The organism is Devosia sp. (assembly GCF_035944845.1).
Lineage (GTDB): Bacteria > Pseudomonadota > Alphaproteobacteria > Rhizobiales > Devosiaceae > Devosia_A.
The window spans coordinates 1-86,571 of sequence record NZ_DASZAW010000034.1 but is presented as its reverse complement, the minus strand read 5'-3'; the positions used below and the strand labels follow the sequence as shown (position 1 = coordinate 86,571).

The following is an 86,571-nucleotide window of genomic DNA, read 5'->3' as shown; positions in this document are numbered from 1 at the left end:
GTTCTGGATGTCCCGCAGCCGTTCGAATGTTTCCTCGCTCGGGTCGTCGCCCAGCGCCAATTCGGCTGCCTTCAGGGCCTTATTTAGCTCAACGGATTTGTAATGCAAGGCCAGGGCATGACGTAATCCGATCTCGGCGTCGGGATCGGCAATCTCGGCGCCGGTCTGCCAAACCCCTTGGCGGGCCAGCAAATCCCGCATTTTGTCGAGCGGCTCGCCGAAGCCACGCGCCCCCAGTGCGACATTCAGCGCCTCGGCGCTGATCTCGTGATCCCTGGTGACGAGGTCGAGCATGGTGCCCAACAGGTTCCGCGACGTCGGCGAACTGAGCTCCAGCGACGCAAGTGATTCGAGCCGGCTGTCGGCGAGCGCCGGATGGTTCACCAGCGTGATGAGAATCGCTGCCTCGCGCGGGGTAGCATCCACGCCCCGGCCCGGCTTCAACAGCCTCGAGTTCCTGAGCGTGTCCGACACCACCACCCGTGGGCTGCCGCGGCTACCCACCGGGGCAGCATTGCCGCCGCGCGGGTTGCGCCGGTCGAAGCCGCCGCGCTGCCCACCGCCGCTCCGCTGGTCCCAGCGCTGATTGCGCAGCGGCGCGAAGAATGCCTGTAGCTTCTCGTCGAACGCCTGCAGGTAGTGGCGCTTCACCGAGGCCTCGCCGATAGCGTTGGCCCGCGCCCTGAGTCGCGCCTCGAGCGCCGCCCTTGCCTCCGGAGTTTCCGGAACGATGCCGCCAGTCTCGATGCTCCAGATCACATCCGAGAGCGAACGCGCCCGATCGATCACGTCGGCAAATGCCCCCCGCCCCTGCGCCTTGATCAGGTCGTCGGGATCCTGTCCCTCGGGGAGCGTCGCGATCCGCACCGTCCGGCCCGGCTGCAGGTGGGGCAAGACGATTTCGGTCGCCCGCGCCGCGGCCCGCTGGCCGGCGCCATCGCCGTCGAAGCACAGCACCGGCTCGTCGCTCATCCGCCACAGCAACTGCAGGTGCTCCTCGGTCAGCGCCGTGCCGAGCGGCGCTACCGTGCCCTCGAATCCCGCCATCACCGCCGCGATCACGTCGAGATAGCCTTCGACCACGATCACCGACTTGCCCGAGCGCGCCGCCTCGCGCGCCGTCTGCCCGTTGTAGAGCGTCATCCGCTTCTTGAAGAGTTCGGTCTCGGGCGAGTTGAGATACTTGGCCGGCACATCCGCCGACATCGCCCGGCCACCGAAAGCGATGACCTTGCCGCGAGGGTCGGTGATCGGGAACATCACCCGGTTACGGAACCGATCGTAAGGCAGCGGCGAATCCTCACGCACCACCACCAGCCCCGCATCCACCATCTCCTGCGCCGAGACCCCATTGGCGGCCAAGTGCTCTTTCAGGCCGTTGGCGCTGTCGGGCGAATAGCCGAGCCGGAACCTGGTCTGCGCCGCTGCGCTCACCCCGCGCTCGTTGAGATAGCCGCGCGCCCTCGCCCCGATATTGTGGCTGAGCGCCGCCTCGAAATACTGCGTCGCGACTTCCATCACGTCATAGAGCGAGCGGCGGCTCTCCTGCCGCGCCTCGTCGCGCTCGTCGCGCGCCGGCATCGGCACGCCGGCCATCCCGGCAAGCTTTTCCACCGCCTCGGGAAAGCTCATTCCAGCCTTCTCGGTCAGGAACCGGAAATGATCGCCCGACACCCCGCAGCCGAAGCAGTGGTAGATGCCGCGCCGGTCATCGGCATGAAAGCTCGGGCTTTTCTCGCCGTGGAACGGACAGCAGGCCCACATGTCGCCACGCTGCGGCTGGCTCTTGCGCTTGTCCCAGATGACGTGCTCGCCCACCACCTGCGAGATCGGCAGGCGCTGCCGGATCTCGTCGAGGAAGCCGTCGGAAAAGCGCATGGGCGATAAGTAGGCGCTTACTTACCCGAAGTCAGCGGGCTTGCGCAAAGTTATCCCCGCGCCCCAGCCGGCAGCGCGCTGGAGCGCAACCGGTAGCCCTGCGGCCCGTTGTCCAGCATTCGCCCGCTGGACATGTCCATGAACACCACCACCGCAACCCTCGCCGATAGCCCCCAGCGCCGCTGGCGCGCCATCGTGCTGGCAACGCTCCGGTCGTTCTTTTTCGAGCGTGACAATGCCCCCCGCTGCGCCGCGGTGGCCTTCTTCGGCTTCCTGTCGTTCTTTCCTGCCATCGCCACGGTCGCCCTGATCTACGGCATTTTCGCCAACCGCCAGATGGTCGCCGACACGATAGAGGGTGTCGGCGACGTCGTCCCGCAATTGGCCCAGGGGATTATCGCCGAGCAGTTGAACATGCTTGCCAGTCAGCCCCCGGTGACGCTCGGCCTGGGGCTGCTGGTCACCGTGCCCTTTGCATTCTGGAGCGGCTCGCGTGGGGTCGATTCCCTGCTCTATGCCATGTCGCGCATCCGCAACGAGGCGCCCCGCCGCGGCTTCTTCAAATCGCTGGCCTACGCGATCGGGCTTAGTATCGGCGGCGCCATCTTCGTCGCCCTCGCCCTGCTCGCAGTCGCCGGCCTGCCAGCCCTGATCCCGTGGCCCTCAGGCGAGGAAGTCATCGCGCTGGCGCTGCGTTGGCCCGTACTGCTGCTGCTCAGCATCCTCGTGCTTGCCGCGCTCTATCGCTGGGGTCCCGACCGCCACCCGCGCAAGTTCAGTCACATCTGGCCGGGCGCCATTCTTGCCTCGCTGCTCTGGCTGCTCGCCGGCGCGATCTTCTCGATCTATGTCGAGAACTGGGGCAACTACGAAGCCACCTTCGGCTCGGTCTCCGCTGCGGTGGTACTGCTGCTGTGGCTGTACAATTCCGCCCAGATCCTCGTGCTGGGGGCCGCCTTCAACACCGAGATCGAACGCGCCGCGCAGGCGAAGGAAGCGGGCGCACCGCTTCCCTCGCATTGACTGGTCAGGCGACCTTTACCTCGATGCTTCTCAGCTGCCAGGCGATGTAAAGCTGGAACAACCCGTAGAGGATCATCAGCACGCCGACGATGCTCACCAACACCAATGCGCTGCTGAGCGGCATCACCAGCAGCAGGATGCCGAACACCAGGTAGGCGCAGGCACTCAGCACTTCCGGCCAGAATGTCCCCGGGCGCAACAGGGCCCGGCCGGCCACAGTGACGTAGAGGGCAAACGCCCCGATCAGGATCATCATGATCCCCACGATGATCACCAGCGTCGAGATGCCGATCGCCGCCGCCATCGCCGGGAACGCCACGATCAGGACACCAGCGAGGATCGCAAGGATATGCCGGGTGATCGCGACGCCGAGCCGTGAGCTGGTGCGGCCGCCGAACAGCAGCCCCCACAGGCCCAGCGCCCCATCGATGATGACGATCACGCCCCCGACCCACACCAGGGTTGCCAGCGCCAGTTGCGGCGAGATCAGTGCGAAGATGCCGCCGGCCAGCATCAGCACGCCGCGAACGCCCGCGAAAATGCTCGGCCAGGGTACGGCGCTATCTGTAGCCATTCTCTCCTCCTCGGGTCACACGGGCTTGTTGCCCGCGGAAGCTCCCGCCGATTTGAACATCCGCCACGCCAGCCCGAACAGGCCGATCGCGAAGATGATGGCGAGGATGCCCGCGAGCGTCACGAACACCAGGGCGCTGAACACCGGCCAGAACAGCAGCGCGATGCCGAACAGCACGTAAAGCGCCCCCGACAGTAGCACCGGCCAGATACGCGCATATTGCTCGCGCTCCCGGATGATTACCCAAATCTCCATGACGCCGACGAAGATCGATTGGAATGCAACGAGATAGACCAGCAAAGTCGCCGTCAGCAACGTTGCGAGGAATGGCGACAACAGGATCAGCACACCGGTGATGATGGCCAATACGTTCCGCACCACGTCGAACCAGAAATTGCCGGTCTTTGCCCCACCGAAAGTGAGGCTCCACAACCCGAGCACGCCATCGACCAGCAGTAATGCGCCACCGGCGATCACCAGTATTGCCAGCGCCTGCGCTGGAAAGAACACCGCGTAAAGCCCGGCCAGCAGCATCAGCAGACCGCGCAGCCCGGTGATCCATGCCCAACGTTTTCTCGTGTCACTTGATACAGCCATCGGTCCACCTCCAATGATGTTGCACCAGATGAGGTTAGCCGTTTTTGCCGCTTCGCCAAGGTTCGTGACAGGTTTAGACACCGCTGCTTACCGGCTTGCTTCCGCCGACGCGGCATGGTCTGACCGCCGTCGGATATTTTGAGGATAGTCATGCCGATCGCCATTTACGCCCTGGCGCTGGCTGCGTTTGCAGTCGGCTCGGCCGAGTTCGTCATCTCCGGCATCCTGCCGCCGCTCGCCGAGGATCTGGCGGTGACCATTCCGGTCGCCGGCCTCCTGGTCAGCGCCTATGCCATCGGCGTCGCCATCGGCGGGCCGGTGCTGACCGTCTTCACCTCGCGCTTTTCGCAGCGCAACGTGCTGATCGGCCTGATGATCGTGTTCTCGATTGCCCAGCTGCTGTGCGCCATCGCACCGGACTATGTCCTGCTGCTGGTGGCGCGCCTGCTCTCCGCCTGCGCCCATGGCGTGTTCTTCGGCGCCGGCAACGTGGTCGTTGCCGGCCTCGTGCCGCCGGCGCGGCGCGGCGCGGCCTTCTCGCTGTTCATCTCCGGCATCACCGTCGCCAACCTCCTGGGCCTCCCCGGCGGCAGCGCCATCGGCTTGATCTTCGGCTGGCGCATCCCGTTCCTTGCGGTGGCGGCGCTCGGAGCCATTGCCGCCGTCGTGCTGTTCCTGAAGCTGCCGCACGACAAGCGTCAGGAAGGTGTGCGTCACGCCACTTTCGGCGAGCAGGTGCGCGAACTCCGCCACCAGCAGGTCTGGCTCTCCTACCTCACCATTACCTTGGTGATGATCGGCGCACTCGCCTTCGGGACCTTCCAGGTGCCGATCATGCTCAATGTCACGCGGCTCCACCCCGACATCATCCCGGTCTATCTGTTGATCGGCGGTATCGGTTCGATGCTGGGCATCTACCTGGGCGGTCGCGGCACCGACTGGAAGCCGATGCCGACGCTGCTGACCGTGCTGCTGCTGCAGGCCCTGCTCTACTTCACCATGCTGTTCGCCATGCACGACAAGGTGTGGATGACGGTGAACCTGCTCGGCACTTCGATCCTCGGCTTCGCTTTCTCCACCCCGTTGCAGGCCCGGGTCATCACCGCCGCCCACTCGGCGCCCAACCTGGCCTCGTCGCTGATCTCCACCGCCTTCAACATCGGCATCGCCGGTGGCGCCTTCATCGGCGCCATGCTGCTCAGCGCCGGCGTGAGCTATGCCGATATCCCGGCGGTGGGCGTCGTCACCAGTCTCTGCGCAGCCGGGACAGCGTATTTGTCATGGTGGCTCGAGCGCCGCGGCACGGTGGCCGCGACCAGCAAAGCCTAGCGAAGTGCGTCCGGCAAAGGTTGCAGACCTTTCCGGTTCGAGCGGCGAAAGGCTCTAGGATATTCTTTACCATCGGCGGGCGCATTTCCCCGCCGATGGCCATGCTTCGGTACGATGCAGCAGACCCGTATCCGTCCCGATTCCACCAGTGCTCGACCAGACCTCCCTGCTCATCGCTATCGGCTTTTCCGCCACCGCCCTGATGCTGACGCTGGTCATCACCTGGCTGGGGGCACGGCGGGATTACTATCTGCTGAGCTGGGGGCTCGGCTTCGGCTTCGTCGCGCCGGGCTCGATGCTCTACGGCTGGTTCGAGGCCTACGATCCGGCCGTGCAGTGCATCGCCTTCGCCCTGCTGCTCGCCGGCTTTGCCTTCATCTATATCGGCTGCACGCAGTTCTCCTCCGGCCGCACGCTCTGGCGTTCTGCCTTGACCGGCTGGACGGTCGCCTGCACCGTCATGGCGGCGCTGTTCGCCATCGGCCTCAGCGGCATCGGCACCATGGTGATGAACCTCGCTGCCGCGGGCTTCTTCCTCGCGGCCGGCCGTGAGCACTGGCTGGCCCGCAGCAATACGCCACTCGCCATGCTCGCCAAGTCGGCGCTTTACGGCTCGACTGCGGTAACCTTTGCGCTTTGCGCCGCGGTGCTGTTCGCCGAGGGTCGCTGGACGCTGACGGCGCGCCCGCACAACTGGGCCGAAGACCTCAATTCGATCGCGCTGCTCGCCGCGCTCGCCGCCGCCGGCGCCGTGACCATGGCGCTGCATCAGTTTCGCATCACCGAGGCGCATCGCCGTCTCGCCATGACCGACGCACTGACCGGCCTGCTCAACCGCCGCGCCCTGTTCAGCTTCGCCGGCAATGCGCCGGTGGCGCCGGCCACCGCAGTGATCATGCTCGACCTCGACGACTTCAAGGCCATCAACGATCGTTTCGGTCATGCTGTCGGCGACGAAGTGCTGGTGCGCTTCGCCGCCATCCTGTCGCGCGCCCTCGGCCCTGAGGATGTGGCCGCCCGGCTGGGTGGCGAGGAGTTCTGCCTGCTGGCGCACACCACCAACGCGGCAGCTGTCCACGGCCTCGCCGAGCGCATCCGCCTCGAGTTCGCCGGCACCGAACCACTGCCGGGTGATTACGGCCCGCCCACGGTCAGCGCCGGTATCGCCATAGCCTCGCCACGTCCGGAGACCTTCGACGCGCTGCTACGCGCCGCCGACGAGCTGCTCTACCGCGCCAAGGACGCCGGCCGGAACCGCGTCCATGGCCCGGAGCTCCGGCTGGTCGCATAGGTCGCTCACGATCGAGCAGCGGAGCTGGTCGGGTTTACCCCGACCGAGCCAACCCACCGGCTGCCATCCCTGCGAAAGCGGGAACCTCTGTTACCTTAGCCCGCCGCGCGATCGCAAACGGAGTTCACCGCTTTCGGGGGGGATGACATCGAGTTCGGGGGGACTTGCAGAGCTTCGGTCTTAGCCCGCGAGCGCCGTCCGGATCTTGGCCGAGGCCTTGCCGAAGTCGATACGGCCCGGGAACTCGGCCTTGAGCAAGGCCACCACCTTGCCCATGTCCTTGGCCCCGGCCGCACCGGTCTTCTTGATCGCGTCGATGATCGCCGCTTCGACCTCGGCCTCGCTCAGCCCCTTGGGCAGGAACTCGCCGAGAATGGCGATTTCCTCGCGCTCGACCACTGCAAGGTCCTCGCGTCCCGCCTTTTCGTAGATGCCCAGCGATTCCTCGCGTTGCTTAACCATCTTCTGCAGCAGGCCCAGCACGTCTTCGTCGCTGAGCGGGCCTTTGCCCTGCCCGCGCGCATCGATGTCCTTGTCCTTGATCGCCGCGTTCACTGCCCGCAGCGTCGCAGTCCGCCGCTTGTCGCCGGCCTTCAGCGCCGTCTTGTAACCTTCGCTGATCGCATCACGCATCGCTCTAACTCCTTGGTGCGGGCGGCACGTCGGCCACCATCAACAGATTTCCGTCCGGGTCCTTGAAGGTGAAGAACACCCCATCGCTCACCGGTCCGACGTCGACGGCGCCAGCCGCAACCGCCTGTTGGCGCGCCGCGTGCACGTCGGACGTATTGAAATGAAAGGCCGGCTTCCTGTCATGCGGCCCGGCAAAGCCCTTGCTGTCGAGCACCAGCCCGCTGCCCTCGGCCATCGGCAGCACGTGGATGTGCCCGAACAGGATCTCGCCACCCGGCGCCATGCCGAGCAAGCCGCGGTACCAGTCCCGCGCCCGCTCGATATCGCTCACCGCAATGAACACCCCACCAATCTCGCGCTCGATCGCACTCACCGCGACTTGTCCCCTCTTTGCCGCACCCCATATAGCGCAATAATCCCCGTGCGCCACTTGCGCTTGGGCCGGGCCCCTTCTAAGGAGAGCCCTCAACCGACACCGACCCGAACCCTTGGAGCCCCGCCATGACCGGCTGGCAGCAAAAACCTGCGACCGCCCTCCTGCTGCTCGAGGACGGCACCCGCCTTGAAGGGCACGGCATCGGCGCCGTCGGCCATGCGGCCGGCGAGGTCTGCTTCAATACGGCGATGACCGGCTACCAGGAGATCCTCACCGACCCCTCCTATGCCGGGCAGATCATCACCTTCACCTTCCCCCATATCGGCAATGTCGGCACCAACGACGAGGATATCGAGACGGTCAACATGGCCGCGCTCTCCGGCATCCGGGGTTGCGTGCTGCGCGCCGACATCACCAACCCGTCGAACTACCGCGCCGTCGAAAAGCTCGATGCCTGGCTGAAAAAGCGCAACATCATCGGCATTGCCGGCGTCGATACCCGGGCGCTGACGGCCCGCATCCGCGAGCACGGCATGCCGAACGGCGTCATCGCGCATGCCCCCGACGGCTATTTCCACGAGCCCTCGATGCAGGCGGAGCTGAAGAACTTCCCCGGCCTCGAAGGGCTCGACCTCGCCCGCGAAGTCACCACGGCGCAGACCTATCACTGGGACCAGACGTCCTGGACCCGGTCGGAGGGCTATGGCCAGCTCGACAATCCCGAGTTCCATGTCGTGGCCATCGACTACGGCGCCAAGCGCAATATCCTGCGCCAGCTGGCCGACCAGGGCGCGCGGGTAACGGTGGTTCCGGCCACCGCCACGGCCAAGGACGTGATGTCGCACAACCCCGACGCCATCTTCCTCTCCAACGGCCCGGGCGATCCGGCTGCGACCGGCAAATATGCCGTGCCGACGATCAAGTCGCTGATGGAAACCGGCAAGCCGATGTTCGGCATCTGCCTCGGCCACCAGTTGCTCGGCCTCGCGGTCGGCGGCAAGACGCAGAAGATGCATCAGGGCCACCACGGCGCCAACCATCCGGTGAAGGACCTGACCACCGGCAAGGTCGAGATCACCTCGATGAACCATGGTTTTGCCGTGGACACCGACAGCCTCCCCGGAAACGTCAAGCAGACCCATGTGTCGCTGTTCGATGGTTCGAACGCCGGGCTCGAAGTCGAGGGCAAGCCGATCTTTTCGGTGCAGTATCATCCCGAAGCCAGCCCCGGCCCGCACGACAGCCACTACCTGTTCACCCGGTTCCTCAATCTGGTACGAGCCCAGAAAGGCATGGTGCAGGTGCCGGAGCAGGTGAAGGCCGGCGAGTAATCGCCGAGCTCAAGAAAAAGGGGCCGCCGGTGGCCGGGCGACCCCTCTCAGCCATGGCTGGCCGAATTACTGCGCGGCCGGAGCCGGAAGCGTCGCCGCATAGGCATCGAACTCGGCCTGGTCGAGCGAACCGTCCTTGCTCGTATCGGCAGCGTCGAACGCCTCCTGGGTCAGATCAGGCCAGGCAACCTGTGCCTCGGCCAGGCTCACACCGCCGCTGGTATCGGCATCGACCGACGTGAAGCTGACTGCCGCCTGGGCGAACGCCGCCGAGGAAAGGCCAATGGCTGCGATGGTGATCAGGAGCTTTTTCATGGAGATTTGTCCTTCCATGTGAGGTTCAAGACGGCACCCGGTGGCCCAGGTCCGGCCCACAGCCTCAACGCTGTCGGCGAGGACAAAGACTAAGCCTGATTGTGCTCGCATACCGGCTGGATCACGGCGTCGTGGCGATCATTTGCTGGTCATTTTGGGGGCCGAGGGGAACCCATCGGGAACGGGGAACCGATGGGAAATTCACGCGTTCATCATGGTTTTCGCCGGCGCTTCCGGCGCCTCACCACCGCCCTCGGCGCGGTCTCTGCCACCCCGTTTGGCGCGATACAGCGCGATGTCGGCGACGCGCATCAGCGCCCCCAGATCGATCGATTCGACGTTTGCTGCCGAGATGCCGATGCTGGTGGTCGGGCGCAGGGGGCCAGCCGGGGTCCACACCATGACGCCGCGCACCGCGCGCAGCACCCGCTCGGCCACGACGCCCGCAACTTCCGGGCCGGCGCCTGGTAGCAGGGCTGCGAACTCCTCCCCGCCATAACGGCAGAACAGGTCGCGCGGCCCGAGGCAGCGGCTCACCGCCGTTGCGACGCTGGCCAGCACCTCATCGCCGATCGCGTGTCCATGCGTATCGTTGATCCGCTTGAAGTGGTCGAGATCGAGCAACAGCAGCGCATAGCCCTCACCACGCTCAACCGCGTCCCGGATCTCCCGCTCGGCCAGGCGGGTGAACTCCGACCGGTTCAGCACCCCGGTGAGGCCATCGCGCGTCGCCGCCTGTTTCAGCGCCGCCTCGGAGACCTCTTTACCCAGCGCCACCATCGAGAAGCTGGAAATGACGATCAGCAGCAGCACGCAGATCGTCGCGGCTTCCGAGCCAAAGGCCAGCGCGAAGCGCGGATCGTCAGGGCCGAAGGCGATGAAGGCAGCGAGCCGGAACAGGTAGAACACCGAGCCGCCGGCCCAGGCGACAGCCAGCACCACGTGGTTGCGCATCCGCGGCCCGACCGGCCGCCAGCATTCGAGCGCCGCCAGCATGTTGAACACCACGACGCCCCCGGCGAGCAGCGGAAAGCCGCTCCAGGTCACCAGTGGCTGCTCGAAGACGAAGGGCAGCACGGCCACGAGCGCCGCCGGCCCGACCCAGGCGACGAGCGGGGTGCGCTTGTGACTGAAGGCGCGCGCCCCTACCCAGAGCAGCGAGCTGCCGGCGACCACGAGACAATTGCCGATCGGGTTGAGCACCACGAACTCGGGCGCCTGCCCGGCAAGTGCGTAGATCACCGCCGGAGTGATGGCGAAGAGGAACGCCAGGCCCCACCAGCGTAGCGCCGGATCGGGCCGGCCGCGCATGTCGAGCAGGAACAGCAGCCCCGACATGCCGGTCACCATGGCGGAAACCAGATAGAGCGTGGTGAGATCGAGCGACATCGAATAGGCCCCGGGCGTGTCGGCGCGCACCCTATTCCAGGCCCGATTAACGAGTTCCCACCCAGTGCACCGCAAGCGGTCCGCCTGCCCCGCCGACCGGGTCGGTGCGCGGCAGCGGCACCCGTTCGATATTGCGGTCGGCGGCCGGCCGATCGCCCGCCTCGCCGCGCAGCAGATCCCAGTGCTGACCCGGCGGATAGCAACCGACCACAAGGAAATCGCCGCTCGAATCGAGCCGCCGATGCGCCACCCCCGCCGGGATGACGATCACGTCGCCCGGCTCGACATCGAACTCGCGACCTTCCGGACCGCCAAGCATCAGCCGCGCCGAGCCCCGCACCACGCCCAGTGCCTCGTGCGCGGTCGAGTGATAATGGTGGTAGGTGAACACCTGGGCGCGCCAGGCCGGCGGCCAGCCATTGGCGGCAAACAGCGCTTCCATCGCTTCGGGGCTGGCGCCATCGCGCGGCAGTGCCGCCTCGTAGAACAGCAAGGGCAGCGCGCTGTTGGGATAGGTGCCGTCGTCGTAGAAGCGTTCGAGCTGCAATCCGTCGAGCCGGCCGCTCATCTCACACCAGCCCTGCGACGGCGATCGACCTCAACTTCCGGCCCTCCTAGATCGAGCCCTTGAACGTGTCGCACTGGCTCACGTCGCCGGTCTGCATGCCCTTCTTCAGCCAGGCCATACGCTGCGCCGAGGTACCGTGCGTGAAGTTGCGCGATGAAACCTGGCCGCGGGTCAGCGTATCGTCGCCAATGGCGTTGGCAGCGGTGATCGCCTCTTCGGTGTCCCCCTGCTCCAGCAGGTTCTCGCGGTTGACGTAGTTCGCCCATACCCCGGCATAGCAGTCGGCTTGCAACTCGACTCGCACCGAGTAGGCGTTCTGCTCTTCCTGGCTCATGCTGGCGCGGGCCCGGTTGAACTCCGGCAACACGCCGGTCTGGTCCTGCACGGCATGGCCGATCTCGTGCGCGATCACATAGGCCTGGGCGAAATCGCCCGGCGCGCCGAACTGGCGGCGCAACTGATCGTAGAAGCTGAGATCGATATAGACCCTCTTGTCGTTGGGGCAATAAAACGGCCCGGAGGCCGATTGCGCCGTGCCGCACGCCGACTGAGTGGCGCCCGAGAACAGCACCACCTTGGGCGGCTGGTAGGTCAGGTTGTTCTGCTGGAACACCTCACCCCAGAGGTTCTCGGTATCCTTGACGACCACGCCGACGAAATCGGCGAGTTCATCCTCGCCGGCATTGGTGGGAGGCGGCGCCCACTGCTGGTTCTGCGAGGTCGTCGTTCCCCCACCACCGCCCGTAAGAATGTCGATCGGGTTCTGCCCCGTGGCGAACCAGATGATCCCCAGCACCACGATGATGCCGACCAGCCCGAGGCCACCGCCACCGGCGCGCCCCATGGGGATCGGGATGCGACCGCCGCCCATGCCGCCGCCGAACCGACCGCCGCCCTGGCTGCGCCGGTCCTCGATGTTCGAACTGCGCTCACGCCCTTGCCACTTCATCCGGAATCTCCATGGGACCAGCCCGGTAACAGTACTGCCAATCGCCTGGCCACGGCAAATTTGACCAAATGGTCCAGAAAGGCCACTGTCACATTCGCCGTCGTCACAGCAACGTCACGTCGCGGCGGCATCTGAGGCCCAGATCGCCATGCGGGATAACCGGTCAGGAGAGCCGACGTTCCGTCTGGTCGCGCTTTGTTCAAATGTTGTGGGAGACGTCAATGAACTACAATTACTCAATTTCCCGCCGTGCCTTCCTCGCCGGCTCGGCGACGCTCGGCGCGGCCGTGGTGCTGCACCCCTTCGCCGTGCAGGCTGCCGCCGGCCAGGCGCACCTGCGGCTGATGGAAACCACCGACCTGCACGTCGCGGTGTTTCCCTATGACTATTACGCCGATGCACCCAATGACACGCTGGGCCTCGCCCGCACCGCGGCGATCATCGACGCCATCCGCGCCGAAGCCGGCAACTCCGTGCTCATCGACAATGGCGACGTCATCCAGGGCAACCCGATGGGCGACTACATCGCCTACGAAAAGGGCCTGACCAACGAGCCGCACCCGATCATCGCCGCCATGAACACGTTGGGCTACGAAGTGGGCACGCTCGGCAACCACGAGTTCAACTACGGCCTCGAGTTCCTCGACGCCGCTATCGCTGCTGCCAATTTCCCCATCGTTTCCGCCAACCTCGCCAAGGGCGAACTCGGCGCCGATCCCCTGGCCGACACCACCTATGTGGCGCCCTACAAGATCGTCGAAAAGGAACTGACCGACGGCGCCGGCGCCAAGCAGACCATCAAGCTCGGCTTCATCGGCTTCCTGCCGCCCCAGATCATGACCTGGGACAACACCCATCTCGCCGGCAAAGTCGATACCCGCGACATCGTCGAGGCGGCCAAGGCGTACATTCCGAAAATGCGGGAGGAAGGGGCGGACCTGGTCATCGCGCTGGCCCATACCGGCATTGCCGCCGATACCGGCCTGCCCAAGGCCGAAAACGCTGCGCTGCAGCTCGCCGCCGTTGAAGGACTCGACGTCATCGTCACCGGCCACCAGCACCTGGTATTCCCCAACTCCAAGGATTTCGAGGGCCTCGAAGGCGCCGACCTCACTGCCGGCACGCTTGCCGGCAAGCCTGCCGTGATGGCCGGCTTCTGGGGCTCGCATATGGGGCTGATCGACCTGCTGCTCGAGAAGGCCGATGACGGCAAGTGGAGCATCGTCTCCCACACGGCCGAAGCGCGGCCGATCTTCGAGCGCGTCGACGGCAAGGTGAAGCCGCTGGTCGACAGCGTTGCCGGCATCCTCGCCGCCGCGCAGGACGACCATGACGAGACGCTCGCCTATATCCGCCGCCCGGTCGGCGAGACCGCCGCGCCGCTCCACTCCTACTTCGCGCTGGTCGCCGACGATCCGAGCGTGCAGATCGTCAACATCGCCCAGAAATGGTACCTCACGCAGATGTTGAAGGGCACCGAGTACGAGGCCCTGCCGATCCTCAGCGCCGCGGCCCCGTTCAAGGCCGGTGGCCGTGGCGGCCCGGATTACTACACCGATGTGCCGGTGGGGCCGGTAGCGATCAAGAACGTCGCCGATCTCTATCTCTACCCCAACACCATCCAGGCCGTAGTGATCACCGGCCAGGATGTGCAGAACTGGCTCGATCGTTCGGCCGGCATCTTCAACCAGGTGGCGGCGGGCGGCGCCGACCAGCCGCTGATCAACCTCGATTTCCCCGCCTACAACTTCGACGTGATCGACGGCGTCACCTACAAGATCGACGTTACCAAGCCGTCGAAATACGGCCCCAAGGGCGAGGACATCGGCAACACCGAGAGCCGCATCGTCGACCTGCAGTTCGATGGCAAGCCGATCGATCCGGCCCAGAAGTTCGTCGTTGCCACCAACAACTACCGCGCCGGTGGCGGCGGTACCTTCCCTGGCATCGGCCCCGACAAGATCATCTTCAAGGGTCCCGATACCAACCGCGACATCATCGTGCGCTACATCATCGAGCAGAAGACCATCGAGCCCAAGGCCGACAGCAACTGGTCGCTCGCCCCGATCGGCGGCACGGTGCTGTTCGAGACCGGCCCCAAAGCCGCCGAACACCTCGCCGACGTTACCGCCGTGAAGATCGAAGCGACTGGCAAGACCAGCGAAAACGGCTTCGGCGAGTACCGCATCACTCTGTGATTGCAACTGGCCGGCGCGCCAACAGCGCGCCGGCCGCTACTTGTCGCAGCACGCTTGCCGGGCTTGTCGCAACACGCATATTGCCCTTACCTCGCTCCACTACCGCTTGAGGAGGCGCGAGATGCTGCACAACGAAGCCCGACACCCGGACGGACTGGTCATTCCCCATCGGCGCGCGCTCGGCCTCGCGTCCGACCATGCGGGCTTTCCAATGAAGGGCTTTGTCCGCGATCTGCTCGGCCAGCACTGCGACGAGGTAATAAGCCTGGGTGCGGAGTCGACCGAGCCCGTGGATTTCCCCGATGTCACCCGCAAGGCCGTCGACCTGATCCTCACCGGCCGCGTCGAGCGTGTCGTGCTGGTTTGCGGCACCGGCGCCGGCGCCTGTATCGCCGCCAACAAGGTCGCCGGTATCCGCGCCGCCGTCGCCAACGATACCTACGTGGCGCGCCAGTGCGTTATCCACGATGACGTCAACGTGCTCTGCATCGGCGCCTGGATCATCGGTCCGCAGATCGCCTCCGACGTGATCCGCGCCTTCCTCGCCGCCGAGTTCAGCACCGAGGAACATTTCCGCCGCCGGGTCGAGAAACTCGCTGCGCTCGAGCGCGAAGCGCGCGGTGGCACCTGACCAACCGGCTACCTTGACTTGCCTCCTGCGGGGGCATTGGCTCTCCGGCGTTTGTCTATTAATCGAGCAGGGATTCGATGGGAGCCACCCCACAAATGGAAGTCCTCCTCAAGGAGGCAGATATCACGCTGAACGGTCCCAACCCGTGGGACCCTCAGATCCACTCCGAAGAGTTCTGGAAACGACTATACGGCCAAGGCACCCTTGGTCTCGGCGAAGCCTATATGGACGGCATCTGGGACGTTGCCGACATGGCGGAGTTCTTCAACCGCGTGCTGCGCTCGCGCGTCCCTGAAGGGGTGCGCGTTACCACCAACCTCGTCTGGCAGATCGTCCAGGCCCGCTTCATGAACATGCAGAACATCACGCGCTCGCAGCGCGTCGCCGCCATGCACTACAACGAAACCGAGGCCTACAAGGCCTCGCTCGACAAGCGCATGACCGGCTCCTGCGGCTACTGGCCCGAGGGCGTCACCAACCTCGATGACGCGCAGGAGGCCAAGCTCGACATGGTTTGCCGCAAGATCGGCGTCAAACCGGGGCAAACCGTGTGGGACATCGGCTGCGGCTGGGGCGCCTTCATGGGCTTCGCCGCTGAAAAGTACGGCGCCACCTGCGTCGGGGTGACCGTATCGCCCGACCAGGCCGCCTATGGCCGCGAGCGCTACAAAGGCCTTCCGATCGAGTTCCGCGTGCAGGATTATCGCCAGTTCGAGGGCAAGACCGACCATGCCGTCTCGATGGGCATGTTCGAGCATGTCGGACACAAGAACTACCGCACCTATTTCGAGAAGGCGCGCAGCGTCATTAAGGACGACGGGCTTTTCATGATGCATACCATCGGCAGCCAGTGGTCGACCGAAACCATCGAAGCCTGGCTGGAAAAGTACATCTTCCCCGGAGGCGTCATCCCCTCGATCGCCCAGATCGGCAAGGCGATCGACGGGCTGTTCAGCGTCATCGACGTCCACAATATCGGGCCGCACTACGACAAGACGCTGGTCGCCTGGTACGAGAACTTCGAGCGCAACTGGAAGAAGGACCGCAACCCCGAGGAAGAGCGGTTCTATCGGCTGTGGAAATACTACCTGCTGTGCTGCGCCGGCGGCTTCCGCGCCAAGGTGCTGCAGGTCTGGCAGTTCGTCCTCGCCACGAGGGGCGTTCCCGATGGCTACGTGACGCAGCGCTGAGGCAGAGTGAATTGCTTAGCGGCGGGAGATCCGGTGGATTTCCCGCCAACGCCTGATAACTTCCTGGACGATCGGTCCGAAGAACTTCGCACTGAAGTAGCCTAGCGGTGTGCCGGCGGTGAGGTAGTAAGATCTCCCGACGACATCCTGGTTGGCTTCGTCCAGCATGATCCACTGACGAAGCGACACATCGAGACCGACGCGCCGCTTCTCTGCCTCCGGCACTTCAACCGCCCAGCGCTCAGGAGCAGGACGCTTGGTGGTAATTGCGAACAATACCAGGACGTCCCCAGACGGCTTTGGCATCCTCACACCTACGACCGAGGGCCGCTCCTTGCGTCCCTCCGTTTCGCCGTCGTCGGCTTGCCGCTCCCACAGATAGGAGTACGAGATGACAGCACCAGTTCGGAGGTCGTCAAAGCTCATTCATCAGCGGCCTCGGCCATATACTTATCGAGCGCCTGCTGCATTTCTTCGAGTTCGATCTCGGTCAAGTCGCCAATCTTGATGACTCGCCGCGGATCGGCTCTTTTGCGCATCTCCTCGTATTCCTCGATGTTGAGGACGACCAAACGCGGCTTGTTCCGCTGCGTCAGCGTTACTGGGTGCCTTAGCGCCTCGGCGATGATGTCACCGGATTTCCGCGACAGGTCGCTGGTCGAATAGCTTCGTTGCGCCATCTGTGATCTCCATTCCCGTAACGCTGCAATTTACAGCACTGCTGCAATTTACAACAATGCTGTATCTCGAACAAGCTCATCGCTGACGTGAGGCCGGAATCATGGTCTGTTGCCAGCTCGGCAAGCTGGACCGATCGCGGCATGAATCCTCGCCTCACCCTTCTGCTCATTGCCGCCTTCCTCATCGGCGGTGCGGTTTATCTCTGGCTGCGGCCGACGGACACGCCGCCGGTTGCGCCCACGGCGTCCGCCCCTGCCCCAACGCAGCCCGCTCCGAAGCCGGAACCCGCAACGCCTTCCATGGCTTCCGACCAGTTCCTGATTCTGGCTGCGAGCTGGCAGCCGGCCTTCTGCGAGGGTGCTGCCGGCAGGCCAGAATGCCGTCAGCAAAGCAGCACGCGGTTCGACGCCAATAACTTCTCGCTGCACGGGCTCTGGCCGACCGGTGAATATTGCGAGGTGTCGACGAAGCTCGAAGGGCTCGATCGCGATGGACGCTGGTCCGCCCTGCCGCCGGTCGAGCTTCCAGCTGCGCTGCAGACGACCCTCGACGAAGTGATGCCCGGCACCCGCTCGCAGCTCGAGCGGCACGAGTGGATCAAGCACGGCACCTGCTACGGCGCCGATCCGGCAGGCTATTACGCCACCGCCACACGGCTGCTGGCTGCCCTCAACGCCTCGAAGGTCCGGGACCTCTTCGCCGACAGTATCGGCAGGACCCTGACCCGCGACCAGATCCGTGAAGCTTTCGATGACTCCTTCGGCCGCAATGCCGGCCAGCGCGTGCGCATCGCCTGCGACGATGATGGCAAGCGCCGCATCATCAGCGAGATCACCATTGGGCTGTGGGGTACACCGGGCGATGCGCCCGACTTCGGCAAGCTGATCCGCGCCGCGCGCCCCACCGAGGGCGGCTGCATCGGTGGCATCGTCGATGCGGTGGGGCTGCAATAGAAAAGTTGCAAACATTTTGAGTTCGCTGGCGCGACGAGATGATCACGTCAGCTCTTTGTTTACCGGCCCGGTTCAGCGCCTCTCAACGGCTGATGGATAGGCTGCACGCGAACTTAGCGGAGCCTCGCATGCCGTCCCCCGATTTCGCCCTCGATATTTCCGGGCTAAGAAAGAGCTTTGACCGGCCGGTGGTCATCGACCTCGAACTCAAGGTGAAGGCCGGTGAGTTCTACGCCCTGCTCGGACCGAATGGTGCGGGCAAGACCACCATCCTCCGCATGGTTGCCGGCCTGCTGAAGCCCGATGCGGGCGCCATCTCGGTTTACGGTATCGACACCGCAAAGGACCCGATCGCGGCAAAATCCATCGTCGCCTGGGTCTCCGACGAGCCCATGGTCTACGACCGATTGACGCCCCTCGAGTATCTCGAGTTTGTCGCCGGCCTCTGGCGCATCGATGCACGCGAGGCCGAGCGGCACTCCAACGAGCTGGTCGACTGGCTCGGGCTCCGCCCGCATGCCAACGAGCGCTGTGGCGGCTTCTCCAAGGGCATGCTGCAGAAAGTGGCGCTTGCCGGAGCGCTCGTCCACAACCCGCGTCTCATCATTCTCGACGAGCCGCTCACCGGCCTCGATGCCGGCTCGGCCCGGCAGGTCAAGGATGTGCTGAAGCAGAAGGTGGCCGCCGGCATCACCGTGATCATGACCACCCACATCCTCGAGGTGGCCGAGCGCATGGCCGAGCGGATCGGTGTCATCAATCACGGTCGCCTCGTCGCCGAAGGTACCCTTGCCGAGCTGCGTGCCCGCATCGGACGCGAGACCACGCTCGAGGAGATCTTCCTCGATCTCGTCGCCCAGAAGGAAGCCGACCTCGCGGCGGTCGCCTGATGAGCACGCCCGCCACGCTCCCCTGGTTCGCTGCGCACGAGTTCCGCCTCGCCTGGCGCGATTGGCTGGCCATGACCACCGGCGGCCGCAAGGTGCGCACTGTCGTGCTGGTCCTGATGCTCGGGGTGTTTTACCTTGGGCTGCACCTGCTCGCCAATGTGCTGCTTGCGCCCTGGGTTAGCGAGGGGATCGTCATCGACAAGGCGACGTTGGTCATGGTCACCGGCACCGGCTTCCTGTTCTGGACGGTGATGCTGAGCCAGGCGCTGGAATCGGTCACCCGCGCTTACTATGCACGCTCCGATCTCGACCTGATCCTGTCCTCGCCGGCGTCCTCGGCCAGCGTTTTTGCGGTCCGCACCGCTGCCACGGCCCTCGCGACGGTGCTGCTGGCGTGCCTGCTGGCAAGCCCGATCATCAATGTGCTGATCGCCTATGAAGGGCCTAAATGGCTCGCCGCTTACGGCGTCCTTGCCGGCTTCGGCGCGCTCGCGGCGGCGATTTCGGTGCTGGTCACGGTCGGCCTGTTCCGCAGCATCGGGCCGGCGCGGACCCGGCTGATTGCACAGATCATCGCCGGCATCGTCGGCGCCGGCTTCGTCATCGGCATCCAGGCCGTCGCCATCCTCAGCTTCGGCAACATGAACCGCTTCTCGGTGCTGCAATCACCGGAGTTCGTCGCCGCCGCGCCCGACCTCACCAACCCGCTCTGGCTGCCGGCGCGCGCCGCGATGGGCGATCTCGGCGCCATGCTTTTCGTGCTGGCGCTCGGCCTCGGCGCGCTCGCACTGGTGATCCGCGCCACCTCTGGCAGCTTTGCCCAGCATGCCATCGCCGCGGCGGGCGTTTCCGCGGCGCGCGTGCAACAGAGCGCGGCGACCCGCCCGTTCCGCCAGGCCTCGCAGCGCCATGCCTTGCGGGTGAAGGAATGGCGGCTGTTGCTGCGCGATCCGTGGCTGCTCAGCCAGACGCTGATGCAGATCCTCTATCTGTTCCCACCGGCGCTGTTTCTGTGGGTCTCCTATGGCCAGAGCGCCGGCACCTATGTCGTGGTGATCCCGGTGATCGTCATGGCGGCAGGTCAACTCGCCGGCGGCCTTTCCTGGCTCGCCATTTCTGGTGAAGACGCACATGATCTGGTGGTCACCGCGCCGATCCATCCGCGCGCTGTGCTGACCGCCAAGATCGAAGCCGTGTTGTGCTCGATTGGCGTGGTGTTCGCGCCGATCCTGCTCTGCGTCGCCATTGCTTCGTGGGAGCTGGCGTGGATCACCGCGCTGTTCGTCGCCATCTCGACAGGTTCCGCCACCGCTATCCAGCTGTGGTTCCGTGTGCCGATGCGCCGCGCCATGTTCCGCCGCCGCCAGGTCGCCTCCCGCACCGCCACCATTTCGGAGGCGCTGAGCTCGATCATGTGGGCTGGCGCTGCCGTGCTGGCTGCCGGCAATCAGTGGCTGGCCGCACTGCCCGCAGCGCTCGCCATCATTGTACTGGTGGTGGCCTGGGTTCTTAGCCCGAAAGGCAAACGGGTCTGAAGCACACCTCATCGCGTTGACAGCCACTGAGGTATTCCCGAGCGATTTGCCCACCCGGCTCGCCTACCCACCGGCTGTCAAGTTCGTGGAGCGAGATATGCAACTCCACCCTGAGTCGGCGCTCCCCCTACCGGTGATCCGGCGTAAAGTAGGCGATCACCAGCGACGCCACCGCCAGGACTGCGCCGATCGGTCCGAGCCAGGCAATGCCGAGAGTCTCGAGCACCAGTCCGCCCACCAGCGCCGACAGCGCCCCGCCGATATTCATCGAGGTGAGGTTAAGTGAGGCCGATAGCGGCACTGCGGCGGGCGCCAGTGCTGCGAGCCGGTGCAGTTGCGGCGGGAAGAAACCCCACGACACGACACCATAGAGCAGCATGTGGATGCAGAAGACCGGCAGCACGGCCGGGCGCGGCAGGATCGCCAGCAGTGGCACGGCCGCCAGCAGCACCACCATCAGCCCGCCGATCACCAGCATCGTCTGCCTGCCGCCGATCCGGTCGGCCAATCGCCCGCCGAACAGGTTGCCGAACACCGCACCGAGGCCGAAGGCGAACATCACCAGCGGCAGCAGCACTCGCTCGAGCCCGAGTAGGTCAGTGGTCACCGACGCGAGGTAGTTGAAGAAGGTGAAGCTCGCCATCACCATGACGCCTGAGGTCAGGAGCGTCAGCGGCATGCCCGGCACCCTGAGCACGCTCAGCCGCTCCCGGATGGTGCGCCGATCGCCGTGAATGTCCGCGGGCAGTTTCAGCCACATCGTCGCCGACGCGATGATCGCGAGGACACCAAGCCCCATGTAAGCCACGCGCCAACCGAGAAATTCCGCCACGAGGGCCGAGGCCGGCACGCCGACCGCCACCGCAATCGAGCCGCCCATCACCACGGTCGAGATCGCCGAGCCGCGCTTGCCCGGCGCGGCCAGCGCCACCGCGGTCGATTGCGCCGTGGAGGTGAAGAGCCCGGCGCCGAGCGCCATGAACGTGCGCGCCAGCACCAGCAGCAGGAAACCCGGCAACACGCCGAGCAGCAGGCACATCAGGCCGAACAGCAGCTCGGCGCCGGCCACCACCGTCCGCCGGTCCAGATGCCCGAACAGCGTCGAGAGCAACGGCGTACCGATGCCATAGGCGATGGAATAGCCGAAGATCAGATATCCGGCCTGGGCGAGGCTGACGCCGGTCTCGGCCGCAATGGCGGGCAGCACGCTGACGATGAGCGAACTCTCGACGCTGCCGGCAAATGCCCCCAGCGCCAACCACAGCAGTCGCACGTCCATCGTCGGAAACCCCTCGCCCGACGATGGTTAGGAGAGCCCCCGACGGCGGTCAAGCCGCCGGGAGCTAAGCCTTTCAGCCAAGCCCGTTTTCGGTCTGGCCCGGCTTAGGCCGGGCCGTCATCCGAGCCTGGGCATCGGCACCGCGCGAGGACGGCTGACAATGAGCACGCCTAGGGCCAGCGCCGGGAAGATCGCGGCAACGAGGCCAAGCTCACCGATCGGCAGGTGCTCCAGCACCAGGCCGCCGACCAGCGCGCCCAACGCCGTGCCGAGGTAGAGGAACGAGGCATTGAGCGACAGCGCCAGCGGCGCCGAGCTGGGCGACAAGGCCACGACGCGGCTGACCTGCCCCGGCACGAACATCCAGCCCGCGACGCCCCAGGCAACCATGAAGACAAAGTAGGTCGGCAGGATTGCGGCCTGCGGCAAGAGTGGAATGCCCCCGAGCAGCAGCAGGAACACGATGTTCAACACGGCCGCGGTGGTCACCGTCGCCTGCGCCCCGATGCGGTCCGACAACTGTCCGCCCAGCGGGTTGCCGAGTGCGGCGCCCAGCCCATAGGCCAGCATGACGAAGGGCAGGAGCCCGGCATCGAGCCCCATCAGCCTGGTCGTCACCGGACCGAGATAGATGAACGCAGCGAACGGCCCGGCCATGTAGAGCAGGATCGTCAGCAGGGCCGGCACGAGCCCAGGCACGCTAAGCACGCCCAGCCGTTCGCCCAGCCCGCGCCGGTCGCCCTGGATGCCGCTGGGCAACATGAGCCAGATTGCCGCCGCCGTCAGCACGCCGACTCCGGCAATGGCGAAGTAGGTGCCGCGCCACCCGGCAAAGCCGGAAAGGAACGCCCCGATCGGCGCGCCCAGCGCCACCGCCATCGTGGTGCCGGCGACCACCGTCGCCACAGCCCGCGCCCGCCGCTCGACCGGCGCCAGCGTCACCGCTGCGGCCTGGGCCGTGGCCGCATAGAGCCCGGCCGAGGCGGCAATGATCAGCCGCGCCAGCAGCAGCACCGCATAGCCCTGCGACAGTGCGGCCAGCAATGCGCCGGCCGCGAACACCAGCGCCACCACCGCCAGCAGCGGCCGCCGGTCGAACCGTCCGGTCAGCGCCGAGAGCACCGGGGCACCGACCGCGTAGGCGATGGCGTAAGCGAAGACCAGATAACCGGCCTGGGTGATCGTCACGCCGCTATCGGCCGCGATGGCCGGCAGGAGAGTGGCGATGACGAAGCCCTCGACGCCGACGGCAAAGGTGCCGAGCGCGAGCCAGATGAGCCGCGTGTCCATGGGGAGATTCCTTAGTTCAATGATCGTTGAACAAATGAACCTCGTGACAGCTGACGTCAAGTGCTAGTTCAACGTTCATTGAACTTTGTTCGGAAATGGCATAGGTGAGAGCCATGAGCACGCAGCCGCCCCTGCCCCATCCGGACACCGACCAGATCACTCTGCCTAACGTGCTGACCGCGCTCGGCGATACGACGCGGCTGGCGATCATCGGCCATCTGTCGCGCTGCGAGGGTATCGGCATGACCTGCGGGCAATTTACCGACCTCGCCAGCAAGACCTCGATTACCTATCATGTCAGCAAGCTGCGCGAGGCCGGCGTGGTCAACGTCACGCCTGAGGGCACCCGTCGCCGCGTCACCCTGCGGCGCGAAGATCTCGACCAGCGCTTCCCCGGCTTCCTCGACTCGATCATCGCCAGTACGGCTGATCTCCACATCGATGGATTCGAGGAAGAGACGAATGAGCCGGCTGACCTACCGCGACGCGACCCCTGATGACCTTGGCTTCGTCGTCCGGCTGATCGTCGACGACAGCGTCGTCGCCACCGATGACCGCCCCGACGAACCGCAGCATCCCCGCTACCTCGCCGCCTTCGAGGCGATAGCCGCCGACCCCAACCAGCGCCTGATCATTGCCGAGTTGGGCGGACAACCCGTCGGCACCCAACAGTTGACCTTCATCCCCGGCATCAACCGGCTCGGCGAATGGCGCTGCCTGATCGAGGCTGTGCACGTCGCGCCCGCATATCGCAACCGGGGCTTTGGCGGCGAGATGATCGGCTGGGCCATTGCCGAGGCGCGCGCCCGCGGCTGCGGCGTCGTCCAGCTCACATCCAACAAGAAGCGGCTCGATGCCCACCGCTTTTACGAGCGGCTGGGTTTCCAGAAGAGCCATGAGGGCTTCAAGCTGGCGCTGTAGGGTAAAGTTTGTGGGGGTCCTAAGGCCCCCACGACCTGCTGGGCACTACCGCTCAGCCGATCTCACCACCACGGCGACCAGATCCGGCCGCGCCCCGTCGTCGGGCAGATCATGTGGCCCGAAACCCTCGGCCGAATTGACGTTCAGCACGACGCCGGTCGTGCGGAAGCCGAGCACTTCCTCGAAGCCGCCGCTCTCGCCCTGCACCATCACCGGCGCCGACGGATCGAAGGTCTCGAGCATGGCGATCACATCGCCGACGGTCAGCCCGTTGAGCTGAAGTGCCTTGGGTGCGGAGCGTTTTTCGAGAAGGTCGAGCACAGCGGTCGGTTCCTGATGCATTCCCGAGCGGGACAATGCGCAGCACCGGGCAAAAACCGCACCCCACAAATGCGGGGTTCAAGCGCCTATCGACAGCATAGCTGCTAGAGATACTGCAGCCGCGCCACGAGGTGGCCGAGTTCGGACTGCTTGTTGATCCCAAGCTTGTCGTAGACCGTTTTCAGCGTCGAGCGCGCCGTGTGCTCGGAGATCTTCAGTTCGGCGGCCGCCTCGCGCGGCGCATGGCCCACACCCACCAGTGCCGCGAGCCTGGCTTCCGCACCGGTCAGCCCGAACAGGTGCAGCATCTGCGCTGCATCGCGCCGCTCCGGACCGCGCGGATCGGCCAGGAGCACCAGAGCCGCATCGCCACCGTGCTCGCCATGTTCGAGCGGCATCACATAGGCAAGCAGATGCCCACCGCCCGGACGGGTCAGCCCGATCGGCTCCGACACCCGTGGTCCCATGCGGGCACAGCTCATCTTCAGCGCCTGGCACAGTGCATACTTTTCGGCCGGCACGCCGCTCAGCAGCGGCTCTCCTGCCCGCGGACCATCCGGTCCGAGCAGCGCCCAGCCGCTGGCATTGGCTTCGATCAGCGTTCCATCCTGCCGCACCACGGCAGCAGCGCGGCCGGTATCCTCGATCAGCCCGAGAAACACCGTGGCGGCGTTGCCTGAGGCAGTGCGCCCCACCACCCGTGGCTCGCTCCAGATCGAATTGACCCGCACCGCGTCAAGCGCGAACACATGTTCGACCGGCCGCAGCGCCCGCATATAGTCGGGCGCTGCATCGGTGATCTCCAGCGTCACGATTTCCGCATCTGCGAGATCGGCCACCGTCGAGTCGGCGTGCTTGATCAGCCCTGCCTCGGTAAGCCCGAGGAAATTATCGACGCCCGAGAGCGAGGGCCTGAGCTCTCCCGGTCGGATCGTCGCCCTGAGCCAGTCGACGCCACCGACCGAGGCGACGCCATGCAGCAATTCGCCATCGCGCCAGGTGCGCGCCTCGCCCTCGACAGTCGCGCCCGAATAGAACTTCCGCATCATGGCCCCGCCCGGCTCATCCATGATGTTGCCCATCACGAACATGCCCTCGCCCACGTCGGAACCGCGCACGCCTTCCACCGAAACGCCCACCAGCCCCCGCATATAGGGCGCGATGCCGTAGCCGGTCGGCGCGCGGTAGATGCCGAGTACCCCAATGCTGGCCGGCGACAGCACCAGACCATCGGGCAGGAACGGCCGCACGGCATCGGGGTCGATGCGGAAGCCGGCCCAGATCACATCGACGGCGAGTTTGTGGAACGGCGGCACCACGTCGGCGTGCTGAAGCAGGTCCGAGAATGGCCTGTCGAGGTCCGCGAGGGACTTACGAACCTTATCGCCCAGCATCGGTTTCCCCGGCCGAATCAATACCAATCGAAACGGCTGACCCGATCCGCGCTCGACACCCCGCACAGATCAGGCATGTAATCGATCTCACAAATTCTAGGGAAATCGCTCGGCCGGATCAATCGGATTGCATCGGACGTATCGCTCATTTCTCGATTGCCCCCAGCCGCGCCAGCACTTCAGGCGGGATGCCGTAATGCCGGATGGCGTCGCGCTGATCCCGCATGCCGCAGGCCTCGCGCTGCACGAAGAACTTCCACACGTCCTGCGCCGCTGCCTTGATCAGGATCAACCGCTCTTCGGCCGAGCCCGGCGCCGCGTCGAACGCCGCCAGCGCCGCCATCGCTTTCTCCACCTGCCGTCCGTGATAGCCGAGCGATGAGGCCTTCTCGGCCAGCACCTCGCTTTCGATGGGTCCAAAACCACTGGTCAGGCGTTGGCGAAGTTCGGCGAGATCGGCGATGCTCAAGCTCATGCTGCAAAACTAGGTATGGGCATCGACAGTCGCAACCCCCGCGCTTTTCCAGCCTGCGTCGGCGCGCTAGAAGCACACAATGACCAGTCACCTTTCCCGCTCCACCGGCACTTTCATCGGCTTCACCGCGGTGCTGCTGTGGTCGTTGCTGGCCTTCCTCACCGCCGCCAGCGGCACGATGCCGGCCTTCCAGCTCACCGCCGTCACCTTCGCTATCGGCGGGTTGTCGCTGCTGGTGATCAGGCCCGGCGCCGTCAAGGCGATGCGCCAGCCATTGCCGGTCTGGCTGCTCGGCGTCGGCGGGCTGTTCGGCTACCATTTCTGCTACTTTTTCGCGCTCAGGAATGCGCCGCCGGTCGAGGCGGGCTTGATCAACTACCTGTGGCCGCTGCTGATCGTGGTGTTCTCTGCCCTGCTCCCGGGCGAGCGATTGAGATGGCAGCACCTTGCCGGCTGCGCCCTGGCACTTGCCGGCGCCGTGCTGGTGGTGACCCGCGGCCAAGGCTTCGGCTTCGATGCGCGCTATACCGCCGGCTACGCCACCGCTCTCTGCGCTGCCATCATCTGGGCCGGCTATTCGGTGCTGTCGCGCCGCCTTGCCACAGTCAGCAGCGACGCCATTGCAGGCTTCTGCCTCGTCACGGCAGTGCTCGCCGCGATCTGCCACCTGCTGCTCGAACAGACTGTCTGGCCCACTGATCCCTCACAATGGGGCGCGCTGATCGGGCTGGGCCTCGGCCCGGTCGGCCTTGCCTTCTACGTCTGGGACATCGGGGTGAAGCGCGGCGATATCCAGGTGCTCGGCGCTGCCTCCTATTCCGCCCCCCTGCTCTCTACGCTGATCCTGATCCTCACCGGCTATGCGAGCTATAGCCATGTGATCCTGATCGCCTGTTTGCTGATCACCGTCGGCGCCATCCTCGCCGCCAAGGACCTGCTGTTCCGCCGCCGTCCGGCTGCCGCGGCGGAATAGCAAAGGCCGGGATTGCTCCCGGCCTTTCGCATCGAACGCAAGGATCCTTCGTGACCATCAGTGGGTAAGGATAGATGCCCCACCCACCGGGTCATTCCCGCAGAAGCGGGAACCTCTGCTTTCGTGCAGCAGGCGAGATCGCAAACGGAGGTCCCCGCTTTCGCAGGGACGCCCCGGTGACAAGACGGCGAGTACGCTGCTGTGCCGACTTCAGAACAGGAACGACGCCGTCGCCGGGTTGGCGCCTACACGGCCGTCGCGTTGATCGAGGCCATTGACCTTCGCCATGTCGTCGGCATCGAGCTCGAAGCCGAACACATCGAAGTTCTCCACCATGCGCTCGCGATGCGTGGTCTTGGGGATGACGATCAACCCCTCCTGCAGGTGCCAGCGGATGATCACCTGGGCGATCGACTTGCCATGCTTCTTGGCAATCGCGGCGACGGTCGCGTCATCGAGCATCCGGCCCGAGCCGAGCGGGCTCCAGCTCTCGATGATGATATTGTGCTGTCGGTGGAAGTCGCGCTTGTCGCGTTGCTGGAAGCGCGGATGCAGTTCGGCCTGGTTCACCACCGGGGTCTCTCCGGTGTCGCCGATGATGCGCTCGAGGTGATCCTGGTTGAAGTTGGAAACGCCGATCGAACGAATGCGGCCCTGCGTCTTCAGCTCCACCAGGGTCTTCCAGGCCTCGACGAACTTGCCCTGGCTCGGCACCGGCCAATGGATCAGGAACAGGTCGAGTTGCTCGAGCCCGAGCGCTTTCATCGTCACATCGAAGCTTTTCAGCGCCAGGTCGCGGGCATGCCCGCCATTGCGGAGCTTGGAGGTGATGAACAGCTCGCTGCGCGGCACGCTGGCGCGCTTGATCGCCTCGCCGACCCCTTCCTCATTCTGGTAGCCCTCCGCCGTGTCGATGGAGCGGTAGCCGACGGCGATGGCGTCGGACACCACACGCGCGGTGATGGCGGGGTCGACCTGCCACACGCCCAGCCCCATCTGCGGGATGGAATTGCCGTCGCGAAGTTTGATGGATGGAACCGCTGCCATTTGCTGCCTCCGAAGCTGAACGATGAGACGACCCGGCGACCGCCAGTGACGCCGATGGATAGACCGGGAGTGTCTGGTATCCGGCAGGACAATGCCGCCGGCGGGGGAAAGGTTCAGGCAGCGCCGGTTGGTGCCCCGCGCCCGCCTTCATCGTTGATAGCCGATAATGGTCTCGCCGTCACCCGCCCGGGCGCCCCTGCTCTCATCAAATGCGCGGCGAACTGTTGACTCGCCCCTCAGCTTCGCCCGTAAATCGAAGGTGGAGCGACCGCTGTGCACGACGGAGTTCGGGGCTTGCAGACGACTGACCAGACTGGCCCGGAAACGGTGAGCCAGCGGCTGAACAGCTGGAAGGAGATCGCAGCCTTCTTCGGCAAGGATGAGCGCACGGTCAAGCGCTGGGAGGCCATTCGCGGCCTGCCGATCCGTCGTGTCCCCGGCGGCACCCGCACCTCGGTGTTTGCCTATGTCGGCGAACTCGAAGCCTGGCTCAGCGCCCCACGCTCGGTGGCCGCTCCGCCGCCGGCGAGCACCGCGACGCCCCCCACCAGCAGCCCGCTGCGGCTGCCGCTCGCAGCAGCGATCGCCATTTTCGCCGTGCTGGTCATTGGCCTCGCCGCCACCCTTGTGGCGCCGCCAAAACCTGCTCCGGCCATCCCTGCGGCAGCGAGGGCGCTCTACGACGAGGGCGTCATCGCCTGGACCAGCCGCACCGCTTCGGGTTTTGCCACTGCCATCGAGAAATTCGATGCAGCGCTGGCCATTGCGCCGGATTACGCCCGCGCCGAAGTCGGCCGCGCCAACGTCTACAACCTGATCAGCCAGTACACGCTGGCCCCCGCTGCGGACTCCTACGCCAAAGCGAAACGGGCCGGCGAGCGCGCCCTCGCTCTCGATCCCTACTCGGGAGAGGCCTATGCGGCGCTGGGCTTCAACGCCTTCTACGGCAGTCATGCCTTCGCCCGCTCCGCCGAGCTGTTCGACAGGGCATTGGCGCTTGCCCCCGACAACGCCCAGGCGCTGCACTGGTACGCGCTGACCGCGATGCAGATGGGCAAGTTCGAGCGCCCGCTGGAACTGATCGATCGCGCCCTCGTGCTGCAGCCGGATTCGCGCTCGATCCGCGCCAATGCCGCACTCATCCACTACTATGCCGGGGACACCGCGAGGGCGATCGAGATGCTCGAGCAGTTGCGCCAAGCCAACCCCGACTACCTTGCGGTCCCTGCCTATCTCGCAACCATCTACCTCGACCAGCGCCGCTACGCCGATTTCCTCGACAGCTACGAGATTGCCGCCAACGTCGAGGGCAGCATCGGCCGCCAGCTGATCGCCAAGGCCGCCCGCGCCGCCCTGCCCGAAGGCGGCCGCGCCATGCTCGTCGCCATGCTGGCCGAACAGCAGCGCCAGTTCCTCGCCGAGCGCGAGCAGGCCTACAAGGTCGCCGCCACCGCGGCACTGCTCGGCGAAAAGGACCTCGCCCTGACCTATCTCGAAACCTCGGTCGAGCGCGCCGAGACCATCGGGCTGCTGGTCGAGCCCGAGTTCAGGACCCTGCGCAAGGAGCCGCGCTTCGTCGCGCTGCTGGCCCGACTGGGCCTGCCGACCAGCTGATCGTCCCTCATTGCTCGGGCGGGATCACTGTCACGTCGGTGATGCCGATCGCCTGCAATTGCGGCAGGATCGACTGCGGATCACCCGAGATCACCACCAGTGCGCGCTCGAGCGACGCCAACGATTGTGCTTCGGCCTGTACGGCCGGCAGTTGCAGCGCCACGATCTCGTCGAGCTTGCCGTTCAGCTCCTCCGCCGTCATGCCGGCGCCGGCGGCGTTCATCACCAGCCCGAACAATCCGCTCGAGGTTTCGACGGTGCCGGCGGTACCAGCGGCGGTGGCCATCACCGTGCGGTCGAGCTCGGCCTGCGCCACCGGCAACGACGCCAGCCCGTCGAAACCGGCGCGGATGTCGGCGATCGCCGCGCCGACCTTGTCGGCTGCCACGGCGGAGGACACCGTCAGCAGGCCGCCGGTAGGGATGTTGGTCCACACCGAGGCGCCGACTCCGTACGAGTAACCCTTCTCCTCGCGCATCACCTGGTTGAGCCGGCTGGTAAAATCGCCACCGAGGAGGCGCGCCACCGCGATCGCCTCCAGCACGCCGGGATCCTTGAACGCCGGGGCCGGTCGCGACAGATTGATGATCGCCTGGCTGTTGCCGGCGCTTGGCGCCACGTAGACCTTCAGCCCCTCCGGCAGCGCCGCCGGTGGATGCGGCACCGGGGAGATCCCGGCACTGTCGTTGCTCCACTTGCCGAAACTTCGTTCCAGTTCGGCGGCGACCGTCGCAAGGCTTACCGCGCCGACGCTGTAGATGGTCATCGTCTTTGGCGTGAACAGCCGATGGTGGATTGTCCCGGCCTGGGCAGTGGTCAGGGCGGCCACGCCCTCTATCGTCGGCTCCAGCGCCGCTCGCCCCGCCGGGATCGGGAACGCCAGTTCCTCCATTGCGTAGTAGGCCAGCGCGCCGGGATCCAGCTTGCGATAACCCAATCCCTGCTGCACTTCGGCCTTGAGCGCCTCCCATTCCCGCTGCTCGAAGCGCGGCCGCTGCACGGCGTCAGCCAGGAGGTCGACGCCGGCGGCGAAATGCTCGGGCGGCACGGCCAGGACGATCGCCGACTGCTCCATGCCGGTCCGCCCGGAAATATCGGCGCCGATATCCTTGGCTGCCTTGCTGAACGCCTCGAACCCCCGCTCGCCGGCACCGCGTGCCATCATCATGGTGGTGAGTTCGATCAGCCCTTCTTCGCCCGGCTCATCGCTGCCCGCGCCACCGCTGACCGAGGCCGCGAGCAACGCCAGCGGCGAGCCAGCCATCTCGTAGTGCACCAGCCGGATGTCGTTCGAAAGCGTCGCCGTTTCGCGCGCCGGCAGGGCCGCCCGCCCGGGCTCGCCCGCCATCAGCACCGGCACATCGACCACCGGCCGCGGCGCGGCTGCGATCGGTTCTGCCGTGCCCGAGCTCGCCTGCAGCACGGCCGGATACTCGCTTCGCGCAGCGCCCGGCAGCATGGTCAGGACGCTCAACTGCTCCGGCGCGAGGCGCTTGCGTACCGCCGCCTCGACATCCCCCACCGTCAACGCCAGCAGTCGGGGATCGTCACCCAACCCAGGCGAAGCATCGCCATAGAGATCGTAGCGCGTCGCCAGCGACCGCGCCCGATCGAGCATCGCTTCGGCGCTGAGCGCCCGACCCAGCCGCAGCGTCTCTCGAGCGCGCTCGATGCCGGCAGGGTCCTGCGGCGCGGCGACGAAATCGGCCACCGCCTTGCGTAAGGCGGCTTCCAGCACATCGGGCGCAACGCCCAGAGCCGCTGCCGCCGAGATCATGAACCGGCCGCCCAACCTGCCCGGGTCCCAGCCGGCCGTGGCGTTGATGGCAAGGCCCTTGTTCACCAGCTCGCGGCGCAGCACGCCGTACTCGTAATTGCCCAGCAGGTCGCCCGCCACCATCAGCGCGGCGCTGTCGAGGCTGCCGATCGCCGGTCCGGCAGTTGCCAGCACCACCGTCGGCGACGGCAGCCGATCGGAAACCTCCATGCGCAGCGCCACCGGCTTTGGCTCGGCCGGCTCCGGCACTGCCACATCCGCACCACGCGGCACGCGGCCAAAAGTGTCGGCGATCAAAGCCCTGGTCGCTTCGACGTCGAAATCCCCCGCCAGCGCCAGCACCGCATTGTTGGGCACGTAGAACCGGTTGAAGAACGCCTTCACGTCGTCAAGCTTGGCTGAGTCGAGATCCGCGATCGAGCCGATCACCGCTTCGGCACAGGGTGCGGGGCGGGAAACAGCGCCGCGCGCAGCGCCTGCAGGCCCGGCTGGCCGGCGCTGTCGAGCACCGTCTGCCGCATCTCGTTCTTGACCACGTCGCGCTGCAGGTCGAGTTCGCGCTGATCGACCTCGCCTCCCAGATTGGCCATCCGGTCGGCTTCCACCGAAAGCAGCACCGGCAGCGCCGAAGCCAGCGCGTCGGCCACATAGACGGTGCGATCCTCCTCGGTAAAGGCGTTGTTCTGGACGCCGAGCGCGGAGTAGGTGTCGTCGAACTTGGGATATTTGGTCGTGCCCGAGAACATCAGGTGCTCGAACAGGTGCGCAAAGCCAGAGCGTCCGGCCGGCTCGTTCATCCCGCCCACGCGGTACACCAGCGCCAGCCCGACCTTGGGCACCTTGCTGTCGGGCGACAGCAGCACTTCGAGCCCGTTGTCGAGCCGGTATTGCACCACCGTCGGCAGGTCCTCGCCCGCAGCAACTGCACCGCCGCCAAGCACTAGCCAGGCAGCGACCAGAACCGAACCAATAACGCGCATGCAATATGACCCTGTTGAAATCCGGCGCCATTCATCGCACCGGCTTTGACGGTCGTCCAACCGAAAGGGTGCAGCGCCGGTTAGGCTGCACTATATTGGCAGCACCATGGCCAACGACACCGACACCAAGCCGCGTACCCGGACCGCACCCAAAGTGGCGCGGCCGCCACTCTACAAAGTCATCCTGCTCAATGATGACTTCACGCCGCGCGAGTTCGTGGTGCGCGTGCTGAAAGCCGAGTTCCGCATCACCGAGGACCAGGCGCACCGCATCATGGTCACCGCCCACACCAAAGGCTCCTGCGTGGTCGCCGTCTTCACCCAGGAGGTCGCCGAGAGCAAGGCGACGCGCGCCACCGAAATGGCCCGTAACGAGGGTTTTCCGCTGCTCTTCACCACCGAGCCCGAGGAGTAGAGCATTTCAGGTCGGGCTCGGCCCAGCCCACCCACCGCTGTCATCAGAGCTTTCGCCCTATGGGTGACGCCAGGTAGGCGGCAGGCACCACAAGCAGAGGTTCCGGGGGGTGGGGTACGACCGTACTGGCGCCTGTGAGCGACCGATTGACCGGGCCCGGAACACCCGCTACCACCGCTGCAGCAAGCCAGCATCTGCCAGCCAGCGCCCCCGAACCCCACGAGTGCTGGCATGGCTGACACGACCACTCCCACGATTTCCATCGCCCCCGGCACCTGGCTCGATCCACGCACTGCCGAACCGGTGGCGCACCCGCAGCTGATGCGCCACCTGGCATTGCAGCAGGTGGTGCTGCTCGGCGAGACCCATGATCGCTTTGACGTGCATCGCTGGCAGCTCAATGTCGCCGCCGGCATCATGGCGCACCGCTCCGATATTGCGCTCGGCTTCGAGATGTTCCCGCGCCGGCTGCAACCGGTGCTCGATGCCTTCGTCGCCGGCGCTTTCGCCAGCACCACCGATTTCCTCGAGGCGGCCGAGTGGAACGAAGTCTGGCGCTTCGATCCGGCACTCTACCTGCCGCTGTTCCAGTTCTGCCGGCAGTTCCGCCTGCCCATGCTGGCGCTCAACTGCCACCGCCCGCTGGTCACCCGCGTCGGCAAGGAAGGCTGGGAAGCCATTCCTGTCGAAGAGCGCGACGGGCTCACCCCCGCGCGCCCGGCGCTGCCGGCCTATCGCGATTATCTCAGCCGGTTCGCCGGCCCGTCGAGCCGGCCGCGCGACGAAATGACCTCCGACCGGTTCGTGCGCGCCCAGCAGACCTGGGATCGCGCCTTCGCCTGCAACATCGCCCGCGCCCTCGATGGCCCGGCGGCGCCGCTGGTCATCGGCATCATCGGCCGCGGCCACCTCGAATATGGCTACGGCACGCCGTACCAGCTGGCCGATCTGGGCGTCGACCGCGTCTCGATCGCGCTACCCACCGACACACATTTCGATCCGCTGCGCGAAGCCAATATCGCCGACGCCCTGTTCAGGCTGCCGGCGACGGATGGCAAGGTTGCGTGAAGTGAGCAGCCTGGATTGTTCGGATTACGTCGGGACAACCCATTCACCACTCACCATTCACTTTCGTCAGTGCGCCTTCAGCACCTGTTCGAGCTGTTCGGTCACCATACCCCAGCCTTCATGAAAGCCCATCTGCACATGGGCGGCCTTGTCCTCCGCATTCCAGTGCTGGCAGCGCGCGATGTAGCGGGTCTTGCCACCGATATCCTCGAAGGTCAGCGTCACCGTCATGAACGGCTTCTCGCTGGCCTGCCAGTCGCCGGTATAGGCATCGGTGAACACCAGCTTCTTGTTCGGCACCACTTCGAGATACTGGCCCGGGTTGGGGTATTCGATGCCGTTCTCGTCGGCCATCACCACCAGCGTGCTGCCGCCCGGCCGTACATCGGTCACCACCCTGGTCGTCGTCCACGGCCGCGGCGCGAACCACTTCTTCATCAGCACCGGGTCGGTCCAGCCGCGATAGACCTGCTCTACCGGCGCATCGATGATGCGAGCCAGCACCAGCTGGTTGTCGTTGTCGGGGGTGATATCGAGCGTCGTGGTCATTTTCGTTTCCTCTGTTTGAACGACTTGTTCGACTTCACGACGAAGCAGCCCAAGCGGAATCGACAAGCCCGACAAAAAACTTCAGAAAGATACGAGGGGGCCAAGGAGAGCTGGCCGCCGGTTCTCGAACCGCCGGGGAATACTGGGGGGCCCGTTCATCCCCGCTTCATCGCGTTTCTCGCAAAACTCCGCGAGCCCCTCCCGCAACCTTAGCCGCCGCGCTACCGTTGCTCCACCGAACGCCCGATTCCGGAGAAGCTTAATGCTGCGCCTGCCGACGAGCCTCAAGGTCCTCGCCCTCGCATCCGTCCTCGCCCTGCCCGTCGCCCTGCCGGCTGTTGCCGGCCCCGCCGAGAATGCGCTCCTCGCCAAGTACGAGGGAAGCTGGCGCGGCAGCGGCAAGGTCACCGGTCCCGACCCCGGCACCGTGGTCTGCCGCCTGACCTTCAAGGCAGCCAGCGCCGGCAAGCTCACCTATTCCGGCCGCTGCTCGTTCGGCGGCTCGGGTGCAGCCAGCTTCCGCGGCAGCATGGTCTATAACGATGCGGCCAAGCGCTTCGAGGCCTCGTCCTCAGCCCAGGGCGCCAACACGACCACCGTGGGCAAGCGGGCGGGCAACAGCATCGTCTTCGCCTCCGCCGGCATCAAAACCAGCTACGGCCTCGCCTCATCGGTGATGACGCTGAGCGGCAGCAGCATCAAGCTGGGCTTCACCCTGGTCGACAAGAAGGGCCAGACCACCGCTTCGGCCATCAGCTTCAAGAAGAGCTGAGCCGCGCCGGATGCGGCCGCCCGCGGCCGCCTCCACTCACGCCTCGACCCGCGGCGCGTACCTGAGCTTCGCCTTCTCCCGCGCCCGGGCGATCAGCACCTCGCGGTCGCGCTTCGGCGCGTCGGTTTCCAGTTCCTTCAGCAGCCGCTTCACCACCCGCTCGATATCGGCGACGGCGTCGTTGAACGCATCCTCGTTCGCCTTCGAGGGGTGTGTGTAGCCGGAGATTTTCCGGACGAACTGCAGCGCCGCGTCATGCATCTCGTTCTTGCTCGCCGGTGGCTCGAAGTTGAACAGCGGCTTGATGTTGCGGCACATGGCACGGTCTCCCAATACGATGGTGAGATGAAAACTGGCACCTCGTGCGAGCTTCGACAAGGCTTGGCCTTCACCCCGCTCACCTAAGCAGTCGATCCAATACCGACAAGTTCGACACCCGCCCGCTCGGGTGCGACTGGTCCTCGCAAGTTTTTGCCATCCCGATGTCGATCTGCGTGTGCCTCGCTCGTCGTGAAGTCGAACGGCCACGATGTGCAGCAAGCCAAACCGAGGAGAACCGCAATGAGCCTGATGTCCGCCGCCCACGAGAGCGCACCCCGTTCCAGCCTTGCCGCCGTCGCGATCCGCGCCCTGGCCTCGCGCTTCATCGCCTGGCGCCAACAGCGCAGCCGTCGGCTGGCTATGCTGAGCCTGATGGAGTTGGAGCCCTGGCGCCTTGATGATCTCGGCATCAGCGTCGAGGCCGTCAGGGACGCGATCAACGCCCGCTGATGAGATAACATCCGGCCTGAGAATCACGCCGGATACTTCAACTGGAAACCAGCCTCTACCCGCCTGTGAAGAGCTTCCTCGAAGCCGCCGGTTACGCCGTCAAAGGCGAAATCGGCGGCTGCGACCTTGTCGGTTTGCTCGCGGGCGAACCGCCATTGGTGGTGATCTGCGAGCTCAAGCAGGCCTTCAACCTCGAACTGGTGCTGCAGGCGGTCGACCGGCAGGCCCAGAGCGACGAGGTGTGGATCGCCGCCCGCATGTCGCCGACCGGCAAGGGCCGCGAGCGCGACCGGCGCTTTCGCGATCTCTGCCGCCGGCTCGGCCTCGGCATGCTCGGCGTCAGCGCCGGCGACCATGTCGAGATCATCGTCAGCCCGCTCGCGCCGATGCCCAGGAAGAACACCCGCAAGCGCAACCGGCTGGTCGAAGAGCATCGCCGCCGCAAGGGTGACCCGACTTCGGGCGGCAGCACGCGCCAGCCGATCATGACCGCCTATCGGCAGCAGGCCCTCGCCTGTGCTGCGGCGCTGCAGGCCGGCCCGCTCCGCCCGCGCGACCTCAAGGCGACCACCCCGATCGCCGCACGCATCCTGCTCGACAATGTCTATGGCTGGTTCGACCGCATCGATCGGGGTGTCTACGGGCTGAGCGCGGCCGGCGCCGCAGCGCTTGAGCGCTGGCCAATCGTCGGTCGGCAGTCGTAAGTGGGCAGTAGGCAGTCGTACCGACCACTGCTCCCACTGCCTGCTGCCGACTGCCGACTGCCCACTGCCGCGCAGACAGCTCACCCACCCTGCCCCCCGCGACAACTTGCACGCACATCCTGCGCGCTGGGGGTTCCCTTCCCCCACCGCTTCGGTTACAGGACGCGCCTAGCCCATAGAGTCTGCCGCCCAAGCCCGCGCCGCCGCCGCGCGTCCTTCCGCGCGCCCCGAACATACGAGCTCCAGATGCCAAAACGCACCGACATCAAATCGATCCTCATCATCGGTGCGGGGCCGATCATCATCGGACAGGCCTGCGAGTTCGATTACTCAGGCACCCAGGCGTGCAAGGCGCTGAAGGACGAGGGCTACCGGATCATCCTGGTGAACTCCAATCCGGCGACCATCATGACCGATCCGGATCTGGCCGACGCCACGTATGTCGAGCCGATCACCCCCGAGATCGTCGCCAAGATCATCGAGAAGGAGCGCCCCGACGCGCTGCTCCCGACCATGGGTGGGCAGACCGCGCTCAACTGCGCGCTCAGCCTCAAGAAGATGGGCATTCTCGACAAGTTCAACGTCGAAATGATCGGCGCCGACGCCGAGGCCATCGACAAGGCCGAGGATCGCGAGCTGTTCCGCGACGCGATGAAGAAGATCGGGCTCGAGACCCCGCGCTCGATGCTGGCCCACAACACCATCGAGGCGCTGCAGGCCCTCGAGGTGATCGGGCTCCCCTGCATCATCCGCCCCAGCTTCACGCTCGGCGGCACCGGCGGCGGCATCGCCTATAACAAGGAAGAGTACCTCACCATCGTCGAGAGCGGCATCGACGCCTCGCCCACCGACGAAGTGCTGATCGAGGAATCCGTGCTCGGCTGGAAAGAGTACGAGATGGAGGTGGTGCGCGACCGCAACGACAACTGCATCATCATCTGCTCCATCGAGAACCTCGATCCGATGGGCGTCCATACCGGCGATTCCATCACCGTCGCGCCGGCTTTGACGCTGACCGACAAAGAATACCAGATCATGCGCGACGCCTCGATCGCCGTACTGCGCGAGATCGGCGTCGAGACCGGTGGCTCTAACGTGCAGTTCGCCATCAACCCGGCCGACGGCCGGATGATCGTCATCGAGATGAACCCGCGCGTTTCCCGGTCCTCGGCACTCGCCTCCAAGGCGACGGGCTTCCCGATCGCCAAGGTCGCCGCGCGCCTCGCCGTAGGCTACACCCTCGATGAGCTCGAGAACGACATTACCGGCGGCGCCACCCCGGCCTCGTTCGAGCCGACCATCGACTATGTCGTCACCAAGATCCCGCGCTTCGCTTTCGAAAAGTTCCCCGGCGCCGATAACCGCCTCACCACTTCGATGAAGTCGGTGGGCGAGGCCATGGCCATCGGCCGCACCTTCCAGGAATCGCTGCAGAAGGCGCTGCGTTCGCTCGAGACCGGCCTTACCGGCCTCAACGAGATCGGCATTCCCGGCTTCGTCACCGGCGCTCCCGAAGACGACAACGAGAACGCGGTGTTCGCCGCCATCTCCACCCCGACACCGCAGCGCCTGCTGCATGTCGCCGAAGCCATGCGGCTCGGTTACAGCCTCGAAGACATTCACGACGCGTCCAAGATCGACCCCTGGTTCCTCGAGCAGATCCACGGCCTGATCGAAACCGAAAAGAAGGTGCGCGAGCTTGGTCTGCCCGACACCGCCGGGGCGCTGCGCAGCCTCAAGGCCATGGGCTTTTCCGATCGTCGCCTCGCCGACCTTGCCGGCAAGCAGGCCAAGGACGTGCGGGCACTGCGCCGCTCACTCGGCGTGCGCCCGGTCTATAAGCGCATCGACACTTCGGCTGCCGAGTTCGCCTCGCCCACCGCCTACATGTATTCGACCTACGAGGCGCCGTTCAACGGCCAGCCCGAAGACGAGGCGCGCCCCTCCGACCGCAAGAAAGTGGTCATCCTCGGCGGCGGTCCGAACCGGATCGGCCAGGGCATCGAGTTCGATTATTGCTGCTGCCATGCGGCCTTCGCGCTGGCCGATGCCGGCTATGAGACCATCATGGTCAACTGCAACCCGGAAACCGTCTCGACCGACTACGACACCTCGGATCGGCTCTACTTCGAGCCCCTCACCGAGGAGGACGTCATCGAAATCCTCGAGACCGAAAAGCAGAACGGCACGCTCCACGGCGTCATCGTGCAGTTCGGCGGCCAGACCCCGCTGAACCTCGCCGACGCGGTCGAGAAGGCCGGCGTGCCGATCCTTGGTACCCAGCCCTCGTCGATCGATCTGGCGGAAGACCGCGACCTGTTCAGTAAACTGATCAGCCGCCTCGACCTCAGCCAGCCCAAGAACGGCATCGCCTACTCGCTCGAACAGGCCCGCCTGGTCGCCGAGCGCCTGGGCTACCCGCTGGTGATCCGCCCCTCTTACGTCCTGGGCGGCCGCGCCATGGCCATCGTTCACTCGCCCAACGAGTTCGAGCGCTATGTGCAGGATACCCTGACCGGCCTGGTGCCGCCTGATATTCTGGTCCGCTATCCCAACGACAAGACCGGCCAGATCAACTCGGTCCTCTCCGACAACCCGCTGCTGTTCGACGGCTACCTGAGCCGTGCCATCGAGATCGACGTCGACTGCCTCTCTGACGGCAAGGATGTGTTCGTCTGCGGCATCATGGAGCATATCGAGGAAGCTGGCATCCACTCGGGCGACTCGGCCTGCTCGTTGCCGCCGCAGCATCTGTCGGACGAAGTCATCACCGAGTTGAAGCGCCAGACCCGCGAACTGGCGCTGGCGCTCAATGTCGGCGGCCTGATGAACGTCCAGTATGCGCTCAAGGACGGCACCATCTACATCCTCGAAGTGAACCCGCGCGCCTCGCGCACGGTGCCCTTCGTCGCCAAGGTGATCGGTAAGCCGATCGCCAAGATCGCCTCGCGCGTCATGGCCGGCGAAAGCCTCGAAAGCTTCAACCTGGTCGAGAAGAAACTGAACCACGTAGCAGTCAAGGAAGCGGTTTTCCCGTTCAACCGCTTCCCTGGCGTCGACACGGTGCTCGGCCCCGAAATGAAGTCGACCGGCGAAGTCATCGGGCTCGACACGAACTATCCGATCGCCTTTGCCAAGTCGCAGCTCGGCGCCGGCTCAAAGGTGCCGCGCGAAGGCACGGTGTTCGTCTCGGTCCGCGACGACGACAAGCCGCTGATCCTCGATTTCTGCCGCCATCTCGAGCGCGCCGGCTTCAAGATCGTCGCCACCTCCGGCACCCACAAATACCTGGTGGAGAACGGCATTGCCGCCACCAAGGTGAACAAGGTGCTGGAAGGCCGCCCGCATATCGTCGACTCGATGAAGAACGGCGGCGTGCAGCTGGTGATCAACACCACCGATGGGGCCAAGTCGATCTCCGACAGCCGCGATATCCGCCGCACCGCGCTGATGGGCAAGATCCCCTACTACACCACCATCCCGGGCGCCGTGGCGGCCGTCGAAGGCATCATCGCCTACCGCGAAGGCAACCTGCAGGTTCGCCCGTTGCAGAGCTACTTCGCCGCCTGATTACGCAAGGGCGGTCGGCACGCGCCGGCCGCCAGTGCTCACCGCCCACCCCACCCCCGCAGCTTCGGTTCTTGCGGCCCTCCCTCCCCCTTGTGGGGAGGGTAGCGCAGCTCGGCGAAGCCGTAGCGAAGCTGGGTGGGGGTGGGCAACACGCACCGATCCAAATGGCTCGACCGCCTGTTTGACACCCTGCCCCGCTGCCCCTAAAAGCCCCGCATCATGAAGCTGGCAGACCGAACCACCTCCATCGCGTCGCGCGCCTGATCGGCGCGGCGATGCTGCTGCCCCCGGCGCACTGCGCCGGGTGAGTGCGGCTGCTCATTCTCAGACATCATCCGGCCCGAAGCGTCCGCACTCCTGCGGCGCCGGGCCCCTATCGAGACAGCATCATGACCAACACTTTCGAAAGCCCGTTCAAGGGCATCCGGCTCGACGAGCAGGTGACCAACCCAAACATCCTTGTCGGCCGCTTCAGCTACTATTCCGGCTACTACCACGGCCACAGCTTCGACGATTGTGCCCGCTACCTGATGCCGGACCGCTCCGATGTCGACCGCCTGATCATCGGCAGCTTCTGCTCCATCGGCTCTGGCGCGGCCTTCATCATGGCGGGCAACCAGGGCCACCGGAACGACTGGGTCAGCACCTTCCCGTTCCATTACATGCCGGAGATCGAAGCCTTCGCCGGCGCCGCCGACGGCTTCTCGCCGGCCGGTGACACCGTCATCGGCAACGATGTGTGGATCGGCTCGGAGGCGATCATCATGCCCGGCATCACCGTCGGCCACGGCGCGCTGATCGGCACCCGGGCGCTGGTGACCAAGGACGTCGAGCCCTACACCATCGTCGGCGGCAATCCGGCCAAGCCGATCCGCAAGCGCTTTGGCGAGGCCGAGATCAAGATGCTGCTGGAAATGCAGTGGTGGGATTGGAGCGACGAACAGCTCGCCGGCGCGATGCCGCTGTTCACCTCGAACCGCATCGCGGATCTTCATGTATATTGGCAGTCAACAGTACTGACAAGCTGAACATAGGTCTTCTGGACCATTGGACTGCCCCCTCCCAATACTGCCGAAACCATTGGGAGAGGGAAGGTCATGGATCAGAACACGCTGGTTGCGCGGGTCGTCGACAGTTTTGGCGGCGATCCGCGCGTCGCGGCTTTGTTTCTCTCCGGCAGCTTCGGCACCGGCACCGCTGATCAGTTCAGCGACGTCGATTTTCTCGCCATTGCCGACGCTGCCGACCATGAGGCGCTGGCCGCCGACTGGCGCAAGGCACTCGAGGCGATCGCGCCGATCGTTCACTACAACCGCCTGCCCCATGCGCTGGTGCTCAATGCCATCACCGATGATTGGCTGCGCGTCGATCTCCACATCGCCAGCCGCGACCACCTCGCTCACACCGCGCAGGACAGCCTGAAGCCGCTGGTCGATCGCGACAACCTCTACGCGACGCTGCGCCCGGAAACGCCGGAGCCGGCGCGCAATCCGGGGCGCCTGGGCTGGATGGTCGGCGAGTTCATCCGCATCCTCGGGCTGACGCCGGTGGCAATCGGTCGCGGCGAGGTCGAACTGATGACCGTCGGCAACACCTTCCTCCGCCGCTTCCTCACTGACCTCTTGACCATCGAGATCAACCCAAGGATTCCCGGCGGCATGCTGCACCTGAGCCGCGTGCTCGATGCCGAGCGCATGGCAGTGCTTGCCTCGGTGCCCCTGCCTCAGCTCAACGCCGACTCGGCCATCGCATCCAACCTCGCGCTTGCCAGCGTTTTCATGCCGCGCGCCAAGGTGCTCTGCGCCTCGCTCGGAGTCGATTGGCCCACCGCCTTCGAGGCCGCCACCCGGCATAACCTGCAGCGCGCGCTGCCGGGCTGGAGCATCGACTGGTAGCGAGGGCGGTCTTGCGGGGGCCGTGCCTGCTTCGCCCCTCTTACTTCGAGGAAGGATCGGGGGTGAGCGGCCCTGCCGCAAACACCGTGTCGGCGGCAAGGCCCCTCACCTGACGCTGCGCGTCGACCTCTCCCCCAAGGGAGAGGTGCGCCGACTGCCAGCGCCAGTGGGTTGACCTCGTCGTTTCCTCCGCTATGTTCCCGGCATCATGATGATGATCCGCAATTTCGCATCGGTGTTCCTCCTCGCCTGAGCGAGCCATGAGGCAACACCACCGCCCTTAGGGGCCCTGCTCGCCCGTCGCCGGCTTTGCCCGTCGATGTGTCGCGAGCTTATGCGAATACGGAAACCACAATGCCTGTGAACACACCCGCGCTCTCCGCAGCGCAGCTCGATGCCTTCATCAATGACGGCTTCGTCCGCATCGACAACGCCTTCCCGGCTGATCTCGCCACTGAGGCTCGCGCCATCCTCTGGGCCGATACCGGGTGCGACCCCAACGACCCGAGAACCTGGACCAAGCCGGTCATCCGCCTCGGCAATTACAGCCAGCCGCCATTCGTCGCAGCTGCGAACACGCCGACGGTTCGCGCTGCCTTCGATCAGTTGGTCGGCCCCGGCCGCTGGCTGCCGCAGGGCAATCTCGGCACCTTCCCGGTGCGCTTCCCTTCGCCCGACGATCCCGGCGATGCCGGCTGGCACATCGACGTGAGCTTCGGCTGGGAGGAGAACCCGACCGATTTCCTGAGCTGGCGCGCCAACGTCAACTCGAGGGGCCGTGCGCTGCTGATGCTGTTCCTCTTCTCCGAGGTCGGCAACCAGGATGCCCCGACCCGCATTCGCGTCGGCTCGCACCTCGATATCGCTCGGCAACTGGCGCCGGCGGGTGAAGCCGGCCTGACATTGCGCGAGCTCGCCGCGGACAACTTCGCCGGCTCGGCGCATCGGCCCGAGGTGCTCGCTACCGGCAGCCCGGGCACGGTCTATCTCTGCCACCCGTTCCTGGTGCATGCCGCCCAGCCGCACCATGGGACCCAGCCGCGGTTCATGGCGCAACCGCCGTTGCTGCCGCGGGAGCCGCTGCGGCTCGAACGACCGGCCGGCGATTACTCCCCGGTAGAGACCGCCATACGCCTGGCGCTCGGCTGATCGGCAGGGAGGGCCGGCTCAGCCGGCCCTCTCCAGCCCGCTTCCGTCGGCGGCTCCACTGCTAGACGCATTTTGCGGCGCCGCTGCCTGCCGCGCCAAATCCTGCCCTTTGCAACGCTAGCCGCCGCGGTTCCGCCTCGATAGCCTGCGCCACCATCAAGCCGGGGGCGCGCATTTGGTCTGGGGCATCGATCCGCTCTACTCGCTGTCGGGGTTTTTCGTCGGCCTCATCGTCGGGTTCACCGGCGTCGGCGGCGGCTCGCTGATGACCCCGCTGCTGATCCTCTTGTTCAACGTTCACCCCGCCACCGCCGTCGGCACCGACCTGCTGTTCGCCGCCGCCACCAAGACCGCCGGCACGGCCGTTCACGGCCTCAACCGCCATGTCGACTGGCATATCGTCGGCAAACTGGCGCTTGGCAGCGTCACTTCCGCCGCCATCACGCTCTATGTGCTGGCGCAGCTTGGCGGTTCGGATCCAACTGTCGCCCGAACGCTCGCCACGATTCTCGGTGGGATGCTGGTACTTACCGCATTGTCGCTGGTGTTCAGGAAACACCTGTTCGGCTTTGCTCGCAGCCACCGCGAGCTGCCGCCCCACCTGCAGACCGCAGTCACGGTCGGCTTTGGTGCGCTGCTCGGCGTCCTTGTATCCATCTCCTCGGTCGGTGCCGGCGCCATCGGCGTGACCGTGTTGATGCTGCTCTACCCGCGCCTGTCGCTGGTCCGCATCGTCGCCACCGACATCGCCCATGCCGTACCGCTGACGCTCGTCGCCGGCATCGGCCACTGGGCCATCGGCAATGTCGAATGGGGCATGCTGGTCTCGCTGCTCATCGGCTCGATCCCCGGCATCCTGATCGCCAGCTTCTTTGCGCCGAAGGTGCCGGAGAGTCTGGTCCGAGGTCTGCTGGCTGCAGTGTTGACCGTAGTCGGCGTGCGCTTGCTGTTTGCCTGACCCCCGCTGGATTGAAACCGCGCCAACAGGAGCGATCAAGGCGCCAGTGCGCGTGGCCCCACCCCACACAGCTGCGCGAAGCCCGCTGCGCGGGCAAGCTACGCGGCCCTCGCCATCAAGGGGAGGGAGGCCCGACTGACATCTTCGGTTCTATCGTCTCCCTCCCCCTCGGGGCGACCTCTTGTAGTCCCCATGGGGAGCGTAGCGCAGCTAGGCGAAGCCGTAGCGTAGCGGGGTGGGCACCGGTCCTCGCCTAAACCCGTTCCGCCAGGACGATCACTCCATCCACCGGCACCCCGCGATCCATGCGGATGACCACCGGGTCGGTGCTCATGACCGAGAGCCCCGCGGCACGGCAGATCTCCAGCGTCGGCGCCACCGCGTGCTGGAAGCGCAGCGTGGTCCCGAGCCGCACCGGCTCGCTGCCGGGATGGGTTTCGAGCGAGACAGCGACGAGGCCGCCCGGCCGCAATGCACGGGCGGCCGAGGCCAGCGGCGCCTCGAGCGCGCCGACATAGTTCAGCACGTCGGCAGCCACGATCAGGTCGATGCTCGCCCGCTCGGTATCAAGCATGGCCTTGAGGTCAGCTTTCTCCAGACGCTCGTAGATCCCCTTGCGCCGCGCCTCGGCCAGCATTTTGGCAGAGAGATCCACCCCCTCGAGCCGATCGACCAGCGGCCGCAGCCGCCCCCCCATCAGGCCGGTGCCGCAGCCGAGATCGAGCGCCCGCCCGAATCGGCCGATGCCGCGTGTCACCATCGCATTGCGGATCAAGGTCTCCAGCGCTTCGGGTGTCCGATAGCCCAGCCGTCCGACCAGCGCATCCTCGAAGCGCGGCGCATAGTCGTCGAACAGCGCCTCGACATAGGCGGGCGCCGCCTCGGCTGAACCGCCTGCCCCGTGCGCAGCGAGCTTCAGTGCCGCACCGAACAGCCCCTTGGCGTCGAGCTGCAACAGCTGGGTCCATGCAACCACTGCCCCGCCGATATCCCCGGCTGCCTCGCGATAGCCGCCGAGCAGGTTCCAGCCGGCCACCCATTGCGGCACCACCTCCAGCGCCTGTGCCATGAGATCGGCGGCTTCGGCGAAAGCGCGCTCGGCGGCGAGCGCCGCGGCATAAGACGCACGACGGTCGGCGACGAGGTCGCCGGACGAATACTGTATTTCGCGCAAGGTTGTTTGACACCGGGCTGGGACGGCACGCCTTTAGCGCGTCGGCGTGCCGCGTGGAAGATGGGCAAGAGCCGGAATTTCCACTTTGCTGTCACATTGGCGAGGCATAGACTGAGCTATGGGCTTCGTGCGGAAGCGGAAGCCCGCTCGTCGGGCCGAGTGGCCCGGTATCTCTACGCCTTCGGCGCCCCACTCCCCGGGCCCGATGGCCTGCTAGTCAGATCGAATTTCAACCCGACGCGCCCCCGGCACGCCGGGCAAAAGCAGTTCACGGCGCCGTATTGATAGGGGGAAATTTTCGGTCTACAAGTTAACCGTCGAATATTGCGGCCGACACTTCGTGCCTGGCGTCTCAAACGCGCCTGCTGATGTCATACCAAGAATTCGATTGGCGGAGTTTCCATTGGGGTGGGAACGCCACGGCAGACTGCGAAAGGGACTATTTATGGCTACCGGCACTGTGAAATGGTTCAACGGCCAGAAGGGCTATGGCTTCATTCAGCCCGACGAGGGTGGGGCTGATGTGTTCGTGCATATCTCCGCTGTCCAGCGTTCGGGGCTTTCGGGCCTCGATGAAGGCCAGAAGGTGACGTACGAGATCGTCAAGGACAAGCGGACCGGCAAGAACGCCGCCGACAACCTCCAGGCATCCTGATCCGGGTCGGGACGCGAGGGCGTCCCAGCTTCGGGTCGGCGTCAGATCTGCAGAAGGCGCAGCCTCCGGGCTGCGCCTTCTGTTTTTGGCCATTCAAAGTCCACGCCACCCTGCTCCCACGGCTCGCTGAGAAGTCGTATTATCACCGCACCTCCAACTGACGCCCCATCCAACCACCGGAAATCTGCGCCACAAGCCGTAAAAATTGCGGATACTTTCAGTTCTCGCGCGCTGCCCGCGGACATGCACGCAAGAACCCGTCAGCCTGAACCACGTATTCAGATCGCGTTCAGCGTCGGGAGATCATTAACCCGCCCCATCGAACCAACACCTGATGAGGGTATCAACATGACGATCCGTAACCAGATCATTGCTCACAGCCGCTCCATGCTGCTGCTCGCGGCAGTGGCCGGCGCCGGTCAGGCTTTTCTCGCCTCCCCGGCCTTTGCAATCCAGGAAGACCAGTTCCCGACCTGCCGTGTCGCGATGGAAGGCACCGCCTTCACGCCGCTCGCCGGGACGCGCGAATATAACAGCAAGTGCTGCTTCGTCCTGTCGGAGAAGCGCTGGTACAACGACAACGGCGTGTTCCTGAGCGCTGTCTATGGGCTCAACGACGAAGAATCCATGCTCACCACGCACTGCCGCCGCGCTCTGCTCGAAACCCGCTCGCTGATAAGCAGCAGCGGTGATGGCGACGGTGATGGCGACGGCGACGGTGACGGCGATGGCGATGGAGACGGCGACGGCGATGGCGACGGCGATGGTGACGGCGATGGTGACGGCGATGGCGACGGCGATGGCGACGGCGATGGTGGCGGCCGCCCAACCCCACCCACGAGCGTGCCGGGCGCTCTCTAAGTGACCTTGCCCTGCCGCCAACGAGCGGCGGGGCAAACCCATCTGAGGGCGCACTTTCAGTGTAGCCAAGCCACTACAGGATACCGCGAGATGCTGAGCGACGTGATGGATGCCGGGGCCGATGTCAGAACGACGCTGCGCGCTGCCCTGGCCGACGCCTTTGATGGCGACGCCCCCCTGCCCCGCTTCTCCAAGGCGCTCGGCGGTCTTGTCGTTGCCACGAGCCGCCGGGATGGACGAATCCGCCAGCGCATCTGCGTAGCCGGCGACACTTTGGCAGCGGCGCTCGACAAGACGATCGACGAACTCGACCTTGCTGGCAGCCAGGTCGATACGCTGGAGTTGAATTGCTGTCACTCGCTGCGCCCGGTTCCCGCCGACCTCAACTCCACGCGCCTCGATAACAACCAGGCCGGCATTGTCGGCGTCGCGCTGCTCGAAGACGGCCAGTTGCACTCACTGTTCAGCCCGACCGAGCTGATCGCCTCCAACCGATCGCCCAAGCGCGCCATAGTCAGTCTGCTCGAAAGCGATGGCCTGACCGCCGATGCGCTGACGATCGGAGCGATAACCGCAGCCACCTTCAAGTCCGAGCAGTATCTCTGCCGCCTCACCCCCCGTGGCGCCGAGATCCGTTCGCTGTTCCGGGGCGCGCGCCCAATCGAGCTCGTTCCCATGGACGAACGGGCCATAGAGGAGCTCGTCGGCGGCATGTCGCGCTGGATGCTGAACCAGGTCCAGCCGGATGGGCGCACCGTCTACAAGTACTGGCCGAGCCGCGGCAGCGAAGCCAACGGCGATAACACCATCCGGCAGGCCATGGCCACCATCTGCCTGGGCCGTATTGCCGACCGCACGTCCGACCCGGATGCACGCGACCGCGCCGACCGCAATCTCGAGCACCTGATGGCCACCTACTACCGCGAGCAAGGTGACTATGGCCTCGCCATCGAAGAGCAGAAGGTCAAGCTGGGCGCCGTCGCGCTCATGGCACTCGCCATCCTCGAGTCACCCGACCGCAACCGTCATGCCGAAGCGCTGACGCGGCTGGTTGCCACCATCAACCACCTCCACTATCCCGATGGCAGCTTCCGCACTTTTTATGCCCCGGCCGACCGCAACGACTGCCAGAACTTCTATCCGGGCGAGACCCTGCTGTTCTGGGCCCACGCGTTGAAGGCCGGCCTCCCCGGCGTCACCGCCGACGCCTATATGCGCGCCTTCCGCTACTATCGCGCCTGGTTCCGCACGGACTCAAACCCCGCCTTCGTGCCCTGGCACACCCAGGCGCATTTCGTCATGCGCGAGCTCGTCGACGAGCCCGAACTGGATGGCTTCATCTTCGAAATGAACGACTGGCTGCTCTCGATGCAGCAGTGGGACAGCGCCCCCTATGCCGATCTGCTCGGCCGCTTCTACGACCCGGAGCGGCCGCATCTCGGGCCCCCGCATGCCTCGGCGACCGGGGTTTACCTCGAGGGGCTGATCGATGCGTTCGAGCTGGCCCGGCACTATGGCGACAAGCCTCGCGAGGCCGCCTATCGACGGGCCATTCTGCGCGGCGCCAGAAGCCTGGCGCGGCTGCAGTTCAAGACCGATGACGACATGTTCTACATCAGCCAGCGCCAGCGCGTCGAAGGCGGTATCCGTACCGAGACCTACAATAACGAAATCCGCGTCGATAACGTGCAGCACGGGCTAATGGGCCTGCAGCGCGTGCTGGAGCGCTTCACTGCCGAGGACTATGCCCAGCCGGGCACCTGAGGCCACCCTTCATGCGGCTCCCGAAAAGTCGTCGTAGCAGTCGTAGTTCACCTGCCGGATCACCTGCCCTTCCTTGAGCGTGATCAGCATGCAGATGTGGGCCACCATCGCGTCGCCCGGCTGCAGGGATCCGATCGGCACGTTGACGATGCCTTCCCAACGCGTCTCCACGATCACCGTGTCGCCGGCCTCATGCATGGCCGCGATCGGATAGCTCTGCCGGCGCAGCACGTTCGCGCCGCGTGGCAGGTCGCGCAGCATCTCCGCGTAGCCTCGCTCCTGTCCCTTGGCGTAGAGTTTGTTGGGCCGCTCGATCTGCACCACGTCTGGATGCAGCAGCCGCCTCACCGCGCCGACGTCGAAGCGCTCGATCGCGCCGATATACTCCCGCACTACGCTGGCAGCTTCACTTTCCATACCCATCGCGCAACCTCTGGAACGCCGTTCTAGTCACATCACTAGAACATCGTTCTAGATTCGTCTATGGCTCTTGCATGAGCTCTTCATCTCCCAGTGCCGACCGTCGTTCCGAAATCCTCGATGCCGCTCTCGCCTGCTTCCTCGAACAGGGGTACCTGGCGACGAGTATCGCCGATATCCGTCGGGAGAGCGGTGCCTCCACAGGCAGCATCTACCACTTCTTCGACAACAAGGGCGCCCTGGCGCTGGCGCTGGTCGAGCGTGCCATCGGCGGCTGGTCAGGACGCTCCGGCGTGGCCGTGGATCCTGACGCCGCCGCCGAGACCGCGATCAAGGCGTCGGTGAGCGGGCTGGTGCGATGGGGCCTCGCCAACCCGGCAGCGCTACGCTTTCTCGATGAGGTGCGCGGGCTCGCCACGGCTGATGCCAGCCTCGCGCCGGTCGCCGGCCTATTGGCCCGTGGCAACGAGGCCGCCCGCGCCCGCTATGCCCTATTCGTTGCCCGCGGCGAGGTCCGCGACCTGCCCTGGCCGCTGGCCCATGCCCTGATGCTGGGTCCCGCCTATGACTTTCTCCGCCTGGCCGGCGACAGGGCGCCGCCGGGCGCTGAACTCGCCCTCGCCGATGCAGCCTGGAATGCGATCCGCGCCCCTTGACCCCAAGCCTATCCGCAACGATATGCACCGGTCGCCACAGCCGGGATACGCGCGGCTTGACCGAAGCCTTCGCCGAAGGCAGTTTACATAGACGCTCCCCCTCAGGTCAGCATGCTGACGACGCCGAATGACTTTGGCAGGGGAGCCTTTCTTTGAGTTGGAGACGGCCATGGACAAAATTCCGATGACACCGAGCGGTCACAAGACCCTGTCGGAGGAATATCGCCGCCGTACGTCCGAGGATCGACCCAGGATTATTGCCGACATCGCCGAAGCGCGCGCCCATGGCGACCTCAGCGAAAATGCCGAGTACCATGCCGCCAAGGAGCAGCAGAGCCTCAACGAGGGCCGCATCAAGGAACTCGAATCGCTGCTGGCGCTGGCTGATATCATCGACATCACCAAGCTCACCGGCTCGACCATCAAGTTCGGCGCCACGGTGAAGCTGGTCGACGAGGATACCGAAGCCGAAAAGCAGTACCAGATCGTCGGCGATGCCGAGGCCGACCTGTCGAAGGGCCGCATCTCGATCTCGTCGCCCATCGCCCGCGCCATGATCGGCAAGGAAGCCGGCGATTCGGTTGAAGTGGCAGCGCCCGGCGGCGCCAAGACCTACGAAATCCTCGACGTGAAGTTCGTCTGAACCGCGCGCGGGCGTTTTGCCGCGCCCGCTGGCTGTGACTTTTCGGTGAGTCCGCGCGCTCCATCGGCTCCGGGCGATGGTCGTACCCTTGAAAGGTGCGCGCCGAACCTCCTATTTTGGCGTAGGGCTTAAGTCTCAGAGTAAGTGGAGCGTAAGGTGCACGCCAAAGTCGTCATCATCGGATCGGGTCCTGCCGGCTACACGGCGGCCATCTATGCGGCGCGCGCTATGCTCGAGCCGGTCATGATCTCCGGCATTCAGCCGGGCGGTCAGCTCACCATCACCACCGATGTCGAGAACTATCCCGGCTTCGCCGACGTCATCCAGGGCCCCTGGCTCATGGAGCAGATGAAGGCGCAGGCTGAGCATGTCGGCACCAAGATGATCAACGACATCATCGTCGAGGTGGACTTCGACAAGCGCCCGTTTGTACTGATCGGCGATGGCGGCACCCGCTATACCGCCGACGCCGTGATCGTCGCCACCGGCGCCCAGGCCCGTTGGCTCGGTCTCGAATCCGAGGAGAAGTTCCAGGGCTTCGGCGTCTCCGCCTGCGCCACCTGCGATGGCTTCTTTTATCGCGGCAAGGAAGTGATCGTCGTCGGCGGTGGCAACACCGCGGTCGAGGAGGCGTTGTTCCTCACCAATTTTGCCTCCAAGGTCACCGTCGTTCACCGCCGCGGCGAGTTCCGCGCCGAGCGCATCCTGCAGCAGCGCCTGTTCAAGAACCCCAAGGTCGAGGTGATCTGGAACGCCGAGATCGAGGAAGTCTACGGCCAGAATATGCCGCGCTCGGTGCAGGGCGTGAAGATCCGTGACACCAAGACCGGGCATGTCACCGAGAAGAGCGTCGACGGCGTGTTCATCGCCATCGGCCACTCGCCGGCCACCTCGATCTTCGCCGGCAAGCTCGACATGAAGCCGGGCGGCTACCTGGAAGTGCAGCCGGGCAGCACCGCCACCAACATCCCCGGGGTGTTCGCCGCCGGCGACGTCACCGACGACATCTACCGGCAGGCGGTGACCGCGGCCGGCATGGGCTGCATGGCGGCACTCGACGCGGAGGAATATCTGGCATCGCTCGAGCTCGCAGAAGCGGCGGAATAGCCGATGCTGGATTGGGACAAGCTCCGCATCTTCCACACCGCCGCCGAATCCGGGTCGTTCACCCACGCCGCTGAAAAGCTCAACATGAGCCAGTCTGCCGTATCGCGGCAGATTTCGGCGCTTGAGGAGGATCTGGGGCTGAAGCTCTTCATCCGCCACGCGCGCGGCCTGGTGCTCACCGAGGTGGGCGAGCAGCTGTTCCGCACGGCGCACCGCATGCACTGGGAACTGCAGCAGGTCGAGACCCAGATGTCCGAGAGCCAGGAGGTGCCGACCGGCCCCTTGCTCGTCACCACCACGGTGGGTATCGGCTCGACCTGGCTATCGTCCCGCATTCACGAGTTCCTGATCCTTTATCCGGAAATCCAGATCGAGATTAAGCTCAACGACGCCGAGCTCGATCTCGCCATGCGCGAGGCCGACGTCGCCATCCGCCTGCACCGGCCAAACCAGTCCGAAATGATCCAGCGCAAGCTGTTCACGGTGCACAACCATTTCTATGCCTCCGAGCAATACCTCAAGGAGTTCGGCGAGCCACAGGCGGTCGAGGATCTCGACAGCCACCGCATCATCTCGTTTGGCGAGCCGGTCCCCTCATATCTCGGCGACATCAACTATCTCGAGCGCCTTGGCCGCCCCGATTCCTCGCCGCGCCGCGCCTCGATGAAGGTCAACGCCATCTACGGCATGATGCAGGCCGCCCGCGCCGGCATCGGCATCGCCATGCTGCCCGACTACGTTACCGAGGGTGAAACCAACCTCCGCCGCGTGCTCGAAGGCATCGAGCTGCCGGCCTACGAGGCCTATTTCGTCTACCCCCCGGCGCTGAAGAATTCCAAGCGCGTCGGCGTCTTCCGCGACTTCCTCGTCGGCAAGGCGCGAGAGTGGTCGTTCTAGCGATCTGGCCTACTGCAAGCGCTGGTATTTGCTGCCCCCCACCCCTGAAGAAGTGGGAGGGAGACGCTTCCACGGGCGTCAGTGTTTTGGTCTCCCTCCCCATTCTTGGTGGGAGGGGACAGGGGTGGCGGTAGGTTCGCACCGGCTTGCGAGCCGATACGCCGCCGCCCCTCAGCGCGGCCGCACCACCGTAAACGTCAGCTCCTTGCGCACGCCAAACCCGAGCTTCTGATAGAGCGCGATAGCCGCGCTGTTCTCGGTTTTCACATGCAGGAACGGCACTCGCCCCTCCGCCGCGATCAGCGCCGACACCTAGGACACCAACGCCTTGGCCAGCCCCCTGCCCCTGAACTCCGGCCAGGTGCAGACGGCGCTCACCTCGGTCAGCTGCCCCAGCCGCATCCGCTCGCCGGTCATCGCCATCAGCCGCCCATCCTCCGCGCGCAGCCCGAAGTACCGCCCCATGCCGAGCGTGCCGGCACGAAACGGCCCGGGCTCCGTCGCCGTCGCCAGCTCCAACGCTTCTTCGGCATCAGCCGCCGTCAGTTGCACCGGCACGATATCGGGCGGTGGCGGCGGCGCTTCGCAGACCATCTGGAACACCGGCACCGCCTGCAGCAGCTCCCAATCCGAGGGCAGCTCATATGGCGTCGCCGAGACCAGCCCCACCGCCTCCTCCGGGCCGACCAATGGTCGCAACTCGGCGAACGCATCGGCGTCGTAGCGCGCGAGGCCGCCGATCGGCGACAGCTCGGCCCGATAGCGCGCCGCTGCGCCGTTGCGCTGCCCCAGCGCCGCATGGTCGGTGGTCAGGGCGTGCCACGCCGGATCGTCGAGCATGGAGAAGTTGGTCATTCCAATAGTCCTTCGGATGTCGCGCCTCGCCTCTACCATCCTGCTCGCGACTTCCCAACTCCCGGCGTTCATCGGCAATTCAGTCGCCTCGGCTAGAACAGGCGAAATCTCGGGGAACCTCATGCATTGCTTCGTCGCCGCAGCCGCACTTTGTCTTGTCGCCACCCCGTCCCTGGCTCAGATGGTCACCATCAGCCCCGAACAGATCGGCGAAATCTTCTGCATCGCGCGGCTCGGTAACGACATGGCGCCGGTTCAGGGGTTGCTGACGACCGAACTCGGCGCAGCGATCGCCGAAGCCGAGGCGAAGAACGCTGCCATCCAGCAGGCGCATCCCGACGAGAAGCCGCCGCTGGGTGATGGCATCCCGTGGCAGGCCTTCCCCGACTATGCGACCGAGTGCAAGGCCGGCGCAGTGACTCTCGAAGCCGACCGTGCGGTGGTTGATATCGCCTATGGCTTTGCCGACTATCCCGACGCGAACTTCACCGATCATCTGCAACTGATCCTCGTGGCGCAACCGGACCTCCCCGAACCGCTCTGGCGCATCGAGAACCTTGGCTACGCCACCGAGGGTGATCTGCGTCAGGTGCTGGTCTCAGCCTTCGCCAACTAAAGCCACGCATCGTTTCATCCTTGACGCCCTGCGCGCAAAGGCGCATTTCGGCTCAGTTCCGGGCGCTTGCGCCAGGACTTTCATCAAGGACTGAAAATGAACCCCGACAGTCGAAGTCGATCTTCGATCTTGCCGGCGCTCTAGGCTCCCAACGCGAGATCAGGAAGAGTTTTGGAACTCTTCCTAGACCTCGCGACCAGCGGGTGGGCCGGGCGCGCCGGCCCGGCTATCTATTGGAGCCCCGCTATGCTGCGTGCCTATATCCGCGAAGGCGACCGCCTCGTCCCCACCGATTTCGATGCTGCCGCGGGCACTCAACTGGCCGGCGCGGTCTGGTACTCACTCACCGACCCGACGCGCGAAGAGGACAAGTTCGTCGAGGCCTGCCTCGGCATCGACATTCCTACGCGCCGCGAGATGCAGGACATCGAGCCCTCTGCCCGCCTCTACAGCGAGGCAGGCGCCGAGTTCATGACCATTACCGCGTTGATCGAGGATGAAGCGGACCAGGTGGTCAAAACGCCGATCACCTTCGTATTGCGCAACGACCAACTGGTCACGGTGCGCTACGCCGATCCAAAGCCGTTCCGGCTCTACGAGCGGCTCGTCTCCCGACCCACTACGGGTGAGATCGGCGGCGAGCGCGTCATGATCGGCCTGCTCGAATCCTTCATCGACCGCCTGGCGCAACTGCTCGAGAATACCGGAGACGGCATCGACCAGATTTCCCGCGAGGTCTTCGGCAACAAATCCACCAAGCCCACCCGCAAGACCCGCGACCTGCAGTCGCTGATCGAGCGCATCGGCAAGAAGGGCGATGTTCTTACCCTGGCGCGCGAAAGTCTCGTCTCGATCAGCCGGCTGGTCAGCTTTCACCAGTCGAGCAGCACCGAGAACCAGAAATCGGCGCGCGACCGCAAGCAGGAGATCAAGGTGCTGCAGCGCGACGCTGCGGCGCTCAGCGATCACGCGGCGTTCCTCTCCGACAAGATCACCTTCCTGCTCGATGCGACGCTCGGGCTGATCAACCTCGAGCAGAACCAGATCATCAAAATCTTCTCGGTGGCCGCCGTAGTGTTCCTGCCGCCCACTCTCGTCGCCTCGATCTACGGCATGAACTTCGAGTTCATGCCCGAATTAAGCTGGCCTTTGGGCTATCCATTTGCGCTGGGGCTCATGGTTCTGTCCGCTGCGGTACCCTACCTGTTCTTCAAACGCAGCGGCTGGCTCTGAGTCATCCGGATTCGTTCGCCGATTCTGACAAAAAACCGTCACAATCAAGCACTTGGCGCTGTGTTCACATCGGCGTGCGACGCCACGACGCACGCCGAGAACCGCAATACACGAGCAAACTCATCGACTTAACAGCCATGCAAAAAGCGCATGCCACTCATTCGATACTCTTCGGTTGATGGGTCAGCACTCCCGCCATATATCCCCGCTCGACAGCAGCTGAGCGCATCTCCCTCCTCCTCCTCGCGCTCGTTGTTTGTTCCTCCCTGCAGCTGGCAACGGCTGCTACTCGGCCCCGCTCTCCCCTCGAGCGGGGCCTTGCTTTTTCTGCCCCGCGCAACGCCGAGACCAACCGCCAAAACGGCAGTCGGTTGACGCGAGCGTCACGGCAGTATGGCTGACCTTTACCTGCACAAACTGCATAGCTGGCATGTGGAACTCCGCATTGTGGACCAAACGGTCAAAGTGCATATTGTGACTGTCGATGTGAGCCGCACCGTATCCTCCTCCCTCGGTCCTGCTCTGCGACACCGGTCCGAAGTCGTATCCTCCTCCCTCGACTTAGGACCATCGGCAAATGGCGTATCCTCCTCCCTCGTCCATTTGCCACCACTTTCGATTTGGACTTCGGTCCTTTTCATTGGGCCCCATCTTCGGATGGGGCCTCTTTTTTTGCTTTGGCTGATCTTTCAGTCCCTCTCGCCTCGCGCCTGGCGCATGGCTGACGTTCCGACTTGTCGATTGTTCCGTTTCGCCGTCTCCCCGATAGTCATCTCAACGAATTGCAGCCGCTCCTCCTCCCTGGCTGCGCTTCGATGGGTCGCCCGCTTCGGCGAGCCGGCCTTTGAAGGCTCCGCTCATCCCCTCGAGCGGAGCCTTTCTCTTTTCGAGCGATGGGCGAGATCGCCCGCTGCCTAGCCATTCACACCGGCTGTCATCACAGCGAAGGCTCAATCCCGCGAAAGCGGGAACCTCGGTTCTCTTGCCTTCGGCACCATTGCAAACGCAGGTCCCCGCTTTCGCGGGGATGACACCGAGCGGATTGGAGAGATCGGCGGGTTGCCTCAAGCTCCGAGAACGCTAGGGTGGGCACCAAGCGAGATTGAGCCGATGACCACGACGCTTCCCACCGTTCTGCTTGCCTCCGGCACGTCCGTGCCCGCCCTCGGCCAGGGCACCTGGCGCATGGGCGAGGATCGCCGCCGCCACGCCGACGAGGTGGCGGCGCTGCGCCGCGGCATCGAGGTCGGCATGACGCTGATCGATACCGCGGAGATGTACGGCGATGGCGGCGCCGAACTGGTGGTTGCCGAAGCAATCGAGGGCCGCCGCAGCCAGGTGCAACTGGTCAGCAAGGTGCTGCCGTACAATGCCAGCCGCAGCGGCACCATTGCCGCCTGCGAGCGCAGCCTGAAGCGGCTCGGCACCGACCATATCGAGCTCTATCTGCTGCACTGGCGTGGCCGGCACCCGCTCGCCGAGACGGTCGACGCCTTCGAGACCCTCAAGCGCTCCGGCGCCATCGGCGCCTGGGGTGTTTCCAACTTCGATGTCGACGATATGGAGGAGTTGTTCGCCGTGCCGGGCGGCGAGGCCTGCGCCACCAACCAGGTGCTCTACAACCTCACGGCCCGCGGCATCGAATATGACCTGCTCGGCTGGTCCGCCAGGCATGCGATGCCGATCATGGCCTATTCGCCGCTCGGCAACGACAACCGTATGCTGCGCCACCCCGAACTGCAGCGCATCGCCAACGCCCGTGGCGTCAATGCCGCCCAGGTGGCGCTGGCCTTCGTGCTGGCCCGACCCGGCGTCATCGCCATTCCCAAGGCCACCGGCCTCGACCACGTCGCCGAGAACCGCGCTGCGGCGGAGCTGACGCTTGATGTAGCCGAACTCACGGCGTTGGACGCAGCGTTCCCACCGCCGCGCCGCAAGCAGGCGCTGGAGGTGATCTGAGCTCTTGTAGTCTTGGGTTTTCGGAACTGGTGGAGGGCACCAACTTGCCCCAACCACGGTGTCACCCCGGCGAAGGCCGGGGCCATCCTGAGATGCTTCGGGTGAGTTGCGGTCCGTGGTCACCTCGCTGACCGGATAACCGGCACGACATGCAGCGGTGAAAGGACCGTGGCCCACAGAACGACCGCAGGATGGGCCCCGGCCGTCGCCGGGGTGACGTCGAGCGTGGGGGACAAGTCAGCGCCTCCCACGGCCATTCTTGCCCGGCACTTCCTGCCGCCCGACCGCTTCTCTCCACCCAAACGCCCCGGATTCCCCGCCCTCCACACTGGCACGCCGCCTGCATGGTGATCCGCGACCGCCCGGAGGCACCCATGAGCAGCGTCGGCACCGCGACTTCCACCAGTTCACTGACCTACGCGCAAATCATCGCCAACGCGCAGAAGGCCCAGCAGCAGGCACTGACCAATCCACCGGCGACGAGTTCGAGCGAATCCGGCGCCACCAACGTCACCCTGTCCGATGCAGCCAAGGCCGCACTCACCACCATCAAAGACTTCGCTTCCGTCACGACGGAGGCCCGCGCCACCCTTGATAAACTGCTCGGCGACGCCAAGCTCACCAGCCCACTGAAGGACGGCAAACTCGCCCTCGATCTCAGCAAGGTCGACCGGCGCGAGCTCTATGCCATGAGCACCAACGCCAGCCAGCTGTTTACCGCTGACGAGCAGAAGGCCGCGGCGATCGAACTCATGAACCGCTTCGACCAGGCGATGGCCGGCCCCACTGCGGTCGGCCGCGTCACCGGCAGCGTCAAAGGTCTCTATGTCGCCGCCCTCGCCTATTTCGATGCCATGGGTCCCGAGGAGAAGGCTTCGGCCGCCTATGCCGACCAGCGCGCCGCGCTCGAGGAAATGCTGAAGCTCATCGAAGCCAAGCCCTCGACCCTGCCCGGCGCCGTACCCAACGACCCGGTCAACGCCTATATGGAGCGCCTTGCCGGCGGCGAGACCGGCCAGCCGCGCGACATCAAGGATGTCGCCGGCGACGCCCGCACCACACTCGATGCGCAGTACAAATCGACCGGCAGTTCGAACCCCGACTATTCCGAGTTCGATAGCCGCTCGCTCGCCTCGGTGGCGCTCAACTCCAACGGCAAGTTCTCGCCGAGCGAAGTCCGCTCCGCCTCGATGGAGATGCGCTCGCGCTCCGGCGCCGCGTTGCTGCAGGGCCTCAAATCCGCCGGGACCGGTAATGCCGCCGGCTTCGCCCAGAACGTCATCTCGCTCTATGGCGCCATGAGCAGCGAAGAGCGCGCCGCCGCCGGCTGGTCGGAAAACCTCTACGCCGCGGCGGTGTCGAACTACCAGACCGCCAGCAAGCTGGGCTCGCTGCTCAGCCAAGCCACCGGGTCCTCTGCATTTGGTGGCGACGGCGGCGGGTCGATGAGCTTGATAGATTACCTGTGAGCCGGCTGAAGCAGACGGCCCCCTCCCGGCCTCCCCCATAAAGGGGGAGGTGAAGACTTGAGGCTCTGTCTTCGATCGTGCCAAATGCACCGGCAAGGCACCTCCCCCATCATGGGGGAGGATGGGAGGGGGCCGTCTCTATCAGTGAGCCCCAGCAAACCCATCCAGCGCCGCCGTGATCGCCTCCGGCATTCCGGCATCGCCAGCCGAGTGCCCTGCCCCGTCGATCACCACGAGCTTCGCATCGGGCCAGGCCCGCGCCAGTTCCCACGCCGTCACCAACGGCCCTTGCAGATCGAGCCGACCCTGTACCAGCACGCCCGGAATTCCCCGCAGCCGGTGGGCATTGGCGAGGATTTGCCCCTCTTCCATCCATCCCGCGTGGCGGAACACATGCGTAACGATCCGGCTACGGGCCAGCATCCGCCGGGGATCTGCCCCATCCGACGCGCGGCCGACCTGGGCGGTGACCGATACCGCCGCATTGTCCCAGTCGTGAAAATCCCGCGCCGCCTTGTCGCGCACCGTTGGATCGGCATCGAACAGCAGGTCGTTATACGCCGCGACCAGCCCATCCTCCGGCGTCCCCTCAGGCGCGCCGGCGACGAACCGCTCCCACTCCACGGGATAGAGCGGCGCCATGCCGCGATAGAGCCAGTCGATCTCGCGCCGCCGCGTCGTCGTCACCCCGCCGAACACCATTGCCGCGACGTGCCCGGGATGGGCCTCGGCATAAGCGAGCCCGAGCGTAGTGCCCCACGAGCCGCCATAGATCACCCATTTGTCGACGCCGAAATGTGCCCTCAGCCGTTCGATATCGGCGACCATATGGGCGGTGGTGATGACCGAGAAATCCACGCCTTCGTCCGCGGCGTGCGGCGTGCTGCGGCCGCAACCGCGCTGGTCGAAGCCGATGATGCGGTACCGCGCCGGGTCAAAAAAGCCCCGCATCCACGGGGCAAACCCGGAACCCGGTCCGCCATGGAGGATCAGCGCCGGCACCCCATCGGGGTTGCCTGCCTCTTCCCAGTAGAGCGCATTGCCATCCCCGACCGCGAGCCAGCCGCTCGCGACCGGCTCGGTGATCGGGTATGTCATCAGCTCACCTTGGCGCAGAAATCCTGGATCCGGCTCACTGCATCTTCGAGCTGGGCGTTCGATGCCGCGTAGCTGAGCCGCATATGCCCGGCGAGACCGAACGCCGTGCCGTGCACCAGGGCAACGCCGGTCTCTTCGAGCAGCGCCAGGACGAACGCCGCATCGTCAGTCAGCGCCCGGCCGCCGCCCGAGGTTTTGCCGAGCAGACGTTTGACCGACGGGAAGACATAGAACGCCCCTTCGGGCGTCAGGCAGTCGAGCCCGGTATTGGCGTTGAGGCCGGCGACCACCAGGTCGCGCCGCCCCTGGAACACGTCACGCCAGCCAGTCAGGAACTCCTGCGGGCCGTTCAGCGCTTCCACTGCCGCCCATTGCGAGATCGAGGAGGGATTGGTGGTCGATTGGCTTTGCAGCTTGTTCATTGCGGCGAGCAGCGGCCGCGGCCCGGTGCAATAGCCGATGCGCCAGCCGGTCATGGCGTGCGACTTCGACACGCCATTCATGGTCAGCGTCCGTGCCTGCAACTGCGGCTCCACCCCCGCAATGGTGGCGAAACTGCCGCCGTCATAGACCAGCACCTCGTAGATATCGTCGGTGAGGATGTGCACCTGCGGGTGGCGCAGCAGCACATCGGCCAGTCCGCGCAATTCGTCGCGCGTATAGGCGGCACCGGTCGGGTTGGACGGCGTATTGAGGATCAGCCATTTGGTCTTCGGCGTGATCGCCGCTTCCAGCACCTCGGGCTTGAGCTTGAAGCCGGTCGAAGCGTCGGCAACCGCGAACACCGGATCGGCATCGCAAAGCCGCACGATCTCCGGGTAGCTCACCCAGTACGGCACCGGGATCACCACCTCGTCGCCGGGGTTCAGCGTCGCCATCAACGCGTTGAAGATGATCTGCTTGCCGCCGGACGAGACAAAGCAATCGGCGGCCGTGACGTCGAGCCCATTGTCGCGCTTGAACTTCGCCGCCACCGCTTCCTTGAGCTCGGGGATGCCGTCGACCGCAGTGTAGCGGGTCTTGCCCGAGTTGATCGCCCGGATCGCCGCCTCGCGCACATGCTCGGGCGTATCGAAATCGGGTTCGCCCGCGGCCAGCGAGATCACGTCCTCGCCCTGCCGCTTCATTTCGACGGCTTTGGAGTTGATGGCGACCGTGGCGGATGGCTGGATGCGGCTGAGGGCGTCGGACAGGAAAGCCAAGATCATCTCCCGGTAAGATGGCGGGAAAGCTCTACGGCTTCAGTCTCGCGCGCACAACCGGGACGTTTGGTCAAACGGCGCGGGCGGGTGCCCTTGCACTTGCCGGCAGGACGATCGGGTTGCCATCGGCTCGCACGCTGGCCTTGCCGCTTCCCATCGCCTGTTCACCATCGGGCATCAGGCTGACGAGCAGCGCGGCGAGTACGGCGGAAATGGCGAGAACTTTCAACTCAGACATCCTGGATAACTTGGGGCTGACCATGCCTGGTTGTCGCTCCAGGTCATTGAACGCGCACTGATCCCGCTGTTCATCCGACGCTCAGAAAGGCTCAGATCCCCATCCCGGCCTGCTTCGCCAGCTGCACGCCCTGCACCCGCCAGCCATTGGCTTCCTCGGCCAGCATGTAGATGGCTTCATAGAGGCTCTGGTCGTTGCCGACGAACTTCACCTCCTGCGCTACCGCCTTGTCGCCGAGCTTCTGGAACCTGCCGAAGCTATGCGAGCGCGACTCCATGATCGGTGCGTAGCCCGCCGTGACGATGGCGTTGAAGAACGCCTCAGCGCTCGGGAAGCTCACCTGAAAGCCGGCGCCGGCATAGCTGAATGCCGCCGGCGCATCCTTGGTCCGGAAGGCTTCGATCTGGCTGTCGATCACGCTTTGCCACGGCTCGGGCGCCACCGCCTCGGCAGGCTGATCCTGGGCTCGCGCCCCCGGGCCAACCATCAGGAATGCCGTCAGCACCACGGCCAGCAGTAGCTTCAATGTCGTCGCGAACGATCCCATAATCCCAACTCCCCAGCGGCAGCGGCGGGTTTCGCCACACGATGGCCTTCAAATCGTACCCGCTTCACCCCTTTAGCAACGAAACATCCGCGCATTCAGCGGGCCTTATCACTGCGTTGTGATCGGAGTCAGCGAGTCCTCATGTCGCCCACCAAGCTTCCCCGGCCGAAGCGGCCGCCTCTACGCCTGCCGTTGTTCCGCAATGCCCTGAGTGCGGCGACTGCCATCTCGTTCTCACTTACCTTCGTCGGAGCCGGCATCGCCCTGCTCCTCGGCCTCATTCCGCCTCGTGCCATCGTAGGCGGCGGCGAGATCGATACCGCCGTGGTGCTGCTGTTCGTGCCGCTGTGCGCCCTCATCCTCGCGATCCTCGTCGAAGTCGTCCGCGCCACGCTGCGCGAAGGGCTGCAATCGCCCAAGGCCCGCCAGTCCAATCCGCTGGCCGCCTGGAAGCCCGGGCACGGCGAAGGCTGAACGGCGTAATTTCAGCGCGTTTCGCGCCCCCCCGTTCATCTTCCCGTTAGTTGGGCTAGTTTAGAAGCCGGTGACGCTCGCTTCGGGCCGTACCCCCGCGCCGTGTCTTTCGTTCACCCAAGGTGAACTGAGGGCGCGGCGTCTCATGATTTTCGACTGAGGAAACCGACATGACCCGTACCGCTTCTGCCCCGCTCGGCCGCCGCCTGCGTCCGATGCGCGCCTTCCTGCTCGGCACCGTGTTTGCCGGTGTCGCGTTCACCGGCGCCTCCGCCGAAACGCTTTCGGTCACCGGCATCGAGATCAAGGGCGCCACCGGCACGATGTACGACATCGCCGTCCCCACGGTGGAAGTGGTTGATGGCAACATCAACGAAGGCGCGGTGCGTGGCCTGTTTACCGGCGCCCCGGGCGCACTCGATGCGCTGGCCAGCCTCGATGCCACCTCGCTGAGCATCCCTGAACTCAGGATGACCAGCGACCTGGGCGAAGGCGCCGGCACCCTCGTCATTACCTATCGCGACATCGCCCTCAACAACATCGCCGATGGTGTCGCTGCCAGCGCAAATGTTGGCTCGGCCGACCTGACCGGCCCCGGGAACCTCACCGCCACATTCGGCGAGATGTCGACCAGCCGCTTCGACCTCGCCGGCCTGCTCGGCTTTTATGGCCTGACCAGCACCGCCACCGCCGGCACCGAGATGAAAGAGGTCTATTCCGACTTCAAGTTTTCCGGCGGCAGCCTCAAGGGCGGCGACGTGGTCAACTGCGATTTCGGCGCCGCCGAACTCGGCAGCTTCAGCGCCCGCCCGCTCAAACAGTCGATGACCGAGATCAACGCCCTCGTCATGGAAGCCGAGGCCGCCCAGAAGGCCGGCACCGAGGTGGCGCCCGAAACCGTCGACAAGCTGGTCCGCTTCTACGCCGATATGTTTACCGCCTTCTCGTCGACGCCGATGACCTTTACGGGCTTCAGCTGCGCGGGCAAGGACGACAAGGGCAACCCCCTCACCGTTGCCTCGGGCCCGATCACCGTCGGCGGCTTCGAGCCGGCCATCTATCCGCCGATCTCGCTCGACGATTTCGACATGACGGTCGAGAACGATGGCTTCGTGAAGTTCGGCAACTTCACCTGGAAGAAGATGGATTTCTCCGCCGCCATCGCGGCCATCGAGGCAGCCGTCAAGCTCGATGAAGCCTACTTCACCACCAATTGGCGGAAGCTGGTTCCGGCGCTCGACGGCATGAGCCTGGCCAATCTGTCGATCGACGTGCCCGATCCGGAATCCTCGGGCAAGCGCATCACCGGCACGCTCGGCGCCTTCGACGCCACGCTGGGCAACTATGTCAACGGCATTCCCGCCGACATTTCGTTGAACCTCGCCAACTTCATCCTGCCGATCACCGCCGAGATGACCGATCTGCCGGTCGCCGATCTCTTGGCCCGCGGCGTCGACAAGCTCGATATCTCGCTCGGCACCAAACTCGCCTGGGACAAGGCGTCGTCCACCATCAAGGTCGATGACGTGCTGATCGACCTGGGCGCGCTCGGCCGTGTCAACCTCTCGGGTACCTTCGGCAACGCCACCGAGGCGCTGTTTGCCGACAATACCGACGCCGCTACCATGGCAGCCATGATGCTGACCCTGCGCGACGTGACCATCGAGGTCGAGGACCGCGGCATGGGCTCGCTCGCCTTCGCCGCCGGCGCCAAGGAAGCCGGCCAGTCCGAGGCTTCGTTCCGCACCGCCGTCGCCGGCATGGCGCAGGGTATGACCCTGGCCTTCCTCGGCAACACCACCGAAGCCCTCACCGCGGCGCAGCAGCTCGGCACGTTCCTCAGTGGCGCGTCGCATCTGAAGCTCACCATCACCGCCAAGGACGAAGCCGGCATCGGTCTCGCCGACCTCGCTGCCGCCGAGACCAACCCGGCGGCGCTGGCCGGAAAGCTCAACGTCGTCGCCGAAGCCAGCGGCGAGCCGGTCGAACTCCCCGTGGTCAACGCTCCTGCCCCGACCACCCAGGACGAAAAGCGCGACCTCAAGGCCCCCGCCGCGCAGTAGTCACTGCACTGCACCCTCCGGGCACCTCCCCCCTTGTGGGGGAGGCTGGGAGGGGGAGTCCGCGCTCGGGCGCCCCCTTTTCCACCCTCCGACCCTTACTCTTGTCACCTCCTCACCTGTGGCGCACTATGGCCGCCTGAGAGGAGGACTGACGATGCAAGTCGAGACTATCCTTCAATCCAAGGGCCACACCGTATTCACGGTGGAAGCCGGTGCGCCGCTCTCCGAAGCGGTGCGGATCCTGAACAGCAAGAAGATCGGTGCCGTGGTCGTCGTCGACGCCAAGGGCAAGGTTGCGGGCATCCTCAGCGAGCGCGACGTGGTGCGTCACCTCGAAAAGGACCCTATCGCGGTGCTCGCCGGCCCCGTCCGCAACGTCATGACCAGCAAGGTCATCACCTGCACCTCGGCCAGCTCCGTGTCGGACCTCATGGAAACCATGACCCGCCACCGCATCCGCCATATCCCCATCGTCGAGGCCGGCAAGCTCACCGGCATCGTCTCGATCGGCGACGTGGTGAAGCGCAAGATCGAAGAGACTGAACAGGAAGCCAACGCGCTGAAAGAATACATCGCGTCGTAGCCGCTCCCTGCCGCCGGTATCAGCCCCAAGCTCGATGCCCCACCTCCCCCTTGACGGGGAGGCAAGCGAAGCTTGGGAGCGAAGCGACCTAGCGCAGCTCGGAGCGGGTGCGCGGCGGGCACGATGCTTACGATCTACCCCATGTGGTCCGAAGGCCCATACACCATCGTGCACCCTGCACACCCCACCCATCCCTCCCCGTCAAGGGGAGGGTGTCCGCCGGTGAGCTTTGGACGATCCAGCCCCAAGCTCGATCCCCACCTCCCCCTTGACGGGGGAGGCAAGCGAAGCTTGGGAGCGAAGCGACCTAGCGCAGCTCGGAGGGGGTGGGCGGCGGGCCCGATGCTTGCGATCACCCCCCCGTGATCCGAAGGCCCATGCACCATCGTGCACCCTGCACACCCCACCCCATCCCTCCCCGTCAAGGGGAGGGTGTCCGCCGGTGAGCTTTGGGCGATCCAGCCACAAACTCGATCCCCACCTCCCCTCGACAGGGGAGGCAAGCGAAGCTTGGGAGCGAAGCGGAGGGGGTGGGCGGCGGGCACGATATTTCCCAAGCTGCCTTTCCAACCTTGCCGCGATTTCATCTTGCCGCAACACCCCGGCAAGCCGACGCAGCACATCCTCACCCCGTTGCCACTCACCGATGGGAGACTTCGATGACCCCGACCCGCGCCACCATCCTCGCCGCCCTCGTTGCCGCGCTTGGCCTCACCGCCATGAGCCCGGCTTTCGCCGCCGGTCCCGATCGCCCACGCAATGACAGCCGCACCCTTGAGTTCCGCCGCGATGCCGCCGGTGGCGCCTTCCGTTTCGCCGAGTTCTCCTGCAACCCGCGCGCTGCCGACCGACTGGAGAGCCGCCTCGACCGCATGGCCAGCAAGCTCGACCTGAGCAAAGACCAGGAAAAGCTGTTCGAGGATTTTCGTACCACTGCGCTGACCGCGCAGACCGATTTCGCCGACCAGTGCGACACCATGCGCCCCGGCAAGACTGCTAACCGAAACGAGCGCCCGGACCTGATCCAGCGCCTCGAGCAGCGCCTCAAATTCGATGAAGCCCGCCTTGCCGCGATGAGCGAGCTGCTGCCACAGTTCAGGAGCTTCTACGAAAGCCTGACCGACACGCAGAAGCGCCAACTCGCCCCGCACCGCCATATGCAGGGCAAGTTCCAGCATCAGGGCAAGCAACTGCCCCATCGCCCCGCCGCTCCCGCGGCCCCCGGTTTGGACGGCTGACCCCAGTCCCGGCCGGTCCGGAGCGTAGTCCCGCGCTCTAGTCCCCAACGCGACCGGCCGCGACGCCGTCCCTCTGAAGCCCCGGCGCCCCTCTCGCCGGGGCTTCTTCGCTCTCGCGGGTGTCCGGTGAACTCCGCCGCCCAGCCACCGGCCTCGCCGTGCCCACCCCCCCGCTTATCCACACGCTGCATTGCCGCGGTCACATCGCTCCGCTAACCATCGATCCTCTCTCCCCGCGAGCGCCACTCATGACCGCCCTGCCTCTCGACACCGACCTGATCCGCGCCGAGTTCCCGGCATTCCGTGAGCCGAGCCTCGATGGCTGGGCCTTTTTCGAGAATGCCGGCGGCTCTTACACCAGCCAGCAGGTGCTCGGCCGGCTCGACCACTATTATCGCGCCACCAAGGTGCAGCCCTACGGCTTCTACCCTGCCTCTCGCGAAGCCGGCGCCGCCATGGATCTGGCGCATCGCCGCATGGCGCAGGCGCTCAATGTCGGCATGGACTGGATCCATTTCGGCCCCTCCACCTCCGGCAACACCTACACGCTGGGCCACGCCTTCGCCGGCTGGCTGAAGCCCGGCGACGCCGTGGTCGTTACCAACCAGGACCACGAGGCCAATGGCGGTGCCTGGCGGCGGCTCGCCGATCGCGGCATCGTCATCCGCGAGTGGCAGGTCGATCCGGTCACCGGTCATCTCGACCCGGCGGCGCTCGACAAGCTGCTCGATTCGAAAGTGCGCGCCGTCTGCTTTCCGCACGCCTCCAACATCGTGGGCGAGATCAATCCGGTGCACGAGATCGTGCAGAAGGCCAAGAGCTACGGCGCCATCACCGTGGTCGACGGCGTCTCATACGCGCCGCACGGCCTGCCCGATCTGCTCGAGCTCGGCTGCGACATCTACCTGTTCTCGGCCTACAAGGTGTATGGCCCGCACCAGGGCGTCATGGCGATCCGCCCCTCGCTGGCGTCGGAGCTGCCCAACCAGGGGCACTTCTTCAACGACACCCAGCCGCGCAAGCGCCTCGTCCCGGCTGGCCCCGATCACGCGCAGATCGCCGCCACCGCCGGCGTCGCCGACTATCTCGAGCGCGTCGCCGAACTCGCCGGCGACCGCGTCGAGGGCGCGAACCCGTTCCGCAAGGCGCACACCGCGATGCGCCAGCAGGAGGAAATCCTGCTCGCGCCGCTGATGGAGTTCCTGCGTTCCAAGAACAACGTGCGGTTGATCGGCCCGACCGATCCGGCCAAACGCGCCCCGACCGTGTCGCTGGCGCTTCCCGAACTCGCCGTCGAAGCCGCCGATCGGCTGGCCCACCATAAGGTGATGGCGTCGGGCGGCCATTTCTACGCCTATCGCCTGCTCGAAGCACTCGGCCTCAACCCCGGCCACGGCGTGCTCCGCGTCTCCTTCACCCACTACACCTCGCCCGCCGAGGTGCAGCGGCTGATCGAAGCGCTGGACGCGGAGCTGAAGTAGGCCTTCGGCGCTGATGCCCGCAGTCGAACTCAGCCATAACAGGCCGACGAGCGCACCACCTTGCCTGCCGCATCGAACTCGACCGTCTCGGCCACCAGCTGCCGGTTCTGGTTGCGATAGAGGATGGTAAGGCACTGGTGGCCGGAAAGCACCGCCTCCAGTTCGAAGTGCAGGTCCGGGATCACTGCCAGGCCACCGCGCCAATACTCGCGCAATGCCGCCATGCCCACCACCCGGCCATCGCCGAGCCGTTTCTGCGCGAACGGCGACAGGAACACGATCTCGGGGGCGTAGTGGCTGAGAATGCGGTCGAGGTCCCTGGCATTCCATGCCGCGACCCACTCCTCAGCAAAAGCGTGATCGGCAGAGTTCATTGTCGGTCTCCCATCTCAGTTTATGTCAGCATTGCTGTCATAAATTGAATGGCGAGGCAAGCGGCCATCACGCCGGCTGATCGATCCCATCGAGAAAATCCGTTCGACGCCGGCCCGCGGCTCCGGCTACACAGCGCCGATGTCCCGTCCGCTCGCCGTCCTCCTGCTGCTCATTGCCACCGCGATCTGGGGCCTGGCCTTCGTCGCGCAGAAGGCCGCCATGGCGCATATGGGGCCGCTCACCTTCAGCGGCACGCGCTTCCTGCTCGGCGGCGTCGCGCTGCTGCCCTTCGCGCTCATCGAGCTTCGTCGCAGGGCCCCGGCAGCCGCGCAGTTCACCCCGCGCCTCTGGCTGCAGATCGGCATTCTCTGCATCGCCTTCCTCGTCGGCTCGGTGCTGCAGCAATATGGCCTCGCCCAGACCAGCGTCACCAATTCGGGTTTTCTCACCGCGCTCTACGTGCTGTTCGCCCCGCTGATCGCCTTCCTGGTGCTGCGCACCCGCCCGCACCCGATCATCTACCTGGGCGCGCCGCTCGCCCTGATCGGGATCTTCTATCTCAATGGCGGCCGGCTCGAGAGTTTCAACGCCGGCGATTTGCTGGTGGTGATCAGCGCCGTATTCTGGGGCGGCCATGTCTTCATGCTGGGGCTGCTGAGCCGCGCCACCGGCCTTCCGGTAGTGCTTTCCGCCATCACCTTCATCAGCGTCGGTCTCGTCTGCCTGGTGCTCGCCTTCGGCTTCGAGACCCCCGACTTTGCCGACATCACCGCCGGCTGGGTGCAGATCCTCTATGTCGGGCTGATGTCGACGGCCCTCGCCTTCACGCTGCAGGCCATCGCGCAGCAATATGTGCCGGCCGCCAACGCCGCGATCGTGCTGTCGGCAGAGAGCCTGTTCGCCGCGCTCGGTGGCGCGCTGCTGCTGGGCGAGCGCCTGCCGCCCATCGGCTATGCCGGCGCGGCGCTGATCCTGTTTGCGATCATCCTCGTCGAAGCAGTCCCGGCACTGCGGCAGCGCCGGGATGCTGAGGCGACCTGACGGCTACTACTGCACCCGCGTCAGGGTGATCTCGCGGCACACCACGATATAGGCGCAGGCCTTGACGTTCATGGTGTTGGCGCCCTTCAGCGTCAGTGTCGCATCGCCGGTCTGGCCGAACAGGCTGAGCTTGCCCTTCCAGCGGCCCTGCCCGCTCGGCTTGGCCTTGTCGATCAGGTAGGTGTTGAGGTAGGGCCGGTTCTTGTCGCTATCCATGTTGCCGCGCAGCGCCACCACCTTGATGCAGAGCTGGGCATTGTCCTTGCCGCACATGCTCATCTCGTAGTCGGAGTTCTTGTCCGGCCGCCACATGCCGGTGACGTCGACGCCCTGCGCGAGGCTCGGCGCAGCCATTGCCGCCGCCATCGCCAACCCCAATCCAGCCTTCCAGAAGATCTTCATTTGCCTCTCCAGCAGCCCTGCCCGCAGCATTTCGCTACGGCGCGATAATGTCGCCAATATGAAACTGTTCGTCATCTGCTTGTCACGTCGCGTCAATAGCTTGCGGGTGTCCGGAACGTCCCCCATTGTTCCGGCCTAGACCCGGTTGCACCCGCCACTATCGGCAACCGGACGGTCCTTATGAGCAGGACATCGCCGCCAACTCGTATGTCCTGCGCCGAGCCCCAATTCGGCATTCTAGTCGGCCGCCCCCGCCAGGCGGCCGATTTTTTGTTGAGAGCGACCGATTGGCCTCGCCGCCGTCTTCCGCCTGCGGCATGAACGGCAAATGGCCAAGCTCTACTTCTCCTACTCGGCGATGAACGCCGGCAAGTCGACCCTGCTGCTCCAGGCATCCTACAACTATGTCGAGCGCGGCATGCGCACGCTGCTGTTCACCTCGTCGCTCTATGCCGAAGGCGATGTCGGCCGCATCACCTCGCGGCTCGGCATTGCCGCCGACGCCGAGATGTTCAACGGCGAGGACGACCTGTTCCAGCGCGTCAACGACCATATCCAGGAATCGAAGGTCGATTGCGTCTTCGTCGATGAGGCGCAGTTCCTCACTGCCGACCAGGTCTGGCAGCTGGCCCGGGTCGCCGACCGGCTCGATGTGCCGGTGATGTGCTATGGCCTGCGCACCGATTTCCAGGGCAAGCTGTTCCCCGGCTCCTCCGAACTGCTCGCTGTTGCCGACGAGTTGCGCGAAGTGCGCACCATCTGCTTTTGCGGTCGCAAGGCCACCATGGTGGTGCGCCGCGATACCGAAGGCGGCGCGCTGACCGAAGGCAACCAGGTGTCGATCGAGAAATCGGTCTATGTCTCGCTCTGCCGCCGCCACTGGGAAGAAGAAATCGGCCGCTGGCCGCCGAAAGGACCCCGCGCATGACCACGGAAACCTCCATCACCGAGCCCAAGGGCGCGCTCACCATCCGCACCCTCGCCATGCCGGCCGACACCAATCCGGCTGGCGACATCTTTGGCGGCTGGGTGCTGAGCCAGATGGACATTGCCGGCTCGATCTGCGCCGTCGAGCGCGTCCAGGGACGCGTCGCCACTGTCGCGGTCGAAGCCATGACCTTCATCGCGCCGGTAAAGGTGGGCGATGTCCTCTGCGTCTACACCTCGATCGAGCGGGTCGGGAACACCTCGATCACCATCGCCATGGAAGCCTGGGCCCGCCGCAACCGCCTCGCCGACCGGGTCAAGGTCACCGAGGGCCGCTTCGTCTATGTCGCCCTCGACGAGCACGGCCAGAAGCGCGTCATTCCGCGCTGAACCCCAGCGCCGTTCAGCACCCGTTCAGCCCCAAACCTGCAGGGTCCTCGGCATCCGTCCCGGGATGGGTGGCCTCTTCCCCGGGACGATGAGGGAGGCGCTGCGCGAGGGATTCCGCGCGGCGCCTTTCCCGCGCCAAGACCCTTGGCCCCGTCCAGGCCCCAAACTCGATGCCCACCTCCCCCTCGACGGGGGAGGCAAGCGAAGCTTGGGAGCGTCAGCGACCTGGCGCAGCTCGGAGGGGGTGTGCGGAGCCACGAAGCTCGTGGCTGCCTCAGCTTTTCATCCTGAGAACCCAAGCCAAATCGTGCGCGCTGCACACCCCTCCCCATCCCTCCCCGTCAAGGGGAGGGTGTCGGCCGGTGCTTGCGGCTAGACCCAGCCCCAGACTCGATCCCCACCTCCCCCTCGACGGGGGAGGCAAGCGCAGCTTGGGAGCGTCAGCGACCTAGCGCAGCTCGGAGGGGGTGCTCGGAGCCATGGTGTTTGTGGCCGCCCCCTCCACCAGCTTCGCTGGTCCCCCTCCCCCGCCCCGCGGGGGAGGATCACCGCGTGTCCGGCGCTCAGCCCGCCAACTTTCCCCCACCCTGTTGCCGGCTCACCCTTCCAACTGTCATGCACCGGCGCTACGCTTCGCCTCTGATATTTGGTACGGGGCATTTTTCGATGAAGCAGTTGCTTGCCTGCCTGTCTCTCCTCGCCACGCTGGTGCTCGGCGCGACCGCCGCGACGGCGGCGCCGGTGGGCACGCCCGCCTGGTCGGTTCGTCCGCTCACCCTGTTCGAGGGGCCGGGCAAGAACTACGACGTCACCGGTGAAATCGACGCGGCGGTCCGCATCTATGTCGATCGCTGCTCCAAGCAATGGTGCCGCGTCCATGCCGGGCGCGAAGCCGGCTGGACCAAGCTCTACGACATTGCCTTCGGCAAGGTCCTTCGCCACCCCTGGCAGCTTGCTCCGATCCCCTACAACTGGGGCGGTCCTGGCATGGTCTGCCTGTATGAGGGCCACAACTTCACCGGCGCTTCGTTCTGCGCCAAGGCCGGTACCCGGGTGCGCGACTTCCTGCTGCTCGACGCCGACAACCGCTATTCGTCGGTCCGCATCGAGGGCAATGTTTCGGTCGACCTCTGCCGCGACCGCGACTTCCACTCCTATTGCGAGCGTGTCAACGAAAGCCAGACAAGCCTGCACGGCTTCCTCGACAACAACGTGAGCGCGATGCAGGTCTACTGAACCCGGCCCACGGTCAGTCAGTAACAACGGCCCGTCGCCTCTCCGGCGCGGGCCGTTTGCTTTTGCATTTCAGTCGATTTCGCCTCGAATCGCGAATATTGCTGTTCTTCGGCAGCATTCAGCGCGGCCGATCGAGCCACGCTGAACTCGCGCCGCGGCACCGGCCCCGGCGCCGCCCATCAGGGAACATCATCATGAAGCGTCTCCACCTCGTCGCCGCCGCAGCGCTGGCCGCGCTTGTCGGGCTTGCCGCCGCGCCTGCCTTCGCCGCCCCCAATGCCCATGTGCTGCAGGATTCCAACGTCCGCAAAACCGCCAACCCGAACTCCCCGGTGGTCAATTCCGTCGCAGCCGGCCAATTGGTCACCGTGCTCGATTGCCAGGGCCCCGCGTGCCTGATCCAGATCCCCGGCCCCGATGGCTGGGTGCGCCAGAACCGGCTCGGCGGCCTCAACAAGGGCAAGCCCGCCTCCAACGTGCCGTTCAGCTTCAGCTTCGGCGTCGGTGGCGATGGCAAGCCGTCGATTTCCATCGGCATCGGCAACCAGCCCAAGCCGCAGCCGCTGCCCGAGCCGGTCGAGGACGACCAGGTCTGTTTCTACAAGAACGCCAACTTCAACGGCCCGAGTTTCTGCGTCGAGCCCGGCGACAGCGACGATGCGCTGGGTGGCAGCTGGAACGACTCGATCTCCTCGATCGAGGTGTTCGGCGATGCCGACGTGCTGGTCTGCCGCGACTTCGACCTCGAAGGCATCTGCGCCGATATCAGCTCGTCCAAGGCCTCGCTGCCCAAGCAGCTGAACAACGCCATCTCGTCCTACGAAGTTAACTGACGCTTCACCATGCTCTGTGCCGAACGCCGCCCCCTGGGGGCGGCGTTTGCATTTTAGGCGCAATCGACACGAATGCATGGAACTCCCTTGCGTTGCGGCCGTTTCGGCCTCGCGGCGACAACCGACAAATGCCCGAAGCGTCACAAAGAGAGGACTATCCATGCATCCCATCAAACTGGCAGGAGCCGCCACAGTGCTGCTCGGCTCGCTGTTTTTCACCGGCGCGGCCAATGCCGCCGTCGCCACCAGCACCGTCAATGTCCGCGCCGCGCCGGTGAATGGCGCCGTGGTCGACGTGCTGCGCCCCGGCCAGCAGGTCGAGATCGATCGCTGCACCGGCGGCTGGTGCTATGTGATCAAGCAGGGCCCGGATGGCTGGGTCTCGGCCAGCTACCTCAGCGACGACGATTCCGGCTTGGACGATGAGGACGATGTCGATACCCGCGTCATCGTTCCCGATCGCCCGGGTCCGAGCCGTCCCGATGTCGATGTGAACATCGGCTTCAACGTTCCCGGTTTCAGCTTCCAGATCGGTTCCGGTGGCTTTGACATGCGGCCCGGCCGTCCCGGCGGCAGCCGCGACCGCGTCTGCTTCTACGAGAACACCAATTTCCGCGGCTACAGCTTCTGCGCCCGCCCGGGCGAACGCCTGGCCCGCCTCGGCCGTTGGGATGACTCGATCCGTTCGATCGAAGTTCGCGGCGATGCACAGGCTCAGGTGTGCGAGCGCGCCAACTTCAACGGCCGCTGCATCGTGATCTCGCGCAGCGTCGGGAACCTGCGCGGCGCCAACGACAACATCAGCTCGATCCGCGTCCGGTAAGCCCGCGGCGACACCTTGTCGTGAGCTCAATACCTGCCCCCGGGGGTGATACCTCCCCGGGGGCATTGTTTTTGCTTCATGAACGGTTTCTGCAACCTGCATTCAGCGCCCTGTCAGCTTGGATGTGATCGAGTGCTCCTACGCTGCTCGACGCAGCACTGAGGGGGCGCATCTCAGGTCATTTCTCCAATCGAGCCGCGACGCTCGATAGCCCGTGAGGCGGGGCGCCTCCCCTCCCTCACGACGCGGACCCGGCCCGCCGCACGGTGCCGGGTCCGCGACCTCCCGGCGTCACTACATCCCGAGAGTCATCACGCCCTCGCATATCCTGGCTGACAGGCCGGCGCGGCAAGGGCACCCCTTGCCTGTCCGGCGCTGCTGGCCGGCCTTGCCACCCTCCTCCCAGCGGGCTGGTCGCGGTCAGCGTCGTCGCATCCCACCCGGCTTGACAGCTGCCAGTTCGCAGCGTATTCAACACATACGTTGATCAACACGGATGTTGAATATGCCAGCCGTTGCTAACGACCCGCTCAGTAACACACTCTCAGCCCTCGCCGATCCAACGCGCCGGGCCCTGCTGGCCCGGCTGAGCGAAGGCGAGGCCACGGTCAACGAGTTGGCCGAACCGTTCGACATCACCCTGCAAGCGGTATCGCGCCATCTCAAAGTGCTCGAATCCGCCGGGCTGATCAGCCGCGGCCGCGAAGCGCAGTGGCGGCCCTGCAAACTCGAGACCGCGCCACTGCAGCAGGTTGATGGCTGGCTCGCCCGCTACCGCATGTTCTGGGAAGGCAGCTTCGACAAGATGGGCGCCTATCTCGAAGAGATCACCAAGGGAGACGAGAATGGCCGCAAGAACTGAAGCCCTGAAGCTGCGCGACGACGAGCTGTTCATCACCCGCAGCTTCGATGCGCCGCTGTCGATCGTCTGGCGCATGTGGCAGGAGCCCGAGCACATGATCCGCTGGTGGGGCCCGGAAGGCTTCACCGTCACCGACCTGAGCTCCGACTTCCGCCCCGGCGGCGCCTGGCGAGTGGGCATGACGTCGTCGATGTTCCCCAAGAGCTGGTCGAGCGGCGAGTATCTCGAAATCGAGCCGCACAGTCGCATCGTCCTCAGCTTCGCCTGGGACGACAATTCCGGCGAAACCGTGCCGACCACCATTACGGTGCAGTTCGAGGAACGCGCCGGCCGCACCACCCAGCACTTCCACCAGACCCCCTTCACCTCCGTCGCCTCGCGCGACAGCCATGTCGGCGGCTGGAACTCGCTGTTCAACAAGGAAGAAAAGTACGCCGCGGCTTTGGCCAAGGGCGTGCAACTGCCGCAGCTGACCTGACCTCATCGCCGGCGCGGGCTGACCCCCGCCCCTGTCCCTTCCCCTCGGGGCGACCCCTCGTCGTCCCCACAAGGGGGAGGGAGACCAAAACACGCCCGCCAGTGGAAGCGTCGCCGTCCCCTCGGGGCGACCTCTCGTCGTCCCCCTATTTGCCGGGAGGGGACAGGGGTGGGGGTACACAGCCACCGGCCGTTCATCAGACAAGGATTCCCCCAAGAATGCTCCTCGCCAACAAGACCGCCATCATCCACGGCGCCGCCGGCAAGATCGGTTCTGCCACGGCCCGACAGTTCGCCGCCGACGGCGCTCGCCTGTTCCTCGCTGGCCGCACCCTGGCCAAGGTCGAGGCGCTGGCTGCGGAACTCAACGCTGCCGGCGGCGCCGCCGAAGCCGCCGAAGTCGATGCCCTCGACGAAGCCGCCGTCCGTGCGCACGCCGATGCCGTCGCCGCGAGCGCCGGCCGCATCGATATCAGCTTCAACGCCATCTCGATCTTCGGCCACCTGCAGGGCACCCGCCTCATCGACATGAAGAGCGAAGACGTCCTCACCCCGATCAATGCCGGCGTGCGCACTCACCTCTATTCCGGCGTCGCCGCCGCGCGGCACATGGTGAAACAGGGCTTTGGCGTCATCCTCACCCTCTCCTCCACCGGCGCCCACCTGTCGGGTCGCGATCAGATGGAACACTCGGCCGGCGGCTTCGGCATCGCCTGCACCGCCATCGAGGCGCTGTCGCGCACCCTTGCCGCCGAACTCGGACCACACGGCATCCGCGTGGTCTGCCTCCGCTCCGAAGCCATCCCCGAAACCTGGCCGGCGGCCCCCGAGCACGCCGAACTGGTGCGCGAGATCAAGACCTACATGACCGCGGGCACCATCCTCGGCCGCATGACCACGCTCGCAGAGGTCGCCAACGCGGCCGCCTTCGCCGCGTCCGACCGCGCCACGGCGATCAGCGGCGCCATCATGAACCTCACCTGCGGCTCGGTGCTGGATGCCGATTGACTGACTGCTCCGCATTACTCGTCGTTGCAAATACTACGTCGCAACGGCGTTGCTAGTGACAATTTCTGCTGCCATGATCCGCCCCGACTATTCTGTTATTCTCTGAATATTCAGCCACGGGGCGGATGCGATGGGTGACAGCTGGCAGAACGTCGTGCTGCGGAACATGCATCCGAAGCTGAGGATGTTTTCCAACTGCAACGCCGATGTCAGCTCCGCCAAATCGGAGGTGCAACCGGCGCTGCGTGTCACCACCGAGGCATTGGCCGCCTCCACTCCGCCCCTCGCCACTGCGCTGGCCCCCGCCGATGCACCGGCCCACGGCACCGCCAAACAGCATGGTGTCGACGTGCTGGCCCAGCGCGAGGCCGTCGAGGTCAGCGTCTTCGTGCGCGCCAGCGGCAGCCTGCCGCCAGTCCCGGGCCAGCAGACCCTGCGCGGCATGGGCACCCGAAGGATGACGCTCGACGAGGCCTATGACCTGGCGCGCGATGGCAGCACCATCTTTGTCGAACCTGCCGACGCGTTGAAGCGCCCCCGCGCCATCAAGGGCAGCACCGGCAGGGCCGCCCCTGCCCCGCGTGCGCCCGGCGCCACCGCCGCCGAGCTCGGCGATGGCGCCGGCATGCTGATCGGTATCATCGATGTGGAAGGGTTCGACTGGGCCCATCCGGATTTCCTCGACGGCAATGGCCAGACCCGCTTCGTCAGCATCTGGGACCAGGGCGCCAGGGAGGGCCGCAACCGCAAGGGCATGAAGCGCGGCCGCGTCATCACCGCCGCCGCCATGCAGGCCGCCCTTGCCGGCGCCGGGGCGGTGCACGTCTCACCGCACGATCTCGAACCGCAGTCGCAGATGGTGGTCGGCGCGCACGGCACGCATGTCGCCTCGATCGCCGCCGGCAACACGGGTCTTTGCCCCAAAGCCGATATCGCCGCCGTGCTGATCGCCCTGCCGGAAGGCGAGTTGGACCGGCGCACCTCGTTCTACGATTCTACCAGCCTGCTCGATGCCGTCTATTACCTCCTCGATCTGGCCGGCGAGCGGCCGATTTCGATCAATGTCAGCCTCGGCACCAACGGCCACGCCCATGATGGCTCGAGCATCCTCGATCGCTGGATCGATGCCCTGCTCACCGAGCCCGGCCGGTCGATCGCGATCGCCGCCGGCAATGCCGGACAGGAACGCCCCGAAGCGCCTGACGATCTCGGCTACATGACCGGCCGCATCCACGCGAGCGGCAAGATCGACGCCCAGGGGCTCGACCACATCCTCGAGTGGCAGGTGGTGGGCGACCGGATCAAGGATGCCTCGGAGAACGAGCTCGAGGTCTGGTATGAGCCGCAGGATCGTTTCGCCATTTCGATCCGCCCGCCCGATGGCGACTGGATCGGCCCGATCCTGCCCGGCGAGTACCTCGAAAACTACCAGTTGCACGATCGAACGCTGATCAGCGTCTACAACGAGCTGCACCACCCCACCAACGGCGCCAACTACATTGCCGCTTACCTCACGCCGTTCTTCGGCGATGTCATCGTCGGGGTCCCCGCCGGCACCTGGCAGGTCAGGCTGCACGGGCTGGTTATCCGCGATGGCGCCTTCCACGCCTGGATCGAGCGCGACGATCCGGCGGATCTGGGCGACGGCAACTACTTCTGGCCCTCGTTCTTCACCGAGGCCTCGCTGGTCGATACCTCCTCGGTCAGCGCCCTCGCCTGCGGGCAGCGCATCATCTCGGTGGCCAATCTCGACGAGGTCCGGCGCCGCGCCCACATCACCTCGAGCCAGGGGCCGACGCGCGATGGCCGCCCCAAGCCCGATATCACTGCCCCCGGCACCGATATCGTCGCCGCCAACGGCTTCGGCGATCCGGGCGAACCCTGGATCAGGATGACCGGCACCAGCATGGCTAGCCCCTATGTCACCGGCGTCGTCGGCCTGATGCTCGCCGCCGAGCCAACGCTGACCGCCGCGCAGATCCTTGGCATCATCAGGGCGACGGCCCGGCCGCTCGCCGGCGCCACCTATCAGTGGGCGAACGATCTCGGCTTCGGCGTGATCTCGCCGGTCGCCTGCGTCGCCGAGGCGAAGCGGGCCCTGGTTCGGACCGAGCTGGGGGCACCGCGACCGGCCGTGCCTGAAGCAGTGATCGCCGCGGGCGTGCCGCTTGCCACCGCGGCCGGGCGCGAGGCGGCGCCGGGCCCCCGGCAGCCCCGTCGCCCACCCTCGAGGATCGCCTCATGAAGATCACCCTGCTGCCGTCCGAAAAAGGCGATTGCCTGCTGCTCGAAGCCGGCGCCGTCAGCATCCTCGCCGATGGCGGCATGCCCGGCTCCTACACTTCGGAGGTCCGCGGCTTCCTCGGCAAATGGGCCAAAACCACCAACCGGGATCTTGACCTGGTCTATGTCTCGCATGTCGATCAGGACCACATTGCCGGGGTGCTGCAGCTGCTCGAAGACACCGTGCTTTGGCGGGTGTTCGACCATAAGCAGGCCAACGGCCAGCCGGCCAGCAAACCGGCGTTCAAGCGCCCACCCAAGGTGGCGCGCATCTGGCACAATGCCTTCAAGACCATGGTCGATGACTCCGAAGCCATTGGCAGCGTCCTCGCGGCGCGCGCCAACAGCCTGTCGAGCTCCACCAACCTGTCGCTGCTGCGCCTTGCCGATGCCTTCCGCTCGGTCGCCAACTCGATCCCCGAAGCGATCAAGGTCTCTCGACGCATCGCCGCCGACCAGCTGGCCATTCCGCTCAACGGCGAATTCGGCGGGCTGCTCGCCATGGTGCGCGAAAAGGAAATGATCACGCTCGCCCCCGGCAGCACGCTCGAAATCCGGGTGATCGGCCCGTTCCCGGCCGACCTCGAAAAGCTCCGCAAATACTGGAAGAACTGGCTGGCCGACGCCAAGAACGCCTCGAGCGTCGCCAGGCTGGAAGCCTGGCTCGAGGACAATGAAGGCCCGCTCCCCAGCGGCTTCGGCGTATCGATCGACGACGAACTGGGCCACCGCAAGGATGTTACCGAGCCCAACCTCGCCTCGCTGATGCTGCTGCTTGAAGAGCCCAAGGCCGGCGGCGGCGTCACCCGGGTGGTGATGACCGGCGATGGCCACGCCACCGATATCCTCGCCGGCCTCACCCATCACGGCCGCCTCGCCGATGGCGGCGGCCTGCATGTCGATGTGCTGAAGCTCCAGCACCATGGCTCAGAGCACAATCTCGACCGCAATTTCGCCAGGCGCCTCACCGCCGATCACTACCTGATCTGCGCCAATGGCGAACATGGAAACCCCGATCTGCGGGTGCTCGAAGTGCTGCTCGATTCCCGCCTCGCCGATGACGACCGGCGTTCCCCCAACCCCGAGGCGACAAGGCCCTTCACCATCTGGCTCAACTGCAGCACCGCCTATCTCAACAAGCAGCAGGCCGCTTTCATGGCGGCGAACAAGAACAGGCCGTCATCCAAGATCGCCGAGCGGATCGCCCAATTCACCGCCATCGAGGCGCAGCTCGCCGCGGCCAGGCAGCAAAAGCCCGGGCGGCTGAAGCTCAAGTACCTCAAAGCGTCACCGCTGGTGCTCAAGCTCTGAGGCGCGCCAAGGTGAAACGGGCGCGCTCCCCTCCCCCTTGAGGGCAGGGCTTTCGCATATGGACGGCCACCGGTCTCTCAGTTGTCCTCCACCGCGTAGCGGGGGAGGGGGACCAGCGAAGCTGGTGGAGGGGGCGGCCCCAAATACCGGCGCTTCCCGCCGCCCCCTCCACCGCCTTCGGCGGTCCCCCTCCCCCGTTTCACGGTGGAGGAGCACCGAGAGGCCAGTGTGCGTTACCCATATGCGATAGCCCTCCCCCTTGAGGGGAGGGGCTGGGGGTGGGGGTCCATCGGTGATCACCGCGCCACCCCCACCCTCAATCCCTCCCCTCCCAGCGGACACGTAGCGCCGCGGGAAAGGAGGCGATTCCCTCGCCGGTGGGTGAGAGGCAGGTCGATCCTCCCGTTTCAAATCTGCCGCGAACTGTTCTAGGCTCCGCCTCCAACGCGGAGCCCTCCCATTCCCGACTCCCTGCATATCGGCGGCGCCGTGCATCTCCCGCTGGCGGAGATTTCCATCGACTATATCCGCAGCCCAGGCCCCGGCGGGCAGAACGTCAACAAGGTATCGAGCGCCGCGCAGCTCCGCTTTGACCTGATGGGCTCTGCCTCCCTGCCCGAGCCGCTGAAGCATCGCGCCGCCGCCCTCGCCGGCAGCCGGTTGACCACGGATGGGGTGATCGTCATCACGGCCAACCGGCTGCGCAGCCAGCCGATGAACCGCGACGACGCCATCGAGCGGCTCGTCGCCCTCCTCCGGCAGGCGTTGGTGCCGCCAAAGCCCCGCCGCCCCACCCGCCCGACGCTCGGCTCGAAGCAGCGCCGGCTGGAAGGCAAAGCGCAGCGCGGCGCCACCAAGAAGCTGCGCAGCTCGAAGAGCTGGGACTGAGCCTGAAACGCCCGTCATGGTGGGGCAGCCGAGCCGGCGGCCCGCATCTTGGCCCCCAAGGCCTGCGGCTCGCGTCATAGACCCGCCGCAATTTGCATCCCAATCTGGTTTGCATCATAAACCTGAGCGCGGCCCATGCCCGATCTCGACAAAGCCCTCGCCGACATCGTCGAAATCAAGTCGCGCCTCGCCCAGTCGAGCGAGTTCCTCGGTCTCGGTCCGGCCGCTCTTGCAACGTCGGGCGTCCTCGCCTTCGCCGTTGCGGCCCTGCAGTCGGTGCTGCCGGGTGCCGCCGAACCCATGGCCTATTTCACCGGCTGGGTGCTCACTGCCATCGTCGCCGTGGCGCTGATCGGCGCCGAGATGCTGCGCCGGGCCCAGCGCCATCACGCCGGCCTCGCCGACCAGATGATCCGTGAGGCGGTGCTGAACTTCGTGCCGGCGGGCGTCACGGGCGCGGCGCTGCTGGCCTTTTTCGCCCGCTTCGCCGCCGGGCAGCTGTGGCTGATTCCCGGGCTGTGGCTGATCCTCGTTGCTCTCGGCATTTTCGCAGCCGCCCGCTCGCTGCCCCGCGCCATCGCACTGGCCGGCGCCTGGTACCTGCTCTCCGGCTTCACCGTGCTGCTGCTGGCGGCCGGCGACCATGCCCTGTCGCCCTGGCACATGGGCATCCCCTTCGCCATCGGCCAGTTGCTGGTCGCCGCCATCGTCCACCGCGCTTCGGAGTCCGCCAATGTCCGCTGAGCCCGACGCCCCCTTCGCCTATGACGGGCTCGATCGGGTGATCCACGAAAAGGCCCGCCTCGGCATCCTCACCTCGCTGGCCGGCCGCCCCGACGGCCTCGCCTTCAACGATCTGCTGCGGCTGTGCGGCCTCACCCAGGGCAACCTCAGCCGCCACCTCACCGTGCTGCAGGAGGCCGAACTCGTCACCATCCACAAGGGCTATATCGGTAACCGACCGCTGACCGAAATCCGCCTGACAGCCGCCGGCCGCCAGCGTTTTCTCGACTATCTGTCGGTGCTCGAACGCGTGGTCCGCGATGCTTCGGCGCGGGCGGAGCAGGTCGGGCCGGGCAAGGCGCAGCCGGCGTGATGAGGGTGCTGACTGAGAGAGACGGCCCCCTCCCATCCTCCCCCATGAAGGGGGAGGTGCCCCGCCTGTTCTTTGGGCACGACCAAGCCACAAACTCACCTTCACCTCCCCCTTCATGGGGGAGGCCGGGAGGGGGCCGTCTCTCTCGGTAAAACCACCAACCCGTAACCATCACCTGACCAATTCCTGTTCGCACCCACGAGGTTTACAATGCAAACCACTCCCAACCACAAACTCCACGTCGCGATCATCATGGACGGCAATGGCCGCTGGGCCGAAGCGCGTGGGCTGCCCCGCCCGGCCGGCCACCAGGTCGGCGCCGACACGGTGCGCGCCATCGTCCGCTCGGCCATCGCGCGCGATATCGGCGCGCTGTCGCTCTATGCCTTCTCCACCTACAACTGGCGCCGCTCCGAGGCGGAAGTCGCCGGCATGATGGCGCTGCTCCGCCACTTCCTGCTGGTCGAGGCGCGCCAGCTGCGCGACGCCAATGTCCGCATTTCCATCCTGGGCCGCCGCGATCGACTGCCGCTCGGCCTGGTGAAGGCCATTGCTGCCGCCGAACGCAGCACCGCCGCCTGCACCGGGCTGCACCTGCGCGTCGCCATCGACTACTCGGCCCGCGACGCCATCCTCGCCGCGGCGGCAGCCGGCCCCGAAGCCATCGCCGCCGAGCTCGGCACCGAGGATGTCGATTTCCTCATCCGCACCGGCGGCGACCAGCGCCTCTCCGATTTCATGCTGTGGGAATGCGCCCAGGCCGAACTCTACTTCACCCGGGTGAAATGGCCCGACTTCGGCCCCGCCGAGTTCGACGCAGCGCTGGCCGAGTACGGCACGCGAGTGCGCAGCTTCGGGGGAGTGGCCGAGCCGGTTAGGGCGATGGCCAGTTAATGGGGTCACCGGTGCAACGGCTTGAGCGCCCCCTCTCCCTCTGGGGGAGAGGGTTGGGGTGAGGGGGCCTTGCCGCATTCACCGAGCCCGTGGAAGGCCCCCTCACCCGGCCCTTTGGGCCGACCTCTCCCCCAAGGGAGAGGTGGCTCATGGCCGCTGGAACACCTGATAGTACGGCGCCCCCACCCGCTCGAACACCTGGATGTTGAGCCCGCCCGGTGTCGTGTCGTTGCGCAGCGCCCGCATCGCCGTCGCCACGCCGCTGTCGGCGAACAGCCTGTGGCCGGTACCGACGATCACCGGCGCCACCACCAGGCGCAGCTCGTCGACCAGTCCGGCCGCCAGCAGCGAGCGGGCAAGGCTGCCGCTGCCATGAACCTGCAGCTCCCGGCCCGCACGCGCCTTCAGCGCCTCGATCTCCTGCAGCGCGTCGCCGCGCAGCACCGTCACCGGGCCCCATTCCGCCTTCGCCAGCGTTGCCGACGCCACGTATTTCGGCAGCCGGTTCATCAGCAGCCCGATGGCGTCGTCGGGTTTGTTCATCTCCGGCCAGTCGCGCGAAAAGCTCTCATAGGTGCGCCGCCCGAGCAGCAGGCCATCCGCCTGCTCCAGCCATGTCTTCGCCTGCGCCAGGAAGCCCGGCTCGAGATAGGGCACGAACCAGCCGCCGCGCGAAAACCCGTCGCTGCGGTCTTCATCCGGGCTGCCCGGCCCCTGATACACCCCATCCAGCGAGACGAATGTCGTGGTCACCAGCTTCATATGCATACTCCAATGCTTTGCCTTCTGGCTAACTATCAATGCCAGATAGTTAGCGCAATGGCTAAGTGATGCCACAACCAAACACTTAGCCGTTGCGCTAAGCATTATCCGATGCTAGTCGTCGCGCATGCACGCCGGTACCGAACAGCTCGATGGGATTTTCCAGGCTCTCGCCGATCCGACCCGGCGGGCCATCCTCACCCGCCTCGGCGGCGGCCCGACGGCGGTGGGTGAGCTGGCCAAACCGTTCGACATGGCCCTGCCCTCGTTCATGAAGCACATCGCGGCGCTCGAGCAGAGCGGGCTGATCCGCACTGCCAAATCCGGCCGGGTGCGCACCTGCACCCTCGAGCCATCCACCTTCGCTCTGGTCGATGGCTGGCTCAACGCGCAGCGCCGGATCTGGACCGGGCGCACCGACCGGCTCGAGGCCTTTGTGACGAAGGACAGCAAGTGAACCGCAGCTTCGACCCCGAACGCGATCTCAGCATCGAGCGCTTCATCCGCGCACCCCGCGCCGCCGTGTGGAATGCCTGGACCAATCCGCGACAGTTCGAGCAATGGTGGGTGCCGGAGCCGGCCAGGTGCCGCGCCGTCCGCTTCGAAGCCATCCCCGGCGGCCCGCTGGTCACCGAGATCAGCGAGGACGGAGCGGCTTTCGCCCCACATATGGACGCCTGCTTCCTCATCGTCGAGCCGCAGCGCCGGCTGATCTTCACCGACGCCCTGCTCGGCGGTTTCCGCCCGGCGCCTTCGAGCTTCATCACCGCCGAGATCACCCTCGACGAGGCCGAGGGCGGCACCCAGTACACCGCCCACGTCATGCATTCCGACCGCGCCACCCGCGACAAGCACGCCGAACTCGGCTTTCATGACGGCTGGGGCACGGTGATCGGACAACTGGCAAAGTTCGTCGAGGCGCCGACCAGCTGACGGGGGGCAGTCGGGTGAGCGAGAAGGAACCGGCGCAGCCGGTGTGGATCTATGTCGATGTGGTGTGCGACCTGTTCCACCACGGCCATGTCGAGTTCTTCCGCCGCGCCCGGGCGCTCGGCGATCGCCTGGTGGTCGGCCTCGTCGGCGATGCCGATGTCGCCAGCTACAAGCCCCCGCCCATCCTCAGCTTCGCCGAACGCCTCGCCGTGGTCGAGAGCTGCCGCCATGTCGACCGCGTGCTCGACACCCCGGCGCCGCTCCACTGCACCCGCGCCTTCCTCGACAGCATCGGCGCGCATTATGTCTGCCACGGCGACGACATGAGCGAGGAACAGCTGCTGTTCTGGTACGGCGACCTCGCCCGCACCGGCGGCTTGCGCCAGGTGCCCTACACCAGCTCGATCTCCTCCCGAGAAATCGTCAGCCGGGTGGTCGAGCGCTACCGGGCGGGGACGCTGCGGGACAGTTAGGTGGTCCGTGACACTGGCAGTGCCGCCATCGTCCCCTCGCCCCTCTGGGGAGAGGGCTAGGGTGAGGGGCGCCAAGTACACCAGCGGAACGGCTTCCTTAGAGGTGCCAAGCCCCTGAAGAGGCGTGCTTGGCGCCCCTCACCCCGCGATAAGGCCTTCGGCCTCATCGCCGCCCTCTCCCCAAAGGGGCGAGGGGGCGCGGTGGCACCGCCCGCGCGTGAAGCCCTCAATCCAGCGGCTCGTCCCCCTCCCGCTGCTCACCTGCCCCATGCGGCACCGAGCGCCAGACGATCAGCGCCAGCCCCACCAGCGGCGCGCCGATCAGCGGCAGGGCAATGGCGCCCCAGGTGTCGAGCACGACGCCACCAAGCGCCGCCGCCACCGCCATGCCGATCATGAAGGCCGACATGTTGAGCGAGATCGCCACCGGCACGGCGCCCGGTGCAATCTGCGCCATGTGGCTGGCCACGGCGATCGAATAGGTGCGGCCGACAAAGCCTTGCGCCCCCACTGTCAGCATCAGCCCCGGCAGCGCACACCCCGGCGGCAGCCAGGCGAGGCCGAAAAACACCAGCATCACCACGATCACCGCCAGCCCGGCAATGGTGGCGGTGCGGCCGCTGCCCAGCCGGTCGGACATCCGCCCGGCGGTCGCACTGCAGGCCACCGCACCGATGCCGCCGGCCAGCAACACCAGCGGCAGCGCCTCGTAGCCGACGCCCACCGCCGTCATCAGCGCGCCGATATAGACGATCAGCGGCGACGAGCCGATCATGAACAAGAGAGTCGAGAGCAGCGCCCGCCCGACGCCCGGGTTGCGCAGCACCCGCAGCCGGTCGCCGATGCTCAGCGTATCGCCCAGCATGCCGCGCGGCAGCTTGAGATAGAGCGCCGTCGCCGAGAACCCGGCCATGATCGCCAGCATCACATAGACCACGCGCCAGCCGAACTGCGCCGCGATCCAGGCGCCGAGCGGCACCCCGGCCAGCGCCGCGATCGCCTGCCCCATGCTGATCACCTGCATGTAGCGGCCGCGCTTGCCATAGGGCGCCAGCATCGCCGCCGTCGCCATGGCGGTGCCGGTATAGGTGCCGGCCACCACCGCCAGCGCCGTCCGCACCACCACCAGCGTCTCGAACGTGGTGGAGAGCACGATCAGCAGCGCACAGACTGCAAAGCCGAACTCCGAACCGGCAAGAATCCGCCGCCTCCCCACCCCGCCCAGCAGCAGCGCCAGCAGCGGCGGGCCGAACGCATAGGCCAGCGAATAGAACAGCACCACGAGCCCGGCCTGCCCCAGGCTCACCCCGAGGTCGGCGCCGATCAGCGGCAGCAATCCGGCGATCAGGCCCCCTTCGATGGCCCCGACAAACGCCGCCAGCGCCAACCAGTACAGCCGCGAATCCATGTGTCCCCCTCAACTACCATTCTTGTCGGCCCAGGCCGGCCGGGGAAAGGGCAAAACATCCACAACGGCACATCCAATGGTAGCGGTCCCAGCCCCAACCACCGGCCCCCACCTCCCCCTCGACGGGGGAGGCAAGCAAAGCTTGCGAGCGCCAGCGAGCTAGCGGCGCTCGGAGGGGGGTGCGGAGCCCCGATCGTTCTGGAGTCCCAAGCACCATCGAGCCCGCGGCACACCCCACCCCATCCCTCCCCGTCAAGGGGAGGGTGCCGGCTGGTGTTTGGGCAGCCTCCGGCAAGCACCGGCCCCACCTCCCCCTCGACGGGGGAGGCAAGCAGAGCTTGCGAGCGCCAGCGAGCTAGCGGCGCTCGGAGGGGGTGGGAGGAGCCCCGATCGTTCTGGCGGCCCAAGCACCATCGAGCCCGCGGCACACCCCACCCCATCCCTCCCCGTCACGGGGAGGGTGCCGGCCGGTGGGCACCGCTGAATCCACTCCCAAGCACCGGCCCCCACCTCCCCCTTGACGGCAGGGCTATCGCATATGGCTTTCGCACAGGACTCTCGGTGGTCCTCCACCGTGAAACGGGGGAGGGGGACCGCCGAAGGCGGTGGAGGGGGCGGCAGGATACGCCGGTTTTTGGGGCCGCCCCCTCCACCAGCTTCGCT

Annotated in this window: 89 protein-coding genes and 1 pseudogene; 58 read left to right on the top strand and 32 right to left on the bottom strand. The window is 65.8% G+C overall.

What is annotated here, in order from left to right; all coding sequences use genetic code 11:
- The coding region (gene dnaG / locus VGV07_RS05445) for a DNA primase (protein WP_326867676.1) at positions 1-1,878 on the bottom strand (1,878 nt) is incomplete at its 3' end.
- A gap of 138 nt (positions 1,879-2,016) precedes the next feature.
- On the opposite strand from dnaG, the gene VGV07_RS05440 reads away from it, so the two are divergent.
- Positions 2,017-2,901 carry a YihY/virulence factor BrkB family protein gene (locus VGV07_RS05440; protein WP_326867675.1) on the top strand — a complete coding sequence of 295 codons (885 nt, stop codon included), beginning with the start codon at positions 2,017-2,019 and terminating at the stop codon, positions 2,899-2,901.
- 4 nt (positions 2,902-2,905) lie between these two features.
- Here the strand turns inward: VGV07_RS05440 and VGV07_RS05435 are convergent, their stop codons facing one another.
- Together VGV07_RS05435 and VGV07_RS05430 are read right to left on the bottom strand one after the other, a co-directional pair.
- A complete protein-coding gene (locus VGV07_RS05435; RefSeq protein WP_326867674.1) occupies positions 2,906-3,475 on the bottom strand; it encodes an HdeD family acid-resistance protein in 570 nt (189 codons plus the stop codon).
- Positions 3,476-3,490: 15 nt separating this feature from the next.
- Positions 3,491-4,072 (bottom strand): HdeD family acid-resistance protein, encoded by a 582-nt coding sequence (locus tag VGV07_RS05430; protein ID WP_326867673.1) that lies wholly within the window; start codon positions 4,070-4,072, stop codon positions 3,491-3,493.
- 150 nt (positions 4,073-4,222) lie between these two features.
- On the opposite strand from VGV07_RS05430, the gene VGV07_RS05425 reads away from it, so the two are divergent.
- Positions 4,223-5,401: an MFS transporter gene (locus tag VGV07_RS05425; RefSeq protein WP_326867672.1), complete on the top strand. Its 1,179-nt coding sequence runs from the start codon at positions 4,223-4,225 to the stop codon at positions 5,399-5,401.
- A 148-nt stretch (positions 5,402-5,549) separates the two neighbouring features.
- Positions 5,550-6,692: a GGDEF domain-containing protein gene (locus tag VGV07_RS05420; RefSeq protein ID WP_326867671.1), complete on the top strand. Its 1,143-nt coding sequence runs from the start codon at positions 5,550-5,552 to the stop codon at positions 6,690-6,692.
- A gap of 180 nt (positions 6,693-6,872) precedes the next feature.
- Here VGV07_RS05420 and VGV07_RS05415 read toward each other — a convergent pair whose 3' ends face one another.
- Together VGV07_RS05415 and VGV07_RS05410 are read right to left on the bottom strand one after the other, a co-directional pair.
- A complete protein-coding gene (locus VGV07_RS05415) occupies positions 6,873-7,325 on the bottom strand; it encodes a GatB/YqeY domain-containing protein (protein WP_326867670.1) in 453 nt (150 codons plus the stop codon).
- Between the two features lie 4 nt (positions 7,326-7,329).
- Positions 7,330-7,698 carry a VOC family protein gene (locus VGV07_RS05410; RefSeq protein WP_326867669.1) on the bottom strand — a complete coding sequence of 123 codons (369 nt, stop codon included), beginning with the start codon at positions 7,696-7,698 and terminating at the stop codon, positions 7,330-7,332.
- A gap of 128 nt (positions 7,699-7,826) precedes the next feature.
- On the opposite strand from VGV07_RS05410, the gene carA reads away from it, so the two are divergent.
- Positions 7,827-9,032 carry a glutamine-hydrolyzing carbamoyl-phosphate synthase small subunit gene (gene carA, locus VGV07_RS05405; RefSeq protein ID WP_326867668.1) on the top strand — a complete coding sequence of 402 codons (1,206 nt, stop codon included), beginning with the start codon at positions 7,827-7,829 and terminating at the stop codon, positions 9,030-9,032.
- Between the two features lie 66 nt (positions 9,033-9,098).
- Here the strand turns inward: carA and VGV07_RS05400 are convergent, their stop codons facing one another.
- The 4 genes from VGV07_RS05400 to ypfJ form a co-directional block, all read right to left on the bottom strand.
- A complete protein-coding gene (locus VGV07_RS05400) occupies positions 9,099-9,347 on the bottom strand; it encodes a hypothetical protein (protein ID WP_326867667.1) in 249 nt (82 codons plus the stop codon).
- A 201-nt stretch (positions 9,348-9,548) separates the two neighbouring features.
- Positions 9,549-10,736 carry a GGDEF domain-containing protein gene (locus VGV07_RS05395; protein WP_326867666.1) on the bottom strand — a complete coding sequence of 396 codons (1,188 nt, stop codon included), beginning with the start codon at positions 10,734-10,736 and terminating at the stop codon, positions 9,549-9,551.
- 46 nt (positions 10,737-10,782) lie between these two features.
- Positions 10,783-11,304: a cupin domain-containing protein gene (locus tag VGV07_RS05390; RefSeq protein WP_326867665.1), complete on the bottom strand. Its 522-nt coding sequence runs from the start codon at positions 11,302-11,304 to the stop codon at positions 10,783-10,785.
- A gap of 46 nt (positions 11,305-11,350) precedes the next feature.
- On the bottom strand, positions 11,351-12,253 hold the full coding sequence (gene ypfJ / locus VGV07_RS05385) for a KPN_02809 family neutral zinc metallopeptidase (protein ID WP_326867664.1): 903 nt from the start codon (positions 12,251-12,253) through the stop codon (positions 11,351-11,353).
- A 221-nt stretch (positions 12,254-12,474) separates the two neighbouring features.
- Here ypfJ and VGV07_RS05380 point away from each other — a divergent pair, with 221 nt between their 5' ends.
- The 3 genes from VGV07_RS05380 (at position 12,475) to cfa (ending at position 16,272) form a co-directional block, all read left to right on the top strand.
- A complete protein-coding gene (locus VGV07_RS05380; protein WP_326867663.1) occupies positions 12,475-14,451 on the top strand; it encodes a bifunctional 2',3'-cyclic-nucleotide 2'-phosphodiesterase/3'-nucleotidase in 1,977 nt (658 codons plus the stop codon).
- 121 nt (positions 14,452-14,572) lie between these two features.
- Positions 14,573-15,082: an RpiB/LacA/LacB family sugar-phosphate isomerase gene (locus VGV07_RS05375; protein ID WP_326867662.1), complete on the top strand. Its 510-nt coding sequence runs from the start codon at positions 14,573-14,575 to the stop codon at positions 15,080-15,082.
- 95 nt (positions 15,083-15,177) lie between these two features.
- On the top strand, positions 15,178-16,272 hold the full coding sequence (cfa, locus tag VGV07_RS05370) for a cyclopropane fatty acyl phospholipid synthase (protein WP_326867661.1): 1,095 nt from the start codon (positions 15,178-15,180) through the stop codon (positions 16,270-16,272).
- A 15-nt stretch (positions 16,273-16,287) separates the two neighbouring features.
- On the opposite strand, the gene VGV07_RS05365 is transcribed toward cfa, so the two are convergent.
- Together VGV07_RS05365 and VGV07_RS05360 are read right to left on the bottom strand one after the other, a co-directional pair.
- A complete protein-coding gene (locus VGV07_RS05365) occupies positions 16,288-16,698 on the bottom strand; it encodes a hypothetical protein (RefSeq protein ID WP_326867660.1) in 411 nt (136 codons plus the stop codon).
- Positions 16,695-16,952: a type II toxin-antitoxin system prevent-host-death family antitoxin gene (locus VGV07_RS05360; protein WP_326867659.1), complete on the bottom strand. Its 258-nt coding sequence runs from the start codon at positions 16,950-16,952 to the stop codon at positions 16,695-16,697. The genes VGV07_RS05365 and VGV07_RS05360 overlap by 4 nt, the downstream gene beginning before the upstream one ends.
- Positions 16,953-17,252: 300 nt before the next feature.
- Between VGV07_RS05360 and VGV07_RS05355 the strand changes: the two genes are divergently transcribed.
- The 3 genes from VGV07_RS05355 (at position 17,253) to VGV07_RS05345 (ending at position 20,331) form a co-directional block, all read left to right on the top strand.
- Complete coding sequence (locus tag VGV07_RS05355; protein WP_326867658.1) at positions 17,253-17,906, top strand: ribonuclease T2 family protein; 654 nt, start codon at positions 17,253-17,255, stop codon at positions 17,904-17,906.
- Between the two features lie 128 nt (positions 17,907-18,034).
- On the top strand, positions 18,035-18,796 hold the full coding sequence (locus VGV07_RS05350) for an ABC transporter ATP-binding protein (protein ID WP_326867657.1): 762 nt from the start codon (positions 18,035-18,037) through the stop codon (positions 18,794-18,796).
- Positions 18,796-20,331 carry a permease gene (locus VGV07_RS05345; protein ID WP_326867656.1) on the top strand — a complete coding sequence of 512 codons (1,536 nt, stop codon included), beginning with the start codon at positions 18,796-18,798 and terminating at the stop codon, positions 20,329-20,331. The genes VGV07_RS05350 and VGV07_RS05345 overlap by 1 nt, the downstream gene beginning before the upstream one ends.
- Before the next feature lie 127 nt (positions 20,332-20,458).
- On the opposite strand, the gene VGV07_RS05340 is transcribed toward VGV07_RS05345, so the two are convergent.
- Together VGV07_RS05340 and VGV07_RS05335 are read right to left on the bottom strand one after the other, a co-directional pair.
- A complete protein-coding gene (locus VGV07_RS05340; protein ID WP_326867655.1) occupies positions 20,459-21,610 on the bottom strand; it encodes an MFS transporter in 1,152 nt (383 codons plus the stop codon).
- Positions 21,611-21,727: 117 nt separating this feature from the next.
- Positions 21,728-22,900: an MFS transporter gene (locus VGV07_RS05335; RefSeq protein ID WP_326867654.1), complete on the bottom strand. Its 1,173-nt coding sequence runs from the start codon at positions 22,898-22,900 to the stop codon at positions 21,728-21,730.
- A 113-nt stretch (positions 22,901-23,013) separates the two neighbouring features.
- On the opposite strand from VGV07_RS05335, the gene VGV07_RS05330 reads away from it, so the two are divergent.
- Complete coding sequence (locus VGV07_RS05330; RefSeq protein WP_326867653.1) at positions 23,014-23,397, top strand: helix-turn-helix transcriptional regulator; 384 nt, start codon at positions 23,014-23,016, stop codon at positions 23,395-23,397.
- On the top strand, positions 23,363-23,821 hold the full coding sequence (locus VGV07_RS05325) for a GNAT family N-acetyltransferase (RefSeq protein WP_326867652.1): 459 nt from the start codon (positions 23,363-23,365) through the stop codon (positions 23,819-23,821). Before VGV07_RS05330 ends, VGV07_RS05325 begins: the two co-directional genes overlap by 35 nt.
- A 45-nt stretch (positions 23,822-23,866) precedes the next feature.
- Here VGV07_RS05325 and VGV07_RS05320 read toward each other — a convergent pair whose 3' ends face one another.
- The 3 genes from VGV07_RS05320 to VGV07_RS05310 all read right to left on the bottom strand — a co-directional run bounded on the left by VGV07_RS05320 (position 23,867) and on the right by VGV07_RS05310 (position 26,011).
- A complete protein-coding gene (locus VGV07_RS05320; RefSeq protein ID WP_326867651.1) occupies positions 23,867-24,142 on the bottom strand; it encodes a hypothetical protein in 276 nt (91 codons plus the stop codon).
- A 104-nt stretch (positions 24,143-24,246) separates the two neighbouring features.
- Positions 24,247-25,536 carry a hypothetical protein gene (locus VGV07_RS05315; RefSeq protein ID WP_326867650.1) on the bottom strand — a complete coding sequence of 430 codons (1,290 nt, stop codon included), beginning with the start codon at positions 25,534-25,536 and terminating at the stop codon, positions 24,247-24,249.
- A 145-nt stretch (positions 25,537-25,681) separates the two neighbouring features.
- Entirely contained in the window at positions 25,682-26,011 is a 330-nt protein-coding gene (locus VGV07_RS05310; protein ID WP_414649913.1) for a DUF6665 family protein, read from the bottom strand.
- 79 nt (positions 26,012-26,090) lie between these two features.
- On the opposite strand from VGV07_RS05310, the gene VGV07_RS05305 reads away from it, so the two are divergent.
- Positions 26,091-26,984 carry a DMT family transporter gene (locus tag VGV07_RS05305; protein WP_326867648.1) on the top strand — a complete coding sequence of 298 codons (894 nt, stop codon included), beginning with the start codon at positions 26,091-26,093 and terminating at the stop codon, positions 26,982-26,984.
- A gap of 210 nt (positions 26,985-27,194) precedes the next feature.
- On the opposite strand, the gene VGV07_RS05300 is transcribed toward VGV07_RS05305, so the two are convergent.
- Positions 27,195-28,031 (bottom strand): aldo/keto reductase, encoded by an 837-nt coding sequence (locus tag VGV07_RS05300; protein ID WP_326867647.1) that lies wholly within the window; start codon positions 28,029-28,031, stop codon positions 27,195-27,197.
- Between the two features lie 294 nt (positions 28,032-28,325).
- On the opposite strand from VGV07_RS05300, the gene VGV07_RS05295 reads away from it, so the two are divergent.
- Positions 28,326-29,645 (top strand): tetratricopeptide repeat protein, encoded by a 1,320-nt coding sequence (locus VGV07_RS05295; RefSeq protein ID WP_326867646.1) that lies wholly within the window; start codon positions 28,326-28,328, stop codon positions 29,643-29,645.
- A gap of 7 nt (positions 29,646-29,652) precedes the next feature.
- On the opposite strand, the gene VGV07_RS05290 is transcribed toward VGV07_RS05295, so the two are convergent.
- Both VGV07_RS05290 and VGV07_RS05285 read right to left on the bottom strand, forming a co-directional pair.
- Positions 29,653-31,851, bottom strand: coding sequence for a M16 family metallopeptidase (locus tag VGV07_RS05290; RefSeq protein WP_326867645.1), 2,199 nt, complete (start codon positions 31,849-31,851; stop codon positions 29,653-29,655).
- The gene (locus VGV07_RS05285) at positions 31,848-32,402 is read right to left on the bottom strand and encodes a M16 family metallopeptidase (protein ID WP_326867644.1); all 555 of its coding nucleotides are present in this window, start codon (positions 32,400-32,402) and stop codon (positions 31,848-31,850) included. Before VGV07_RS05285 ends, VGV07_RS05290 begins: the two co-directional genes overlap by 4 nt.
- A gap of 106 nt (positions 32,403-32,508) precedes the next feature.
- Between VGV07_RS05285 and clpS the strand changes: the two genes are divergently transcribed.
- A complete protein-coding gene (gene clpS, locus VGV07_RS05280) occupies positions 32,509-32,817 on the top strand; it encodes an ATP-dependent Clp protease adapter ClpS (RefSeq protein WP_326867643.1) in 309 nt (102 codons plus the stop codon).
- Positions 32,818-33,048: 231 nt separating this feature from the next.
- On the top strand, positions 33,049-33,885 hold the full coding sequence (locus VGV07_RS05275) for a ChaN family lipoprotein (RefSeq protein ID WP_326867642.1): 837 nt from the start codon (positions 33,049-33,051) through the stop codon (positions 33,883-33,885).
- A 66-nt stretch (positions 33,886-33,951) separates the two neighbouring features.
- Here the strand turns inward: VGV07_RS05275 and VGV07_RS05270 are convergent, their stop codons facing one another.
- Positions 33,952-34,434, bottom strand: coding sequence for an SRPBCC family protein (locus tag VGV07_RS05270; RefSeq protein ID WP_326867641.1), 483 nt, complete (start codon positions 34,432-34,434; stop codon positions 33,952-33,954).
- Between the two features lie 262 nt (positions 34,435-34,696).
- On the opposite strand from VGV07_RS05270, the gene VGV07_RS05265 reads away from it, so the two are divergent.
- Positions 34,697-35,206 carry a hypothetical protein gene (locus VGV07_RS05265; RefSeq protein WP_326867640.1) on the top strand — a complete coding sequence of 170 codons (510 nt, stop codon included), beginning with the start codon at positions 34,697-34,699 and terminating at the stop codon, positions 35,204-35,206.
- 36 nt (positions 35,207-35,242) lie between these two features.
- On the opposite strand, the gene VGV07_RS05260 is transcribed toward VGV07_RS05265, so the two are convergent.
- On the bottom strand, positions 35,243-35,524 hold the full coding sequence (locus VGV07_RS05260; RefSeq protein WP_326867639.1) for a DUF2277 domain-containing protein: 282 nt from the start codon (positions 35,522-35,524) through the stop codon (positions 35,243-35,245).
- A gap of 243 nt (positions 35,525-35,767) precedes the next feature.
- Here VGV07_RS05260 and VGV07_RS05255 point away from each other — a divergent pair, with 243 nt between their 5' ends.
- The 7 genes from VGV07_RS05255 to VGV07_RS05225 all read left to right on the top strand — a co-directional run bounded on the left by VGV07_RS05255 (position 35,768) and on the right by VGV07_RS05225 (position 44,253).
- Positions 35,768-35,977: a hypothetical protein gene (locus tag VGV07_RS05255; protein ID WP_326867638.1), complete on the top strand. Its 210-nt coding sequence runs from the start codon at positions 35,768-35,770 to the stop codon at positions 35,975-35,977.
- Positions 35,978-36,018: 41 nt separating this feature from the next.
- On the top strand, positions 36,019-36,681 hold the full coding sequence (locus VGV07_RS05250) for a DUF2161 domain-containing phosphodiesterase (protein ID WP_326867678.1): 663 nt from the start codon (positions 36,019-36,021) through the stop codon (positions 36,679-36,681).
- Positions 36,682-36,927: 246 nt separating this feature from the next.
- Positions 36,928-40,251 (top strand): carbamoyl-phosphate synthase large subunit, encoded by a 3,324-nt coding sequence (gene carB / locus VGV07_RS05245; protein WP_326867637.1) that lies wholly within the window; start codon positions 36,928-36,930, stop codon positions 40,249-40,251.
- A 389-nt stretch (positions 40,252-40,640) separates the two neighbouring features.
- On the top strand, positions 40,641-41,279 hold the full coding sequence (gene catB / locus VGV07_RS05240) for a type B chloramphenicol O-acetyltransferase (protein WP_326867636.1): 639 nt from the start codon (positions 40,641-40,643) through the stop codon (positions 41,277-41,279).
- A gap of 69 nt (positions 41,280-41,348) precedes the next feature.
- Positions 41,349-42,146, top strand: a complete 798-nt coding sequence (locus tag VGV07_RS05235) for a nucleotidyltransferase domain-containing protein (RefSeq protein WP_326867635.1) — start codon at positions 41,349-41,351, stop codon at positions 42,144-42,146.
- Between the two features lie 354 nt (positions 42,147-42,500).
- Positions 42,501-43,295 (top strand): phytanoyl-CoA dioxygenase family protein, encoded by a 795-nt coding sequence (locus VGV07_RS05230; protein WP_326867634.1) that lies wholly within the window; start codon positions 42,501-42,503, stop codon positions 43,293-43,295.
- A gap of 175 nt (positions 43,296-43,470) precedes the next feature.
- Entirely contained in the window at positions 43,471-44,253 is a 783-nt protein-coding gene (locus VGV07_RS05225; RefSeq protein ID WP_326867633.1) for a sulfite exporter TauE/SafE family protein, read from the top strand.
- 253 nt (positions 44,254-44,506) lie between these two features.
- Here VGV07_RS05225 and VGV07_RS05220 read toward each other — a convergent pair whose 3' ends face one another.
- The gene (locus VGV07_RS05220; protein WP_326867632.1) at positions 44,507-45,427 is read right to left on the bottom strand and encodes a class I SAM-dependent DNA methyltransferase; all 921 of its coding nucleotides are present in this window, start codon (positions 45,425-45,427) and stop codon (positions 44,507-44,509) included.
- Between the two features lie 445 nt (positions 45,428-45,872).
- On the opposite strand from VGV07_RS05220, the gene VGV07_RS05215 reads away from it, so the two are divergent.
- The 3 genes from VGV07_RS05215 to VGV07_RS05205 all read left to right on the top strand — a co-directional run bounded on the left by VGV07_RS05215 (position 45,873) and on the right by VGV07_RS05205 (position 48,707).
- Positions 45,873-46,082, top strand: a complete 210-nt coding sequence (locus tag VGV07_RS05215; protein WP_055045318.1) for a cold-shock protein — start codon at positions 45,873-45,875, stop codon at positions 46,080-46,082.
- 348 nt (positions 46,083-46,430) lie between these two features.
- Complete coding sequence (locus VGV07_RS05210; RefSeq protein WP_326867631.1) at positions 46,431-46,943, top strand: hypothetical protein; 513 nt, start codon at positions 46,431-46,433, stop codon at positions 46,941-46,943.
- Positions 46,944-47,033: 90 nt separating this feature from the next.
- The gene (locus VGV07_RS05205; RefSeq protein ID WP_326867630.1) at positions 47,034-48,707 is read left to right on the top strand and encodes a hypothetical protein; all 1,674 of its coding nucleotides are present in this window, start codon (positions 47,034-47,036) and stop codon (positions 48,705-48,707) included.
- A 9-nt stretch (positions 48,708-48,716) separates the two neighbouring features.
- Here the strand turns inward: VGV07_RS05205 and VGV07_RS05200 are convergent, their stop codons facing one another.
- Positions 48,717-49,130 (bottom strand): nuclear transport factor 2 family protein, encoded by a 414-nt coding sequence (locus VGV07_RS05200; RefSeq protein WP_326867629.1) that lies wholly within the window; start codon positions 49,128-49,130, stop codon positions 48,717-48,719.
- A 71-nt stretch (positions 49,131-49,201) separates the two neighbouring features.
- Between VGV07_RS05200 and VGV07_RS05195 the strand changes: the two genes are divergently transcribed.
- From VGV07_RS05195 to VGV07_RS05180, 4 genes are all read left to right on the top strand, one after another.
- On the top strand, positions 49,202-49,783 hold the full coding sequence (locus tag VGV07_RS05195; protein ID WP_326867628.1) for a helix-turn-helix domain-containing protein: 582 nt from the start codon (positions 49,202-49,204) through the stop codon (positions 49,781-49,783).
- 169 nt (positions 49,784-49,952) lie between these two features.
- Positions 49,953-50,426: a transcription elongation factor GreA gene (gene greA / locus VGV07_RS05190; protein ID WP_326867627.1), complete on the top strand. Its 474-nt coding sequence runs from the start codon at positions 49,953-49,955 to the stop codon at positions 50,424-50,426.
- 144 nt (positions 50,427-50,570) lie between these two features.
- On the top strand, positions 50,571-51,533 hold the full coding sequence (gene trxB, locus VGV07_RS05185; RefSeq protein ID WP_326867626.1) for a thioredoxin-disulfide reductase: 963 nt from the start codon (positions 50,571-50,573) through the stop codon (positions 51,531-51,533).
- 3 nt (positions 51,534-51,536) lie between these two features.
- A complete protein-coding gene (locus VGV07_RS05180; RefSeq protein ID WP_326867625.1) occupies positions 51,537-52,430 on the top strand; it encodes a LysR family transcriptional regulator in 894 nt (297 codons plus the stop codon).
- 171 nt (positions 52,431-52,601) lie between these two features.
- Here VGV07_RS05180 and VGV07_RS27350 read toward each other — a convergent pair.
- Positions 52,602-53,270, bottom strand: a pseudogene (locus tag VGV07_RS27350) (GNAT family N-acetyltransferase).
- Positions 53,271-53,406: 136 nt separating this feature from the next.
- Between VGV07_RS27350 and VGV07_RS05170 the strand changes: the two are divergent.
- The 4 genes from VGV07_RS05170 to VGV07_RS05155 all read left to right on the top strand — a co-directional run bounded on the left by VGV07_RS05170 (position 53,407) and on the right by VGV07_RS05155 (position 58,562).
- A complete protein-coding gene (locus tag VGV07_RS05170) occupies positions 53,407-53,901 on the top strand; it encodes a hypothetical protein (RefSeq protein ID WP_326867624.1) in 495 nt (164 codons plus the stop codon).
- Between the two features lie 246 nt (positions 53,902-54,147).
- A complete protein-coding gene (locus VGV07_RS05165) occupies positions 54,148-55,134 on the top strand; it encodes a magnesium transporter CorA family protein (protein WP_326867623.1) in 987 nt (328 codons plus the stop codon).
- Between the two features lie 1,110 nt (positions 55,135-56,244).
- Positions 56,245-57,093 carry an aldo/keto reductase gene (locus VGV07_RS05160; RefSeq protein ID WP_326867622.1) on the top strand — a complete coding sequence of 283 codons (849 nt, stop codon included), beginning with the start codon at positions 56,245-56,247 and terminating at the stop codon, positions 57,091-57,093.
- A 374-nt stretch (positions 57,094-57,467) separates the two neighbouring features.
- Positions 57,468-58,562: a hypothetical protein gene (locus VGV07_RS05155; protein WP_326867621.1), complete on the top strand. Its 1,095-nt coding sequence runs from the start codon at positions 57,468-57,470 to the stop codon at positions 58,560-58,562.
- Between the two features lie 141 nt (positions 58,563-58,703).
- Here the strand turns inward: VGV07_RS05155 and pip are convergent, their stop codons facing one another.
- The 4 genes from pip to VGV07_RS05135 all read right to left on the bottom strand — a co-directional run bounded on the left by pip (position 58,704) and on the right by VGV07_RS05135 (position 61,647).
- Positions 58,704-59,660, bottom strand: a complete 957-nt coding sequence (gene pip, locus VGV07_RS05150; protein ID WP_326867620.1) for a prolyl aminopeptidase — start codon at positions 59,658-59,660, stop codon at positions 58,704-58,706.
- The gene (locus VGV07_RS05145; protein WP_326867619.1) at positions 59,660-60,862 is read right to left on the bottom strand and encodes a pyridoxal phosphate-dependent aminotransferase; all 1,203 of its coding nucleotides are present in this window, start codon (positions 60,860-60,862) and stop codon (positions 59,660-59,662) included. Before VGV07_RS05145 ends, pip begins: the two co-directional genes overlap by 1 nt.
- A 70-nt stretch (positions 60,863-60,932) precedes the next feature.
- Positions 60,933-61,091 (bottom strand): hypothetical protein, encoded by a 159-nt coding sequence (locus VGV07_RS05140; protein WP_326867618.1) that lies wholly within the window; start codon positions 61,089-61,091, stop codon positions 60,933-60,935.
- Between the two features lie 100 nt (positions 61,092-61,191).
- On the bottom strand, positions 61,192-61,647 hold the full coding sequence (locus VGV07_RS05135; RefSeq protein WP_326867617.1) for a DUF4864 domain-containing protein: 456 nt from the start codon (positions 61,645-61,647) through the stop codon (positions 61,192-61,194).
- A 141-nt stretch (positions 61,648-61,788) separates the two neighbouring features.
- On the opposite strand from VGV07_RS05135, the gene VGV07_RS05130 reads away from it, so the two are divergent.
- The 5 genes from VGV07_RS05130 (at position 61,789) to VGV07_RS05110 (ending at position 67,486) form a co-directional block, all read left to right on the top strand.
- Positions 61,789-62,121, top strand: coding sequence for a hypothetical protein (locus tag VGV07_RS05130; protein WP_326867616.1), 333 nt, complete (start codon positions 61,789-61,791; stop codon positions 62,119-62,121).
- A 170-nt stretch (positions 62,122-62,291) separates the two neighbouring features.
- Complete coding sequence (locus VGV07_RS05125; protein ID WP_326867615.1) at positions 62,292-64,184, top strand: hypothetical protein; 1,893 nt, start codon at positions 62,292-62,294, stop codon at positions 64,182-64,184.
- 154 nt (positions 64,185-64,338) lie between these two features.
- Positions 64,339-64,767: a CBS domain-containing protein gene (locus tag VGV07_RS05120; protein ID WP_326867614.1), complete on the top strand. Its 429-nt coding sequence runs from the start codon at positions 64,339-64,341 to the stop codon at positions 64,765-64,767.
- A gap of 659 nt (positions 64,768-65,426) precedes the next feature.
- Positions 65,427-66,005, top strand: coding sequence for a Spy/CpxP family protein refolding chaperone (locus VGV07_RS05115; RefSeq protein ID WP_326867613.1), 579 nt, complete (start codon positions 65,427-65,429; stop codon positions 66,003-66,005).
- A gap of 248 nt (positions 66,006-66,253) precedes the next feature.
- Positions 66,254-67,486: an aminotransferase class V-fold PLP-dependent enzyme gene (locus VGV07_RS05110; RefSeq protein ID WP_326867612.1), complete on the top strand. Its 1,233-nt coding sequence runs from the start codon at positions 66,254-66,256 to the stop codon at positions 67,484-67,486.
- A gap of 29 nt (positions 67,487-67,515) precedes the next feature.
- Here the strand turns inward: VGV07_RS05110 and VGV07_RS05105 are convergent, their stop codons facing one another.
- Entirely contained in the window at positions 67,516-67,860 is a 345-nt protein-coding gene (locus VGV07_RS05105) for a nuclear transport factor 2 family protein (protein WP_326867611.1), read from the bottom strand.
- A 139-nt stretch (positions 67,861-67,999) separates the two neighbouring features.
- Between VGV07_RS05105 and VGV07_RS05100 the strand changes: the two genes are divergently transcribed.
- Positions 68,000-68,902 carry a DMT family transporter gene (locus VGV07_RS05100; protein ID WP_326867610.1) on the top strand — a complete coding sequence of 301 codons (903 nt, stop codon included), beginning with the start codon at positions 68,000-68,002 and terminating at the stop codon, positions 68,900-68,902.
- Positions 68,903-68,908: 6 nt separating this feature from the next.
- On the opposite strand, the gene VGV07_RS05095 is transcribed toward VGV07_RS05100, so the two are convergent.
- Complete coding sequence (locus tag VGV07_RS05095) at positions 68,909-69,304, bottom strand: DUF2147 domain-containing protein (protein ID WP_326867609.1); 396 nt, start codon at positions 69,302-69,304, stop codon at positions 68,909-68,911.
- A 328-nt stretch (positions 69,305-69,632) separates the two neighbouring features.
- Between VGV07_RS05095 and VGV07_RS05090 the strand changes: the two genes are divergently transcribed.
- The 14 genes from VGV07_RS05090 (at position 69,633) to uppS (ending at position 82,332) form a co-directional block, all read left to right on the top strand.
- Positions 69,633-70,232, top strand: coding sequence for a thymidine kinase (locus VGV07_RS05090; RefSeq protein ID WP_326867608.1), 600 nt, complete (start codon positions 69,633-69,635; stop codon positions 70,230-70,232).
- Complete coding sequence (locus VGV07_RS05085; RefSeq protein ID WP_326867607.1) at positions 70,229-70,621, top strand: acyl-CoA thioesterase; 393 nt, start codon at positions 70,229-70,231, stop codon at positions 70,619-70,621. The genes VGV07_RS05090 and VGV07_RS05085 overlap by 4 nt, the downstream gene beginning before the upstream one ends.
- A 666-nt stretch (positions 70,622-71,287) precedes the next feature.
- Positions 71,288-71,857, top strand: coding sequence for a peptidase inhibitor family I36 protein (locus tag VGV07_RS05080; protein ID WP_326867606.1), 570 nt, complete (start codon positions 71,288-71,290; stop codon positions 71,855-71,857).
- Between the two features lie 194 nt (positions 71,858-72,051).
- Positions 72,052-72,690 carry a peptidase inhibitor family I36 protein gene (locus VGV07_RS05075; RefSeq protein ID WP_326867605.1) on the top strand — a complete coding sequence of 213 codons (639 nt, stop codon included), beginning with the start codon at positions 72,052-72,054 and terminating at the stop codon, positions 72,688-72,690.
- 160 nt (positions 72,691-72,850) lie between these two features.
- Positions 72,851-73,513: an SH3 domain-containing protein gene (locus tag VGV07_RS05070; RefSeq protein WP_326867604.1), complete on the top strand. Its 663-nt coding sequence runs from the start codon at positions 72,851-72,853 to the stop codon at positions 73,511-73,513.
- Positions 73,514-74,018: 505 nt separating this feature from the next.
- Positions 74,019-74,375, top strand: coding sequence for a metalloregulator ArsR/SmtB family transcription factor (locus VGV07_RS05065; RefSeq protein WP_326867603.1), 357 nt, complete (start codon positions 74,019-74,021; stop codon positions 74,373-74,375).
- Positions 74,359-74,853: an SRPBCC domain-containing protein gene (locus VGV07_RS05060; protein WP_326867602.1), complete on the top strand. Its 495-nt coding sequence runs from the start codon at positions 74,359-74,361 to the stop codon at positions 74,851-74,853. Before VGV07_RS05065 ends, VGV07_RS05060 begins: the two co-directional genes overlap by 17 nt.
- A 218-nt stretch (positions 74,854-75,071) precedes the next feature.
- Positions 75,072-75,860, top strand: a complete 789-nt coding sequence (locus tag VGV07_RS05055; RefSeq protein WP_326867601.1) for an SDR family oxidoreductase — start codon at positions 75,072-75,074, stop codon at positions 75,858-75,860.
- A gap of 130 nt (positions 75,861-75,990) precedes the next feature.
- Entirely contained in the window at positions 75,991-78,105 is a 2,115-nt protein-coding gene (locus VGV07_RS05050; protein ID WP_326867600.1) for a S8 family serine peptidase, read from the top strand.
- Positions 78,102-79,454 (top strand): hypothetical protein, encoded by a 1,353-nt coding sequence (locus VGV07_RS05045; RefSeq protein ID WP_326867599.1) that lies wholly within the window; start codon positions 78,102-78,104, stop codon positions 79,452-79,454. The genes VGV07_RS05050 and VGV07_RS05045 overlap by 4 nt, the downstream gene beginning before the upstream one ends.
- A 459-nt stretch (positions 79,455-79,913) precedes the next feature.
- Positions 79,914-80,342 (top strand): alternative ribosome rescue aminoacyl-tRNA hydrolase ArfB, encoded by a 429-nt coding sequence (gene arfB / locus VGV07_RS05040; protein WP_326867677.1) that lies wholly within the window; start codon positions 79,914-79,916, stop codon positions 80,340-80,342.
- 135 nt (positions 80,343-80,477) lie between these two features.
- Complete coding sequence (locus VGV07_RS05035) at positions 80,478-81,086, top strand: hypothetical protein (RefSeq protein ID WP_326867598.1); 609 nt, start codon at positions 80,478-80,480, stop codon at positions 81,084-81,086.
- Positions 81,076-81,438: a transcriptional regulator gene (locus VGV07_RS05030; RefSeq protein ID WP_326867597.1), complete on the top strand. Its 363-nt coding sequence runs from the start codon at positions 81,076-81,078 to the stop codon at positions 81,436-81,438. Before VGV07_RS05035 ends, VGV07_RS05030 begins: the two co-directional genes overlap by 11 nt.
- 210 nt (positions 81,439-81,648) lie before the next feature.
- Positions 81,649-82,332: a polyprenyl diphosphate synthase gene (gene uppS, locus VGV07_RS05025; RefSeq protein ID WP_326867596.1), complete on the top strand. Its 684-nt coding sequence runs from the start codon at positions 81,649-81,651 to the stop codon at positions 82,330-82,332.
- A gap of 147 nt (positions 82,333-82,479) precedes the next feature.
- Here uppS and VGV07_RS05020 read toward each other — a convergent pair whose 3' ends face one another.
- The gene (locus VGV07_RS05020) at positions 82,480-83,094 is read right to left on the bottom strand and encodes a dihydrofolate reductase family protein (RefSeq protein ID WP_326867595.1); all 615 of its coding nucleotides are present in this window, start codon (positions 83,092-83,094) and stop codon (positions 82,480-82,482) included.
- Positions 83,095-83,221: 127 nt separating this feature from the next.
- Between VGV07_RS05020 and VGV07_RS05015 the strand changes: the two genes are divergently transcribed.
- From VGV07_RS05015 to VGV07_RS05005, 3 genes are read left to right on the top strand one after another with little or no spacing between them, the layout of a single operon-like run.
- Entirely contained in the window at positions 83,222-83,551 is a 330-nt protein-coding gene (locus VGV07_RS05015) for a helix-turn-helix transcriptional regulator (RefSeq protein WP_326867594.1), read from the top strand.
- Entirely contained in the window at positions 83,548-84,027 is a 480-nt protein-coding gene (locus tag VGV07_RS05010; RefSeq protein ID WP_326867593.1) for an SRPBCC domain-containing protein, read from the top strand. The genes VGV07_RS05015 and VGV07_RS05010 overlap by 4 nt, the downstream gene beginning before the upstream one ends.
- A 14-nt stretch (positions 84,028-84,041) precedes the next feature.
- Positions 84,042-84,500 carry an adenylyltransferase/cytidyltransferase family protein gene (locus VGV07_RS05005; RefSeq protein ID WP_326867592.1) on the top strand — a complete coding sequence of 153 codons (459 nt, stop codon included), beginning with the start codon at positions 84,042-84,044 and terminating at the stop codon, positions 84,498-84,500.
- A gap of 226 nt (positions 84,501-84,726) precedes the next feature.
- Here VGV07_RS05005 and VGV07_RS05000 read toward each other — a convergent pair whose 3' ends face one another.
- Positions 84,727-85,908, bottom strand: a complete 1,182-nt coding sequence (locus VGV07_RS05000) for an MFS transporter (protein WP_326867591.1) — start codon at positions 85,906-85,908, stop codon at positions 84,727-84,729.
- Positions 85,909-86,571: the final 663 nt, after the last annotated feature.

What these genes read in the sequence shown, in the direction of transcription:
- VGV07_RS05130 (WP_326867616.1), top strand. Translation starts at nt 61,789, where the DNA reads ATGTCGCCCACCAAGCTTCCCCGGCCGAAGCGGCCGCCTCTACGCCTG.
- VGV07_RS05065 (WP_326867603.1), top strand. Translation starts at nt 74,019, where the DNA reads ATGCCAGCCGTTGCTAACGACCCGCTCAGTAACACACTCTCAGCCCTC.
- VGV07_RS05380 (WP_326867663.1), top strand. Translation starts at nt 12,475, where the DNA reads ATGAACTACAATTACTCAATTTCCCGCCGTGCCTTCCTCGCCGGCTCG.
- VGV07_RS05325 (WP_326867652.1), top strand. Translation starts at nt 23,363, where the DNA reads ATGAGCCGGCTGACCTACCGCGACGCGACCCCTGATGACCTTGGCTTC.
- VGV07_RS05340 (WP_326867655.1), bottom strand. Translation starts at nt 21,610, where the DNA reads ATGGACGTGCGACTGCTGTGGTTGGCGCTGGGGGCATTTGCCGGCAGC.
- VGV07_RS05345 (WP_326867656.1), top strand. Translation starts at nt 18,796, where the DNA reads ATGAGCACGCCCGCCACGCTCCCCTGGTTCGCTGCGCACGAGTTCCGC.
- VGV07_RS05235 (WP_326867635.1), top strand. Translation starts at nt 41,349, where the DNA reads ATGGATCAGAACACGCTGGTTGCGCGGGTCGTCGACAGTTTTGGCGGC.
- VGV07_RS05075 (WP_326867605.1), top strand. Translation starts at nt 72,052, where the DNA reads ATGAAGCGTCTCCACCTCGTCGCCGCCGCAGCGCTGGCCGCGCTTGTC.
- VGV07_RS05030 (WP_326867597.1), top strand. Translation starts at nt 81,076, where the DNA reads ATGTCCGCTGAGCCCGACGCCCCCTTCGCCTATGACGGGCTCGATCGG.
- VGV07_RS05300 (WP_326867647.1), bottom strand. Translation starts at nt 28,031, where the DNA reads ATGGCAGCGGTTCCATCCATCAAACTTCGCGACGGCAATTCCATCCCG.
- VGV07_RS05085 (WP_326867607.1), top strand. Translation starts at nt 70,229, where the DNA reads ATGACCACGGAAACCTCCATCACCGAGCCCAAGGGCGCGCTCACCATC.
- VGV07_RS05055 (WP_326867601.1), top strand. Translation starts at nt 75,072, where the DNA reads ATGCTCCTCGCCAACAAGACCGCCATCATCCACGGCGCCGCCGGCAAG.
- VGV07_RS05170 (WP_326867624.1), top strand. Translation starts at nt 53,407, where the DNA reads ATGCATTGCTTCGTCGCCGCAGCCGCACTTTGTCTTGTCGCCACCCCG.
- VGV07_RS05425 (WP_326867672.1), top strand. Translation starts at nt 4,223, where the DNA reads ATGCCGATCGCCATTTACGCCCTGGCGCTGGCTGCGTTTGCAGTCGGC.
- carB (WP_326867637.1), top strand. Translation starts at nt 36,928, where the DNA reads ATGCCAAAACGCACCGACATCAAATCGATCCTCATCATCGGTGCGGGG.
- VGV07_RS05310 (WP_414649913.1), bottom strand. Translation starts at nt 26,011, where the DNA reads ATGAGCTTGAGCATCGCCGATCTCGCCGAACTTCGCCAACGCCTGACC.
- VGV07_RS05255 (WP_326867638.1), top strand. Translation starts at nt 35,768, where the DNA reads ATGAGCCTGATGTCCGCCGCCCACGAGAGCGCACCCCGTTCCAGCCTT.
- pip (WP_326867620.1), bottom strand. Translation starts at nt 59,660, where the DNA reads ATGACATACCCGATCACCGAGCCGGTCGCGAGCGGCTGGCTCGCGGTC.
- VGV07_RS05095 (WP_326867609.1), bottom strand. Translation starts at nt 69,304, where the DNA reads ATGAAGATCTTCTGGAAGGCTGGATTGGGGTTGGCGATGGCGGCGGCA.
- clpS (WP_326867643.1), top strand. Translation starts at nt 32,509, where the DNA reads ATGGCCAACGACACCGACACCAAGCCGCGTACCCGGACCGCACCCAAA.
- VGV07_RS05080 (WP_326867606.1), top strand. Translation starts at nt 71,288, where the DNA reads ATGAAGCAGTTGCTTGCCTGCCTGTCTCTCCTCGCCACGCTGGTGCTC.
- VGV07_RS05335 (WP_326867654.1), bottom strand. Translation starts at nt 22,900, where the DNA reads ATGGACACGCGGCTCATCTGGCTCGCGCTCGGCACCTTTGCCGTCGGC.
- VGV07_RS05415 (WP_326867670.1), bottom strand. Translation starts at nt 7,325, where the DNA reads ATGCGTGATGCGATCAGCGAAGGTTACAAGACGGCGCTGAAGGCCGGC.
- VGV07_RS05265 (WP_326867640.1), top strand. Translation starts at nt 34,697, where the DNA reads ATGCTGCGCCTGCCGACGAGCCTCAAGGTCCTCGCCCTCGCATCCGTC.
- VGV07_RS05260 (WP_326867639.1), bottom strand. Translation starts at nt 35,524, where the DNA reads ATGTGCCGCAACATCAAGCCGCTGTTCAACTTCGAGCCACCGGCGAGC.
- VGV07_RS05400 (WP_326867667.1), bottom strand. Translation starts at nt 9,347, where the DNA reads ATGAAAAAGCTCCTGATCACCATCGCAGCCATTGGCCTTTCCTCGGCG.
- VGV07_RS05275 (WP_326867642.1), top strand. Translation starts at nt 33,049, where the DNA reads ATGGCTGACACGACCACTCCCACGATTTCCATCGCCCCCGGCACCTGG.
- VGV07_RS05020 (WP_326867595.1), bottom strand. Translation starts at nt 83,094, where the DNA reads ATGAAGCTGGTGACCACGACATTCGTCTCGCTGGATGGGGTGTATCAG.
- VGV07_RS05205 (WP_326867630.1), top strand. Translation starts at nt 47,034, where the DNA reads ATGCTGAGCGACGTGATGGATGCCGGGGCCGATGTCAGAACGACGCTG.
- ypfJ (WP_326867664.1), bottom strand. Translation starts at nt 12,253, where the DNA reads ATGAAGTGGCAAGGGCGTGAGCGCAGTTCGAACATCGAGGACCGGCGC.
- VGV07_RS05105 (WP_326867611.1), bottom strand. Translation starts at nt 67,860, where the DNA reads ATGAACTCTGCCGATCACGCTTTTGCTGAGGAGTGGGTCGCGGCATGG.
- VGV07_RS05120 (WP_326867614.1), top strand. Translation starts at nt 64,339, where the DNA reads ATGCAAGTCGAGACTATCCTTCAATCCAAGGGCCACACCGTATTCACG.
- VGV07_RS05330 (WP_326867653.1), top strand. Translation starts at nt 23,014, where the DNA reads ATGAGCACGCAGCCGCCCCTGCCCCATCCGGACACCGACCAGATCACT.
- VGV07_RS05155 (WP_326867621.1), top strand. Translation starts at nt 57,468, where the DNA reads ATGAGCAGCGTCGGCACCGCGACTTCCACCAGTTCACTGACCTACGCG.
- VGV07_RS05045 (WP_326867599.1), top strand. Translation starts at nt 78,102, where the DNA reads ATGAAGATCACCCTGCTGCCGTCCGAAAAAGGCGATTGCCTGCTGCTC.
- VGV07_RS05090 (WP_326867608.1), top strand. Translation starts at nt 69,633, where the DNA reads ATGGCCAAGCTCTACTTCTCCTACTCGGCGATGAACGCCGGCAAGTCG.
- VGV07_RS05390 (WP_326867665.1), bottom strand. Translation starts at nt 11,304, where the DNA reads ATGAGCGGCCGGCTCGACGGATTGCAGCTCGAACGCTTCTACGACGAC.
- VGV07_RS05200 (WP_326867629.1), bottom strand. Translation starts at nt 49,130, where the DNA reads ATGGGTATGGAAAGTGAAGCTGCCAGCGTAGTGCGGGAGTATATCGGC.
- VGV07_RS05215 (WP_055045318.1), top strand. Translation starts at nt 45,873, where the DNA reads ATGGCTACCGGCACTGTGAAATGGTTCAACGGCCAGAAGGGCTATGGC.
- greA (WP_326867627.1), top strand. Translation starts at nt 49,953, where the DNA reads ATGGACAAAATTCCGATGACACCGAGCGGTCACAAGACCCTGTCGGAG.
- VGV07_RS05180 (WP_326867625.1), top strand. Translation starts at nt 51,537, where the DNA reads ATGCTGGATTGGGACAAGCTCCGCATCTTCCACACCGCCGCCGAATCC.
- carA (WP_326867668.1), top strand. Translation starts at nt 7,827, where the DNA reads ATGACCGGCTGGCAGCAAAAACCTGCGACCGCCCTCCTGCTGCTCGAG.
- VGV07_RS05365 (WP_326867660.1), bottom strand. Translation starts at nt 16,698, where the DNA reads ATGAGCTTTGACGACCTCCGAACTGGTGCTGTCATCTCGTACTCCTAT.
- VGV07_RS05440 (WP_326867675.1), top strand. Translation starts at nt 2,017, where the DNA reads ATGAACACCACCACCGCAACCCTCGCCGATAGCCCCCAGCGCCGCTGG.
- VGV07_RS05210 (WP_326867631.1), top strand. Translation starts at nt 46,431, where the DNA reads ATGACGATCCGTAACCAGATCATTGCTCACAGCCGCTCCATGCTGCTG.
- VGV07_RS05165 (WP_326867623.1), top strand. Translation starts at nt 54,148, where the DNA reads ATGCTGCGTGCCTATATCCGCGAAGGCGACCGCCTCGTCCCCACCGAT.
- VGV07_RS05100 (WP_326867610.1), top strand. Translation starts at nt 68,000, where the DNA reads ATGTCCCGTCCGCTCGCCGTCCTCCTGCTGCTCATTGCCACCGCGATC.
- VGV07_RS05015 (WP_326867594.1), top strand. Translation starts at nt 83,222, where the DNA reads ATGCACGCCGGTACCGAACAGCTCGATGGGATTTTCCAGGCTCTCGCC.
- VGV07_RS05350 (WP_326867657.1), top strand. Translation starts at nt 18,035, where the DNA reads ATGCCGTCCCCCGATTTCGCCCTCGATATTTCCGGGCTAAGAAAGAGC.
- VGV07_RS05355 (WP_326867658.1), top strand. Translation starts at nt 17,253, where the DNA reads ATGGCTTCCGACCAGTTCCTGATTCTGGCTGCGAGCTGGCAGCCGGCC.
- VGV07_RS05430 (WP_326867673.1), bottom strand. Translation starts at nt 4,072, where the DNA reads ATGGCTGTATCAAGTGACACGAGAAAACGTTGGGCATGGATCACCGGG.
- VGV07_RS05375 (WP_326867662.1), top strand. Translation starts at nt 14,573, where the DNA reads ATGCTGCACAACGAAGCCCGACACCCGGACGGACTGGTCATTCCCCAT.
- VGV07_RS05395 (WP_326867666.1), bottom strand. Translation starts at nt 10,736, where the DNA reads ATGTCGCTCGATCTCACCACGCTCTATCTGGTTTCCGCCATGGTGACC.
- VGV07_RS05160 (WP_326867622.1), top strand. Translation starts at nt 56,245, where the DNA reads ATGACCACGACGCTTCCCACCGTTCTGCTTGCCTCCGGCACGTCCGTG.
- VGV07_RS05195 (WP_326867628.1), top strand. Translation starts at nt 49,202, where the DNA reads ATGAGCTCTTCATCTCCCAGTGCCGACCGTCGTTCCGAAATCCTCGAT.
- VGV07_RS05305 (WP_326867648.1), top strand. Translation starts at nt 26,091, where the DNA reads ATGACCAGTCACCTTTCCCGCTCCACCGGCACTTTCATCGGCTTCACC.
- VGV07_RS05125 (WP_326867615.1), top strand. Translation starts at nt 62,292, where the DNA reads ATGACCCGTACCGCTTCTGCCCCGCTCGGCCGCCGCCTGCGTCCGATG.
- VGV07_RS05230 (WP_326867634.1), top strand. Translation starts at nt 42,501, where the DNA reads ATGCCTGTGAACACACCCGCGCTCTCCGCAGCGCAGCTCGATGCCTTC.
- VGV07_RS05360 (WP_326867659.1), bottom strand. Translation starts at nt 16,952, where the DNA reads ATGGCGCAACGAAGCTATTCGACCAGCGACCTGTCGCGGAAATCCGGT.
- VGV07_RS05110 (WP_326867612.1), top strand. Translation starts at nt 66,254, where the DNA reads ATGACCGCCCTGCCTCTCGACACCGACCTGATCCGCGCCGAGTTCCCG.
- VGV07_RS05070 (WP_326867604.1), top strand. Translation starts at nt 72,851, where the DNA reads ATGCATCCCATCAAACTGGCAGGAGCCGCCACAGTGCTGCTCGGCTCG.
- catB (WP_326867636.1), top strand. Translation starts at nt 40,641, where the DNA reads ATGACCAACACTTTCGAAAGCCCGTTCAAGGGCATCCGGCTCGACGAG.
- VGV07_RS05035 (WP_326867598.1), top strand. Translation starts at nt 80,478, where the DNA reads ATGCCCGATCTCGACAAAGCCCTCGCCGACATCGTCGAAATCAAGTCG.
- VGV07_RS05315 (WP_326867650.1), bottom strand. Translation starts at nt 25,536, where the DNA reads ATGCTGGGCGATAAGGTTCGTAAGTCCCTCGCGGACCTCGACAGGCCA.
- VGV07_RS05050 (WP_326867600.1), top strand. Translation starts at nt 75,991, where the DNA reads ATGGGTGACAGCTGGCAGAACGTCGTGCTGCGGAACATGCATCCGAAG.
- VGV07_RS05000 (WP_326867591.1), bottom strand. Translation starts at nt 85,908, where the DNA reads ATGGATTCGCGGCTGTACTGGTTGGCGCTGGCGGCGTTTGTCGGGGCC.
- VGV07_RS05285 (WP_326867644.1), bottom strand. Translation starts at nt 32,402, where the DNA reads ATGCGCGTTATTGGTTCGGTTCTGGTCGCTGCCTGGCTAGTGCTTGGC.
- VGV07_RS05270 (WP_326867641.1), bottom strand. Translation starts at nt 34,434, where the DNA reads ATGACCACGACGCTCGATATCACCCCCGACAACGACAACCAGCTGGTG.
- uppS (WP_326867596.1), top strand. Translation starts at nt 81,649, where the DNA reads ATGCAAACCACTCCCAACCACAAACTCCACGTCGCGATCATCATGGAC.
- VGV07_RS05435 (WP_326867674.1), bottom strand. Translation starts at nt 3,475, where the DNA reads ATGGCTACAGATAGCGCCGTACCCTGGCCGAGCATTTTCGCGGGCGTT.
- cfa (WP_326867661.1), top strand. Translation starts at nt 15,178, where the DNA reads ATGGAAGTCCTCCTCAAGGAGGCAGATATCACGCTGAACGGTCCCAAC.
- VGV07_RS05135 (WP_326867617.1), bottom strand. Translation starts at nt 61,647, where the DNA reads ATGGGATCGTTCGCGACGACATTGAAGCTACTGCTGGCCGTGGTGCTG.
- VGV07_RS05060 (WP_326867602.1), top strand. Translation starts at nt 74,359, where the DNA reads ATGGCCGCAAGAACTGAAGCCCTGAAGCTGCGCGACGACGAGCTGTTC.
- VGV07_RS05115 (WP_326867613.1), top strand. Translation starts at nt 65,427, where the DNA reads ATGACCCCGACCCGCGCCACCATCCTCGCCGCCCTCGTTGCCGCGCTT.